Annotated in this window: 110 protein-coding genes, 1 other RNA gene, 3 pseudogenes and 1 riboswitch (2 of these 115 cut by a window edge); of the genes and pseudogenes, 16 read left to right on the top strand and 98 right to left on the bottom strand. The window is 38.9% G+C overall.

The genetic code is table 11. The features are described from left to right. The 18 genes from OC533_RS13930 to OC533_RS13845 all read right to left on the bottom strand — a co-directional run. Positions 1–401, bottom strand: the 5' portion of a protein-coding gene (locus OC533_RS13930; protein ID WP_185311776.1) for a poly(glycerol-phosphate) alpha-glucosyltransferase. 1,258 nt of this gene lie to the left of the window's left edge; the window shows 401 of its 1,659 coding nt (coding positions 1–401); the start codon lies at positions 399–401; its stop codon lies off the left edge, out of view. 73 nt (positions 402–474) lie between these two features. After that, on the bottom strand, positions 475–3,216 hold the full coding sequence (locus tag OC533_RS13925) for an Lmo1799 family Asp-Ala repeat surface protein (RefSeq protein ID WP_262265269.1): 2,742 nt from the start codon (positions 3,214–3,216) through the stop codon (positions 475–477). Positions 3,217–3,707: 491 nt separating this feature from the next. Then, the gene (gene lipA, locus OC533_RS13920) at positions 3,708–4,604 is read right to left on the bottom strand and encodes a tyrosine/lipid phosphatase LipA (protein ID WP_003769282.1); all 897 of its coding nucleotides are present in this window, start codon (positions 4,602–4,604) and stop codon (positions 3,708–3,710) included. Positions 4,605–4,745: 141 nt separating this feature from the next. Further along, a complete protein-coding gene (gene ffh, locus OC533_RS13915) occupies positions 4,746–6,098 on the bottom strand; it encodes a signal recognition particle protein (RefSeq protein WP_070753657.1) in 1,353 nt (450 codons plus the stop codon). Positions 6,099–6,110: 12 nt separating this feature from the next. Then, positions 6,111–6,443 (bottom strand): putative DNA-binding protein, encoded by a 333-nt coding sequence (locus OC533_RS13910; RefSeq protein ID WP_003762903.1) that lies wholly within the window; start codon positions 6,441–6,443, stop codon positions 6,111–6,113. Between the two features lie 112 nt (positions 6,444–6,555). Further along, positions 6,556–7,542, bottom strand: coding sequence for a signal recognition particle-docking protein FtsY (ftsY, locus tag OC533_RS13905; protein WP_194323742.1), 987 nt, complete (start codon positions 7,540–7,542; stop codon positions 6,556–6,558). Between the two features lie 14 nt (positions 7,543–7,556). After that, positions 7,557–11,117, bottom strand: coding sequence for a chromosome segregation protein SMC (smc, locus tag OC533_RS13900; RefSeq protein ID WP_194323740.1), 3,561 nt, complete (start codon positions 11,115–11,117; stop codon positions 7,557–7,559). 22 nt (positions 11,118–11,139) lie between these two features. Then, on the bottom strand, positions 11,140–11,829 hold the full coding sequence (gene rnc / locus OC533_RS13895) for a ribonuclease III (protein ID WP_003762908.1): 690 nt from the start codon (positions 11,827–11,829) through the stop codon (positions 11,140–11,142). Between the two features lie 197 nt (positions 11,830–12,026). Further along, positions 12,027–12,260 carry an acyl carrier protein gene (locus OC533_RS13890; protein WP_003723866.1) on the bottom strand — a complete coding sequence of 78 codons (234 nt, stop codon included), beginning with the start codon at positions 12,258–12,260 and terminating at the stop codon, positions 12,027–12,029. A gap of 106 nt (positions 12,261–12,366) precedes the next feature. Next, on the bottom strand, positions 12,367–13,110 hold the full coding sequence (gene fabG / locus OC533_RS13885) for a 3-oxoacyl-[acyl-carrier-protein] reductase (protein WP_003769287.1): 744 nt from the start codon (positions 13,108–13,110) through the stop codon (positions 12,367–12,369). 3 nt (positions 13,111–13,113) lie between these two features. Further along, the gene (gene fabD, locus OC533_RS13880; protein ID WP_194323738.1) at positions 13,114–14,055 is read right to left on the bottom strand and encodes an ACP S-malonyltransferase; all 942 of its coding nucleotides are present in this window, start codon (positions 14,053–14,055) and stop codon (positions 13,114–13,116) included. After that, the gene (gene plsX, locus OC533_RS13875) at positions 14,048–15,061 is read right to left on the bottom strand and encodes a phosphate acyltransferase PlsX (RefSeq protein ID WP_070753658.1); all 1,014 of its coding nucleotides are present in this window, start codon (positions 15,059–15,061) and stop codon (positions 14,048–14,050) included. Before plsX ends, fabD begins: the two co-directional genes overlap by 8 nt. A 20-nt stretch (positions 15,062–15,081) precedes the next feature. Continuing rightward, positions 15,082–15,651 carry a transcription factor FapR gene (gene fapR, locus OC533_RS13870; RefSeq protein WP_003762917.1) on the bottom strand — a complete coding sequence of 190 codons (570 nt, stop codon included), beginning with the start codon at positions 15,649–15,651 and terminating at the stop codon, positions 15,082–15,084. A gap of 180 nt (positions 15,652–15,831) precedes the next feature. Next, entirely contained in the window at positions 15,832–17,880 is a 2,049-nt protein-coding gene (gene recG / locus OC533_RS13865) for an ATP-dependent DNA helicase RecG (protein WP_194323735.1), read from the bottom strand. Then, positions 17,873–18,763 carry an L-serine ammonia-lyase, iron-sulfur-dependent, subunit alpha gene (sdaAA, locus tag OC533_RS13860; RefSeq protein ID WP_194322726.1) on the bottom strand — a complete coding sequence of 297 codons (891 nt, stop codon included), beginning with the start codon at positions 18,761–18,763 and terminating at the stop codon, positions 17,873–17,875. The genes recG and sdaAA overlap by 8 nt, the downstream gene beginning before the upstream one ends. Before the next feature lie 146 nt (positions 18,764–18,909). Further along, positions 18,910–19,572, bottom strand: coding sequence for an L-serine ammonia-lyase, iron-sulfur-dependent subunit beta (sdaAB, locus tag OC533_RS13855; protein WP_010991023.1), 663 nt, complete (start codon positions 19,570–19,572; stop codon positions 18,910–18,912). Between the two features lie 38 nt (positions 19,573–19,610). After that, on the bottom strand, positions 19,611–21,269 hold the full coding sequence (locus OC533_RS13850) for a DAK2 domain-containing protein (protein ID WP_003769290.1): 1,659 nt from the start codon (positions 21,267–21,269) through the stop codon (positions 19,611–19,613). Between the two features lie 14 nt (positions 21,270–21,283). Next, positions 21,284–21,649 (bottom strand): Asp23/Gls24 family envelope stress response protein, encoded by a 366-nt coding sequence (locus OC533_RS13845; RefSeq protein ID WP_003720130.1) that lies wholly within the window; start codon positions 21,647–21,649, stop codon positions 21,284–21,286. A 298-nt stretch (positions 21,650–21,947) separates the two neighbouring features. Here OC533_RS13845 and rpmB point away from each other — a divergent pair, with 298 nt between their 5' ends. Continuing rightward, positions 21,948–22,136: a 50S ribosomal protein L28 gene (gene rpmB, locus OC533_RS13840; RefSeq protein WP_003720131.1), complete on the top strand. Its 189-nt coding sequence runs from the start codon at positions 21,948–21,950 to the stop codon at positions 22,134–22,136. Positions 22,137–22,232: 96 nt separating this feature from the next. On the opposite strand, the gene OC533_RS13835 is transcribed toward rpmB, so the two are convergent. From OC533_RS13835 to OC533_RS13780, 12 genes are all read right to left on the bottom strand, one after another. Beyond that, the gene (locus OC533_RS13835) at positions 22,233–22,877 is read right to left on the bottom strand and encodes a thiamine diphosphokinase (protein WP_003762927.1); all 645 of its coding nucleotides are present in this window, start codon (positions 22,875–22,877) and stop codon (positions 22,233–22,235) included. A gap of 65 nt (positions 22,878–22,942) precedes the next feature. Next, entirely contained in the window at positions 22,943–23,599 is a 657-nt protein-coding gene (gene rpe / locus OC533_RS13830) for a ribulose-phosphate 3-epimerase (RefSeq protein WP_003769291.1), read from the bottom strand. Between the two features lie 2 nt (positions 23,600–23,601). Beyond that, positions 23,602–24,477, bottom strand: a complete 876-nt coding sequence (rsgA, locus tag OC533_RS13825; protein WP_010991024.1) for a ribosome small subunit-dependent GTPase A — start codon at positions 24,475–24,477, stop codon at positions 23,602–23,604. Between the two features lie 19 nt (positions 24,478–24,496). Further along, positions 24,497–26,470 carry a Stk1 family PASTA domain-containing Ser/Thr kinase gene (pknB, locus tag OC533_RS13820; protein ID WP_003769293.1) on the bottom strand — a complete coding sequence of 658 codons (1,974 nt, stop codon included), beginning with the start codon at positions 26,468–26,470 and terminating at the stop codon, positions 24,497–24,499. Further along, positions 26,467–27,225 carry a Stp1/IreP family PP2C-type Ser/Thr phosphatase gene (locus OC533_RS13815; RefSeq protein ID WP_003762934.1) on the bottom strand — a complete coding sequence of 253 codons (759 nt, stop codon included), beginning with the start codon at positions 27,223–27,225 and terminating at the stop codon, positions 26,467–26,469. Before OC533_RS13815 ends, pknB begins: the two co-directional genes overlap by 4 nt. Before the next feature lie 14 nt (positions 27,226–27,239). Further along, on the bottom strand, positions 27,240–28,580 hold the full coding sequence (gene rsmB / locus OC533_RS13810) for a 16S rRNA (cytosine(967)-C(5))-methyltransferase RsmB (RefSeq protein WP_003767441.1): 1,341 nt from the start codon (positions 28,578–28,580) through the stop codon (positions 27,240–27,242). After that, the gene (fmt, locus tag OC533_RS13805) at positions 28,581–29,519 is read right to left on the bottom strand and encodes a methionyl-tRNA formyltransferase (RefSeq protein ID WP_194323733.1); all 939 of its coding nucleotides are present in this window, start codon (positions 29,517–29,519) and stop codon (positions 28,581–28,583) included. Positions 29,520–29,532: 13 nt separating this feature from the next. Beyond that, the gene (gene priA / locus OC533_RS13800; RefSeq protein WP_194323731.1) at positions 29,533–31,926 is read right to left on the bottom strand and encodes a primosomal protein N'; all 2,394 of its coding nucleotides are present in this window, start codon (positions 31,924–31,926) and stop codon (positions 29,533–29,535) included. A gap of 4 nt (positions 31,927–31,930) precedes the next feature. Next, positions 31,931–33,130 (bottom strand): bifunctional phosphopantothenoylcysteine decarboxylase/phosphopantothenate--cysteine ligase CoaBC, encoded by a 1,200-nt coding sequence (gene coaBC / locus OC533_RS13795; RefSeq protein ID WP_070753661.1) that lies wholly within the window; start codon positions 33,128–33,130, stop codon positions 31,931–31,933. A gap of 153 nt (positions 33,131–33,283) precedes the next feature. Continuing rightward, positions 33,284–33,487: a DNA-directed RNA polymerase subunit omega gene (gene rpoZ, locus OC533_RS13790; protein ID WP_003762944.1), complete on the bottom strand. Its 204-nt coding sequence runs from the start codon at positions 33,485–33,487 to the stop codon at positions 33,284–33,286. After that, entirely contained in the window at positions 33,487–34,104 is a 618-nt protein-coding gene (gmk, locus tag OC533_RS13785) for a guanylate kinase (RefSeq protein ID WP_010991026.1), read from the bottom strand. Before gmk ends, rpoZ begins: the two co-directional genes overlap by 1 nt. Positions 34,105–34,122: 18 nt before the next feature. Next, a complete protein-coding gene (locus OC533_RS13780) occupies positions 34,123–34,998 on the bottom strand; it encodes a YicC/YloC family endoribonuclease (RefSeq protein ID WP_003762948.1) in 876 nt (291 codons plus the stop codon). A 157-nt stretch (positions 34,999–35,155) separates the two neighbouring features. On the opposite strand from OC533_RS13780, the gene fbpA reads away from it, so the two are divergent. Continuing rightward, complete coding sequence (fbpA, locus tag OC533_RS13775; RefSeq protein WP_070753662.1) at positions 35,156–36,868, top strand: Rqc2 family fibronectin-binding protein FbpA; 1,713 nt, start codon at positions 35,156–35,158, stop codon at positions 36,866–36,868. 87 nt (positions 36,869–36,955) lie between these two features. Further along, the gene (locus tag OC533_RS13770; RefSeq protein WP_003769304.1) at positions 36,956–37,555 is read left to right on the top strand and encodes a short chain dehydrogenase; all 600 of its coding nucleotides are present in this window, start codon (positions 36,956–36,958) and stop codon (positions 37,553–37,555) included. A 37-nt stretch (positions 37,556–37,592) separates the two neighbouring features. Here OC533_RS13770 and pyrE read toward each other — a convergent pair whose 3' ends face one another. The 10 genes and pseudogenes from pyrE to pyrR form a co-directional block, all read right to left on the bottom strand. Continuing rightward, a complete protein-coding gene (gene pyrE / locus OC533_RS13765; protein ID WP_194323729.1) occupies positions 37,593–38,222 on the bottom strand; it encodes an orotate phosphoribosyltransferase in 630 nt (209 codons plus the stop codon). Further along, entirely contained in the window at positions 38,219–38,920 is a 702-nt protein-coding gene (gene pyrF / locus OC533_RS13760) for an orotidine-5'-phosphate decarboxylase (RefSeq protein WP_194323727.1), read from the bottom strand. The genes pyrE and pyrF overlap by 4 nt, the downstream gene beginning before the upstream one ends. Beyond that, a complete protein-coding gene (locus tag OC533_RS13755) occupies positions 38,917–39,831 on the bottom strand; it encodes a dihydroorotate dehydrogenase (RefSeq protein ID WP_033532933.1) in 915 nt (304 codons plus the stop codon). Before OC533_RS13755 ends, pyrF begins: the two co-directional genes overlap by 4 nt. Then, positions 39,828–40,595 (bottom strand): annotated as a pseudogene (locus OC533_RS13750) (dihydroorotate dehydrogenase electron transfer subunit); the annotation flags it as partial. The gene OC533_RS13755 and the pseudogene OC533_RS13750, both read right to left, overlap by 4 nt. Positions 40,596–40,614: 19 nt before the next feature. Continuing rightward, complete coding sequence (gene carB / locus OC533_RS13745) at positions 40,615–43,827, bottom strand: carbamoyl-phosphate synthase large subunit (RefSeq protein ID WP_003767460.1); 3,213 nt, start codon at positions 43,825–43,827, stop codon at positions 40,615–40,617. Next, a complete protein-coding gene (locus OC533_RS13740) occupies positions 43,820–44,911 on the bottom strand; it encodes a carbamoyl phosphate synthase small subunit (protein ID WP_003762963.1) in 1,092 nt (363 codons plus the stop codon). The genes carB and OC533_RS13740 overlap by 8 nt, the downstream gene beginning before the upstream one ends. After that, a complete protein-coding gene (locus tag OC533_RS13735) occupies positions 44,908–46,188 on the bottom strand; it encodes a dihydroorotase (protein ID WP_194323725.1) in 1,281 nt (426 codons plus the stop codon). The genes OC533_RS13740 and OC533_RS13735 overlap by 4 nt, the downstream gene beginning before the upstream one ends. Beyond that, a complete protein-coding gene (locus OC533_RS13730) occupies positions 46,176–47,087 on the bottom strand; it encodes an aspartate carbamoyltransferase catalytic subunit (protein WP_185311793.1) in 912 nt (303 codons plus the stop codon). Before OC533_RS13730 ends, OC533_RS13735 begins: the two co-directional genes overlap by 13 nt. Positions 47,088–47,165: 78 nt before the next feature. Further along, a complete protein-coding gene (locus tag OC533_RS13725; protein WP_045553313.1) occupies positions 47,166–48,452 on the bottom strand; it encodes a solute carrier family 23 protein in 1,287 nt (428 codons plus the stop codon). A 128-nt stretch (positions 48,453–48,580) separates the two neighbouring features. Further along, entirely contained in the window at positions 48,581–49,132 is a 552-nt protein-coding gene (gene pyrR, locus OC533_RS13720; RefSeq protein WP_003762971.1) for a bifunctional pyr operon transcriptional regulator/uracil phosphoribosyltransferase PyrR, read from the bottom strand. A gap of 231 nt (positions 49,133–49,363) precedes the next feature. On the opposite strand from pyrR, the pseudogene OC533_RS13715 reads away from it, so the two are divergent. Beyond that, a pseudogene (locus OC533_RS13715) lies at positions 49,364–49,589 on the top strand (hypothetical protein). A gap of 94 nt (positions 49,590–49,683) precedes the next feature. Beyond that, positions 49,684–50,508, top strand: coding sequence for an STAS domain-containing protein (locus OC533_RS13710; protein ID WP_070753669.1), 825 nt, complete (start codon positions 49,684–49,686; stop codon positions 50,506–50,508). 17 nt (positions 50,509–50,525) lie between these two features. On the opposite strand, the gene OC533_RS13705 is transcribed toward OC533_RS13710, so the two are convergent. The 3 genes from OC533_RS13705 to OC533_RS13695 form a co-directional block, all read right to left on the bottom strand. Further along, positions 50,526–51,434 carry an RluA family pseudouridine synthase gene (locus OC533_RS13705; protein ID WP_185505128.1) on the bottom strand — a complete coding sequence of 303 codons (909 nt, stop codon included), beginning with the start codon at positions 51,432–51,434 and terminating at the stop codon, positions 50,526–50,528. Then, positions 51,434–51,898: a signal peptidase II gene (lspA, locus tag OC533_RS13700; protein ID WP_003729506.1), complete on the bottom strand. Its 465-nt coding sequence runs from the start codon at positions 51,896–51,898 to the stop codon at positions 51,434–51,436. Before lspA ends, OC533_RS13705 begins: the two co-directional genes overlap by 1 nt. Before the next feature lie 81 nt (positions 51,899–51,979). Continuing rightward, on the bottom strand, positions 51,980–53,263 hold the full coding sequence (locus OC533_RS13695; protein WP_003769323.1) for an NCS2 family permease: 1,284 nt from the start codon (positions 53,261–53,263) through the stop codon (positions 51,980–51,982). A gap of 173 nt (positions 53,264–53,436) precedes the next feature. Here OC533_RS13695 and OC533_RS13690 point away from each other — a divergent pair, with 173 nt between their 5' ends. Further along, positions 53,437–54,807 carry an MATE family efflux transporter gene (locus OC533_RS13690; RefSeq protein ID WP_003762981.1) on the top strand — a complete coding sequence of 457 codons (1,371 nt, stop codon included), beginning with the start codon at positions 53,437–53,439 and terminating at the stop codon, positions 54,805–54,807. A gap of 13 nt (positions 54,808–54,820) precedes the next feature. On the opposite strand, the gene OC533_RS13685 is transcribed toward OC533_RS13690, so the two are convergent. The 17 genes from OC533_RS13685 to OC533_RS13605 all read right to left on the bottom strand — a co-directional run bounded on the left by OC533_RS13685 (position 54,821) and on the right by OC533_RS13605 (position 68,604). Next, entirely contained in the window at positions 54,821–55,753 is a 933-nt protein-coding gene (locus tag OC533_RS13685) for a metal ABC transporter substrate-binding protein (protein ID WP_010991682.1), read from the bottom strand. Continuing rightward, the gene (locus OC533_RS13680) at positions 55,750–56,592 is read right to left on the bottom strand and encodes a metal ABC transporter permease (protein ID WP_003767474.1); all 843 of its coding nucleotides are present in this window, start codon (positions 56,590–56,592) and stop codon (positions 55,750–55,752) included. Before OC533_RS13680 ends, OC533_RS13685 begins: the two co-directional genes overlap by 4 nt. A 2-nt stretch (positions 56,593–56,594) precedes the next feature. Further along, positions 56,595–57,317, bottom strand: a complete 723-nt coding sequence (locus OC533_RS13675; protein ID WP_003762987.1) for a metal ABC transporter ATP-binding protein — start codon at positions 57,315–57,317, stop codon at positions 56,595–56,597. 154 nt (positions 57,318–57,471) lie between these two features. Next, a complete protein-coding gene (locus OC533_RS13670; RefSeq protein WP_003769328.1) occupies positions 57,472–57,894 on the bottom strand; it encodes a MarR family winged helix-turn-helix transcriptional regulator in 423 nt (140 codons plus the stop codon). A gap of 37 nt (positions 57,895–57,931) precedes the next feature. Further along, on the bottom strand, positions 57,932–59,422 hold the full coding sequence (locus OC533_RS13665) for a S41 family peptidase (RefSeq protein ID WP_003762989.1): 1,491 nt from the start codon (positions 59,420–59,422) through the stop codon (positions 57,932–57,934). Between the two features lie 152 nt (positions 59,423–59,574). Then, positions 59,575–59,781, bottom strand: a complete 207-nt coding sequence (gene copZ / locus OC533_RS13660; protein ID WP_003762991.1) for a copper chaperone CopZ — start codon at positions 59,779–59,781, stop codon at positions 59,575–59,577. Positions 59,782–59,793: 12 nt separating this feature from the next. Continuing rightward, the gene (locus tag OC533_RS13655) at positions 59,794–62,007 is read right to left on the bottom strand and encodes a heavy metal translocating P-type ATPase (RefSeq protein WP_045553319.1); all 2,214 of its coding nucleotides are present in this window, start codon (positions 62,005–62,007) and stop codon (positions 59,794–59,796) included. A 14-nt stretch (positions 62,008–62,021) separates the two neighbouring features. After that, a complete protein-coding gene (gene csoR / locus OC533_RS13650; protein ID WP_003762995.1) occupies positions 62,022–62,315 on the bottom strand; it encodes a copper-sensing transcriptional repressor CsoR in 294 nt (97 codons plus the stop codon). A 124-nt stretch (positions 62,316–62,439) separates the two neighbouring features. After that, on the bottom strand, positions 62,440–63,264 hold the full coding sequence (locus OC533_RS13645; protein WP_160464547.1) for a D-alanyl-D-alanine carboxypeptidase family protein: 825 nt from the start codon (positions 63,262–63,264) through the stop codon (positions 62,440–62,442). Positions 63,265–63,321: 57 nt separating this feature from the next. Then, positions 63,322–64,023, bottom strand: a complete 702-nt coding sequence (gene deoD, locus OC533_RS13640; protein WP_003767481.1) for a purine-nucleoside phosphorylase — start codon at positions 64,021–64,023, stop codon at positions 63,322–63,324. 12 nt (positions 64,024–64,035) lie between these two features. Next, a complete protein-coding gene (locus tag OC533_RS13635; RefSeq protein ID WP_003763000.1) occupies positions 64,036–64,269 on the bottom strand; it encodes a YozE family protein in 234 nt (77 codons plus the stop codon). A 62-nt stretch (positions 64,270–64,331) separates the two neighbouring features. Beyond that, the gene (locus OC533_RS13630; protein ID WP_010991685.1) at positions 64,332–65,237 is read right to left on the bottom strand and encodes a Gfo/Idh/MocA family protein; all 906 of its coding nucleotides are present in this window, start codon (positions 65,235–65,237) and stop codon (positions 64,332–64,334) included. 83 nt (positions 65,238–65,320) lie between these two features. After that, positions 65,321–65,758 carry a peptide-methionine (R)-S-oxide reductase MsrB gene (gene msrB / locus OC533_RS13625; RefSeq protein ID WP_003769339.1) on the bottom strand — a complete coding sequence of 146 codons (438 nt, stop codon included), beginning with the start codon at positions 65,756–65,758 and terminating at the stop codon, positions 65,321–65,323. Positions 65,759–65,764: 6 nt separating this feature from the next. Continuing rightward, positions 65,765–66,298, bottom strand: coding sequence for a peptide-methionine (S)-S-oxide reductase MsrA (msrA, locus tag OC533_RS13620; protein ID WP_003769341.1), 534 nt, complete (start codon positions 66,296–66,298; stop codon positions 65,765–65,767). A 36-nt stretch (positions 66,299–66,334) separates the two neighbouring features. Next, complete coding sequence (locus tag OC533_RS13615) at positions 66,335–66,949, bottom strand: YpmS family protein (protein WP_070753677.1); 615 nt, start codon at positions 66,947–66,949, stop codon at positions 66,335–66,337. 15 nt (positions 66,950–66,964) lie between these two features. Next, positions 66,965–67,750, bottom strand: a complete 786-nt coding sequence (locus OC533_RS13610) for an SGNH/GDSL hydrolase family protein (protein ID WP_194323723.1) — start codon at positions 67,748–67,750, stop codon at positions 66,965–66,967. Positions 67,751–67,764: 14 nt separating this feature from the next. Then, a complete protein-coding gene (locus OC533_RS13605; RefSeq protein ID WP_185512983.1) occupies positions 67,765–68,604 on the bottom strand; it encodes a DegV family protein in 840 nt (279 codons plus the stop codon). A 181-nt stretch (positions 68,605–68,785) separates the two neighbouring features. On the opposite strand from OC533_RS13605, the gene trhA reads away from it, so the two are divergent. From trhA to ppdK, 4 genes are all read left to right on the top strand, one after another. Continuing rightward, positions 68,786–69,418 (top strand): PAQR family membrane homeostasis protein TrhA, encoded by a 633-nt coding sequence (trhA, locus tag OC533_RS13600; RefSeq protein ID WP_010991688.1) that lies wholly within the window; start codon positions 68,786–68,788, stop codon positions 69,416–69,418. Positions 69,419–69,538: 120 nt separating this feature from the next. Continuing rightward, positions 69,539–70,168, top strand: a complete 630-nt coding sequence (locus OC533_RS13595; RefSeq protein WP_003767490.1) for a helix-turn-helix transcriptional regulator — start codon at positions 69,539–69,541, stop codon at positions 70,166–70,168. Between the two features lie 12 nt (positions 70,169–70,180). Beyond that, the gene (locus OC533_RS13590; protein WP_033532920.1) at positions 70,181–70,993 is read left to right on the top strand and encodes a pyruvate, water dikinase regulatory protein; all 813 of its coding nucleotides are present in this window, start codon (positions 70,181–70,183) and stop codon (positions 70,991–70,993) included. A gap of 18 nt (positions 70,994–71,011) precedes the next feature. Further along, positions 71,012–73,651, top strand: coding sequence for a pyruvate, phosphate dikinase (gene ppdK, locus OC533_RS13585; RefSeq protein ID WP_194323721.1), 2,640 nt, complete (start codon positions 71,012–71,014; stop codon positions 73,649–73,651). Positions 73,652–73,695: 44 nt separating this feature from the next. Here ppdK and OC533_RS13580 read toward each other — a convergent pair whose 3' ends face one another. The 10 genes from OC533_RS13580 to mntR all read right to left on the bottom strand — a co-directional run bounded on the left by OC533_RS13580 (position 73,696) and on the right by mntR (position 84,162). After that, positions 73,696–74,073, bottom strand: coding sequence for a VOC family protein (locus tag OC533_RS13580; protein ID WP_010991691.1), 378 nt, complete (start codon positions 74,071–74,073; stop codon positions 73,696–73,698). 3 nt (positions 74,074–74,076) lie between these two features. Continuing rightward, positions 74,077–75,060 carry an aromatic acid exporter family protein gene (locus OC533_RS13575; RefSeq protein ID WP_003763019.1) on the bottom strand — a complete coding sequence of 328 codons (984 nt, stop codon included), beginning with the start codon at positions 75,058–75,060 and terminating at the stop codon, positions 74,077–74,079. A 93-nt stretch (positions 75,061–75,153) separates the two neighbouring features. Then, a complete protein-coding gene (locus OC533_RS13570) occupies positions 75,154–75,777 on the bottom strand; it encodes a DedA family protein (protein WP_194323719.1) in 624 nt (207 codons plus the stop codon). Between the two features lie 139 nt (positions 75,778–75,916). Beyond that, positions 75,917–77,428 carry a phosphomannomutase/phosphoglucomutase gene (locus tag OC533_RS13565; RefSeq protein ID WP_194323717.1) on the bottom strand — a complete coding sequence of 504 codons (1,512 nt, stop codon included), beginning with the start codon at positions 77,426–77,428 and terminating at the stop codon, positions 75,917–75,919. Between the two features lie 68 nt (positions 77,429–77,496). Beyond that, a complete protein-coding gene (locus OC533_RS13560) occupies positions 77,497–78,372 on the bottom strand; it encodes a putative RNA methyltransferase (RefSeq protein ID WP_194323715.1) in 876 nt (291 codons plus the stop codon). A 52-nt stretch (positions 78,373–78,424) separates the two neighbouring features. After that, positions 78,425–78,907, bottom strand: coding sequence for a dihydrofolate reductase (locus OC533_RS13555; protein WP_003769360.1), 483 nt, complete (start codon positions 78,905–78,907; stop codon positions 78,425–78,427). A 15-nt stretch (positions 78,908–78,922) separates the two neighbouring features. Continuing rightward, a complete protein-coding gene (locus tag OC533_RS13550) occupies positions 78,923–79,867 on the bottom strand; it encodes a thymidylate synthase (RefSeq protein WP_045553849.1) in 945 nt (314 codons plus the stop codon). Positions 79,868–79,879: 12 nt separating this feature from the next. Beyond that, positions 79,880–81,772, bottom strand: a complete 1,893-nt coding sequence (locus tag OC533_RS13545) for an ABC-F family ATP-binding cassette domain-containing protein (protein WP_194323713.1) — start codon at positions 81,770–81,772, stop codon at positions 79,880–79,882. A gap of 119 nt (positions 81,773–81,891) precedes the next feature. Beyond that, positions 81,892–83,574: a formate--tetrahydrofolate ligase gene (locus OC533_RS13540; protein ID WP_185550684.1), complete on the bottom strand. Its 1,683-nt coding sequence runs from the start codon at positions 83,572–83,574 to the stop codon at positions 81,892–81,894. Positions 83,575–83,733: 159 nt separating this feature from the next. Continuing rightward, entirely contained in the window at positions 83,734–84,162 is a 429-nt protein-coding gene (gene mntR / locus OC533_RS13535; RefSeq protein ID WP_003763032.1) for a transcriptional regulator MntR, read from the bottom strand. A 373-nt stretch (positions 84,163–84,535) separates the two neighbouring features. Here mntR and cspD point away from each other — a divergent pair, with 373 nt between their 5' ends. After that, positions 84,536–84,736, top strand: a complete 201-nt coding sequence (cspD, locus tag OC533_RS13530) for a cold-shock protein CspD (protein ID WP_003728273.1) — start codon at positions 84,536–84,538, stop codon at positions 84,734–84,736. Positions 84,737–84,858: 122 nt separating this feature from the next. Continuing rightward, entirely contained in the window at positions 84,859–85,260 is a 402-nt protein-coding gene (locus OC533_RS13525) for a ribonuclease HI family protein (protein ID WP_003767509.1), read from the top strand. Between the two features lie 17 nt (positions 85,261–85,277). Here the strand turns inward: OC533_RS13525 and OC533_RS13520 are convergent, their stop codons facing one another. The 11 genes from OC533_RS13520 to OC533_RS13470 form a co-directional block, all read right to left on the bottom strand. Further along, entirely contained in the window at positions 85,278–86,150 is an 873-nt protein-coding gene (locus tag OC533_RS13520) for a 5'-3' exonuclease (protein ID WP_003769372.1), read from the bottom strand. 77 nt (positions 86,151–86,227) lie between these two features. Next, positions 86,228–86,497 (bottom strand): 30S ribosomal protein S14, encoded by a 270-nt coding sequence (gene rpsN, locus OC533_RS13515; protein ID WP_194323711.1) that lies wholly within the window; start codon positions 86,495–86,497, stop codon positions 86,228–86,230. A 122-nt stretch (positions 86,498–86,619) separates the two neighbouring features. Continuing rightward, on the bottom strand, positions 86,620–87,678 hold the full coding sequence (chiA, locus tag OC533_RS13510; RefSeq protein ID WP_003763043.1) for a chitinase ChiA: 1,059 nt from the start codon (positions 87,676–87,678) through the stop codon (positions 86,620–86,622). Between the two features lie 191 nt (positions 87,679–87,869). Then, positions 87,870–89,177 carry a nucleobase:cation symporter-2 family protein gene (locus OC533_RS13505; RefSeq protein ID WP_003763044.1) on the bottom strand — a complete coding sequence of 436 codons (1,308 nt, stop codon included), beginning with the start codon at positions 89,175–89,177 and terminating at the stop codon, positions 87,870–87,872. 6 nt (positions 89,178–89,183) lie between these two features. Next, on the bottom strand, positions 89,184–89,762 hold the full coding sequence (locus tag OC533_RS13500) for a xanthine phosphoribosyltransferase (RefSeq protein ID WP_003767513.1): 579 nt from the start codon (positions 89,760–89,762) through the stop codon (positions 89,184–89,186). A gap of 81 nt (positions 89,763–89,843) precedes the next feature. Next, positions 89,844–89,944, bottom strand: a riboswitch (purine riboswitch). A gap of 45 nt (positions 89,945–89,989) precedes the next feature. After that, positions 89,990–91,498 carry a carboxypeptidase M32 gene (locus OC533_RS13495; RefSeq protein WP_010991699.1) on the bottom strand — a complete coding sequence of 503 codons (1,509 nt, stop codon included), beginning with the start codon at positions 91,496–91,498 and terminating at the stop codon, positions 89,990–89,992. Positions 91,499–91,513: 15 nt separating this feature from the next. Then, positions 91,514–92,662 carry a class I SAM-dependent RNA methyltransferase gene (locus OC533_RS13490; RefSeq protein ID WP_003769383.1) on the bottom strand — a complete coding sequence of 383 codons (1,149 nt, stop codon included), beginning with the start codon at positions 92,660–92,662 and terminating at the stop codon, positions 91,514–91,516. 161 nt (positions 92,663–92,823) lie between these two features. Next, an RNA gene (rnpB, locus tag OC533_RS13485) (RNase P RNA component class B) lies at positions 92,824–93,205 on the bottom strand. 36 nt (positions 93,206–93,241) lie between these two features. Further along, on the bottom strand, positions 93,242–93,583 hold the full coding sequence (gene gpsB, locus OC533_RS13480) for a cell division regulator GpsB (protein ID WP_003763055.1): 342 nt from the start codon (positions 93,581–93,583) through the stop codon (positions 93,242–93,244). A 131-nt stretch (positions 93,584–93,714) separates the two neighbouring features. After that, positions 93,715–94,260, bottom strand: coding sequence for a DUF1273 domain-containing protein (locus tag OC533_RS13475; protein WP_160466028.1), 546 nt, complete (start codon positions 94,258–94,260; stop codon positions 93,715–93,717). Next, on the bottom strand, positions 94,257–94,622 hold the full coding sequence (locus OC533_RS13470) for a YppE family protein (protein WP_003763059.1): 366 nt from the start codon (positions 94,620–94,622) through the stop codon (positions 94,257–94,259). Before OC533_RS13470 ends, OC533_RS13475 begins: the two co-directional genes overlap by 4 nt. A gap of 246 nt (positions 94,623–94,868) precedes the next feature. Between OC533_RS13470 and recU the strand changes: the two genes are divergently transcribed. Then, positions 94,869–95,474, top strand: a complete 606-nt coding sequence (gene recU, locus OC533_RS13465) for a Holliday junction resolvase RecU (protein WP_003769387.1) — start codon at positions 94,869–94,871, stop codon at positions 95,472–95,474. A gap of 31 nt (positions 95,475–95,505) precedes the next feature. Continuing rightward, on the top strand, positions 95,506–97,986 hold the full coding sequence (locus OC533_RS13460) for a penicillin-binding protein 1A (protein ID WP_194323707.1): 2,481 nt from the start codon (positions 95,506–95,508) through the stop codon (positions 97,984–97,986). 46 nt (positions 97,987–98,032) lie between these two features. On the opposite strand, the gene OC533_RS13455 is transcribed toward OC533_RS13460, so the two are convergent. The 16 genes and pseudogenes from OC533_RS13455 to OC533_RS13380 form a co-directional block, all read right to left on the bottom strand. Further along, positions 98,033–98,521 (bottom strand): YpoC family protein, encoded by a 489-nt coding sequence (locus tag OC533_RS13455; RefSeq protein ID WP_003769392.1) that lies wholly within the window; start codon positions 98,519–98,521, stop codon positions 98,033–98,035. Next, positions 98,514–99,173, bottom strand: a complete 660-nt coding sequence (nth, locus tag OC533_RS13450; protein ID WP_003767529.1) for an endonuclease III — start codon at positions 99,171–99,173, stop codon at positions 98,514–98,516. Before nth ends, OC533_RS13455 begins: the two co-directional genes overlap by 8 nt. A 10-nt stretch (positions 99,174–99,183) precedes the next feature. After that, on the bottom strand, positions 99,184–99,903 hold the full coding sequence (locus OC533_RS13445) for a DnaD domain-containing protein (RefSeq protein ID WP_033532911.1): 720 nt from the start codon (positions 99,901–99,903) through the stop codon (positions 99,184–99,186). A 144-nt stretch (positions 99,904–100,047) separates the two neighbouring features. Continuing rightward, positions 100,048–101,340, bottom strand: coding sequence for an asparagine--tRNA ligase (gene asnS, locus OC533_RS13440; RefSeq protein ID WP_003763069.1), 1,293 nt, complete (start codon positions 101,338–101,340; stop codon positions 100,048–100,050). Between the two features lie 13 nt (positions 101,341–101,353). Then, complete coding sequence (locus OC533_RS13435; RefSeq protein ID WP_194323705.1) at positions 101,354–102,535, bottom strand: pyridoxal phosphate-dependent aminotransferase; 1,182 nt, start codon at positions 102,533–102,535, stop codon at positions 101,354–101,356. Between the two features lie 22 nt (positions 102,536–102,557). Then, positions 102,558–103,143 (bottom strand): annotated as a pseudogene (locus OC533_RS13430) (DUF5590 domain-containing protein). A 44-nt stretch (positions 103,144–103,187) separates the two neighbouring features. Further along, positions 103,188–105,974 (bottom strand): ATP-dependent DNA helicase DinG, encoded by a 2,787-nt coding sequence (gene dinG / locus OC533_RS13425; protein WP_194323703.1) that lies wholly within the window; start codon positions 105,972–105,974, stop codon positions 103,188–103,190. A gap of 95 nt (positions 105,975–106,069) precedes the next feature. Beyond that, positions 106,070–106,453, bottom strand: a complete 384-nt coding sequence (gene panD, locus OC533_RS13420; RefSeq protein WP_003728013.1) for an aspartate 1-decarboxylase — start codon at positions 106,451–106,453, stop codon at positions 106,070–106,072. Between the two features lie 3 nt (positions 106,454–106,456). Further along, the gene (gene panC / locus OC533_RS13415; RefSeq protein WP_187126735.1) at positions 106,457–107,314 is read right to left on the bottom strand and encodes a pantoate--beta-alanine ligase; all 858 of its coding nucleotides are present in this window, start codon (positions 107,312–107,314) and stop codon (positions 106,457–106,459) included. A 3-nt stretch (positions 107,315–107,317) separates the two neighbouring features. Beyond that, positions 107,318–108,151, bottom strand: a complete 834-nt coding sequence (panB, locus tag OC533_RS13410; RefSeq protein ID WP_003763081.1) for a 3-methyl-2-oxobutanoate hydroxymethyltransferase — start codon at positions 108,149–108,151, stop codon at positions 107,318–107,320. Between the two features lie 166 nt (positions 108,152–108,317). Continuing rightward, positions 108,318–108,791, bottom strand: coding sequence for a thioredoxin family protein (locus OC533_RS13405; RefSeq protein ID WP_003763083.1), 474 nt, complete (start codon positions 108,789–108,791; stop codon positions 108,318–108,320). Between the two features lie 147 nt (positions 108,792–108,938). Further along, on the bottom strand, positions 108,939–109,916 hold the full coding sequence (locus OC533_RS13400; RefSeq protein ID WP_194323701.1) for a biotin--[acetyl-CoA-carboxylase] ligase: 978 nt from the start codon (positions 109,914–109,916) through the stop codon (positions 108,939–108,941). Next, positions 109,906–111,087 (bottom strand): CCA tRNA nucleotidyltransferase, encoded by a 1,182-nt coding sequence (locus tag OC533_RS13395; protein WP_194323700.1) that lies wholly within the window; start codon positions 111,085–111,087, stop codon positions 109,906–109,908. Before OC533_RS13395 ends, OC533_RS13400 begins: the two co-directional genes overlap by 11 nt. Positions 111,088–111,101: 14 nt before the next feature. Beyond that, positions 111,102–111,506: a methylglyoxal synthase gene (mgsA, locus tag OC533_RS13390; protein ID WP_003723016.1), complete on the bottom strand. Its 405-nt coding sequence runs from the start codon at positions 111,504–111,506 to the stop codon at positions 111,102–111,104. A 15-nt stretch (positions 111,507–111,521) separates the two neighbouring features. Next, positions 111,522–112,313 (bottom strand): 4-hydroxy-tetrahydrodipicolinate reductase, encoded by a 792-nt coding sequence (dapB, locus tag OC533_RS13385; RefSeq protein WP_194323698.1) that lies wholly within the window; start codon positions 112,311–112,313, stop codon positions 111,522–111,524. Continuing rightward, on the bottom strand, positions 112,310–112,645 hold the full coding sequence (locus tag OC533_RS13380; protein ID WP_010991710.1) for a nucleotide pyrophosphohydrolase: 336 nt from the start codon (positions 112,643–112,645) through the stop codon (positions 112,310–112,312). Before OC533_RS13380 ends, dapB begins: the two co-directional genes overlap by 4 nt. Positions 112,646–112,785: 140 nt before the next feature. Here OC533_RS13380 and OC533_RS13375 point away from each other — a divergent pair, with 140 nt between their 5' ends. Beyond that, a complete protein-coding gene (locus tag OC533_RS13375; RefSeq protein ID WP_003763093.1) occupies positions 112,786–113,652 on the top strand; it encodes a YitT family protein in 867 nt (288 codons plus the stop codon). Here the strand turns inward: OC533_RS13375 and OC533_RS13370 are convergent. Then, a complete protein-coding gene (locus OC533_RS13370; protein ID WP_194323696.1) occupies positions 113,642–114,748 on the bottom strand; it encodes an NAD(P)/FAD-dependent oxidoreductase in 1,107 nt (368 codons plus the stop codon). The genes OC533_RS13375 and OC533_RS13370 overlap by 11 nt on opposite strands. Before the next feature lie 320 nt (positions 114,749–115,068). On the opposite strand from OC533_RS13370, the gene OC533_RS13365 reads away from it, so the two are divergent. Beyond that, positions 115,069–115,343, top strand: partial view of a GGDEF domain-containing protein gene (locus OC533_RS13365; RefSeq protein WP_010991712.1) — the 5' end (the start) only. Its footprint extends 865 nt past the window's final position; only the first 275 of its 1,140 coding nucleotides appear in the window; the start codon lies at positions 115,069–115,071; its stop codon lies beyond the right edge, outside the window.

Raw genomic sequence — 115,343 nt, 5'->3', positions numbered from 1 at the left:
TCATCTCCAGGTAAAAGGATAGCGTTCGCATTAATTTCCTGTTCCATTAAAGCTATTTTAAAATTTTCATTTAAGGCAATGCCTCGTCTATAATAATTTTTCTTTGTTTTTAAGGCTTTTCTATTCCATTCGCCTAAGTTTTCGAGTTGATAATTCACCGCAATATCCATTTTAAATGAAATTGCTTCTTCGGTTTGATTTTTCAATGCACTTTTTTTCATTTCATTAATTAAATTTGCTAAACAAAGATAGCTAAAGTTGATTACTGTCGCTCGTTTATTTTTATAACCTATTGTTAGAAAACCATGCCATTTCCCGTTGTAAGTGGCGTGCTCTTCTGCTTCTGTTAATTGATCAATAATTTTATTTTCAAGTTCATCAAGTACACCTCTCCAAGGCATATGTACCACTCCTTTTTATAATTTCCCTGCTGCTTAAACTTACTTAGCAGCAGGGAATCGATGTTTTGTGGCTTTATTTACGGAAAAGACGTAGTAAGAACGCGCCAGCTAATGAGAAGAGTCCAAGCCCTACCCAAGGAAGACTGCTACTAGTATCCCCTGTGGATGGAAGGTCGCTTGAGGAAATACTTGTTGTTCCATCAGCACTGTAGCCTGAGGAAAGCATTGTTCCGGAGCCGTTTGTACTCATATTAGAAACGGTTACGCCCGTACCTCCATTTGCTGTTCCAGTAGTTCCACCGTTATTAGAAGAGTTAGTGCCTCCTCCATCTGAATCAGCGTCAGCATCTGCATCGGCGTCGGCGTCGGCGTCAGCATCGGCGTCGGCATCGGCGTCAGCATCCGAATCAACTAATGGTTGAACTGTCACTGCTACATCATCACTTGTTTTTACTTCGTCACCATATTTAGCAGTTACTTGAAGGTGGATAACATCTCCAGCTTTCAAATTATAATTAGGAATATTTATTGTATAGGTTCCATCTGAATTAATTAATACATTGCCAATGACTGTGCCATCCGGAAGCGTTAAATTAATATAGAAAACTGTTCCGGCTGGAGCATCTCTTTGTAATGATTTTAATAGGGTATTCATATTAAGGTTTTTATAGATAGAAGAACCTGTAATAGTTTTAGTTCCTTCATAAATTGGATTGACAGTTGGTTTTTCAACTAGGAAATCTCTCCAGTCGATATCTACGTCGGCATCAGCGTCGGCGTCGGCATCCGCATCAGCATCTGCATCGGCGTCAGCATCGGCATCGGCATCGGCATCGGCATCCGCATCAGCGTCAGCATCGGCGTCGGCATCGGCATCAGCGTCGGCATCGGCATCCGCATCGGCGTCGGCATCAGCGTCGGCATCGGCATCCGCATCGGCGTCAGCGTCGGCATCGGCGTCGGCGTCGGCGTCGGCATCAGCGTCGGCATCGGCGTCGGCATCGGCGTCGGCATCAGCGTCGGCATCTGCGTCAGCATCCGCATCGGCATCCGCATCGGCGTCGGCGTCAGCATCAGCGTCAGCATCCGCATCGGCATCAGCGTCGGCATCCGCATCGGCGTCAGCGTCGGCATCGGCGTCGGCATCGGCATCAGCGTCAGCGTCGGCATCGGCGTCGGCATCGGCGTCGGCATCCGCATCCGCATCGGCGTCAGCATCAGCATCGGCATCGGCGTCGGCATCCGCATCAGCATCCGCGTCAGCATCCGCATCGGCGTCGGCATCTGCGTCGGCATCGGCGTCGGCATCGGCGTCAGCATCCGCATCGGCATCCGCATCGGCGTCGGCGTCAGCATCGGCATCCGCATCAGCGTCGGCATCCGCATCCGCATCGGCGTCGGCGTCGGCATCTGCGTCGGCATCTGCGTCAGCATCCGCATCCGCATCCGCATCGGCGTCGGCGTCGGCATCAGCGTCGGCATCTGCGTCAGCATCCGCATCGGCATCCGCATCGGCGTCGGCATCCGCATCGGCGTCGGCGTCAGCATCAGCGTCAGCATCCGCATCGGCATCAGCGTCGGCATCCGCATCCGCATCTGCGTCGGCGTCAGCATCCGCATCGGCGTCAGCGTCGGCGTCAGCATCAGCGTCAGCATCCGCATCGGCATCAGCGTCGGCATCCGCATCCGCATCTGCGTCGGCGTCAGCATCCGCATCGGCGTCAGCATCGGCGTCAGCATCCGCATCGGCGTCAGCATCGGCATCTGCATCGGCATCAGCGTCGGCATCCGCATCGGCGTCGGCGTCAGCATCGGCATCAGCGTCGGCATCAGCGTCGGCATCTGCATCGGCGTCAGCGTCGGCATCGGCATCGGCATCGGCGTCGGCGTCAGCATCGGCATCGGCGTCAGCATCCGCATCGGCATCCGCATCGGCATCAGCGTCGGCATCTGCATCGGCATCTGCATCAGCATCCGCATCGGCATCAGCGTCGGCGTCAGCATCAGCGTCGGCATCAGCGTCGGCATCAGCATCTGCATCCGCATCGGCATCAGCGTCAGCATCAGCGTCAGCATCTGCATCAGCGTCCGCATCTGCATCAGCGTCAGCATCCGCATCAGCGTCGGCATCAGCATCCCCAACATCCGTCGTAATAAATCCACGAGCTGCGTTACTATTCAACAAATCAACATCCAATAGTCCATCGCCAGTTCTAGCTGCGAAATCCAATTTTCCATCATTTGCACTAGGAAGAGCCGTAACACCAAGCGCAAGTAAATCAATTGTTAGCGTAAAAGTAGATACACTACTAACGCCAACTCCCAGTAAATGATTTACTCTTGCCCCAATTGCATTTCTACTAGTATCAATGAAGAAATTATTTGAACTACCATTAACTGTTCCTTGATTAAATAACCCAATATTCCCAATTCCTAAATAAGCAATTTTATAATCAATTTTTGTATTTGCTTTTATATTTGGATTACTCAAAATAGAAGTTAATTCGCTAGGCAGTTCAAAATACGGGTAATACGTAGATACAGCACTCGCACTAACTAATTGGTTCCCTGATAGAGTAATCACTAATTTCCCATTCGCATATTGTGTATTCAAGCTTGAATTCCCAAGTAAATCAATCGTTGCTGCATCCGCTTGAATACCACTGAGGGTAAATTTGTGATTAAAAGAATCATAATTCACTGTGACAGGTGCTACCATCATTGTTGTTGTTGTAATTAGAGCAGCAATTAATTTTGCTTTTTGCGCTCGCTTTTGGTCAAGTTTCCTTTTGTAATCCACACGCTGTTTTTTCATCATTTTTCCCCCTTAAAAATCAATAAGTTTTGATTTTGAAAAATAACTGAAAACAGAATAAAGGTATTTAATTATTGTTTACTAATAAGCTAACTATTAAGTATCCCCTGAACCTTTATCCAATATCAGATTAAAATCATTTCAGCAAAATGACCCTCCTTTCTTTTTATGTATCTAAGTGAACCTTTCATTTAATGTTATAACCCGTTAGATAACTTTACTATATAGTATATTTTTAAAAATTAAAGTAAAAAGTACTAGAAAGAAAAAATACTTCAATTCAATATCATTAGTCTAAAAGTTATACAAATATGCGCATTTAAGGCTTATATTTAAACTTTAGCACTGGTCTTTAATAGGTAAATATATCTACTAAATCCAACTTTACATGAATTGTCTTTAAATTGTATACAAATCTTTTTAAAATGGTTCCTCACTTTAAATCTATTTGTACGCAAAAAAAATAGCCCTATTTGAAAGGGCCATTTTTTTTAGTAAAGATATGCTTTTTTAAGTTGCTCTTTTTTGTCATCAGTTAGTCCGAGTTTTTCTTTTAAAAAGTTATCCATCGAACCATATTTAGCATCAATTTCATCGAAAGCGGCATTGATATAAGATTCACGAACTTCCATTACAGCTGTCATCCCGTCGATAACTTTTTTATTATCTGTTTTAGCTGCGACTGCTTGGATTGCTTTTTCATTTTCACTAGCACGGTATTTATTGGATAACATGTAATCGTCTATTACAGTGTTTTTGTCTACACCTAGTGCCGAGAGGACTAAAGCAGTTCCAAATCCAGCTCGGTCTTTTCCGGCTGTACAATGCCAAAGAACTGAGCCATCTTGATTCGCTAGTAGTATCTCAAAAAATTCTTTGTAGGCTTGAATAGAAGTTTCATCTGTAACAAAGCTTTTATTAGCATTAATTAGAAAGGTTTCGGGATTATCCATTTTAGCTAGACTGGCGGTTAAATCTTGCGTGCTCGTGGATGCTCCGTTATCTTTCATCACAGAATCATGTGTATAATCGACTCCGGTAAGTTCTGGATCTGGTTTGGCTTTCACTTCGGTATTTGTCCTAAAATCAACTATATGCGAAAGGTCATATGTATTTACGAGTTTCTTTTTATCTGAATCACTTAAAGTGGCAAGTTCGGCGCTTCTGATTAATTTATGTGGTTTGATTGTTAAACCATCTGTTGTTTTGTAACCACCTAAGTCACGAACGTTTACTGCCCCTTGTAGTTTTATTTGACTACCTGGTTGGAGTGTTTTTTCGGTTTTAACATTCGCTTCTGCTTTTTCTTCTGACTGAGTTCCACATCCCCCTAGTAATAATGTTGCGCTTAATACACCTGCTCCTGTTACTTTTACCCAATTTCTCATTCTTTCTCCTCCTTTTGTAAGCTTAATTGTAATTATAACAATGGATTTTATTGGTTGAATAAAGGGTTTGTAAAGAAATGATTTGCAGGATGTTAAGGTATGAAAAAAGCCAAAACCGCATTAGGGTTTTGGCTTTTTGAATTAAAATGGCATTTTGAAATTGCCGAATGGATTTTTACCTTTCTTACCTTTTCCTCCACCAGTCATTTGCTTCATCATTTTTTTCATTTCAGCAAATTGTTTTAGGAGGCGATTGATTTCTTGAATTGGGCGTCCGCTACCACGAGCAATTCGTTTTCTTCTGCTCGCATTGATGATGTCCGGATTATCTTTTTCGTTTTTGGTCATGGATTTAATTATCGCTTCGATGTGACCAAGTTGTTTATCATCTACCTGCATGTTGTCGAGGCCTTTCATTTTGTTTGCCCCTGGCATCATTTTTAGTAGTTCATCTAGTGGTCCCATTTGTTTTACTTGTTGCAATTGGTCCAAGAAGTCATCTAAGGTCATGCTGTTGTCTTTCATTTTTTGTTCCATAGCTTTCATTTTTTCTGCATCTACATCAGTTTGTGCTTTTTCAATAAGAGAAAGTACATCACCCATGCCGAGAATTCTTGAAGCCATACGATCGGGATGGAACGTTTCGATTGCTTCCATTTTTTCACCGGTAGCAACGAATTTGATTGGTTTTCCTGTGACTGAACGGATGGAAAGTGCTGCCCCACCACGTGTATCACCGTCTAATTTTGTTAATACAACGCCGGTAATTTCTAATTGTTCGTTGAAGCTTTGGGCCACATTTACTGCGTCTTGTCCCGTCATTGAGTCAACTACGAGTAAAATTTCAGTTGGCGAAGCGATTTCTTTTACTTGTTTTAATTCGTCCATCAGTGTTTCGTCGATATGAAGACGACCGGCTGTATCGATAATGACATAATCTAAATGTTCTTCTTTTGCTTTAGCGATAGCTTGTTTCGCGATTTCTACTGGGCTTACTTGATCGCCTAGAGAAAATACTGGCATATCTAATTGTTTGCCAAGTGTTTCTAATTGTTTAATTGCTGCAGGTCGGTAAATATCTGCTGCGACTAGTAAAGGTTTACGATTATATTTTTTACGTAATAAATTAGCTAGTTTTCCTGAAGTAGTTGTTTTACCAGCACCTTGTAGACCTACCATCATAATAACGGTTGGTGGGCGATCAGCTGTTCCGATTTTGCTTTCTTCGCCGCCCATAAGGCTTGTTAATTCTTCTTGAACGATTTTAATTACTTGTTGACCGGGTGTTAGGCTTTTCATTACGTCCGCGCCAACAGCACGTTCGCTTACTGTTTTAATGAATTGTTTAACGACTTTAAAGTTAACATCGGCTTCTAGTAAAGCAAGACGAACTTCACGCATCATTTCTTTTACGTCAGCTTCATTTACTTTCCCTTTACCGCGAATTTTGTTCATTGTTTCTTGGAGTCTTCCAGCTAGTCCTTCAAATGCCATGATTCTGGCCTCCTAATCGATATTTTTAAGCTGTTCGAGCGTATCTTTCACTTGCTCGTCCAGAAAATTCTTCTTGGTTAATTGTGCTTCTAATTGATCAAAGAGTTTTTCTCGTTGTTGATATTTTCTTAACATCCCTAGTTTTTCTTCGTATTTTTCTAGGCTTTCTTCTGTTCTTTTAATATTATCATAAATAGCTTGTCTACTCACTTCAAATTCTTCGGCAATTTCGCCTAGTGAGTAATCATCCAAGTAATAAAAAGAAACATACGATTTTTGTTTTGTTGTTAGTAATTCTTGGTAAAAATCAAATAATAAATTCATACGGTTTGTCTTCTCAAACAAGGCATTTCACCTCTCTCCTTTTAAAGGATACGGGGAAATCACGGGAATGTCAAGGAAGGTTAAATAAAAGAGAAAAAAGCCGGAATGACGAGCATCATTCGGCTTTCTCTGATTATTTTTCGTTATCAACCATATCAGCAAATAAGCCATACACATATTCATTTGCATCAAAGGCTTGCAGATCGTCCATTTGTTCCCCGAGTCCGACGAATTTTACTGGAATATCGAGTTCATTACGGATGGCTATGACGATACCACCTTTTGCAGTCCCATCGAGTTTTGTTAAGATAATACCTGTCACGTCTGTTGTTTCTTTAAATTGTTTTGCTTGAACGAAGGCATTTTGGCCAGTTGTAGCATCAAGGACTAGTAAAACTTCGTGCGGCGCATTAGGAATTTCACGCGTAATGACACGTTTTACTTTTTCAAGTTCGTTCATCAGGTTGACTTTATTTTGCAAACGGCCGGCTGTGTCACAAAGTAAGATGTCTGCTTTTCTAGCTTTGGCGGCTTGAACGGCATCAAACATGACAGCAGCAGGATCGCTTCCCTCAGCTTGTTTAATAACATCGACACCTGTTCGTTCGCCCCAGACTTCTAGTTGATCGATTGCACCTGCTCGGAATGTATCTCCCGCCGCAAGCATGACTTTTTTACCTTCTTGTTTAAAACGATGTGCCATTTTTCCGATAGAGGTTGTTTTACCAACGCCATTAACACCAACAAATAAGATAACAGTTAGACCATTTTCTTCAATATGCAAAGTTTCGTCTTCTTTTTCGTCGCCTTGGTAAATATCAACTAGTTTTTCAACAATAACTTCTTGTACATCTTTTGGGTCGCTAATATTTCTTAATTGTACTTCATGGCGAAGTGTATCGACTAATTCCATTACTGTTTCAAAACCGACATCTGCTCCGATAAGAATTTCTTCTAGTTCTTCAAAGAAATCTTCATCTACTTTACGATAACGAGCGACCATTTCATTGATCTTCCCGGAAAAGTTACCGCGAGTTTTTGATAAACCGTCTTTAAATTTTCCTGAAACAGAATCGGTTTGCTGGGTAATTTTATCTTTTAATTTTTTAAAAAAGGTCATTTTATATACTCCTTTTATTTAATGAGTTCGGCTGTTTCTTCTAAGCGAACCGAAACTAATTTGGAGACGCCGGACTCTTGCATTGTGACACCGTAGAGTACGTCGGCTTCTTCCATTGTTCCTTTTCGGTGCGTAATAACGATAAACTGAGTGCCTGACTCAAATTGTTTTAAGTAGCGGCTAAAACGTGTAACATTGGCTTCATCTAAGGCCGCCTCTACTTCATCCAAAATACAGAATGGTACTGGGCGAACACGAATGATAGCAAATAGTAATGCGATCGCAGTTAGTGCACGCTCTCCACCAGAACGAAGCGATAAGTTTTGTAGTTTTTTCCCTGGTGGTTGAACGACAATGTCAATCCCTGTCGTGAGTAGATTCTCTGGATCAAGTAGCACGAGTTCCGCACTTCCCCCACCAAATAATTCTGGAAAAACAATGGCAAATTCTGTTTTTATTGCTTCAAAACTCTCACTGAAACGAATTTTCATTTCTTCATCCATTTCGTCCATAACTTTAAAGAGGGTTTCTTTTGCGGCAAGTAAATCCGCTTGTTGCCCTGTTAAAAAGTCAAAGCGTTCTTGGATGCGATCAAATTCTTCAATAGCGCCAATATTAACGATTCCGAGCTCGTCTATCGAACGTTTTAATAAACGAACTTTAGAACGTGCTTGTTCCGTATCTACTTCTGGTAAGATTTTTTCTTCGGCTTGTTCTGGTGTTAGTAAATAGGCTTCTTGCAAGCGATCGATTCGGTTGGTAATATCTACTTCGAGACGACCGATGCTTATTTCCGCATTATTTTTTTGTTCCACATAAAAACTAATTTGGTTATTTTTTTGCGTCAACTCAGCTTCTAGTAGTTCGATTTTTTCTTGTAGTTCGGTGCGAGTTTGTCTTGTTTGATTTAGTTTTTCACTTGTCTCTGCTTTGTCTTTACGAAGTTCTTCGATGGATTTTCTAGCAGACTCTTCGCTTGTATGGACACTTGATAGATTTGTTTTTAAGGAAGCAAGTTTTTGCTCAGCTGCTTCTTTTTGTTCATAGTTTTCATGTAATGTCGTTGTTACGCGGTCTACTGCTTCGACGGCAGACTGTAACTGCTCACGTTTAGCGGCAATTTGCGCTTTTAAGGACGACAAGCTTTCTAAATCTGCTGTACGTTTACTTTCTAATGCTTTACTTGAGGATGTCATCGCTTTTATTTCTTCGTCGGTTTTTTCGATTTGATTAGCGATTTCTACTTGCTCTTGAAGTAGCGTTTCTTTTCGTTCCAGCAGTTTGTTTAATTCTTCGCTGCCATCTGCTTTTTCAATATCATATAGCTGTAATTGTTTGTTAAAACGTTCTAGATTTTCGGTTTCGCGATCTAGTTTACCAAGCAATTCTTTTTCTTGTAAACGTAAATTTTCACCAATAACACGAGTTTCTTCAAGTTCTTCTCGTTTTTTCGACATGCTATCTTTGGCAACTTGAACAGCAGACTCTAGTTCACGAGTGGAATTATTTAATTCAGCGATTTTTTCTGCTAATTGGCCTAATTCGTGTTTTCTCGTTAAGATAGACGATTTGCCGCCTTTTGTTGCTCCACCAGTCATTGAACCACCGGCATTAACCACATCACCTTCAAGTGTCACAATGCGATACCTGAAGTTTACTAAACGAGCGAGCGTATTCGCCCCTTTTAAATCTTTCGCTAAAATCGTTGTGCCGAGCGCGTTTAAAATCACTGGAGACACTTTTTGGTCAAATGAAATTACTTCGCTAGCAAGCGCGATGAAAGCTGGTTGATTACTTAAAGCGTTTTTAGTTGCTGCGGGTAATTCTCGAGGTTGAATAGTTGAAAGTGGTAAAAATGTTGCGCGACCGCTTTTCGTTTTCTTTAAAAAGCTGATTGCTTCACGAGCAACTCGGTCATCTTCAACAACGACATTTTGCGCACTTGCTCCGAGCGCTGTTTCCATAGCTTGTTGATATTTTGCTGGTATTTCAATAAGTTCTACTAAAGCTCCGAGTATGCCAGGAATTTCTTTTTTTGCTTTTAATACTTCACGCACGCCTTGGAAAAATCCGGCATAATCATCTGCCAATTCTTCTAAGGTTTCTTTCCGTGATTTCATTTGTTGGACTGTTTCATAATGTTTATAAAGCGCACGTTCTTGTGTTCCAAAAACAGCTTCTTGTTTTGCCAATGTTTGCTGCACTTCACGGTATATTTCCATTTGTTCTGTGAGCTCACTTTGGATTTTTGTAAGGTGTGTTTTTGTTGTATCAATTTGAGCTAACATATCTTTTCTTTCATCGACATGTTGACTATTTTCTAAATCTAATTTATCAATTCGGCTAGTAATTTGTCCGATTTGGCGTTCGATATACCCTAAATCATTATTGATTGTCGTTTGTGTATGGCGTAAATCAATATAATCACTTTTGCGGTTTTCAATCGCTTCTTCGGATAAATCATCATATTTTGAAAGTGTCGCTTCTAGTTCTTTTTTCGCTTTTACGGCAATTTCAAGCGCCGTTTCTTTTTCGAGTTTTGAACTACTTAACACTTCTTTTTGTTCTTCAAGAGCAGTAATTTTTTCGGTAATCGCAGCCAATGTTTCAGCGTAGACTTGTTCGTTTTCGCTGCTATGTTTTTTACGTTCTAATTGAAGATTCCGCTCTCCTTCTAGTTGTTCGAGTTTTTCGGTTTCTACTAACAAACGCTCTTGTAAATTATCTAGCGCAATATCAGTTTCATTAAGCGCTTGTTTTTCACGGGAAACAATTGCTTCTTCCGCATGTAATTCTTCGCGTAGCTTAATTAAAACCGTTTGATTTTCACCAAACTCTTTACGGACTTCGGCTAGTTTTTCTGTTAAAGAACTGATTTCACTCGCAAGTAACGTCACTTCGTATTTTTCTAGTTCTTCTTGTTGGAATAAATAATCCTTGGCAATAGAAGCTTGCATTTCGAGCGGCTCCAGTTGCCCTTCTAATTCATATAAAATATCTTGTACACGATTTAAATTTTCTTCGGTTTCAAATAATTTATTTTCAGCTTGTTTTTTACGATGTTTGTATTTAAGTACGCCGGCTGCTTCTTCAAAAATCGAGCGGCGTTCTTCTGGCTTACTGTTCAGAATTTCATCGATTTTCCCTTGTGAGATTATCGAAAAAGACTCTCTCCCAAGTCCAGAATCCATAAATAAATCGACAATATCTTTCAGTCGACAATTTTCTTTATTGATTAAAAATTCACTATCACCATTACGGTAAATACGTCTAGTTACAGCTACTTCGCTATAATCAAGTGGTAAAAAATGGTCTTCATTTTCGAGAATAAGCGATACTTCTGCAAAATTAATTGGTTTACGCGTATCACTTCCAGCAAAAATAACGTCGCCCATTCGGCCACCACGGAGCGATTTAGCGGACTGCTCACCAAGTACCCAGCGGATTGCTTCTGTAATATTACTTTTCCCGCTACCATTTGGCCCTACAACTGCAGTCATGCCGGGCACGAAATCTATCGCAACTTTGTCAGCAAAGGATTTAAAGCCATTCATTTCTAATCGTTTTAATAACATGTCCGGACACCTCCATTTTTGTTTATCTATGTGTTAGTTGATTTATAGCAAATTGTGCCGCACTTTGTTCTGCTTGTTTTTTTGTTCTACCGCTGCCTTTTCCAAGTACTTGTCCGTTAACAATAACTTGGGCATCGAATGCTTTATTGTGTGCTGGTCCTGTTTCGCCAAGAATATCATATTCGATCAAGACATCACGGTCCCGTTGAACAATCTCTTGTAGTTGTGTTTTGTAATCGACTGTTTGCAAGTATGCACCTGCATCAATCTTCGGAAAAATAACTCGTTCTAGAAATTTCACGACTTTATCAATACCATTATCTAAATATAGGGCGCCGATAAAAGATTCAAATACATCAGCAAGTAAAGCTGGGCGTGTTCTCCCACCTGCTTTTTCTTCTCCTTTACCTAGACGCACGTATTTAGAGAAATGTACTGCTTCCGCGAACTCTACTAAGGAAGGTTCACATACAATAGCTGCACGCATTTTTGTCATGTGTCCTTCTGCCATATCTGGATATTTATTAAAAAGGTAGTCTGAAACAGTTAGTTCAAGGACTGCATCACCAAGAAATTCTAGGCGCTCATTATCTTTCACATTTTCCCGGCGATGTTCATTGACATACGAGGAATGTGTGAATGCTTGCTGTAATAATTCTACATTTTGAAAATCAAAACCAACACTTTCTTGTAATTCTTCCCATTGATTCATTTCACTTGCCCCTCTCTATACTAGTAAGCAAGTTCATTTTCTAAACAGCCACTAGCAAAAAGCTGCTTAGAAAATGAACCAACAAATCTTCTTAACCTTGAAAAAGAGGCTACCTGTGCTACTTATCTCACGTGCGGAAGTTACCACAGCAAAGATAAGTAACACGGGCACCCTCATTTATCCGGTCACATAAAGTTTTATGCGTTTGCCTCTATGTACTTCACTGCATCACCAACTGTGTTAATGTTTTCAGCGTCGCCATCAGAGATTTCAACTCCGAACTCGTCTTCAAGTTCCATTACTAATTCAACAACATCTAGGGAATCTGCACCTAGATCTTCTTTGAAGGAAGCTTCTAAAGTTACTTTGGATTCCTCGACACCTAGACGGTCTACGATGATTTTTGTAACTTTTTCTAATACTTCTGCCATTTTTCACTTCACCTCCCTCCAAGTATTATATAGGATTATTTCTCCTACGTAAACAAAAATATTTAAAGTAATGCGAGCCAAGCAAATTCGCATTCATTAACCAATTTTACATTACCATTCCGCCATCAACGGATAGTGTTTGGCCAGTAATATACTTCGATGCATCGCTTGCTAAGAAAAGAACTGCATTCGCAATATCTTCGGTTGTTCCGTAAGCACCAAGCGGAATTTGAGCTAGCATTGCTTCTTTTGTTTTATCATCTAATTTGTCTGTCATTTCGGTTGTAATGAAACCAGGAGCAACAGCATTAACGTTAATACCACGTGGAGCAAGTTCACGAGCAGTTGTTTTTGTTAAGCCAATTACGCCTGCTTTACTTGCAACATAGTTTGCTTGACCTGCATTACCAATTAAGCCAACAACAGAAGCCATGTTGATAATTTTACCAGCGCGTTGTTTCATCATTGTACGACTTACTGCTTTTGTACAAAGGAAAGTTCCTTTTAGGTTGATGTTAATAACGTCATCCCACTCGTCTTCTTTCATACGCATTAATAAATTATCACGCGTAATTCCCGCATTATTGACTAAAATGTCGATACGACCAAAGCGCTCGATTGCTTGTTTGAAAAATGCATCCACATCTTCAGCAATCGCTACGTTTGCTTTCATTGCTTCTACTTCTACACCATGTTCGGCAACGAGTTTTGCTGTTTCTTCCGCAGCTTCTGGGCTACCATTGTAATTGAAGAAAATATTTGCGCCTTCTTTAGCTAATTTGATGGCGATGTCACGACCGATTCCGCGTGATCCACCTGTTACTACTGCTACTTTGCCTTGTAAAGTCATTAATTATTCTCCTTTCAATGTCGCGGCAACACTTTTCACTGACTCAACATCACCTGCGGACAGTACGGTTACATCACGATTGATTTTCTTAATTAAACCAGCTAAGACTTTTCCAGAACCAATTTCAACAAAAGTATCTACGCCGTTTTTAATTAATTCTTCGACAATATCTTCCCATAATACTGGGGAATAAATTTGCTTGATTAGTTTATCGCTAATTTCGGATTTATCCGTAGTTTCTTTAGCATCCACGTTATTAACTACTGGAATTTGACCATCAGAAATTTTAATCTCTGCTAAAATATCACGGAAAGCAAGTGCAGCTGGTTCCATTAAACTTGAGTGGAAAGGTCCGCTAACAGCAAGTGGTAATACGCGTTTCGCACCACTTTCTTTTGCTTTTTCGCCAGCTTTTTCAACACCAGCTGTTGTTCCAGAGATAACGATTTGACCTGGACAGTTCAGGTTAGCAAGTTGAACTGCATCCCCTTCAGCTGTTACTTCTTCGGTTACTTTTTTTAATGTTTCACGGTCTACGCCAAGAACCGCAGCCATTGCGCCGGCACCATTTGGTACAGCGGCTTCCATTAATTCTCCGCGTTTACGAACAAGATAAATCGCATCACTTGCTTCTAAAAATCCGCCAGCAACAAGCGCGCTATATTCGCCAAGGCTATGTCCTGCTACGTAATCCGCTTTAACACCATATGTTTCTAATGCGCGTAAAATAGCTACACTTGTTGAAACTAATGCTGGTTGTGCATTTTCGGATTTCGTTAATAATTCGATTGGTCCTTCTGTAATAACATCTGTGATGGAAAAGCCTAATCTTTCATCAGCATCATCATAGATTTTTTTTGCTTCTGGATATTCTGCAGCTACATCTTGCCCCATGCCAATTTTTTGTGCTCCTTGACCGGGAAATACGAATGCGATTTTAGTCATTTGTTTCTGTTCCTCCTACTTTTACTTTATCTACTTCTGATTTGATGGTTTCAACAACTTGTTTTTCAACCATTTCACGTACTTGACGAATAGTGGTAAAAATACCATTTGCATTAGATGATCCGTGTGCTTTTACAACTGGTGCTTGAACACCGAATAAACAAGCGCCACCGTATTCGCTATAGTCCATTTTTGCTTTTAGTTCCATTAAATCTTTTTTCAGGAAGCTTGCTGCGACTTTATTTTTAAAGCCATTTAGTAAGCTCATTTTTAGCATACTTAGGAATGCAGCGCCTGTTCCTTCAATTGACTTAAGTACCATATTACCAGTGAATCCGTCAGTAACAACTACATCTGCTACATCCATTAACAAATCACGTGCTTCGATATTACCGATAAATTCATAAGCATCTTGATTTTTCATTAGCTCAAATGATTTTTTTGTTAATTCGTTTCCTTTTGTTTCTTCTGTTCCGATGTTTAAAAGTGCCACACGTGGGCGCTCGATTTTACGTACTTTTTCCGCATAGACCGAACCCATTAAGCCAAACTGTAATAAATGTTCTGGTTTTGCTTCGGCATTCGCTCCTAAGTCGAGCATGACAAAGCCTTTTCCAGTAACGGTTGGAAGTGTTGGCGCAAGTGCTGGACGGTCAATCCCTTTAATGCGTCCAATGACAAAGAGTCCAGTAGACATAAGGGCACCTGTATTTCCGGCTGAGATACAGGCATCTGCTTCTCCGTCTTTTACGGCTTGGGCTGCAAGTACCATGGAAGCTTTTTTCTTCCGTTTTACTGCGCGAACTGGTTCATCGTCACTTTCTATTTTTTCATCGGTATGTATGATTTTCACACGAGTTTTATCAGTTAAATATTCATTTATCTTTGTTTCATCTCCAAAAAGAAGAATTTCGATATCTTTATATTGGGCAACAGCTTTCATTACACCTAAAACAATTTCTTTTGGTGCGTGATCTCCACCCATCGCATCTACAGCAATTTTCATTATACGTCAGTCCTTTATTTTCATTTTTGCGTTGCGTGATACATTTCAAACTTACCTTTGAGTACAATTTCGTCTCCAACATAGCTTTTTACATCCACTATGGTGATAGCTCTGTTGTCTGTTGCTGGACGTACTTTTGCTTTTGCTATGATGCGTTCACCTTCGTATACAGAACGAACAAAGCGAACAGTTGCTTGTGTAGTTAAAGCGAGTTCATTTGGGATGACTGCGGTTGCTAAGGAATTAGCTTGGGCAAATAGGTGATGCCCTCGAGCGATTTTATTTCGTTTAAAAACATGCTCACTTCTCACGTCAAAAATGGAAATTGCACTCTTACTAAGTTGGATATCAATAATTTCACCAATCACTTCATCGATGGGAAGACTTTTTACTGCGTCGGCATAATTGACACTCGCTACATGTTTGATTCGCTCTCTGAGTTCAGGGATAGAAAGAGCCACCCGGTCTAAACGGATAGTCTGAACGCTAACCCCAAATTTTTCAGCAAGTTGCTCATCTGTTATGAAAGGATTTTCTTCAATAGCAACTTGAAGTTTCATTTGTCGATCCTTCTTAGAATATTTTTTCATGCACGGTTCCTCATCTCTTTTTTTGTGAAAGGTATTAACACCAGCTACTAAAGACTGGCTAAAAAAAGGAAGTTACCTCTGCTGGATAACCTTCAGAACTTCCTCCTATTTATTGGTACTTTAATATGTTATTAAAAATCAAGCCAAGTTGCAAGTTTTTTTAAAGTTTGTTACATAGGTTTAATCTAGTTTTTGTTCTGTAAAGACGCCTTCTTCCTCAAGTAGCGCCACTAATTTATCGTATGTTTTATTTTCCAACATGTTTTCTTCAAAGATCATATGGACGGCATCTTGGCGAGCGATTTCAAGCACACGGTAATCATGAACCATATCAGCGACTTTGAATTCTGGAACACCACTTTGTTTTCTACCGAAGAAATCTCCTGGTCCACGAAGTTCGAGGTCTCGTTCGCTGACAACAAAGCCATCGTTTGTTTCTGACATAATCATCATTCGTTCTTTTCCGACCTCGGTTTTTGGGTCAGCAATTAAAATACAATAAGATTGGTCAGCCCCTCGCCCAACTCGGCCCCTCAGTTGATGCAACTGCGCTAAACCAAAACGGTCTGCATCATATATGACCATCATCGTAGCATTTGGAACATTTACGCCAACTTCGACTACGGTAGTGGATACGAGGCAGTCAATTTTTTTATCATTAAAGTCGCGCATAATTTGTTCTTTGTCTGCCGGTAATAACTTGCCGTGCATGAGTCCTGGAACATATTTAGTGCCCCATTTATTTTGTAAAATGTTGAAAACGTCTATCGCATTTTGCACATCGAGTTTTTCGGATTCTTCAATTAATGGACAAATGATGTAAACTTGGTGACCTTTATCAATTTCTTTTTCCATAAAGCCAATAACTCGATCAAGCATTTGATGTTTTACCCAGTAGGTTTCAATTTCTTTTCGTCCAGCTGGAAGTTCATCAATGATCGATACGTCCATTTCCCCGAAAGCTGTAATTGCGAGCGTTCTGGGGATTGGCGTTGCGGTCATAAATAACACATCGGGATATTCACCTTTTTCCCGTAAAATCCGGCGCTGTGCTACGCCAAATCTGTGTTGTTCATCTGTAATAACTAAACCAAGTCGATGATAAATTACTTCGTCTTGGATTAAAGCATGGGTGCCAATTAAAACGTCAATTGAGCCATTTTCAAGCATTGCTAGTAATTCTCTACGTTGCTTCCCTTTCACACTACTAGTAAGCAAACCAACTGTAATATCAAAGGGTTGTAGTAGCTCTACTAAAGAATTCGCATGTTGTTCAGCTAAAATCTCCGTTGGGACCATTAAAGCGCTTTGGAAACCACTTTTGGCAGCTGCATACATCGCGATCGAGGCTACAACTGTTTTTCCTGATCCAACGTCTCCTTGTAACAAACGATTCATATGGAAGTGCGATAACATATCACCGCAAATCTCATTCACTACTCTTTTTTGCGCTTTTGTTAGCGGGAATGGTAAGGAATCGATATAATGACGCAAATCTTCTACATCATAATTAATCGAAATCCCACCCGACTTCTCACGTTCGATTTTACGGAAAAACTGCATTTTTAATTGGAAAAGCAAGAATTCTTCGTAAACCATTCGGCGTCTAGCTTGTTTTAATTCCTCATTGTTTTTTGGGAAATGAAGCACGCGAACAGCTTCTAAGCGATCCATTAATTGATATTTTTCTAGTAAATTGGTTGGGATAACTTCTTCTATATCCTTGCTATAACTATCAAAAGCAAGCCGAGTGTATTTTTGCATCGTTTTATTGCGAAGGGTTCCTTTTAATCTATAAACGCCTTCTAATTCTTCTTCGTTTTCGACAGCACCTATTTTAATTTTGCTGGCTGTAATTTGGGCGCGGCTTTTGTCCCATTTGCCAGAAATCGTCACTGTTTCGCCAACAGTAATTTTATTTTTTAAATAGGGTTGGTTGAAAAAATCGATTTTGATGACTTGACCTTCTGTTGACAAGCGGAAAGAAAGCTTGGATTTTTTTCGTCCGTAAAAGGCTACAGTTGCTTCGGTTAGCACTTCGCCTTGAATTGTAATTCGTTCTTCATGCGCTACTTCCGATAAATCCCGCAACCGGTAATCTTCATAGCGATACGGGAAGTTCCATAGCAAATCATGCACGGTCGATAAACCTAGCTCTTTTAAAGTTTTAGCTGTTTCTTCACCAATTCCTTTGATTTCAGTTGTCGGGATTCGTTTAAGTTCACTCACGTTTATCTTCTGGCGACAATCCGAAAATCTTCCGCTGAATGGCGCGTCCAGTCGGTGTAGCCGCCAATCCTCCTTCTGCCGTTTCTCTTAAAGAGCTTGGCATTTGTAACCCAACGCGGTGCATTGCTTCAATCACTTCATCACATGGGATACGACTTTTAATGCCTGCTAGTGCCATATCAGCTGAAATAATTGCTTGCGAAGAACCAAGGGCATTTCTTTTCACACATGGTACTTCTACAAGTCCTGCTACTGGATCACACACAAGCCCAAGCATATTTTTCATTGTCATCGCCATCGCATGCGCAGATTGTTCGGGGGTTCCTCCCGCTGCTGCTACAATCGCTGCTGAAGCCATTGCACTTGCAGAACCAATTTCCGCCTGACAACCACCCGCTGCCCCACTTATAAAAGCATTATTCGCAACTACATAACCAAATGCTCCAGCTGTGAATAAAAAGTTAATCATATCCTCACGTGTCATTTCAAGACGATCTTTTAAAGAGAAAAGTACGCCTGGTACAACGCCAGCGCTTCCAGCAGTGGGAGTTGCACAAATAACACCCATCGCTGCATTGACTTCATTTGTAGCAATCGCTTTTGCTACTGAATCTAGTAAAACTTCACCAGATAAGAAGTTTCCTTTTTTGATATAGTCTTGCATAAGGACAGCATCTCCGCCCGTTAACCCGGTAGTTGAAGTAACGCCTGCTTCACCTTCATGAATAGCTTCTTCCATAATATCTAAATTCCGTTCCATCGCAGCAGTTATTTCCTCCCGCGGTAAACCAGAAATACTCATTTCACGTTTAATCATAATTTCAGCAATAGTTAGGTTCTCGCGTTCAGCGATGTCCACTAATTCTGCAACAGTTCTAAACATTATCAACACTCACTTTCTATACTCATTACCAACATACCTGATTTACAACTCAAAATAAAGCCAAATGCACGTTTTATTTACGCACATTTGGCTTTACACAAATCGAGCGAAAGCCACCGATTTACTAGAGATAAGTACCAAAACGATTAAATCATTACGCTTGCTACTTGGTAAATCCCTGGTAATTCAGCAATTTTGCTAATTAAATCTTGTTCAACTTGTTGGTCAACTTCTATTACCATTAAAGCTTCGTCGCCTTTTACTTTGCGCGATACTTTCATTTGACCGATATTAATTTTATGGTCGGCGATTACGGATGACACTGCTGCAATCGCGCCAAATTTGTCTTGATGTAAAATAAGGATAGCTGGAGCAGTTCCAGTGAATTCTAGCTCAAATTCGTTTAAGCGAATAATTTCTACTTTGCCGCCACCAATCGATGCGCCAATTAAGGTCATTTGTTGCATACCATGTTTTAACACTAATTTGACAGTGTTTGGATGAGGCGGCTCTTCCACTTCTTCAATAAATTGGATGCGCATGCCCCATTCTTCTGCAAGCTTAGCGGATTCTTTCATACGCGGATCATCTGGCTCAAAACCAAGCAATCCACCAATCAGCGCCACATCTGTTCCGTGGCCTTTATACGTTTTAGCAAAAGAACCATATAAATGAATATCTACTTGGGATGGTTGTTCATTAAAAACAGCTCGTGCAATGGCACCAATACGACTAGCACCGGCAGTATGAGAACTCGATGGACCAATCATTACTGGACCAATAATATCAAACACGCTATTAAATTTCACTAAAATCATCCTTTCTTCTATTCATTTAAAACAAGTCTTTACTCTACCGCAAAAATGTACGGGTAAACTGGTTGGTCGCCTTCATGAATTTCTACTTCTACATCTGGAAAAGCTTCTGTTATTTTATCTGCTAAAAGTTCTGCTTTTTTAGCATCTGCATCTTCCCCGAAAATAATAGTAACGATTTCGCTATCATCATCAAGTAATTTTTCTAATGTTTCATAAGCAGCTTCTTCTAAAGTTTCGCGGCTGACTTTGATTTTACCTTCAACCATACCGATAAAACTGTCTTTTTTAATTACAACGCCTTCCACCGTAGTGTCTCGAACAGCTGTTGTAACTTGACCACTTGCTACGTCCTGAATTGCTTCTCTCATCGCTTCTGCATTGGAAGTGAAATCTTGTTCTGGTTGGAAAGTAAGCACAGCAGTAAGTCCTTGTGGAATTGTTTTAGTTGGGATGATTTGTACTTTATCTTCTCCAAGAATTTGAGCCGCTTGTTCTGCAGCCATTTGGATATTTTTATTATTTGGAAGAACAAAAACTTGTTCTGCATTTGCTGATTCAATGGCTTTTACAATATCTTCTGTGCTTGGATTCATTGTTTGACCACCAGAAAGTACAATGGATACGCCCATGCTTTCAAATAGTTTTTTCAATCCTTCTCCTGCTGAAACTGTAACGATACCATAAGGAGCTTTTTCCTTGGCTGGCGCTTTATCGTCGCCAACGATTTCATTATGCTGTTCGCGCATATTTTCTACTTTCATTTTAAGGAGACTACCATATTGTTGACCATAGTTTAAAACTTCACCGGGATGTTCTACATGGACATGCACTTTTACGACTTCATCATCTGCCGCTACAAGTAAAGAATCACCTAGTTCACTTAAGTCTTGGCGGAATTGTTCTTCATCAAAAGGTTTTAGCCCTGGTTTATTTTCGTTAATCTTCACAATAATTTCTGTACAATAACCAAAATGAATATCCTCAGTGGACATAAAGTCTTGCACATGGCGATGATGTTCTGCATTAATTAATTCGCCCATTGATGCCATATAATCAGGTGCTTCAGCCATTTTACCAGTGAGCACTCCGTAGAATCCTTCATAAATAATAATCAGACCTTGGCCACCACTATCAACAACGCCAACTTCTTTTAAAACTGGAAGTAAATCAGGCGTTTTTTCAAGGGCTACTTTTCCTTGTTTCAAAATTGCTTCCATTACTAATTCGATTTCTTGATGTTCATTTGCGGCAAGAACACCCGCTTTGGCTGCTTCACGTGCTACAGTTAAAATAGTTCCTTCGACTGGCTTCATTACTGCTTTATAAGCTGTCTCTACACCTTTTACAAAGGCATTTGCAAATTCTTCTGCATTAAGTGTTTCTTTATTTTCTATTGATTTAGAAAAGCCTCGGAAAAGTTGGGATAAGATAACTCCAGAATTTCCACGCGCTCCCATCAACAAGCCTTTTGCAAGGTTTGCTCCAACGGCACTAATTGTTTCTTTGTCATTTTTTGCTACTTCTTCTGCTCCACTTGTCATGGATAAATTCATATTTGTTCCCGTGTCACCATCTGGAACCGGGAAAACGTTTAATGAATCAACAAAATCAGCATTTTTCGCTAAATTTTCTGCTCCAAGCGCTATCATTGCTGCAAATTTCTCTGGGTCTAACTGATATATACTCACTTACATAATCCTCCTTATGATTCCTTGATTACTCGGACACCTTGAACATAAATATTCACTGATTCCACTGTAATACCGAGTGTTTTTTCTAGTGTGTATTTCACGCGTTCTTGTACGTTATGAGCTACTTCTGAAATTTTAGTTCCAAAGCTAACAATGATATACATGTCAATATGTATACCTTCTTCTTCTTGTCTTACAATAACACCTTTTGTATAATTTTCTCTTCTAAGAATATCGGTTAAACCATCACGAATTTGATGTCTACTTGCCATACCTACAATTCCAAAATTTTCTTCGGCAGCACCGCCAGCGATTGTTGCGATAACATCACTAGTAATATCAATTTTGCCAAGCTTTGTGTCGATTTCGATTGCCATTCTATATTCCTCCCTACGGATTATATTCTCGTTCGATTATTTTTTTATTATTGTTTTTAATTGCTAGTTTAGTTGTTCTTACCTATTTTACTATAATCACAGCCCTTTGGAAAGCATATCACAAATTTGGCTGATTAAATCCGCATTTATGCTGTCAAGTAAAAATTCTTTGCACTATTTTCGCATATCCTCTTGCAAAGTATACTTGTTTATGATAAATTATTCTAGTGTATGAAAAACAAAAGGATAGGTTATTTTAAATAAATTATCCGAAGAGCTCTGTAAGGAGGGGTAAACTATGGCTAAAGAATGTGTTATTACAGGCCGCAAATCACGTTCCGGTAACAAACGTTCCCACGCAATGAACTCCAGCAAACGTACTTGGAAAGCTAACTTGCAAAAAGTACGGATTCTGGTTAACGGCAAACCTAAAAAAGTTTGGGTATCTGCTCGTGCGCTTAAATCTGGTAAAGTGGAACGCGTTTAATCGAAGGAGAAATCAAGTGCAGCGACAATTATGTCGGTGCATTTTTTCTTTGTCTAAAAATAAAAAAATACAGGCGAAAATCACCCGTATTTCTCATTAATCATTACTTTGTGTTAATAAAATCATTCCAGTTTTAAAAGAAAACGCTCCAATTTGATCAACAAACTCATTACTCGAAAGTGCCGAACCTACTGGGTAAGTGGCATTATCAAGTGGATAAACGAATCCTTTTAGTGTAAGTCCTGTAACATCTTTCATTGTTGTGAATGCTACATATTTTTTATCTGGCAGTTTTTCAATTGTATAGCTTCCTGGTGTATACATTTTGATATAGTTATAGCGATCAATCATTTCTACAACCGGCACAGCGTCCAAGAATCGTGGTTTTGTTAGCATCATCAGATTTGCAAGTAAGTGGTCTAAACGTCCTCCTGTTGCTCCAAAAATGCGTATCTTATCTGGTTTTTGTTCCATTGCCCAGCTTAGCCCAATTTCTGTATCTGTTTCATCCTTTTCAGCAGGAAATTCGTGTACATCCGCCACTTTTGTTTTTAAATGAGCTAATTCTTCTTTTGTTAAAGAATCAAAATCTCCCATTGCAACGGTCGGAACAATTCCTCTATCTAATAGACGTTTAGCCCCGCGGTCTACGCCAACCCAACTAATATCTGTATTCGTATATTGTGTTAAATCAGGAATTTCTGACGCAGGCCCACCAACCATGATATTAATTATTTTCATATTTGTGTTCCCTTCTTTCCTAACAAATAAGGCTGGAACGAAAAGTCTGTCCCAGCCCCCAAATATTATTCGCCTACAATAGCTCGTAATTTGTCAATTGGCGTTTGACGATTTTTATTTCCATAAATATAACTTCCAGCTACAAAAACATTTGCGCCGGCATCTCGACATAATTTCGCTGTTTCATGATCCACGCCGCCATCTACTTCGATTTCGATGTCTAAGCCTTTTTCATCCACGATTTTTTTGAAGGCAGAAATTTTTTCTAGTACCTCTGGAATAAATTTTTGTCCGCCAAATCCTGGATTTACTGTCATAAATAAAACCATATCTAGTTCATTTAAAACATGTTGTAATACGTCAATTGGTGTTGCTGGATTTAGTACTGCGCCTGCTTTTACTCCGTACGAACGGATGAGTTGTAACGTGCGGTGAAGATGCGTGCACGCTTCCACATGAACGGTAATATAATCCGCGCCTGCTTTTGCAAATTCAGGGATGTATGTATCAGGATTTTCAATCATTAAATGAACATCAAGTGGTAGTTTTGTTTCTGGACGAATCGCTTTTACGACAGCCGGACCAAAAGTGATATTTGGAACGAAATGTCCGTCCATTACATCAACATGGATATAATCCGCGCCGTAATTTTCTACTTCTTTAATATCTCTTGCAAGATTTGCAAAGTCTGCGCTTAAAATCGAAGGAGCTATTTTTCCCATTTTTAATACCTCGGCTTTCTGTTTTTTAATTCTTGTAAAATTTGGATGTAGTGTTTGTAGCGGAAATCAGCTATTTCATTTGCTTCAACAGCTGTTTTTACAGCGCAATTCGGCTCATTGTCATGCATGCAACCTCGGAATTTACAGCCACTACGACGATCTTCCATTTCTGGAAAACAAAATTGTAATGTTTCTGGTTGTAAATCATCCCACTCAATCGAGCTAAAGCCAGGCGTATCTGCTACAAAGCCATCACCAATTGGCATTAGTTCTACGTGTCTAGTCGTATGTTTACCACGTCCAAGTGAGTTCGATATTTCGGCCGTTTTTAAGGTTAAATCGCTATTTAAACTATTTAATAAAGTGGACTTACCTACACCCGATTGCCCGGCAATAACTGCTGTTTTTCCGCTAATGTAGTCTTTAATTGCTTCTTTATCTGGTTCATCATTAGTTACAAAAACGTCGTAGCCAATTGTTTCATATACCTCTTTATAAACCGCAATTTGTTCTTTTTCCGCATCTGTTGCTAAATCCATTTTACTAATACAAATAACAGGTTGGATGTCTTCTTTTTCGATTGCGACTAAGAAACGATCTGCTAGGTTTGTAGAAAAATCTGGTTCTACTGCCGAAAACACAAGAATCGCAATATCGATGTTTGCCACGGGAGGGCGAACTAGCGCATTCTCCCGTGATAACACATCTAAAATATAACCATCCGTCTTATTTTCTACTTGAAATTCTACGTCATCACCAACTAGCGGGGAAATATTTCGTTTTCTAAAATTTCCGCGCGCCCTACATTGGTATATTTTCCCTTCAGAGAATACATAGTAAAATCCGCTCAACGCTTTGATAATTTGTCCTTCCAGCACATTTCCTCCGTTCTCTTTTTTAATTTGGATAAGGGACTGTACCTTCATCGATTACTTTATCGTCACTGATGATTTTGTAGCCTGCGCTAGAACCTTCTTCAATTTGGAAAGTCACTTCTACCGAGGTATTTTGGGTAATATTCATTTCTCGGTATGCGCTTGTCATACTATGATCTTTGTCTTGAATGTAAATTTGGACTTTCTGTGGTTGTGGATTTTCTTCATCGCTTGGTGTATAAGGGATGTTAAATGTTTTTGTAACTTCTTTAACTTGTTTTTCTTTTGGTCCAGCAGAAATAACGATTTCAATAGTATCGCCTGCATTTATTGCCGTTCCAGCTGATGGGGATTGCGAAATTACTTGCCCTTTTTCTACTGAGTTGGAGTTTTCTTCTTTACTCGAAACTTTGAGTCCAAGTGGTGAAGCATAATCTTCTACAGCTGTTTTTGTATAGCCACGAAGGTCTTTAAGTGTAATCGGTTCTGCGCCTTTACTTACGACAAATTTTACATCTGTCGACTTAGCAACCACTTCCGTTCCTTGAGTTGGCGTTTGGCTAATAATCATTCCTTTACCAACTTCAGAACTATATGCTTCTTCTGCAGAAATATTGTTGAAACCTTGCTGCTCTAGCAAAGTTTTAGTCTCAGAGTAACTTCTACCAGTATAGTCTTCCATCGTAATTTTCTTAGAACCTATACTTACAAATAAATTGATTTTCGTGCCTTTTTCTTTCATTTCACCCGCTGATGGGTCAGTATTAATAACTTTGCCTTCTTCTACGTCATCGCTATTTTTTTCTGCTGTTTTACCAATAACAAAGCCATCTTTTTGCAGTAAGGCAATTGCTTGGTCTTCTGTTTTACCAGAAACATCAGGTACAGCGACTTCATCAGGACTTTTACCTAAAAGCCATAACAGTAAAATACCAATAATGAAAAGAACGATTACGGAAGACACGATTAAAATAATCTTCTTTTTCTTGCTCATTTTTTTCTTCTTTTTACCTTTTTTATCGTCTACAGCTACTTCTTCTGCAGCTACTTTACCTTCTGGAACGATGGTTTTATCTAGATTTTGCATCGCTTCTTTTGTGGCGATGATTGGAATTGTTTTTGTGTCGCCATCATCATCATTAGTAGGAAAAACGTATTTAGGTTCATTTAGACGATCTTTATTTAAACAAGTTTGCAAATCTTTTTCCATTTCTTCTGCGTTTTGATAACGTAAAAATGGATCTTTTGCTGTTGCTTTAATAATAATGTTTTCTAAGCTTTGAGGAATTTCTGGGTTTTGGGCTCTTGCAGACGGAATTTCTGCTTGTAAATGTTTGATAGCGATTGAAACAGCCGATTCTCCGTCAAAAGGTACTTTCCCAGTTAGAAGTTCATATAAAACAATTCCGAGCGAATAGATGTCTGACTTTTGAGTTGCCATCCCACCGCGAGCCTGTTCTGGTGATAAGTAATGGACAGAGCCAAGTAAGGAATTCGTTTGGGTGATGGATGTTTCAGAAAGCGCCATCGCAATCCCAAAATCAGTAATTTTTACGACTCCATCATGATCAATTAAAATATTTTGTGGTTTTAAATCGCGATGAATAATGTGATGTTGATGTGCGATAGCTACTGCTGAAACGATTTGAAGCATGATGTCTACAGCTTTATCATAGCTAATTGGGTGATTTTCTTGGATATACTGTTTTAAATCCATCCCATCCACATGTTCCATCACTATATAGTGTAAATCATTTTCTTCGCCAACATCGTACACACTAACTATGTTAGGATGCACTAAGCTAGTTGCTGATTGGGCTTCACGTTGGAACCTGCGAATAAGGTTGCTTTCATCCGCTAAATCAATCCGTAAAATTTTTACAGCTACATCGCGGTCAAGAATTATATCATGCGCAAGATAGACATTGGCCATTCCACCCCCGCCTATCGCATGTAAAATTTTGTATCGATCATTTAGTCGCTTACCAATCATCATGAAGCATCCCTCCCTTTCTGCATAAGATTTCTTTCTACTAACAACACAGTGATATTATCTTCTCCCCCGTAAGAATTCGCTTTTGTAATAAATACATCGGCTTTTTCAGAAAGAGTTCGTTTACTTTTTAAAATTTCTTCCATTTCAGCTTCTGGGACCATATTAGTCAAACCATCGGAACAAAGTAATAATGTATCGCTCGTTTGAAATGGTACTACAAATGTGTCTACTTCTACTTTTCCTTCTACGCCTAGTGCTCGTAAAAGAATGTTTTTCCGCGGATGATTCATCGCATCTTCTTTGCTGATTTCGCCAGTTCTTAGAAGTTCGTGTACAAGCGAGTGATCTTCAGTTAATTGACGCATTACATCGTTTTGAAGTAAATAACCTCGGCTATCCCCTACATTGGCGATAACTACTTGTGACTGAGCCATAATTGCTGCAACAAGGGTTGTCCCCATACCATTTAGATCCATTTCACTTTCCGCGTAAAGTACAATTTCTTTATTGACTTCTTGGATTGTTTTTTGAAGCCATGTTTCAATTTCTTCTGCGGTTAAAAGAGCGGTCGTTTCTTTCCACGCGTCGCTAAGTAGACGAACTGCCATTTCGCTCGCAACATCTCCTGCGCGGTGCCCCCCCATACCGTCTGCAACAATGACAATCGGCTGCTTATCTTTGTTTTCAAATACGCCGCCATTGTCTTCATTATGATGTCTTATTCTGCCTCTGTCTGTTCTAAATTCTGCATGCATTTATACGCACCTCACTATTTTTCAGGACTCACTTTTCTTAAGCTGGAAACAAAGAATCCATCGCTTCCGATATCTGTTGGTAAAAGTTGTACAAAATCGTCCTTCTTAATTTGTGCCAATTTTTCAGGAAGTACTACAGGTTCTAGTGCAAATTCTGGATGTTTTTCTAGGAATGCGCGCAAGACTGTTTCGTTTTCTTCCTTGTCAATGGTACAAGTACTATAAACTAATATACCATTTTCTTTTACTAATTGGCTAACATCATCTAAAATTGCTAGTTGAATTTCTGCTAATTTATGAATATCTTTTTCTGTTTTTGCGTATTTAATATCTGGTTTTCTGCGAAGAACACCAAATCCTGAACACGGCGCATCGACTAAAATACGGTCAAACGTTTCTGGTTCAAACATTGTGCTTGCGGTTCTCGCATCTAGATGAGCTGTACGAATGTTTAAAAGTTGTAATCTTTTGGCGGCTTGATCAATGAGTTTGGTTTTCTTTTCATGAATATCAAGTGCATGAACCATTCCAGTGCCGTGCATTTTTTCAGCTATGTGGGTTGTTTTTCCGCCTGGCGCTGCACAAGCATCTAGTACGGTTAAATTGTCTTCTAGTTGAAGCGCATAGGCTACGAGCATCGAACTTTCGTCTTGAATGCTACATTTGCCGTCTTTATAAGCTTTTGTTTCAGCTACAGACCCTTTTTCAACGAGTAAAGCTTCATCGATAAATTCGTTGCGAGTAACAGTGATACCTTGGTCATTTAATTCTTTGATTAGCTGCTCGGCGCGAATTTCCGTTTGGTTCACGCGTATACTTTGATGCGGGGCTACTAAGAATGCCAGACCAATTTCACGTAGTTTTTCGAGACCATATTGATCAGCCCATCTTCTCGCTAACCATTCCGGCAAGCTTGTTTCGACAGCGATTTTTTGTACTGGGTCTTTAATTAAATCAATACTTGGTACGCCTTTACGGATAACATTTCGTAATACCCCATTGACAAATTTCGTCACGCCTTGATGTCCAAGGTCTTTAGCAATATCGCCTGCTTCATTTAAAATCGCGTGTTCTGGAACTTTATCTAAAAAGGTTAATTGGTAAACGGACATTCTTAATAGATTTTTCACCCAGTTGTCTGGTTCTTTGTTTAGAAACGGCGCTAAGTAGTAATCAAGCGTGATTTTGCGCTGTGTGGTTCCGTATACTAATTCTGTTAAAAGCCCTTTATCAAGCGGGTTTAACTTCTGTTTTTTTAGCGCGTCATTAATTAATAAATGGCTGTATGATTGATTATTTTCGATTTTAATGATGAGTTCTAATGCAATTGCACGAACTGTTTTTTGTTTTTTCATTTATTCACCAAACCTTGTCGTCTTGCTTAGATTTCTGCCAGCACCAGACATGAATGAATGGATATCCATTTTCGGTTTTCCAGCTGGTTGGATTACTGTTGGGACAATAAGTGTGCCGTCACCTGCTACGATTTTGAGCGTTGATTTATCTGTTAAAATCGTGCCCGGTTCGCCGCTTGTTTTTGTATCTTCAAAGGTTGCTTCCCAAATTTTAAAAGGTTTTTCTTCAAGTGTCGTATAAGCAACTGGCCAAGGGGAAAGTCCACGAATTTGGTTAAAAATCGTCCGTCCTGGTTTTGTCCAATTGATTTTCTCTTGTTCTCTAGAAATATTTCGCGCGAAAGTTACTTTTTCTGGATCTTGTGCTACAGCGGTAATTTTTCCTGCTAAAAAGTCAGGTAATGTATCCATTAATAGTTCTGCGCCAAGTTTGCTTAATTTATCAAACATAGTGCCGGTGTTATCTTCCTCTGTAATAGGAATTTTGCGCTGACTTATCATATCGCCTGCATCCAATTTTTCAACCATATACATAATCGTCACGCCGGTTTCTGTTTTTCCGTCAAGCAGTGCATAATGGACCGGAGCCCCACCACGATATTCTGGTAAAAGTGATGCGTGGACATTGATCGCGCCATACTTAGGTGATTCAAGTAGCGTATTAGGTAGAATTTGACCGTATGCGGCTGTTACAAGTAAATCTGCTTCTAATGAAATAAGTTCTTCTAGCTCGCTAGATGTGCGTAATTTTTCTGGTTGATAAACTGGGATTCCTAATTCCAAAGCTGCTTTTTTTACAGGCGGTGGGGTTAAAATTCGTTTGCGTCCAACTGGTCGGTCTGGCTGTGTGACAACTGCAATCACATCATATGCATTAGCTAATTGTTCTAAAACTGGGACAGAGAATGCAGGTGTTCCCATAAAAATAATTTTTGTCATCGGTTTACTCCTTTTACATTAATACGTATGGTTGTACGTCAATCGTTATCGTTAAGCCTTTTTGTTGGTCTTTTTGATAATGGGTGATGAGTGTTTTGAGTTCTTTTTTTAAGTTGGGTTCAATTTTATATTTAATAATACATTGGTAACGATATTTGTTTTTAATTCGGGTGATAGTGCTTGGAACTGGGCCAAGAATAACGGCATCAGGACCTAACTTCCCTCGTAAAAACTGCGCCATTTCTTGGATTGTTCGAATGGCTTTCATTTCATTTTCATCGCTGACATTAATCATCGTTAAGTAATAAAATGGTGGATAAGAACCCATTTTCCTGAGCTTCATCTCGTGATTATAAAAGCCGATAAAGTCATGTTGTTTGGCAAATTCAATGCTGTAATGCTCTGGATTATAGCTTTGGACAACTACTTCGCCTGTTCGCTCATGGCGCCCTGCCCGACCACTTACTTGAGTGAGCAATTGGAAAGTTCTTTCTGAGGCGCGAAAATCAGGTAAATGAAGCATGGTGTCCGCATTTAATACGCCAACTAACGTAATATCGGGAAAATCTAGCCCTTTAGCAATCATTTGTGTTCCTAGCAAAATATCCGCTTCATGGTTCCGAAAGCTTTTGAGTAATTTTTCATGGGCGCCTTTTGTTCTTGTTGTATCTACATCCATTCGGATTACACGTGCTTCTGGAATCAGCTTCGTCAGGCTTTCTTCTACTTTTTGAGTACCTGTTCCAAAATAACGGATATGTTCGCCTTCACAGCTAGGGCAATGCTTCGGGACACGTTCTTCATGACCACAGTAGTGACATTTCATTTGGTTGCTAGACTGGTGATAAGTGAGCGAAATATCACAGTTAGGACATTCGACAACATAACCACAATCACGACACATTACAAAAGAAGAGTAACCACGACGATTTAGCATTAAAACGGTTTGTTCTTTTTTGGCAATTCGGTCTTTAATTTTCTCTAACAATTCAGTCGAAAATTCAGTGCGGTTTTCTTTACGCAATTCTTCGCGCATATCCACAACCCGAACTTCCGGCATTGCACGATCATTCACTCGGCTAGGGAGTTCAATCAATGTATAAACGCCCTTTTTCGCTCTAGCAAAAGATTCAAGAGATGGTGTGGCACTCCCGAGAACGACTGGGCATTGGTACTTTTCTGCGCGCCAAATCGCTACGTCTCTTGCATGATAGCGCGGATTATCTTCTTGTTTATAACTTGCTTCGTGCTCTTCATCAATAATAATTATTCCTAAATTTTCAAATGGTGCAAACACAGCGGAACGAGCTCCTACGACAACACGTGCTTCTTTCCGTTCGATTTTACGCCATTCATCGTATTTTTCTCCGGAAGAAAGTGCACTGTGGAGTACTGCAACTTCACTACCAAAGCGACTTTTAAAACGTTCTACCATTTGCGGTGTAAGGGAAATTTCTGGCACTAAAACGATAGCTTCTTTACCTTCTTTTAGTTTTGCTTCAATTGTTTGTAAATAGATTTCGGTTTTTCCGCTTCCGGTGACGCCGTGTATTAAGAAGGTTTCTTGCTCGGTTGCTGCAATGATTTTCTCACAGGCTAACGCTTGATCTGGTAGCAACTGGAGCGACTCACTTTTTTCAAATTGGTGATTTTCGTATGGGTCGCGTGAAATGATTTTTTCTTGGATAGTGAGTATATTTAAATCTACTAATTTTTTTATTGTTGCATCGGTTGTTTCTGCTTGTTTTTTTAGTTCTGTGGCGGCAATTTCGGTTCCTTCAAATGCTTGAAAAAATGCTAATACACGTGATTGTGCTTTGGCGTTTCTAGGCATATCTTCTATTATTTCAGCTAGTTGGTGCGGCGCTTTTAAACAGCTAACGACACGAACTTTTTTGTTTGTAATTTTATTTTTCACTTGGTAGACGACTTCCACGCTACCTTCTCTTACCCATTTGCCAATTTCTTTGAGTAAGCCGCGCGACTCTGCTACTTTCCAATCAAGTGTTTCATAGCCTTCGAATAATCGTTCTAGCGCTTCATTTTCTTCATCTAAACGCAAAAAATATTTTTCATACTTCGCCCGTAGTGCAGCTGGTAACATGGCTTGATAAGCAGAAACGCGAAAACTAAGGGTATCCTCTGCTAACCAATCACCTAGTTCCATCAATTCCTCGTTTAATACAGGCGCTAAATCCATGACTGCCTCAATACCTTTTAACTTCGGATTTTCTTCTGTTTCGCCAAGAGAAATGACAAAGCCTTGTATTTTACGATTTCCAAATGGGACACTCACTCGCATACCAGGACGAATAAGATCTTCTAAATCTTCTGGAATAAAGTAATCAAATGGACGATCCACTTGCATGGCTGGAACGTCCACAATAACTTTTGCTATATTAATCATTCGTTCACTTCCTTAAAAAGTTAGCGGCTTCTTCGATGATATGTTCTGCAACTTCTTTTTTGTCTAGTAACGGTAATGCCTCATTCGATCCATCTTTTCGGTAAAAAGTGACAATATTGGTATCTCCTGAAAAACCTGCGCCTGCTTCGCTGATATTATTTGCGACAATCATATCGGCATTTTTTGACGTGAGTTTTTTAAGTGCATTTGTTTCTAGGTTTTCTGTTTCAGCAGCAAAGCCAATTACTACTTGGTCGGCTGTTTTATTTTGGCCGATTTCAAGTAAAATGTCTTTTGTTCGTTTCATTTCAATTGTAAAATCGCCTGGTTGTTTTTTGATTTTTTGCTCTGAAACATTGGCTGGCGTGTAATCGGCTACAGCTGCGGTCATCACGAAAATATGCTGTTCGGTCTTACGTTCTAAAACAGCTTGATACATTTCATCCGCCGATTCGACGTACACCGCTTCTACGCCTGGTGGTACGGATAGGGTTTTACTTGTCGTAATAAGCGTTACATTTGCACCGTGACGTGCTGCTGATTCAGCAATACTAAAGCCCATTTTCCCTGTAGAATGATTTGTAAAGTAGCGTACTGGGTCTAATTTTTCGCGAGTCGCGCCGGCTGTTACGAGTACTTTTTTGCCTTGAAGGAGGTCTTTCTTTTCTTGAAAAAATTCTGCAATACGGAGAACGATTTTTTCGGGTTCTTCGAGGCGACCGCGGCCAACATAACCACAAGCCAAGTAACCTTCTTCTGGTTCAATAAAACGGACGCCATCTGCATATAGTCTGTTAATGTTTCGAATAACTGCTGGATGTTGAATCATATGGACGTTCATTGCTGGTGCAACCCAAACTGGCGCTTCTGTAGCTAGAATAGTCGTTGTTACCATATCATCAGCAATACCATTTGCCATTTTACCAATCAGATTTGCTGTTGCTGGTGCGACAATTACTAAATCAGCCCAGTCAGCTAAATCAATATGTGCAACCACACTAGATTTTTTTTCGTCAAAGGTGTCGGTATATACATCATTTTTGGATAATACTTGAAACGAAAGCGGTGGAACAAATTCTTGCGCATGCTCGGTCATCATGACTTTAACGTTTGCACCTGCTTGCGTTAATTTACTTGTAAGTGCGACTGCTTTATAGACAGCAATGCCACCTGACACTGCGAGTAAAATATTTTTTCCTTGCATCGATAAGTCACCTCATTTTATTATAAAAAATCATTAGTTCTATTATACCTTAAATTAAGGCAGGACAAAACCATGAAGAAACTAGATTTCTGCTTATTTTTATGATGAGTCTAACTAACAAAAAAGCCCCGCAATGAAGCGGAGCAGTTAGGCTTATTTCTCGTCGTTTTGTAAAACTAATTTTCCAGCGTGAATTTCTTCTAACGCTTTACCAACAAATTTATCAGATTGGTAGCTTGGTAATACACCTTTATCGTTTTCTAATTGCATGTAGCGCGCACGTTTAGCAGCCACAGTAACTAACGAATATTTTGAGTCGATTTTTAGCAATAAATTATCAATTGATGGATATAACATCATTGTAATCCCTCCAACATTTTTTTGTAGCGATGAATTACTCGCTCGGTTTTTAAGTGTTCTGTTTCGACAATGCCTTTGATTTTTTGTACGGCTTTTGATACGACATCATTCACCACAGCATAATCATAAGACGCCATCATTTCAATTTCTTTCTTAGCTGTTTCCATGCGTTCCTCGACAACTTCCATCGATTCTGTACCGCGCCCGATAATCCGGTTTTTAAGTTCGGATAAATCTGGTGGCGTTAAGAAAATGAAAATTCCTTCTGGCATCGCTTTTCGAACTTGCATTGCTCCTTGTACTTCAATTTCGAGAAAAATGTCTATCCCAGCGGCTAGTTTTTCCTCGACATATTCAAGCGGAGTGCCGTAATAGTTACCGACGTACTCTGCATATTCTAACATTTTTCCGTCTTTGATAGCTTGTTCAAACACTTCTCGTGAACGAAAATAATAATCGACACCGTCTTGTTCGCCTTCACGAGGAAGACGCGTTGTCATGGAAATAGAATAATCAAAACTTGTTTCCGGATCTTTAAAAACAGCTTCCCGAACAGTTCCCTTACCTACTCCAGATGGACCTGAAAGTACAATTAACAGTCCTCTTTCTGTCATCATTTCCCCTCCTGCATATCATTCCACATTTTGCACTTGTTCCCGAATTTTCTCTAGCGTCGTTTTCATTTCAACCACTTGTTCGGTGATTTTTAGAGAACTTGCTTTGGATCCAATGGTATTGATTTCGCGGTTCATTTCTTGGATAAGAAAATCCAGCTTCCGTCCAATTGGTTCTTCGAGTAAAATAATACCATAAAATTGCTTTAAATGGCTCTTAGTTCGTTCGACTTCTTCGTTAATATCTGCCTTTTCAAGTAGCATTGCGACTTCTGTAAGAACGATACTAGGATCAAATTGGTCGCCCACAACGTTTTGTAAGCGAGTTTCAATTTTTTCTTGATAATGTTTTTCTGTATTTGGAATTTCGGCTTGAATGATTTCCAAACTTGTCTCGAGTGCTGTAAGATGTTGTTTGAAATATAGCAGTAATTCTGCTCCTTCCATACTTCTCATCTCATCCAGTCGCTCGGTTGCGCGGGCAAGTGTATCTAAAACTAGTCGCTCTAGCTCGCTACTTGCTTCCACTTCTTCCTCAATAGAAAGATAGGCTTGTTCTTGAAGTAAATCGGTCATTGTAGGTAATTCTTGTAATTCATATCGAGCGCTTGCTTGTTTGATAAAACGGTAATAGCTGTCTGCGAGGTCCCAATCAATATGTAGTTCACGTTTTGAAATTTGCTCTCCTGTGATGGAAAAGAAACATTCAATTCTACCACGTTTGATTTGCTTACTTATCGTCTTTTTTAATTTTCCTTCTAAATAAGCAAGTTGTTTTGGCATCCGAAAAAGAAATTCGGAGTAGCGGTGGTTGACTGCTTTTAATTCAATGGTTACTTTGAACGCTTCAAATTCTTTCGTCGCACGCCCAAATCCCGTCATGCTTTTCACCATTTGGCAAGACACCTTTCATAACTTAAAGTTTCCTCTAAGATTACTTGAAATTTGTTCTGACTTCTTATTATACCAAAGCTACTTCATGCATACAATACATTTTCGGAATGTATGTTAAAATAGAAAGTAACTAACTCAAAAAAGGAATGAATAACTAATGGCGTTTGATGCAATGTTTTTAAAAGCAATGACAGAAGAACTTGCGGAACATGGTGAAAGTGGTCGTATTATGAAAATCCACCAACCATTTTCGCATGAACTTGTTTTATATATTCGAAAAAACCGTGAAAATAAACGTCTGCTAATTTCTTCGCACCCTAGCTATGCCCGAATTCAGTGGACAGATGATATTCCAGAAAACCCAGCAACACCACCAATGTTTTGTATGTTACTCCGGAAATATTTAGAAGGAGCAATTATTGAGTCTATCACGCAACTTCCTAATGAACGGATTTTACAATTTAGTATTCGCGGGAAAGATGATATTGGCGAAAACCGTTTTTGCGATTTATTTGTGGAAATTATGGGGCGCCACAGTAATATTACCCTTGTCGATCGTGCGAAAAATGTGATTGTCGATTGTATTAAACACGTTTCTCCAGCACAAAATAGTTACCGGACACTTTTACCGGGGGCGACTTATGTGTTACCGCCTGCAACCGATAAACTGAACCCATTCGAGGTCAATTCGGAGCAAATTCTGGATAGACTTGATTTTACGGCAGGTCGAATCGACAAACAACTCGTACAAAATTTTGCGGGATTTAGTCCATTACTCGCTCGAGAAATTGTTTTCCGTGCTGGAAATTTAACAGCCGACTCGCTTGTTTCTGCCTTTTTTGAAGTGATTAGGTTAGTGAATGAGCATTTAGGAAGTACCGCTATTCCAAACGAATGGCGGATCCAAAATAAGGAAGATTATTATTTCTTCCCGCTCCGTCATGTTGATGCTGTGACAACTGAATTCGCTAATTTAAGCGCCCTTTTAGATCATTTTTATATCGGCAAAGCGCGTCGTGACCGTGTTCACCAATTTGCACATGATTTGGAAAAACTGATTTCCAATGAACTCGCTAGAAGTAGGCTGAAAATCGAAAAACTCGAAAACACCTTACTTGAAACAGAAAAAGCGGACGTTTATCGTATCCAAGGTGAGCTTCTAACAGCCAATTTACATTTAATGGAGCGCGGAATGGAAGAAATTACCGTCGAAAATTTTTATGATGATATGAAAAAAATGACGATCCCGCTAGACTCTAGAAAAACGCCCTCTGCCAATGCGCAAAGTTACTTTAGTCGTTATCAAAAATTACGTAACGCCGTCGAAGTAGTAAAAGAGCAAATCGTACTTACTAAAGAAGAAATTTCTTATTTAGAGTCCGTTGAAGCCCAACTAGAAACTTCCGGTCCAGAAGATGTGGAAGAAATTCGCCAAGAACTAGCTGAACAAGGCTATCTTCGTTACAAACAGAAAAAAGGCAGCCGTAAAAAAGCTACTTTACCCACACCAGAAAAATATACTTCTTCGACCGGCTTATCAATTTTAGTTGGGAAAAATAATAAACAAAATGATTATTTAACGAATAAATTAGCTCGAAATAATGAATATTGGTTCCACGTGAAGGATTTACCCGGTTCGCATGTCGTGATTCAGTCAAATAATCCGGATGAGACTTCTATTACAGAGGCAGCGATGATTGCCGCCTACTACTCCAAAGCGCGTCTTTCAGCAACTGTCCCAGTCGACGGCACACTTGTAAAACACGTTAAAAAACCAAATGGCGCTAAACCTGGTTATGTTATTTACGATAATCAAACAACATATTTTGTCACACCAGATGAAACACTTGTTTTAGCGCTGAAAAATTAACGGTTCCCTCGCGGAGCCGTTTTTTCTTTCAAATTTAGGGTAGATATTATACTGACTTTACTTTTTTATTGGAAGGATGATAGACAAATGAAAATTTTATTAATTGGCGCTTCAGGTACGCTTGGTTCTGCGGTGAAAGAACGTTTGGAGAAAAAAGCCGAAGTGATTACTGCTGGTAGACATAGTGGTGATGTTACCGTGGATATAACAAATATTGATAGTATAAAAAAAATGTACGAACAAGTGGGTAAGGTAGACGCGATTGTTTCAGCAACTGGGAGCGCCACTTTTTCACCTTTAACGGAATTAACTCCAGAGAAAAATGCCGTGACAATTAGTAGTAAATTAGGTGGGCAAATTAATCTCGTTTTACTAGGAATTGACTCATTAAATGATAAAGGAAGCTTTACACTTACGACTGGAATTATGATGGAAGATCCAATCGTTCAAGGGGCTTCCGCTGCCATGGCTAACGGTGCAGTAACTGCTTTTGCAAAATCTGCGGCGATTGAAATGCCACGCGGAATTCGGATTAATACAGTGAGCCCGAATGTACTAGAAGAATCTTGGGATAAACTCGAACCATTTTTCGAAGGTTTCCTCCCAGTTCCTGCCGCAAAAGTTGCCCGTGCGTTTGAAAAAAGTGTTTTTGGTGCACAAACGGGTGAAAGTTATAAAGTATATTAATAAAAAAAAGCTCACCTCTATCGGTGAGCTGTTTTTTTTATTTTCCCCAAGTTTCTGGGTTTTTCTTCCATTCTTTCAAGGTTGCCATATCTTCAGTAGTAACGTAATTTTTATTTAAAGCGACTTCAATCAGTTCGTCATAATTTGTTAAAGTTACTAGTTTTGTATCAGATTCTTCAAGTAGTTTTTTACCTTTATCTAATCCATATGTAAAGATGGCTGCGATTCCTAGTACTTCTGCTCCGGCTTCCTCTAAAGCCTCAACTGCTTTAAGCGAACTTCCACCTGTTGAAATCAAATCTTCAATCACAACTACTTTTTGACCTTTCGTAAGTGGCCCTTCGATTTGGTTCCCTTTGCCATGTTCTTTTGCTTTTGAACGTACGTAGACCATTGGTAAATCTAGTAAATCGCTTACCCAAGCGGCGTGCGGGATTCCTGCCGTTGCGGTTCCTGCTACAACATCTACTTCGCCAAAATTTTCTTTGATTTTTTCTGCTAACGATTTAGCGATAAATTGACGAACTTTTGGAAAGCCTAATGTTAGACGATTATCACAGTAAATAGGTGATTTAATGCCGGAAGCCCAAGTGAATGGCTCGTTTGGTTTTAAAAATACCGCTTTAATTTCTAATAATTGTTCCGCAACTTGTTTTTCAATACTCATGCATTCCACTCCTTCAAAACTTGATTATATGCTGCTACTGGGTCGTTTGCTCGAGTGATAGAGCGACCAACGACGATATTTGATGATCCAATCGAACGAGCTTTTTTAGGTGTTACGACGCGGATTTGATCGTCTGTCGCATCACTTGCTAATCGAATACCTGGCGTTACGCGTAAAAAGTCAGAACCATTTTGTAGTTTAATTTCGTCTGCTTCGAGTGCTGAGCAGACAACACCATCTAGCCCTGCTTGTTTGGTTAAGTCACTGTAATGTAGCACTGATTCAAGGAGACTAGCCTTTACTAATTGTTCCTTTTGCATGTCGGTTTCACTTGTACTAGTAAGTTGTGTCACTGCGATAAGTTTTGGTCGTTTGCCACTTGTTGAACCTATTTCTAGACCTTCACGAGCAGCTTCCATCATTTTCTTTCCGCCTGATGCATGTACATTCACCATATCAACACCTAGTTTTGCCAAACCAATCATCGCACTTTTGACCGTATTTGGAATATCGTGGAGTTTCAAATCTAGAAAAATAGCATGATTTTGTTGCTTTATTTTTTCAACAATGGCTGGACCGTTAGTATAAAAAAGTTCCATACCGACTTTTACGGATAAAGATTCTCCGGAAAACTGGGCTAAAAAAGCCTCTACTTCTTGGTAAGTTTGAAAATCTAGCGCGATAATTGGTTTATTCATTGGTTTAGTAGCTCCTTTTTAAGTTCTTGTAAAGAAGAAATGCCGAGTTCGTCCATTCGTTTTGGCAGTTCGGTAATTAATTTTGGGCAAATAAAGGGATCTGTAAAGTTCATCGTTCCAACTGCGACAGCATCTGCCCCAGCAATTAAGAATTCTAGCACGTCATCAACGGTTTGCACGCCGCCCATGCCGATGATAGGAATATTACTTACAGCACGAACTTGATGAATCATCCGGATAGCAACTGGTTTAATCGCTGGTCCTGAAAGCCCACCTGTACCATTAGCGATGACTGGTTTTCTAGTTTTTAAATCAATACGCATACCGAGTAACGTATTAATCATCGTTAGTCCATCTGCCCCCGCTGCTTCAATTGCTTGCGCGATGGAAACAATATCCGCTACATTCGGTGATAATTTTACATAAACTGGCACACTTGCGACACTTTTCACGGCTTTTGTTAAACGGTGTGCTACTTCCGGATCTGTTCCAAAAGCAATGCCGCCGTGTTTCACATTTGGGCAAGAAATATTGAGTTCGATTGCTTTTACTGCTTTTGATTCCCCGATTCGGGAACAGACTTGAACATAATCGTCCTCCGTCGCACCCGCTACATTAGCAATAATCGGCGTTTCAAATTGCTCTAAAAATGGTAATTCATGGGCTAAAACATGTTCCAGACCAGGATTCTGTAAGCCAATTGCATTAAGCATTCCACTCGCGGTTTCTGCTACTCGTGGTGTGGGATTTCCAAGTCTAGGTTCTGGTGTGACTGCTTTTGCCATGATTGCACCAAGTTCATTTAAATCATAGTATTTGCTATATTCTTGTCCGAATCCAAAACACCCAGATGCTGGCATAATCGGATTTTTTAAGGATAATCCTGGAATTTCTACCGCTAATCGATTCATAAACTCACCTCATCTGCACGAAATACTGGGCCATCCTCGCACACTTTAAATTGCTTCTTCGCATCCCCAGCTTTTGGACAAACACATGCATAGCAAGCTCCTATTCCACAAGCCATTCGTTCTTCTAAAGAAAGATATGTTTTTGTTTCTGGAAAACTTGCTTTCACAGCTTGTAACATCGCTTTTGGTCCGCAACTATAGATAACGTCTGGCTCTTCTGGAAAATCTTTCGTAATATCTGTGACAAAGCCTTGTGTTCCGTATGACCCATCGACTGTCGCAATATGCACAGTGCCGTATTCTGTCATTTCTTTTTCATAAAAACTGTCTTTTTCAGATTGGAACCCGTTTACAAACGTGACTTGTACGCCTTTATCAGCTAGCTCTTTACCAAGTTGATACATTGGAGGGACACCAATTCCACCCCCGATTAAAAGAGCGGTTTTTGGTGCCGGAGTAGTATTTAGATCAAAACCTTTTCCAAGCGGACCTAACACATCGATAGAATCCCCTTCTGAAAGACTACTAAAATCTTTAGTCCCATCTCCTTCTACCCGGTATAAGAGAATGCATGTTTTTGCCGTTTTATCATAAGAACAAATACTGATCGGTCGTCTCATTAATAAATCAGAGCGACTTGGTTTTAGCATTAAAAACTGCCCCGGTGACATGTCGGCTACACATTCGCCTGATAAGATTAATTCGTATACTTTATCTGCAATTTCGGTTTGCTGAATGACTTTCATTTCCGTCTGTAACACGGTTCCACCCCGTTTCTTCTATTTATACGCGTGCTTTAGGTTGCTTAACTTCACTGGCATTCATTGATTCTAGTTCGAAGGAGCGTGATTCAAGTACACGCAAGATTGCTTCTGCTGTATCAAGCGACGTACAAACTGGAATGCCATTTTCGACAGATTCACGACGAATTTGGAAACCATCACGTTCTGGACGTTTACCTGTAGTTAAAGTGTTCACTACGAGCGTTACTTGGCCGTTTCGAATGTAATCAATTAATGTTTCTTGATTTTCACCAATTTTTTTCACTTGTGAAACTGGGATTTCTGCTTCTTCTAGTGTGCTCGCTGTTCCTTTTGTCGCCATGATAGTGAAACCAATGCGATTAAATCTCTTAGCTAGTTCAACTGCTTCTTCTTTATCACGGTCAGCAACTGTTAGAAGTACTGTCCCATAATCATGCATCGTAGTTCCACTTGCTACAAAGCCTTTATAGAGCGCTTTTTCAAGCGTAACGTCTTTCCCCATAACTTCCCCGGTTGATTTCATTTCAGGTCCAAGTGATGTATCAACGCTACGCAATTTCGCGAAGGAGAACACGGGTACTTTCACAAAAATTTCTTGTTTTTCTGGTGCAAGTCCCGGTGTGTAACCAAGGTCAATCAAGTTTTCTCCTAAAATAACTCTTGTTGCCACATTCGCCATTGGGATTTCCGTGATTTTACTTAAAAATGGTGCTGTCCGGCTTGAGCGAGGGTTTACTTCGATAACGAAAACTTCTTCACCGTCAACAACATACTGGATGTTAAGCATACCGATAATGTTTAAGCCGGTTGCAAGTCTGGTGGTATAATCTACAATTGTATTTTTCACCTGTTCGCTTAAACGTTGTGCTGGATATACGGCAATCGAGTCACCAGAATGGACACCGGCACGTTCAATGTGTTCCATGATTCCAGGGATTAATACATTTTCGCCGTCGCTGATTGCGTCGACTTCTACTTCTTGACCGCTAACATAACGATCGACTAACACAGGATGTTTCGGATTAACTTTTACTGCATTTGTCATATAATGTTTTAACGCTTCTTCAGATTCTACAATTTCCATTGCCCGTCCACCAAGTACATAAGATGGTCGCACTAAGACTGGGTAGCCAATATCCGTTGCTACTTTGATTGCTTCTTCTACGGAAGTGGCTGTTTTTCCAGCTGGTTGTGGGATTTGTAAGATTTCTAATGCTTTTTCAAAAGCGTCGCGGTTTTCTGCACGGTCGGTATCTTCTAAGCTTGTACCAAGAATTTTAACGCCTCGTTTCGCAAGACCATCTGCTAAGTTAATGGCAGTTTGTCCACCGAATTGTACGACAACGCCAAGTGGTTGTTCGATTTCGATTACATGCATAACATCTTCTAAAGTAAGTGGTTCAAAGTACAGTTTGTCCGATATACTAAAGTCGGTAGAGACTGTTTCCGGGTTATTGTTGATGATAATCGCCTCGTAACCGGCTTGTTGAATTGCCCATACGGAATGTACTGTTGCGTAGTCAAATTCTACCCCTTGCCCAATTCGAATCGGACCAGAGCCAAGCACAATTACGCTTTCTTTACTTGAGCGTATCGACTCATTTTCATCTTCATAGGTGCTATAGAAGTATGGCGTAGTGGACTCAAATTCGGCCGCACATGTATCCACCATTTTATATACTGGGAAAAGATTTTGCGCTTTTCGTAAGTCGTATATTGCTTGTTCGTCGATATTCCAGCAAGTGGCGATAAACGCGTCAGAAAAACCTGCTCGTTTCGCTTCTGCTAAAATTTCTTCGTTTTGCGGGTTTTCTTTCAAGCGATTTTCTAGTTCGATCGTTTTACTTAATTTGTATAGGAAGAATAAATCTATTTTTGTTTTCGCGTGTAGTTGTTCAATTGTTTGACCGCGGCGTAATGCTGCTGCTAAGAAGAATAAGCGATCATCTTCTGGGAAACAAATTTTGCGTTCTAATGTTTCCGCGTCAGCATTTTCAGCTTCTTCTAGTAATAAATGGTCAGCACCGATTTCAAGGGAACGTACTGCTTTTAGAAGGGCTTCTTCCCATGAACGACCGATTGCCATAACTTCCCCAGTTGCTTTCATTTGTGTGCCAAGGCGACGATCCGCTTGTTCGAACTTATCAAAAGCAAACCGTGGGATTTTCGCAACAACATAATCTAGCGTTGGTTCAAAATGTGCGTATGTTGTTCCTGTTACTGGATTTCTAACTTCATCTAGTGTTAAGCCAACTGCGATTTTCGCTGCTAGTTTTGCAATCGGGTAACCAGTTGCTTTCGAGGCAAGTGCGGATGAACGACTCACACGCGGGTTTACTTCGATTACATAGTAGTTGTAACTATCCGGATCAAGTGCTAGCTGAACATTACAGCCACCTTCAATTTCCAGTGCGCGGATAATCTTTAATGAAACATCGCGCAACAGTTGGTATTCGCGGTCGGAAAGAGTTTGACTTGGTGCAACTACAATCGAATCGCCTGTATGTATGCCAACTGGGTCAATATTTTCCATGTTACAAACAACCATCGCGTTATTGTTCGCATCACGCATTACTTCATATTCTACTTCTTTAAATCCAGCGATACTTTTTTCTAGTAAGCACTGAGTTACTGGGCTTAATTTTAATCCGCTAGTTACTGTCTCAATTAATTCTTGTTCATTATGGCATATCCCGCCGCCAGAACCACCTAACGTATAAGCCGGGCGAACGATAACCGGGTAGCCAATTCGTTCTACAAAAGTATATGCTTCGTCTAAATTGTGGATAATATCGCTTTCTGGTACTGGTTCACCTAATTCATTCATCAAATCACGGAAAGCTTCCCGGTCTTCCGCTTTTTTTATCGCTGTCAAATCGGTTCCAAGTACTTCCACATTACATTCATCCAAAATTCCCGCAGCTGAAAGTTCCATCGCCATGTTTAACCCCGTTTGTCCTCCAAGCGTAGGTAAAATGGCATCCGGACGTTCTTTACGAATGATGCGCGATACAAAATCAAGTGTAATTGGCTCAATGTATACTTTGTCAGCCATTTCTGCGTCTGTCATAATCGTCGCTGGATTCGAGTTCACTAATACTACCCGATAACCTTCTTCTTTTAAGCTTAAGCAAGCTTGAGTTCCCGCATAGTCAAACTCCGCTGCTTGTCCAATAACAATCGGGCCAGAGCCGATTACAAGAATTGTTTTTATATCGTCACGTTTAGGCATGTAATTCACCCTCCTCTTTCACATTCATCATTTCCATAAATTCGTCAAACAAGTAGTTAACGTCACTTGGACCTGGGTTTGCTTCTGGATGATATTGTACGGTATAAGCTTGGTATTCCTTATGTGCAAGGCCTTCCACTGTTTCATCGTTTAATTCAATGTGCGTTACTTTTAAATCAGTGCCGATAAGTGATTCCTTCTCTACCGCATAACCGTGATTTTGCGCAGTGAAGTCAACGCGGCCAGTTGCTAATTCTTTTACTGGATGATTCGCGCCACGATGACCGAACTTCAATTTGAACGTATCTGCTCCGTTCGCTAGTGCAAATAGTTGGTGCCCTAAGCAGATTCCAAACAATGGCAGTTTACCTTGAATACCACGAATCATTTCTAGTGCTTCAGGTACGTCTTTCGGGTCACCAGGTCCGTTTGATAACATCACGCCATCTGGATGCATGGCAAGGATTTCTTCAGCAGTTGTATTATAAGGAACAACCGTCACATAACAATTACGTTTATTCAGTTCTCTTAAAATCGAACTTTTCACACCATAATCCACAAGCACAACTCGTTTACCGTCGCCAGGACTTGCAAAAGCTTTAGCCGAAGATACTTCATGTACTTGGTCAACTGGTAAGCGTACAGAACGAAGATGGTGTAGCAATTCTTCTTTGTCTGCTGTTGCTGCTGATAAAATTCCTTTTAGTGTACCTTCTTTACGAATTAATTTCGTTAATTTACGTGTATCAATTCCCGCGATTCCAGGAATACCTTTTTCTTTTAAAAATTCGTTTAAAGTAATTTGGTTGCGCCAGTTGGATGGATATTCTGCAGCTTCACGCACAACGACTCCTTTAACAGCTGGATTAATGGATTCAAAATCATCGCGGTTTACGCCGTAGTTTCCAACAAGTGGATACGTAAAAGTGATAATTTGCCCATAATATGAAGGGTCTGTGATTGTTTCTTGGTAGCCAGTCATTCCCGTATTAAAAACAACTTCACCGATTGTTTCTTTTTCACTACCAATTGCATCACCGATAAAGTAATTGCCATCTTCTAGCATTAAAATTCGCTTTGTCATTTGATTTCCCCCTCATTGTATACAAGTTCTCCTTCTGCAAACGTTGCTACCGACCAGCCGATGCACGTTTCTCCAACAAATGGTGTATTTTTTCCTTTTGAGTAAAAAGTAGCTGGATCAATAGTTGCTTCTTTTTCTAAATCAAGTACGACAATATCTGCTACTGCGCCTTCTTCTAGTTTTCCGTATGGGAGTTTAAAGCACTCTGCTGGCTTCACTGTCATCCAGTCGATTAATTGTTTTAGTGTCCATTCGTTCGTTTTGACAAAATGGGTGTATAGCAGTGGGAAAGCCGTTTCTAAACCAACAATACCGAATGCGGCTTGCTCCATTGGGACATTTTTTTCTTCCGCTGCGTGTGGTGCGTGGTCAGTTGCGATAAAATCAATCGTTCCATCTAGTAATCCTTCTAAAAGTGCTGCGCGATCTTCTTTGCTGCGAAGTGGTGGATTCATTTTCCAGTTGCCGTCATTTCCCGGAATGTCCTCTTCGTCGAGTATCAAGTGATGTGGCGAAACTTCTGCTGTGACACGGATACCCGCTCGTTTTGCATCACGTACCACTCGAACAGATTCTTTAGTCGAAATATGGCAAACATGATAGTGACAGCCGGCTGCTTCTGCGAGTAAAACATCACGCGCGATTTGAACCGATTCTGCAATGTTTGGAATGCCTTTAAGTCCTTCTTTTTCTGCAAAAATCCCGTCATGGACCACTCCGCCGTAAATTAGCGAGTTGTCTTCACAGTGAGCAACGATTGCCATATCTAGTGCTGCTGCTCGTTTCATTGCCTCATACATTGTTCCGGCTAGCTGTACGCCCACGCCATCATCTGTAAAAGCAAATGCTCCAGCTTCTTTTAAAGCTTCAAAATCTACTAGCTCGTCCGTTCCAAGACTCGTTGTAATGGATGCGTATGGTAACACTCGAACTTCTGCTGTTTCTTTAATTTTTGCTTGTAAACTGTTCATTACTTCTTTGGAATCTGGAACAGGTTTTGTATTAGGCATCGAACAAATCGTGGTATAACCTCCGCGTGCTGCTGCTTTTGTTCCTGTCAAAATGGTTTCTTTATGTTCTCCGCCTGGTTCGCGAAGATGTACGTGAACATCGATAAAGCCTGGTGCGATTAGTTTTCCAGTTGCATCAAATTCTTCGCCACTTGTTACTTCAATCGAATCTGCAATCAAGTTGACTTTGCCGTTTTGAATAAGTACATCTTTGTTCTCTAGTTCGCCTGATTCATTTAACACTTGACCATTTTTTAATACGTACATACTTTCGCCCTCATTTCCTGTTCTTTTAAAATTGATTCCAAAATTGCCATTCTTATAAAAACGCCATTTGTCATTTGCGTAACAATGCGTGATTTTTCGCTTTCAACTAAGCTATCAGCAATTTCAACGTCGCGGTTCACGGGGCTTGGGTGCATGATGATTGCATCCTGTTTTAATTTCGCTGCCCGTTCAACAGTAAGTCCAAATTTTTCGTGATAACTTGCTTTTGTGAATTGTTCTGTTCCACTATGTCGCTCATGTTGTACACGCAACAGCATCATCACATCGACTTTTTCAACAATCTCATCGACGGGTAAGTAAGTGCCGTATTCTAAGTAGCTTTCATCAAACCATTCTCTCGGTCCGGAGAAAAACAACTTCGCCCCAAGTCTTTTTAATACTTTCATATTTGAGTTCGCTACCCTGCTGTGCCTTATATCGCCAGCAATCGCTACTTTTAAATCTTGAAAAGTCCCAAATTGTTCTTTTATCGTGAATAAGTCTAGTAGTGATTGACTCGGATGTTCCCCGCAGCCATCTCCGCCGTTTACGATAGCAATATTTAATTTATCAAGTCCGGCATAGTAGTTTTCTTCAGAATGTCTGATAACTGCTACATTTACTCCAACAGCTTCCATAGTTAACAGTGTGTCGTAAAGCGTTTCGCCCTTTGTCATGCTAGAAGTTGCTGCGTCAAAGGACACAACCTCTACTCCTAACTTTTTCTCTGCTACTTCAAAACTCGTATGCGTTCTAGTACTTGGTTCAAAAAACATATTTACTGCAAAAGCTTGTTCTTTCAAAGTTGCTTTTTTTCCGTGCTTAAACTGTGCCGCCTGCTCTAATAAATGCTCGATTTCATGGACGGTTAATGCTTCCATTGACAACAAATTTTTCATTCAAAGCGCCACCTTTTCTCATTCATTTTATACAAAAACCTCTGTGAAATTTTGTCTGCAGAGGTTTTTTGTGGTGTGTTATGCTGATTTGTGCTCGGCTGGTAAGACTAAGTTTAAGATAATCCCAATGACTGCTGCGAGTGCCATACCAGATAGTTCGAACGTTCCAGCTTTAATGAACAAGCCGCCAATTCCTACTACTAGTACAACAGAAGCGATAATCATATTACGATTGACACTTAAATCAATTTTGTTTTCAATCATCATTCGAAGTCCACTTGTCGCAATAACCCCAAAGAGTAGCAGGGAAATTCCGCCTAGAACTGCTGTTGGAACCGAGGTGATAACTGCATTAATGTAGCCGATAAATCCGAAGAGGATAGCGAAAACTGCCGCGCCTCCTATAACAAACACGCTATATACTTTTGTAATTGCTAGAACACCAATGTTTTCACCGTATGTTGTTACAGGTGGTCCACCGATTAACGATGCGATAATCGAAGCCGTACCATCCGCAAGCAAGGAACGATGAAGCCCTGGGTCTTTAAAAAAGTTTTTATTTGTAATTCGATTAAGTAGTAATTGATGCCCCATATGTTCTGCCATCGTAACAAACGCTAGTGGCGCCATACTAAGGATGACTGTAACAGTAATAACTGGGTCGATATTTACAAATGGAATACTGAAATCTGGTACTTGGAAAAACGAGGCATTTTTGATTAACGTGTAATCTACCATGCCGAAAGCCATACTTGTTAAGTAACCTACTGTGAAGCCAAACAAAATCGGAATCAAGCCCATAAATCCTTTGAAAAACATCATGGCGATTATGGTTGCAAGGAGCGTGATTATTGCTACAGCTAAAGTTTCTAAACTATATTTACCATTGTTCGTTCCCATCGCCATCGCAGCCGCACTTGGAGCTAGCGACAAACCGATAACCATAATAACTGGTCCAACAACAATTGGCGGTAATACTTTTTGAATCCAATCAACACCCGCGTAATAAACAATCAAAGAAACAATTGCATAAACTACTCCGACTGAGAAAGTTCCGACCATAACTGCGCCCGGCCCTCCGCCTGATTTTGCTGCAAGTAATGCTGTAATTGGTGCAATAAAGGTAAAGGAAGAACCTAGATATGCGGGTATTTTCCCGCGAGTAATTCCTAGATAAGCAAGTGTCCCGAGCCCGCTAGATACAAGCGCCACTCCCGGACTTAACCCTGTCACACTTGGCACAAAGATAGTAGAGCCAAACATGGTGAAAAGGTGCTGGATGCTAAGAATAATCCATTTATTAAAGCTTGGTTTTTCGTGTATATCTAGTACTGGTTTTGTCACTGTTTCTGTCGTTTCTGTCATTTTCTTCCCTCTTTCTTCATAAAAAATACCCCTTGCCTCGGTCGACAAAGAGTATAGAATAATCCCCTATAGAAATTAATCACTCTTTGTCAGCCTCACAGGACTGCTTTTAAAAAAGTGTTACATTGTTATTCATTTTTGTTGATAATAACCGCATCTTCTGAATGATCCACATCGGTCAAGCGCACTTCTACTCGCTCGTTACCTGAAGTTGGAATATTTTTCCCTACGTAGTCTGCTCTGATTGGAAGCTCTCTATGACCCCGATCAGCCAGCACTGCAAGGTGAATTTGCGCAGGTCTGCCTACATCCATTAAGGCGTCCATTGCGGCACGCACAGTTCGACCTGTATAAAGCACATCATCTACAAGAACGACTTTTTTTCCATTAATATCAAATGGAATGTTCGTCCCATGTACAGCGGGTTCGCGCGTTTTATCATCTTTGAAAGATAGATCATCGCGATAAAGCGTAATGTCAATATCCCCGACTGGCACGTCAATACCTTCAATTTCAAGTATCCGCTTATGCAAACGCTCCGCAAGATAAATACCACGAGTCTTAATACCGACAAGCGCTAAATTCTTTGTCCCTTTGTTTCGTTCGATGATTTCGTAACTAACCCGGGTAAGCGCGCGTTTGATTGCCGCCTCGTCCATGACAACTACTTGTTTTTGCATCCGAAATCTCTCCTTTTGTGCAAAAAAATAACCCTCTGCCAGTGTAAGCAAGGGAACGCGTACGAGTATACAAATAACCCGTCAAATTATCGTCACCTTCTTAGCCTCTCTGGACTATGTTAAAGGACTTTATTTCATTAGATTCATCTTACCTGAAAGAACTCTCCCTGTCAATCAAAAAAATATAAAACATGTTATACTGTTTATAATAAAATAAAGGAGGCCAAAGTTATGGCTACATCTAAAGCGAAAAAGAAACGCCAAAAACTAGTGCGCGAAGGTCGTTTAAATCCAGAAATCAAACGAAGTCCCTTTGCACTAATTGATCTAAGCTCCAAGCAAACAAAAACTAAAAAAGGATATCTTTATAGTAGGAAAAAGAAGAATCACCAAGAAGATGATTCTTTTTTTTGCGGTTTTTTTTAAGTTTTCACATTTTATACATAAAACGGTTTAAAATAATGGGCTCACTCTAGAAATTATTCCTCTTTTTTTATGCTTTATGCTATGCTTTAATAGCTAAAAAAACATCTACTTAAGAGGTGAATAGAATGAGCATTATGAATAGTTTATTACAACAGAAAGAAACCGTCGTTAAAGGTTGGCTTACGTATTATGTATCTGTGGATGATCCATATGTTTTTGCCTTAAAAGATGACCACCGCCTAATGGACGAAACCGGTTTTGTCTTGGAAAATTTATTTATTGGTATGACCGAAGACCTTGCAAAAATGAATACATTCGCTCGTGAATTAGGAAAGGCACAATTTATTACATCACTTGGCATTTCACGCATTTTATTTCATATTCGTTTGCTAGAAGAATTTTTACTAGATTATGCCTCGGAAATAAATGCAGAATGTAATAATTACCGCGAGTTATATCTTTTTAGCATCAAACTCCACCAAGTATTTAGTAGTTTCACGCAACATCTAATAGAAGGATACACACTCGCTACAGAACAATTAGTCCAACAAAAAGAAAACCAAATCATCAAAAGTTCAACAAAACTAATTTGGCTTGCTGAAAAAGTATTTCTTTTGCCACTTATAGGAAAAATAACGGATGAACGGGCAAAACAAATTACCGAAACGGCTCTTTTTGAAACTTGCGAACAACCCGTAAACTACTTGATTATTGACTTATCTGGCGTACAATTTGATTCAGCTAATATTGGCGAATATATCGAGCAATTCTTCTCTTCACTCAAACTTGTCGGAGTGACACCAATCATTACTGGAATGCAGCCGGAAACCGCCAAAATAATGGTACAAGCCGACTTGACCGAGCAAAAAGGCATTAAAACATTTGCTACTTTACGTCAAGCAACTAAATCACTTATCAAAGAAAAAGAAGCAAGAAACGCCATTAAATAGGCATTCTTGCTTCTTTTTTAGTTTTCTTGTCGTAATGATTTAAGCGCTTGTTCAAAAGAATCTGGTAGTGGTGCTTCAAAGGTCATTCGTTCGTTTGTCGTCGGATGATCAAATCCTAGTTTGGCCGCATGAAGGAATTGTCCATTACCTTTTATTGTATTTTTTGGTCCGTATTTTGGATCACCAGCTAGCGGATGACCAATATATTTAAGGTGGACACGAATTTGGTGTGTCCGCCCCGTGTCAAGCTTACAGTTAATAAGAGTATAACCAGGCAAACGCTCAATTACTTCAAAATGAGTCCGGGCTTCTTTGCCGTCACGAACAATAGCCATTTTTTGACGGTCTTCTTTTGCTCGACCAATTGGCGCTTCAATCGTTCCTTTTTGATGGACAATATCACCATGGACGAGTGCGATATATTCTCGATCAGATGTTTTATCTTTTAATTGTTTGGCTAGTGATTCATGCGCATGGTCGTTTTTCGCAACCATAAGCAATCCTGATGTATCTTTATCGATTCGGTGAACAATCCCTGGACGAATTTTGCCATTTATACCAGACAAATCATCACAATGAAATAATAAAGCATTTACAAGCGTTCCACTCGCATGACCAGCTGATGGATGAACAACCATTCCTTCAGGTTTATTTACAACGAGCATATCTTTGTCTTCAAAATAAATATCAAGTGGAATATCTTCGGCTAAAATTTCCAGTTCTTCAGGTTCACGAGCTTCATAACGAATTTCGTCTCCTACTTGAACTTTATAATTCGGCTTCGCAAGTTCTCCGTTTACCGTTATATCGCCGTTTTTTAGCATAAGTTGTATCGCTGAACGACTTTTTCCCATCATTTCAGCAATCACTTTATCCACACGTTCCCGGGCGTGACTCTCTTCTATAATCAATGTTTCATTCTGCATTATTTAATTCCTTTCGTTTTGCGGTCGTCTACAAAAACATACACGAGCATTAGTACGACACCAACTGAAAGCGCGGCATCTGCCACATTAAAGATTGGGAAGTAATAATTTCCCCACACTGTTTGTACAAAATCTACCACTTCCTGATGCAAGATCCGGTCGATAAAATTACCAATCGCACCACCTAGAATAAACGCTAAACTAATGGAAAATAGTCGCTTTCCTTTGGCATATTTTTGCATAATATAAATTATAATTCCAATAACGATTACAGTAATAAGATAGAAAAACCACATATGCCCTTCTAAAATACTCCAAGCTGCTCCGTCATTACGATAGCTTGTCCAGTATAAAAATCCAGGAATAACTTCTATTTTCTGTCCAATTTCCATGTTTTGAACAACAATCCATTTAGTCAATTGGTCTAGCGCAATCACGGCTAGGGTGATTAGATAATAATACATTTTTCGAACCCTCTTTTCACATCAGATAGATAAAAAGTACGCGCTCCCCTTTAAACTTAAGAAGAGCGCATTGCTTCTTTGTTATTGTATGATAAATTGAAGCAAAAATAAAGCTGCAATCACATACATGACTGGTGAAGTACGTTCTTCGTTCTTCGTAAAAGCGCGAAGAATTGGATACGCGATAAAACCAGCCGCAATTCCGTCTGCAATACTATACGTCAGCGGGATTAACACAATAATCAGTAGTGCTGAAAAAGTTTCTGCCGGATTGGATAAATCCATTTCTTTAAATTCTTGCAGCATCGACATCCCAATTACAACTAAAATGGGCGCGATTGCACTGTTCGGAATAAAAGATAATACCGGCATTAAGAAAAGGGATGCGATAAAGAACAGACCAGTCGTAATTGTTGCTAAACCGGTTTTTGCTCCACTCGCAAACATCGAGCCACTTTCAAGCGCAGAGATGGTTGGGCTTGTACCAAATAAGCCAGATAAAAAGGCAGTTAGGGAGCTCGCTTTTAAAACGCGTGGTAATTTTTCGGTTTGTTTTAGTTGTCTTACTTGACCATTTGTAAGACCAACCGTTTCAAACACAATGACCATTGTCATCGTAAAGACGGCACTCCAAAAACTAACGCTCGCCATTCCAGAAAAATCAGCTTTAAAGAGAACATCACTCCACGGCGCAACACTAATCGAAGCGCCATCAGCTTTCCCGGTTACACCAAACATTACTCCAACAAGTGTTCCGATAATTAAACTCCATAAGAAAGTGCCTGGAATTTTTCGGATAACTAAAATCATCGTTAGTAAAAGTGTAACTAGTGTTGCTAAGACGAATGGATCGCTTAAATCTCCAACTGCAATAATGGCATGTTTCCCACTTGTTACGATTCCGCCTTTTTCAAGCCCTAGGAAGATTAAGAATATACCTAACCCAACCGTAATTGCTTGTTTTAAAATGAGCGGGATAGCTTTATTTAGTTTTCCTGCAAGTGGTGTGAACGCAAGAATCATAAATAATAAGCCACTCATCGTAACAGCAGCAAGTGCAACCTGCCAACTTAGTCCCATTCCTTGAACAAGGGTATACGCAAACAGCGCATTAATCCCCATTCCTGGCATTAGAATAAGTGGTGCATTTGCCCAAAACCCCATAATCAAACAACCTAACGCCGAAATAAAAATCGTCGCAAGGACTGCTCCTTGATAAGGAACTCCAGCCTCAGCTAAAATCGAGCTATTGACGACAATAATATACGCCACTGTAAAAAAGCCAATCATACCAGCTAAAAATTCAGTCCGGATATTGGTTTTATGCTCGTTCAGCCGAAATACTTTGTTGAAAAATTTCTGCATACTTTTTCCTCATTATGAAATTGTCCCTCTCCCAACCCGCAGAGTATTGCCCCTGCCACAGAACTTTATTATAACAAAGATAGTACATATACGAAAGGAAAAGTTTTTTGTTACGCCGCCAGATTGCCTTATTTATGCTATAATCTTTAAGGATGTAAAAAGGAGATGATTACTTGCAACAAACAGTCACATACGGAGCTAAATGGAAACAATTTTTAACGATATTCACACCGATTGTCATTACGCAACTTACGCTTTTTTCTATGACATTTTTTGACACCACGATGAGCGGAAATTATTCGAATCAGGCACTGGCTGGTGTAGCGATTGGTAGCTCGTTTTGGGCTCCAGTGAATGCAGCCTTTTCTGGATTATTAATGGCAATTACACCAATCATTGCCCAGTTAATTGGAGCGAAGAAAGAAAAACAAGTCAAAAACACCGTGCATAATGGTTTATATATTGCTTTATTTTTAGCTTTTATTTTAATTCTTATTAATTTTTTAGTCGTTCCAACTATTTTGACGCATATGCCTGTCACCGCAGAAGTTGCGCATATCGCTCGCCACTTCCTAAATGGGATATGTATTGGAATTCCAGCTTTTTTTATTTCAGCGATTTTACGTTCTTTCATCGATTCGCTTGGTTTGACCAGAGTCACCATGTTAATTACGCTTTGTACAGTTCCTTTTAATATCTTTTTAAATTACTGCTTTATTTTTGGGAATTTTGGCTTTCCAGAAATGGGAGGTGCTGGTAGTGGTTATGCGACGGGGATTACGTACTGGCTTGTTGTGTTAGTTAGCGTTATTTTGATTCAAACACAAACGAGATTACGTAAATTTGGTATTTTTAAAGGCCTTACTGCCCTTCGTTTTTCCAAAGTAAAAGAAATTATTGGGATTGGGGTTCCAAATGGTTTAACGATTTTATTTGAAACGAGTATTTTCTCGGCGGTTACGATTTTAATGGGTGCTTTTGGGACAGAAACGATTGCAGCTCATCAATCAGCCAATAGTGTTTGTACCTTGCTTTATGCGTTTCCTCTTAGTGTCGCTTCCACGCTGACAATTCTTGGTGGTTACGAAACAGGCGCAAAACGGTTAAAAGATGCCAAACAATATCGCCATATTGGTATGACGGCAGCGATTCTAATTGGCTGCATTAATGGAGCGATACTGTTTTTCTTCCGTGATATTATTGCTGGCTTCTACACGAATGACGCAGAATTAAGTGATTTAATTATGCATTTCTTAGTCTATGCGATATTATTTCAATTTGCAGATGCTGTTTTATCACCTGTTCTTGGGGCGCTTCGGGGTTATAAAGATGTTGCAATCACCTCGATTATCGCCTTTATCTCCTATTGGTTAATTGGACTCCCAGTAGGTTACGGCTTATCATTTACAAATTTAGGACCATTTGGTTACTGGATAGGATTAAGTACTGGCTTGTTTGTCGCCGCGTTTATTTTATCCATTCGGGTTCGTAAAACGGAACGTAAGCTTTCTTTAAATGCAAAAAACGCAGAGATTTCGAGTTAATCTCTGCGTTTTTTTATTTAGCTAAACCATCATGAATTTTATCAAGGTTATAGCGCATCATTTCTAAATAAGTGTCGCCTTCTTCGCCTTTTTTCGCAGTAGAATCCGTGAAAATTTTAGCGAAAATTGGTACGCCGGTTTCTTTAGATACACTTTCCATACTGCGCGGATCCACGCTCGTTTCGACAAATAAGTTAGGTACTCGCTCTTTTTCAACGATACTAATAATTTGTTTCATTTGGTCAGGTGTGCCTTGACTTTCCGTGTTGATTTCCCAAATGTACGCAGCTTTTAAACCATAGCGAGCAGCAAAATATTTAAATGCCCCTTCACTTGTCACTAATGTTTTTTGATTTTCTGGTAGATCCGCAAATTTTTGTTTTGCCTCTTTATCCAGTGTTGCTAGTTTATCGATATATTTTTTGGCGTTTTCTTTATAAAAATTAGCATTGTCTGGATCAGCCTTCACAAGGGCATCGCGTACATTTTCCGTATAAATAATACCATTATGAAGATCTAACCAGGCATGTGGGTCTGTTTCAGAAGTCTTTCCTTTTTCTGTTAAATATTTTGGTTTTACCCCTTTACTTAACTCGACTACTTGGTCTTTGTCATCTCTTGATTTATCAGCTGTTTCGAGCATTCGGTCAAACCAACCATTCCCAGTTTCTAAGTTTAAGCCATTGTAAAAAATTAAATCTGCATCTGCTGCACTTTGAATGTTATCTGGCAAAGGATCATATTCATGCGGGTCAACGCCAACCGGTACGATGCTATGGAGTTCAATTTTATCCCCACCGACATTTTTTACAATATCCGCTAAAATGGAGTAGGTAGCCACCACATTTAATTTGTCCCCTGTTTTTTTCGTGTCGCTATTTTGGCTTGAACACCCCGCCAGTACTAGTACTAAAGCGAAAAGCGTCCCAACTATAACTTTTTTCATTCGATAACCTCCTTCTTTTTAGAAAACAATAATCCTTGTTTTGGTGCGAATAAAAAGGCAATAAAGAAAATAATTGTTGCAACTAATACCATTGCCGCACCTGATGCTAAGTTGAAAATATAACTGAAATAAAGCCCAATAATTGCACTCACTGCGCCAAATGTGGAAGCGAGCATAATCATTTTAGATAATTTATTTGTGAGAAGATACGCTGTTGCAGCTGGTGTAATTAACATTGCCACTACTAAGATAATTCCAACTGTTTGTAAGGCCGAAACCGTCACAAGTGTCAGCAGTAGCATTAAGAAGTAGTGTAAGAACCGCACATTTAAACCGTATGCTTCTGCCATCACTGGATCAAATGAGCTTACTAGAAATTCTTTATAAAATATTGCGACTAGCGAAATAACCAGTATCGCGATTATAATTGTCATCCACATATCCGAACTCCGCACCGCAAGCACATTTCCGAATAAGATATGGTACAAATCGGTACTACTCTTGGCAAATGAAATTAAAATAATCCCGAGCGCGAAAAATGCACTAAATACGATGCCGATTGCTGTATCATTTTTAATCCGACTTTTTTGATTAACAAAGCCGATGCCAAGTGCTGCTGCAATGCCGAATGTTGCTGCACCTATGAAGAAGTTCATCCCCATCATATAAGAAATTGCTACACCAGGTAACACCGCATGAGAGATCGCATCACCCATTAACGACATTCCTCGCAAAATGATAAAACTACCAATTACACCTGATACAATACCAACTGTCACGGAAGTAATAAGCGCTTTTTGTAAAAAACCATATTGCATTAATCCTTCTAAAAACAGCATCTCTACACCCCCGCCGCAAATGCTACCGGTGCGTCACCATAAGCAAATTGAATTTTTTCTTCTGTAAATGTTTGTTCTACCGGACCGTGTGCCACTAATTTTTTATTGAGTAAAATAATGTCATCAAAGTAAGCAGCTACTTTATGAAAATCATGGTGGACGACTACGATAGTTTTTCCGTTATCTCTTAGCTTTTTTAACAATTTCATAATAAGCGCTTCGCTAGTCATATCAATGCCAGCAAATGGTTCATCTAAAAAGAAGATTTCCGCATGTTGCGCTAAGGCACGAGCAATAAACACACGCTGCAATTGACCACCTGACAGTTCGCCGATTTGTCTTTTACTAAATGCCGTCATCTCCACTTGTTCTAAAGCATCAAATGCCAACTGTTTTTCTTTTTTACCAGGGCGTTTTATTAATCCCAGGGCCGGATAAGTACCAAGAAGTACCATATCAAAAACAGTGATTGGAAAAGTTAAATCTACTTCACTACGCTGCGGGACATAAGCGATTTTCTTTCTCCAATAAGTGAGAGGCTTATTATCTAATGTTACTTGGCCTTTTTCACGTGGAACTAATCCCATCATTCCTTTTAATAAGGTTGATTTGCCAGCACCATTGGGACCGACAATCCCAGTTAATTTCCCTGTTGCTATTTGAAGAGTGACATCATCAATCGCCACTTTTTGTTTATATGCTATCGTTAAACCTTGAATGTTCATTTCTACCACCCTTTTCCCATAAGACTATTTTTTATACTTAACTAAAAATGTTTCCTTAATGCAACTTTAATCCAAAGTATAACGAACAATTATTTTTTTGTAAAGTAAAATGTCTAAAAAAAATCCTGTAGTTTTATTAACTACAGGATTTTTACTATTTATTTGATTGTGAGCCATCTGCTAATTTTTTTAGTAATTTGCGGAATTCCGCTTGTTCGTACTCGGAAAAAACAGCAAAACGTTTAACAATCATTTCTTTTTTCTTTTTATCAATTTCTTTGACAAATTCCTCGGCATTAGATGTTAATTTTAATTCGATAATACGGCGGTCTACTTCAGAACGATGACGAGTAATTAATTTCTCTTCGACTAAAGTATCTGTAATGGCTGTGATGTGACTGGCTGAAACATCAAGCGTTTTAGCTAAATCAGATGTTTTCGTTAATCCGCTAGAAATAAGACTCAAGACACGGTATTCGCTACCGCTTAGTCTTTTGTCAAGAACGGCTTCTACCTCATGACGAAAACTATTAAAAATTCGCTTAATCAATGTTTCAATTTCTAAGTATGTTTCCATTTTTTGCTACCTCCAGTTTTTCAAAAAAGTTATGCGATTACTTCACCAAGGCTTTTGCTTTTTGTAGTTGTGGATCTGTTTCTTTTAGATGTTTTTGCGTTAGTTCAACTAATTTATCCGTTGTCACGCCGGTCATAATTCCCGTAACATCTAAATTATTTGCTGCTTGAAATCTTTGTACTGCATATTCTGTATCTATATCGTATAAGCCATCTACTTTTCCAACGTTGTAGTCTAGCGCTTTTAGCAATGTTTCGATTGTTTTCACATCATCACCAAAATCGCCATTTTTGTAGACTTTTGTGGAGGAAGGAATAGTCATGGTTGCGTAACTTGGCATGTTCACAACCACATCTGGCGTAATACCTTTTTCATGAATCCATTCGCTGTTTGGTGTTAACCATTTTGCGACTGTTAATTTAAGTGTGGAGTCATCGGATAAAGTGGTCGCTGTTTGCACAGTACCTTTACCAAACGATTTATTTCCTACAAGTTTAATACCGCCAGATTCTTTCGCTGCTGCTGCCAGAATTTCTGATGCACTTGCACTCCCACCATCTATAAGCATTGTTGTTGGTACTTTAACTTTATAATCACCATGTGAGCTGCTATCGGCTTTAATGGCGGATTTATCGCCATCTTTTCCTTGTTCTTGAACGACAATTTTGCCATCAGGAACGAATAAACTAGAAATAGAGACTGCTTGATCGAGTAACCCACCTGGATTTCCTCGTAAATCAATCACAAGTCCTTTCATACCATCTTTTTCCAAAGCTTTTAATGCTTTTTCAAGCTCATCATAGGTATTTTCAGAGAAGGTACTAATAGTTACGTGGGCGATTTTGTCATTACCCATTTCTTTATAGACCGTTTCGATTGGAATTTCGTCACGTGTAATAGTTACGTCAAACGGTTTATCTTCATTTGAGCGTTGGATAGTTAAAGTGACATCCGTTCCTTTTTCACCACGGATTTTCTTAGTTGCTTCTGTCGCTGTATCGCCTTTGACAGATTTGCCATCAACTTGTGTAATAATATCTTGAGGGCGCAAACCAGCTTTTTCAGCCGGGGAGTTTTTAATTGGAGAGACAACTACGATAGCTCCATCTTTTTCTTGAATTTCAGCGCCAATTCCTTCAAAACTAGAAGAAATTGTGTCATTAAATTCCGCCGATTCTTTTTTCGACATAAAAGTGGAATACGGATCATCTAAGGAATTTACCATACCTGTGATTGCTCCATCTATCATGTTAGTGGATTTCGTGTCTTTATAGTATTTCTCAGAGATTTCATCATAGACATCATAGAGCTTTGTGAATTCTTTTCGCTCTGGGATGCTGACTTTCACTTGCTTATCATCCCCTAAAGACATGACGATTGTTGTTACTAATGCGGTAACAAATACAAAAGCAAATAAAAGCATTATAAATGGGAATAATTTCATTTTTATATAACCATTGCCAGGTTTTGTTTTTTCTTCTTCGGGTTTCTCCACTTTTTCTTCTTTGTTTTGTGGGGATTGTTCCATCTTTCTTCACCACTTTCTATGTAAAATGTAACTAATAATAGTACATTTTATTTAACTCATTTATTTTACCAGTTTTCCAAACATTTTGGTATCTTTTTTTCATGACAAAGAAAAAAGAGGGATTCACTCAGGAATCCCTCTCGCTTCTGAACTTAAGCTACTTCATATCCTGCTTCTTCTACAGCATCAATTAAAGCATCTTCAGTTACTTGACCTTTTTCGAATTCAACCGTTGCTGTTCCTTCATCCAAAGAAACTACAGCGCTTTTTACACCACTTACTTCTGATAAAGCTTTGGTGACGCGAGCCTCGCAGTGTCCACAAGTCATACCTTCTACAGTTAATGTTAATTTTTCCATTTTCTTTTCCTCCTATGATTTAAATTTATATCTTTTTAGGCGTAGTGCGTTAGTTACAACCGAAACGGAACTAAATGCCATTGCAAGTCCGGCTACCCATGGGGCAAGTAAGCCAAGTGCAGCTACCGGAATACCCGCACAGTTATAAGCAAGTGCCCAGAAAAAGTTTTGTCGGATGTTTCGCATCGTTGCTTTTGAAAGTTCGATTGTTTCTGGAATAAGTGTTAAACGGTGACTTACGAGCGTTACATCACCAGTTTCAATCGCAATATCTGTTCCCGTTCCAATACTAATGCCAATATCACTCGCTGCAAGAGCTGGAGCATCATTAATACCATCGCCAACAAATGCAACAATATGGCCTTCTTGTTGTAGTTTTTCTACTAATGCGCTTTTATCATTAGGTAGTTGTTCGGCAAAAAACATATCGGCTCCTAAATCTTTCGCCATATTTTCTACTACAACAGATTGGTCGCCGGAACAAATAGCTGTTTTAATACCTTGTGCTTGCAGTTTTTGAATTGCTTCTTTTGCCTCTGGTCGTGGTGTATCGGATAAAGCAAGTGCTCCGGCATAAGTACCGTCTATTGCCATTGCTACAACCGTTTTCCCTGCATTCATCCAACTTTGGATTAATTTATCTTCTTCGCTCGGGATAGTTGTAAGTGAAGACACATAGCGATAAGCGCCGAGTTCCACTTTACTATCATCCAAATTACCTGTCATCCCATGCCCAGCTTTGGCGCGGATTTTTCCTTGTTTTACATCTGATACATCGATTTTTTCAGATTCTAACATGTTAATAATCGCTTTGGCAATTGGATGTTCCGATTGTTGTTCCATCAAGAATAAATAAGGGAAAAATTTATCGTTGCTTGCTTTTTTATCACTTACTTCTAATTTACCTTCTGTCAAAGTACCAGTTTTATCAAAAACAATTGTGTCGACTTTGGAAGTACGTTCTAAATGTTCCCCGCCTTTAAATAATATCCCACTTTCGGCGCCTTTACCAGTTCCGGCCATAATCGCTGTTGGTGTTGCGAGCCCAAGAGCACAGGGACAAGCAATAACTAAAACAGCAATTGCAGCTTCTAATGATCCATCTACCGTGCCTGTTACAAGGTACCAAATAATAAATGTTACAGCTGCAATTCCAAGTACAATCGGTACAAAAATACCCGAGATTTTATCTGCCAAACGTTGAATTGGCGCTTTAATTCCTTGCGCTTCTTCCACTAAACGAATAATCGATTCTAAAACGGTTTCTTCCATTCGTTTCGTAATTTTTGCTTGGAAAGCTCCGTCAAAGTTGATAGTCGCTCCAATAACAGAATCACCTGGTTTTTTCTCTACAGGCACGGGTTCACCAGTAATCATCGCTTCATCAATGCTTGTTTCTCCGGAGATAATTTCTGCATCCATTGGTACTTTTTCACCAGGACGAACTAGAATAATATCACCAATTTTGAGAGAATCTACTGGTACTAACCATTCTTTGCCTTCACGAATAACAGTTGCTTCTTTCGCTTGTAGTTCGAGTAATCCGGCAATAGATTCTGTTGTTCTCGAAGTTGCATATGATTCGAGTAATTTACCTAATAAGATCAACGTAATCAACACAGCACTTGTTTCAAAGTAATAATGCGGCATCACGCTTGGATCAATCATATGACGGATATATTCCACTACACTATAAAAGTAAGCTGCGGATGTACCAAGTGCGACTAAAACGTCCATATTCGCACTTTTACCTCGAAGTGCCTTATAAGCCCCATCATAAAACCGCCAACCAATATAAAATTGGACAATGGTTGCGAGTACTAATTGAATGGTTGGATTAATCCAGTTACCAATCGTTTCCGCAAACGCCATTTCATGAATATACGGAATGTGAGTAACCATCGTTAAAAGTAATGGCAGTGAGAGCACCGCTGAAAGAATAAACCTTCTCACTTCTTTTTTGAAATTCTTTTCTAAAACGGCGTCTTTTTCTTCTTTTGACATTTTTTCTGCAGCATCATAACCAGCATGCTTCACGACTTTGATTAATTCTTCTGTCGTGGTCACTTCTGGATCATAATACACAGCCGCATTTTCAGTGACTAAATTGACATTGGCTTTTTCAACACCTTCTGCTTTATTTAAAGATTTCTCAATTCTCGTTGAACAAGCCGCACATGTCATTCCAAAAACATTCAAATCTTGTCTTACATATTTATCGTTCACTCTAGATACCCCCCTCAGGTTTTAGAAAACTGACGTATAGCCTTAAGTAAGTCCTCCATTACGTCATCTTCTCCGTTTTTTGCAGCATCCACGACACAGTGTGCTGTATGATGTTCTAATACTTGCAAGCCAACATTTTTAAGTGCTTTATTCGCTGCTGAAATTTGAACTAAGATGTCTGTACAATATCTATCATCCTCGACCATTTGAGCGATACCGCGAATTTGGCCTTCGATACGACGCAAACGATTTTGAAGTAATTTCGTTTCTTCATCTTTGCGTGGAACAATGGGTTGGTCATGTTTCATATTTTCTCCTCCTTTGTTTCTACAATTAACAGTATACCCCCTATAGGTATATTTTGCAAACATTTAATTTTTAAAAATAAAAAAAGAACCATAAACAACTAAATGTTTATGGTTCTAAAGCTTGTTATTTTGCGGCATCTACTTTCTTTTGTAGTGCTTTAACATGTTCAAAAAATTCTTCTAATGTCCAGTTGTTTTTGTAAATGATTGTTGCAGCGTCTTTGCCAACATAACGATAATGCCAAGATTCGTATTGATATTTCGTAATATCTTCTCTACCTTTCATATAACGAAGGATAAAGCCGTAATTATGGGCATTTTCTTCTAACCATTTACCTTCTGGGGTAGTTCCAAATGCTTCAGTTAGTTCATATGATTGATTTTCTGAGGAAATATCCATTGCTAATCCAGTTTGGTGCTCACTTGTTCCAGGGTAAGCCACTGCTTCTCTAGCTTTTTTATCCCCTTTGGAATTTACTTCAGCTTGGAATACCTCTTGTTGTCGTTTATAAGAACGATAACCCGACACAGCAAAAAGTTTCTTACCATCTTGATTTGCTGCTTTGAACATTTCTTCAAGGGCTGTTCCTGCTTCTTTTCTTAATTGCGCTTTTTCTACTTGTTCATTTCCAAAAGAAAAAGTAACATTTGGTCGAACTAAATCAGGGGGGGTATATGTTGGCTGCAAGGAATAATCTTTATTAGCAAGTACTAATATATTTTCCTCGTTTTCGATATACTGAATCCCATTTTTTTCGACTAATTTATTTTGTTTATCAATGTAAGGATAAAGCGGATCTTTTTCTAAGTCAGCAAGTGTTTTATTACTTGTGGCTTTTTGCTCCACTTTAGCGACTGGCTCTGCATTTTGCCCGCCGAAATATTGATCTTCTACCGTGTTAACACAACTGATAGTAACGGCTAAAGCAATTGTTAATAAAGAACTCATATATGTTTATCAACCTTCCTGTATACATTAAGTCAAAATCTAAGGTAGTAATTTTGATTATTTTATTGCTGCTTCTAATGCTACAACAATCATATCATTAAAAGTAGTTTGGCGCTCCTCAGCGGATGTTTCTTCACCTGTAAAAATGTGATCACTGACAGTTAGAATAGCAAGTGCACGACGACCATATTTTTGCGCTAATGTATAAAGAGCTGCTGCTTCCATTTCAATTCCCAGTACCCCGTAATCGGCTAATTGTTGTTTATCCAATTGATCATTATAAAAACGATCCGCTGAGAAAACATTACCAACTTTTAGAGATAGGCCTTTTTCAACACCTGCATCATACGCTTTTTTTAACAAAGAAAAATCTGCTACTGGTGCAAAGTCTACGCCAGCAAAAGTGTTACGATTAATTTGAGAATCTGTCGAAGCTGCTTGAGCAATTACAACATCACGCACTTTAACGTCCGCTTGAATGCCACCCATTGTTCCAACGCGAATCAAATTTTTCACATCATAGCTTTGAATTAATTCATTCACATAAATCGAAATCGACGGAATTCCCATACCAGTTCCCATAACAGAAACTTTTTCGCCTTTATATGTACCAGTAAATCCTAGCATTCCTCTTACTTGGTTAAATAATACAACATCCTCTAAGAACGTTTCGGCAATGTATTTCGCACGCAAAGGATCTCCTGGTAATAAAATTGTTTCGGCAATTTCCCCTTGTTTTGCTTCAATATGTACGCTCATACTTTTCTCCTCCTAATGTTTGTTTTTCTCTTCATCTAGCAAATACGCTTCCCAAAGTTCATCGAAAATAGACATTCCTGGTAAATACGGCGCATTAAACTCAAGATAGTCACAAAGAATATGATAATTTCTTGTTTGCTTTGGAAAACTATGATCTCGGTATGCATTGTTGGCAAATTCCGTTTTCTGATCTGTTAGCTTCGGGTCCCGATATGTCATTAAAAAATGATAAAATGATCTTCCCAACGTACAACACACTCCGCTCTTTTTATGCTTTAACTATAGTTGATTTCTCGTGAAAAATAAAGTTAATTTTCAAGTTTACTTAGAATTTCTTCTGCTAGTCGATGTGTCTCTAATGCATCTTCTTCAGTAATTGGAGCTTTTTCGCCGTTTCGAACAGCATTTAAAAACGCCTGAATAATCGGTACAAAGCCGCGTTTATAAAGCGTTGTTTCCCAGTCACCAAACCGTTCAAAACGCTCGGTCGTTCCTTCATAAATATGTGTCTCTGTTACATTTTCCACTTCATATTTAGCGCTTTTTGTCATCACGGCTAAACGTTCTTCATTCACACCACTATCCCGATTCATGATGGCAGTAGCTACTTTATTACCAGCAGAGATTTGGACAGTTACACTAGACAGTAATTCGTTTTGCCAAACAGGTACCACATGTAATTGATCAATTTTTGCATCAAGTAAATAGCGGACGGTATCAATGACATGGATAAAATCATCATAAATAAAGGTACGTGCCTCACCTGGCTGTCCTGCGCGGTTTTTTTGCATTACTATCATGTTTATATCCGTTAATGCTTTTAATTCTTGATATTTAGGTGCATAACGACGGTTAAATCCTGTCATTAATAGCGTGTTTTTTTCTTCGGCTAAGCGCGTCAATTCTTCCACTTCGGCCAAATTATCGGCAATTGGCTTATCTACATATACTGGAATATTATGTGATAAAAAAGTCCGAATTACTTCTGGATGACTTGCTGTAGATGAATGTACAAAAGCTGCATTAACGCCAGATTCTATCATTGAATGAATACTTTGATGATAATGATCAAAACGATATTTTTCGCTTAAATGCTTTAATTTTTGTGCATTTCTTGTATAAAGGTGGACCTCGATATTTTCCATCTCAGCAAAAACAGGTAAATACGCTTTTTGTGCAATTCCACCGAGTCCCACTACTGCTACTTTCAACATACATTTCGCTCCTTTTTCATAACAATGCCAGAGAATGATTTCGCGATATTATTCTACGCATTTCATTTTCTGGCATCGTTTGTTTATTCAAAGATTTTCTTATAGGTTTGGTAGCCTTCCTCTTCTAACTTATCAACGGGGATAAATCGAAGCGCTGCGGAATTGATGCAGTATCTAAGTCCACCTTGATCTTGTGGTCCATCTGGAAAAACATGCCCTAAGTGCGAATCAGCCTCAACTGACTTCACTTCTGTCCGAATCATCCCATGTGATAAATCTCTATGTTCGATTACTTCTGCTTCGTCAATTGGTTTTGTGAAACTTGGCCAACCACAACCAGCATCATACTGATCATTGGATGAAAATAACGGCTTTCCTGAAACAATATCTACATAGATTCCTTTTGCCACATTATCATAAAATTCATTTTGAAATGGGCGTTCGGTGCCCGCTTTTTGGGTCACATTATATTGTATATCTGTTAGTTGTTTAAGTCGCTCGTTTTTTTTACTTTCATCCATTTGACTTCACCCTTTCCAGTTGGCATCTATGAATGCAGCACGACCGGAAGCTACTTGATAACCTTCATAGTGCGCTTTTTCTTTTTTATAGAAATCTTGGTGATATTCTTCTGCAGGATAAAAAGTTTCTGCTTTTGCAATTTCTGTGACTACTGGTTTCTTAAATCTTCCACTTGCATCCAAAGCCGCTTTAGATTTTTCAGCGATTTGTCGTTGTTCCTCATTATGGTAAAAAATAACCGGACGATATGAATCTCCGCGGTCGACAAATTGTCCCGCTGCATCAGTCGGATCTGTTTGTTGCCAGTATACTTCGACTAATTTTTCATAAGGAAATACTGCCGGATCAAATGTAATTTCAACTGCTTCGGTATGCCCTGTTGTCCCGCTGCAAACTTCTTTATATGTTGGATTCACTGTATGTCCACCTGTATAACCCGAAACGACTTTCTCGATTCCTGGTTGTGTGTCAAAAGGTTTTACCATACACCAAAAGCATCCTCCAGCAAATGTTGCTTTTTCAAGTGATTCTTTTGTCATAAAAAATGCCCCCTAACTAGGATTGGGCCAGTTAAATTACTTAACTGGTACTAAAAGTGTAAACGAAATATCGTCTTTCTTCAAATTTAGCGTATCGGCACGAACTTTTGTGTCGCCTTTTAGTTTTAATTTGTCCAAAGATAAATATATTTTTTCTTTTTTAGGAAGTACAGTGACCCACTCAGGGAATTTATAGTTTTTATTAACATAGTTCATCACGTAAGAAACTGGTAAAGGTAATGCTCCAACAGACATATCTGTCAGCGATAATTCTATATTTCCATTATCAACTACTTTTGGTGAAAATTTAAGTCTTAGTTCAACAGGCTCACCAAAAATCTTCGCTTCAGCTGTAAAATTGACATTATTTGCTACAAAAACTTTATAACCGATATCTTGCTCTTTGCTGAAATCTTCTATATAGCTACTGATTAATTGGTTTAAGTCTGATTTAGTGGTGCTTGTTTGAAATTCAATATTTGATTTATTGCTAATAAGCGAAGGCGTTGGCTCTTCTTGTGGGCTAAGTACAAAGACTGTCACATAAAGCCAGCCAGCAAGAAGGATAAGCAAACTAATTAAAGTTAGGCAAATCCATTTCCAATAATTTCGTTTTGGTTTTTTTGGAGCTGATCTTGTTTCTACTTGCAAGATTTTATCACCTTTCTATTTAGGAATATTACCATCATCTAGTTGTTTGACGATAGCTTTTTCTAACTCGGCGCTCATTTTTTCATATCCTTTATGGTTTGGATGGAAATAATCATCTGAAAGTAATGGATTCGGCTTGTCTTTATTGGATGTATTTCTATCTTCTAATGCTTTAGCCACTGGGACGAAATAAGCATTGTTAGTTTGTTTAATTGTTTTCGCAGAAGCATCATTCCAGTTGGTAATGACCTCATCAAATTGTTTTATGTCTGCAAAATAAGTCGTATAAGGATTGTAAATACCCATTAAAAATATCGCTGCATCTTTATTGTAAGAGCGAATATCTTTAAGTAACGTTGTAAGTTCTTGTTGAAATTCTTTATTTGCTTTTGCAAAATCAGCCACATCTACATTTAAAAGGCGAGATTGCAAAATAGCCATCACATCATTCCCACCGATTGTAATAGTTATTACATTGGCATTTTTGACATCTTGCTGGAATTGTTTATTCGTTTCGAGACGTTTTTCTAGTTGTGTAATACGGTTTCCTGATACACCGTAGTTGCTCGTTTTCACACTAGACACTGTAGCTTTTTCATTTAGTTTTTCTGGAACAATGCCCACATAGCCGCCTTCTTTGTTTTCATCACCAACACCTTCTGTTAATGAGTCACCCATTGCAACTAGGTTAATAGGGATTTCTTTTGATTCTTTATAATACTTGATACCAAAAACTGCGCCAACGAGAAGCGCGATAATAAGCACGCTTCCTGTAAGCCACAGCCATTTTTTCTTTGTCATATGCAATCACTCACTTAGTCAGTATAGTACATAAATGCAAACGCGCCAGTTCCAGCATGAGTGGAAATGACAGGATCTGCAAAAAATAGTGGAATTTCTGTTAATCCAGTTATTTCTTTAGACTCTGCGATAAAGTCATCAGCTAAATTAAGCCCATTTGCATGAACTACATCCAGCTGTTGAATTTTTTTCGGTTCGTCTTTAATTAGATTAAGGCAGTATTGTAAAACTTTTTTGTTACTGCGAACTTTGGTTTCTTCTTCCAATTGTCCATCAGTAAGCTTAGCGATTAATTTGATATTCAAAAGACTACCTAGGAAACCTTGCATTCGACCAACACGCCCACCTTTAATTAAATTATCGAGCGTTACGACCACAATATAAAGTTTTGTTTTGTCGCGAATATCATTAATTGCAGCGTGAATTTCTTCTACTGAATAATCGCCAGTCTGAGCCATTTCAGCGGCTTTTAGTACTTGGAATGCTTGGCCACGCGCCGTATAATCGCAGTCTACTACGGTGATGTTTCCTTCCACCATATCAGCTGCTTGGCGAGCTGCATTCACTGTACCACTTAGTTTTTCCGTCAAATGGATGGAAAGGATTTCATACCCTTCTGCCGTATATTTTTCATAAGCTTCTACAAAAGAACCGATTGCTGGTTGCGAAGATTTTGGTAATTCTTTTGTTTCAGCCATGCGTACCATGAATTCTTCTGGCGTAATGTCTGTTTTAGGATTATAAACTTTCCCATCGATTTCTACGGTTAAATATAAAACTTCAATATTCCATTTTGCTGCTTCTTCAAGAGTTAAGCCTGCAGTTGAGTCTGTGATAATCTTTATTTTTCTCATTTAGCCACATCCATTTTTGCTTATTTTCTCTTATTATAACATTCCCGGCGTTATACACAACCTATAAACTAGTTTTAAGAAAAGAGAAAGAAATGGTATTTGTCTTTCTATTCTTACTTTTTTAGCGTATGATAGAAATGTAACAACCCACAAAAATTTTGTAGAAAAGTATGGTGATAAAATGAATGTCACTTCTTATAATTGGAAAGAAGAACTGGCGAATGCAATAACGCACGGGGTTGGATTTATCCTTAGTATTCCCGCGCTCGTCTTACTTATAATATTCGCCGCTGGAAAAGATAATCCTCTTTATTTAACAAGTTTTTTAATTTATGGAATTTCACTAATGTTGCTTTATATTTGTTCCACACTGCTCCATAGCTTCAAACCTTGCAAAGCACGAACGGTTTTTAATATTATGGATCATGCCGCGATTTATGTTTTAATTGCTGGCAGTTATACGCCATTTGTTTTGATTACCATTCAAGGAACTCTCGGTTGGACGCTATTTGGTGTTATCTGGGGACTCGCAATTGCTGGGATCATTTATAAAATATTTATGACTGGCAAATTAAAACTTTTATCGACGTTTGTATACTTAGTAATGGGCTGGATGGTCATGTTCGCCATTAAACCACTTTATGCAGGGCTAACGCCAACCGGATTTTGGCTACTTGCAACTGGTGGGATTATGTTTACTGTAGGGGCAATTTTTTATAGTATCCCTCGAGTACCTTATATGCACGCGATTTGGCATTTATTTGTTATCGCGGGAACTGCTTTTATGTACTTCTGCATTTTGTTTTATGTTTAAATTATAATTTTTAAAACCTTCTCGATAATGAGAAGGTTTTTTTATATAGTATGACATAATTAAGGCTTGTTTTTAATTATGTCATACTATATAATATTTAGCATAACATAATAAAAGGATGTGATTCCAATCGAACTTTCCTCTAGACAACACCAGATTGTTGCCTTTGTTCGCGCGAATGAGCCTGCTACTGGTGACTCTATCGCTGCTCATTTAAAATTAACGCGTGCTACGATTCGTGCTGATTTGTCGATTTTGACGATGACCGGAATTTTAGATGCCAGACCTAAAGTTGGTTATTTTTACTCAGGACTCGAAACAAATCCGATTCATTTGGATGAAATTCGCCAATTGAAAGTAGCAGATATTATGACCCAACCATTTTTCGCAAAAAAAGAAACAAGTGTTTATGACGCCATTGTGATGCTCTTTATGGAAGATATTGGCAGTTTATATGTAATTGATGACGAACAATTAGTTGGGCTTGTCTCCAGAAAAGACTTACTGAAAGGCGCACTGGCGGATGCAGATACGAAAGCCACTCCCATTGCGACCATTATGACGCGCATGCCAAACCTTGTTACTGTGACTAAAAATGATAAAGTCTTGCACGCAGCAGAACAGCTTGTCTTTCATCAAATCGATTCGCTTCCCGTTTTTGAAAATAACTCTGGAAAAGCGAAAGTCGTCGGAAAAATATCAAAAACACGTATTACTGCGCTTTTTGTAGATACAATAAAAAAGGTTTAATAGGAGGCAAATATGGAAAATCCGGTTATTATATATGTTATTTCAGATGCTATCGGAGAAACTGCTCAACATATTATTCGCGCGGTAACAGCTCAGTTTTCACTTAATAAACCAGCTGATATTCGGCGCCACGCTTTTATTCGCGATGAAAACGCTTTACTGGAAACATTAGAAGAAGCAAAAGCAGCTGATGGGATTGTTGTTCAAACCCTAGTACAATCAAAGCTCGCTGATTATGCGTCAGATTTTTGTGTAAAAAATCATCTTCCAAACGTTGATTTATTACATACGCTCACTGCCGCAGTGGAAGCAAAAACTGGGTTAAAGTCTAAACAAGACCCAGGAAATATGCGCCGGCTTGATAGTAATTATTTTGATCGTATTGCCGCAATTGAATTTGCCGTTAAATATGATGACTGCAAAGATCCCCGCGGTTTACTGGATGCCGATATTGTTTTAGTCGGTGTTTCAAGAACGAGTAAAACCCCACTTAGTAGCTATCTTGCAAATCAAAATTGGAAAGTCGCTAACGTTCCACTCGTTCCCGAAATTCCGATTCCAGATGAACTTTTTCAAATCCCCGCAGAACGAATTATTGGTCTGACAACTACACCTGAAAAACTTGCTCAAATCCGGAAAGTGAGATTAAAATCAATTGGTTTAGACGAAGCAAGTAGTTACTCTAGTGAAAAACGTATTTTAGAAGAGTTAGAATATGGTTATGCTACTTTCAAAAAGCTTGGCTGCCAAGTAATCCATGTTGAAGACAAAGCCATTGAAGAAACCGCTGCCCTAATCACGGAGATTATCACGAGTTACCACTAATTAGAAGAGGTGAATAAATTGAGAAAATTTGTCTATCAGTTCAGTGAAGGTTCTAAAGAAATGAAAAATCTTTTAGGAGGAAAAGGTGCTAATTTGGCCGAAATGACGAAGATTGGTTTGCCCGTCCCTCCTGGCTTTATTATCTCGACCGATGCTTGTAATGATTATACGACGAGCAACAAACATCTATCCGAAGACATTTTTGAAGAAGTAAAAATTCATTTGACAGAACTCGAAAAACAAACTGGAAAAATTTTCGGATTCGCGGAAAATCCGCTGTTAGTTTCAGTACGTTCTGGCGCGCCTTTTTCGATGCCAGGAATGATGGATACGGTTCTAAATCTAGGGTTAAATGATCAAGCTGCTGAAGGATTAGCTAACTTAACAGGAGATGCTCGTTCTGCGTTTGACTCTTATCGTCGCTTCATTCAAATGTTTGGCGATGTCGTTTTTGAAATTCCAAGCTATCAATTTGAACAGGCGCTTGCTCGTATAAAAAAAGACAATAATTACCTTTTAGATACGGAATTAACTGCGGCTGATTTAAGTGAACTAATTGAGATTTATAAACTGATTTTCAGCCAAGCAACTGGCAGAGATTTTCCGCAAGATCCGTTAGAACAGCTGAGACTTGCGATTATTGCTGTTTTTGATTCGTGGATGAACCCTCGGGCCGTTATTTATCGCAGACTGCATGATATTGATGCAAGTTTTGGCACAGCCGTGAATATTCAAGCGATGGTTTTTGGCAACACTGGCGAAACAAGCGGTACTGGTATTACTTTTACGCGAAATCCATCCACTGGTGAAAAGCAAGTTTTTGGTGAGTTTCTACTAAATGCACAAGGTGAAGATGTTGTTGCAGGAATCCGCACGCCTGAACCGATTAGCGCATTAGAACAAAGAATGCCCCTCGTTTATAACGAACTCCTTAAAACATGTGAACTACTTGAAAATCACTATTTAGATATGCAAGATATTGAATTTACAATTGAAAAAGGAAAACTTTACGTTCTTCAAACAAGGAGCGGGAAACGAACAGCCAAAGCAGCAATTCAAACAGCAGTCGATTTCGTCCACGAAGGCAAAATCACTCGTGAAGAAGCAATTATGCGAGTAGAAACGAAACAGCTACATCAATTACTTCACCCTACTTTTCATGAAAGCGCTCTAAAAGCTGGACAAGTCATCGCAACCGGATTACCAGCAAGCCCAGGAGCTGCCACCGGTCAAATTTTCTTTGAAGCTAAAGAAGCCGTAGCAGCTTCAGAACGCGGCATTTCTGTTATCCTGGTACGAAATGAGACTTCTCCTGAAGATATTGAAGGTATGGCGAGAAGTAGCGCGATTTTAACTGCTCATGGTGGTATGACTTCTCACGCTGCCGTAGTGGCCCGCGGAATGGGAAAATGCTGTATAGCTGGTTGCGCTGAACTCACTATTAATGAAAAAGAAAAAACCATTATCCTTACAACCGGAGAACAGCTTCATGAAGGTGATTTTCTTTCTCTCGACGGCAGCACTGGAAATGTCTATCTTGGACAAATAGCACTCACAGAAGCTTCTATAGGCGGTCATTTTGATGAATTAATGGCATGGGCAGACGCTGAGAAAAAACTAAAAATCCGCGTGAATGCCGATACACCAACAGATTTTAAAAAAGCATTACTATTTGGCGCTGAAGGTATTGGTCTTTGTCGCACAGAGCATATGTTTTTTGATGAAAAAAGGATCCCTTATGTAAGACAAATGATTTTAGCAGAATCACTTAAAGAGCGCGAATCTGTTTTAATATCATTAAAAGAGATGCAAAAAACGGATTTCAGTGAATTATTCCGAATAGCAAATGGTCGAGCAGTGAATATTCGCCTTCTTGATCCGCCCCTACATGAATTTCTACCGAAGACTAACCGCGAAATCGAACAATTAGCGCGCGATATGAACCGTACTGTTCCCCAAATCACCAAACGAATTGAGGAGCTGGCAGAAGCAAATCCTATGCTAGGTCATCGCGGTTGCCGTTTAGCCATTACTTTTCCAGAAATTTATCGTATGCAGGCGGAAGCAATCATGGAAAGTGCCGTTATCGTTCATGATGAAGGCATCGATGTCCACCCAGAAATTATGATTCCTTTAATCGCTACAAAAAACGAACTTAGTTATATTAAAAATGAAATTAAGCAGGCCATTCATGCGATTTTTGAAAAAGAACGAGTTGTGCTACCTTTTGATATTGGTACGATGATTGAAATTCCTCGTGCTTGTGTGACCGCAGATGAAATTGCCGAAGAAGCCCAGTTCTTTAGTTTTGGAACAAATGATTTAACCCAGCTAACATATGGTTTTTCTCGTGATGACGCGACTAAATTTCTAGCTGATTATTATGAAAAAGATATTTTACCTAAAGATCCATTTGTCACGATTGATAAAACGGGCGTTGGTGCGTTAGTTGAAATGGCTGTTACTCGCGGAAGAATGACTCATGCGAACTTAAAAATGGGCGTCTGCGGAGAGCATGGCGGAGACCCAGAATCAATCCACTTCTTCCATCAACTTGGCCTCAGTTATGTATCATGCTCGCCTTACCGCGTGCCAATAGCTCGGTTAGCAGCAGCCCAAGCAGCACTGAGCGAAAACAAGCTAGTATCTACTATATAAAAAAAGTCCAGATGGCAATCACTTAGATTGTCATCTGGACTTTTTTATTTTTCGCAAATCGCCACATAATTCCCTTCATTATCTGCAAAGTTGAACACGCGACCGATTGGCAGATCAACCAAATCCCCTACTGTAATTCCTTTGTTTTTATATTCTTCATACAGTTCGCTAATATTTGTTCCAAATAGTAAAATCGATGGCGTCCCAAGGTTCATATCCGGGTTCATTTCGGCAACTTTCTTTTTATTTTGGAGCACAAAAGTAGTTTCCACACCTTTTGAAGGGGCGATTTCAACCCACTGAATTTCGCCGTTTACGACTTCTTCTGAAACAACGACAAAGTCCAATTTTTCCACCCAAAAATCTCTTACTGCCGCTTGATCTTCCACATATAACATTACTTGACCAATTTTTTCAATCACGATTCATCGTCCTCTCGTCATTTCTTTTTCTTTCAAGCCAAACTCCGCATAAAAATCACGTTTCATTTCTAAAAGATAGCGCAAATCATTCATAAATTGGAATAAAATGGCTCTATTTTCGAATTCTTCACGTGTTTCTGGGAGCTTACTACTACGAAATTCATGCACCATCGTTGTAATCTCTGCCACTAAATCTTCCGCCGTATTATGTTCATCCAACGTCTGCGCTGTTTTTTCAGTAATTTCAGCGAGCGCCATACTTTGCTCTGAAGAATGATGGAACGAAACCAGATGTCGCTTCATTTGTGTCAAAATTCGGTACTGAACCAGTCGCATATCCACATACTGAGAATAATAGTGTGACGAAGCAAAAAATTGATTGTCCAAATTTCTTGCAGCTTTTTCTTGTGCATAATCTAATGTACCCTTTAATTGATTTAATAAGCCAAACTCATCAAGATATTCAGACTGATTTCGAAGCCCTTGCGTCATTTCTGTTAAAATTTGTCTCATGATGGCTTCAATTTTTTGTTGACTGCGTTTTAATTCGTCTTCCATTTTCGGCATGTATAAATTTAAAATAATTGCGATACCTGCGCCGACTGCCATAAGTAAAAGTTCATTTTTAAACCAAAAGAATGATAACGATTGTTCTAATAAAATGTGCGATACAAGTACTGAACTTACAACAATCCCGTCAGCAACATGTAGTCTCACAGCAAGCGGAATAAAAATCAGTAGATAAAGTCCAAAACTCACTGCGTTATAACCAATGAGCATGAAAAATACGGCGGCAATAGAAAGCGCCAATACAGTCGAATAAACCCGCTGAATCGCAAGTTGCAGAGACCCCTTTTTCGTATTTTGTACACTTAAAATCGCGATAATTCCCGCCGAAACTGCATATTCCAAATGAAGCCATTCCGCCAAAATAATCGCTAGTGTCGCTGCAATTGCTGTTTTTACTGTCCGCATTCCAATCCGCATATGTCCCGTCCCCTTTCTATGTCCAACTTATCATAGCACGAAAGCGAAAATCGCAAAAGAAAAACCTTGAAGATTCCTCCTCAAGGTTAGACATTATTCTTCGTCTAGTGTTTTTTTAAAGCGTGCTCGGAAAAAGAATCCTAGGCCAAGCAAGGTTATAACAGCAATGATACTATAAATCACTGTCGAAAAACTATCCATGAAAACAACAATTTCGCCCCAAGATTCGCCAAGAAGAGCGCCAAGACCAATTAATACCGTATTCCAAAGCAAGCTCCCGGCCGTTGTTAAAATTAGAAATCGTGACATTTTCATCTTCGTCATCCCAGCTGGAATGGAAATCAAACTCCGTATAAGTGGAATCATCCGACATAAAAACACTGCCCAGCTACCATATTTCAAAAAGAAACTTTCAGCGCGTCCAATATCCGATTCCTTGAGTCGTAAAACCCGGCCATACTTCAAAACAATATGCGTTAGCCGTTCTTTGCCAAAATAAGAGGCCACTTTGTAAAGTAAAATAGCTCCTACAACTGAACCAAGTGTTGCTACAATAATCACCATCACTACATTAAGTGATGAAACTGTCGTCATAAATCCACCAAAAGTTAAGATAATCTCAGAGGGAATAGGCGGAAACAAGTTCTCAATCATAATTAACAAAAAAATACCTATATAGCCAAAATCAGCCATAATACTTGTAATCCAAGTTTCCAAAAAACACACTCCTGTACTTTATTTCCCTTTTAAAGTAAGTGCTTGCTTTTTAAGTTTACTACACTCGTTCTACTTTTTCAATCGATTTGGTAAAAAGAAAAAGAACTTGATACGTTTTCCATACCAAGTTCTTTGTTATTTACATTTTTAAATCGGCTTTCGTTGCGAAAAATCTTGCTAAACGATCTTTCACTTTCTTGATGCCACCAGCTTCATCACTTTCTAAATTCATTGGCATTACAGGTTCGTGCAAGCTCATTCGAAGCAAGAACCAACCTTCACCAAGCGCACCCTTCGTATTTACACGAATGCCTTCTTGGTTCACTGGTTCTAATTCCATGTCCGCGTCAGCTTCTACAAATGCCAGAAAATCAGCTAAAACTTCTTTGCCATAAGCTTTAAAATCTGGTGCTGTAATACTTAAACGAATTTCTTCGCTTTCTGCAGGTTCTTTTAAATCAGCAATTAAATCAGGCAAATCTTGGCCATTTTTTCGTAAAGTGGCGTACGTCATCAAAATTTTGGCGATTAAGTAAGCACCGTCATCTAAGAAATAATTTTCTTTTAATGCAGCGTGCCCACTCACTTCAATAGCGATTTCTGATGGTGTTCCGTTTGCATTAAGGCGTAAAGCTTCATTGATAACGTTACGATAACCACGTTTAAAACGATGTTGCTTTCCACCTTTTGCTTCGATGAATGTTTGCAGATGTCCGCTTGTTGTTGAGTCAGTCACGATAGTTGTTCCTGGCTTTTCTTCCAAAATAATACTAGAAATAACAGCAATTAATGGATTACGGTTTAAACTTTCTCCATTTTTATCCATAATCGCAGCTCGGTCTACATCCGTATCAAAAATCACACCTAAGTCCGCTCCACTCGCAAGTACCGCTTTTTTCAAGCTAGCCATAGCTTCTTCATTATCGGGATTTGGAATATGGTTAGGAAAATTGCCATCCGGATCTAAAAACTGACTACCAGATATGTCTGCCCCGAGCTCTGCCAATACTTTTTCAGCAAAAAAGCCGCCAGCGCCATTCCCTGCATCGACAATAATGTGGCTTCCTTGTAGTGGCTTCATTTTGTCCGCTGCATCCGTGATTCCAGCTCTAATTTTATCCGTTAAGTCTGCCGCATATGTAGAAAGTAAATCTTGTTTTGTAACTTTTCCGGCGATTAGTCCGTTTTCTATGAAAGATTTATCTGCGTGAGCTACGATATAATCAATATCTTCATGTTCAGCTCCACCAGATTTCGTAAATAATTTTAGTCCATTATACATAAAAGGTAAGTGGCTCGCTGTAATCATAATTCCGGCATCGCAGTCATAGTCTTCGTACTGGGTTGCCATAAACATGGCCGGCGTAGTAGCAAGTCCTACATCCACCACATCGATACCTGAGAAAGTCAACCCTTTGATAAGTGCCGCTTTTAATCGTTCAGCTGAAAGTCTGCTATCATGACCAATCGCCACTTTTGCCTGACCTTCCACTTTTTTCTCCTCTTTTAGCCATTTCGCAAATCCATAAGCAATCTTTTCTACACGTTCATCTGTCAGCGTAATCTGATATTTTTCCGTAGCGATTGCTATTCCACGTATGTCTGATCCGTTTTGCAGTGCTTCTAACGCTTTCGTTTCTGATTGATTCATGTCATTCCTCCAGCTTCTGTATTTTTCCCCTTCATTATAGCTTAAATTGCGCATAATTCACATAGCTTTTACAAAAGATGTGCTCTATTTGCAATAATGATTTTTAGATCTACCGTTAATTCTTTTGGCGGATTTATTAATAATTCGCTTTTTTTATCTTTATCAATGTGCCAACCAAGTGGTGTCATTTCAAGAAAATCGGCAAATAATTCGTTTGCGATTGGCGCTTTATATGTCACCCGTTCAACATGCTCGACTGTTAATTTTTCTGCTAGCCGAGATGTAACGGACTCATTTGAATAACTACTCTTCTCATCAACATAAATAAATTCGCGCAACTCCCGCAAATAATTTGCCTCTGGAACTACTTTTAACAAAAAACCATCCGTTTTTAACAGCCGCTTGAATTCCTCATAATTCGAAGGTGATAAAATGTTTAAAATCATATCTGCCGTCTCTGTCTGTGTTGGACAATTGGCTAAATCAGCTACTGTCCAAACAATTCCGGGATAATCTCGAGCAGCTTGTTTCACGCCTTCTTTAGCAATATCTAGCCCAATTGCTTGGACATGGCGTCCTTTTTCTTGAAGATTTTTTACAACTCGCGCTAAATGACTTCCTTCACCGGAACCAGCATCATATATCACTACTTCTTCTTTTTTTGTCTCAGCAATGATTTCTGTCACTCGTTCGATTAATTTTTCAAAAAAACCACTCGCAATCACTTTTTTTCGTGATTCGAATAAGGCTTGATCGTATTTGGTTTTATGTACTTGCTTAAGTAAATGTAAATATCCAGGTTTAGCAATATCAAACCCGTGATGGTTTTTACATATAAATGAATTCGGCTCGCTAAATGAGAAATCTCCCCCACAAATCGGACAAGCAAGCAGCGTCATACTTTCTTTCATCGCAAGCTTATTAATCTCCATTTTTGATAACAATTAAACGTCACTCCACTCGAAAAACGTTGCCCGAAAGCAGGCAACGTTTCTACTAATTTCTTTCATACGTATAAAATGTGTAATTATATTTATTTTTCTCATCTTTTTCATGAGGTTCTTTCGCTACTTCTGAAAAGTTTTCCCAGTCTACTTTTGGAAATGCGGTATCTGCATCAAATTCCGCATCAATTTTTGTGACAATTAACTTATCTGCCACATCCATAAATAAACGATAAATTTCCGCTCCACCAACAACATAAATCGGTTCGCCGGTTTCAGCAAGCGCCAGAACTTCATCCCGTGAATGAAGAATTTCTGCATCGTCTAGTTGTAATTCATTGTCCCTAGTTAACACAATGGTCTTTCTATTTGGTAAAGCTTTACCTAGTGATTCATAGGTTTTCCGTCCCATGACGAGCGTTTTTCCAGTTGTCGTTTTTTTGAAAAATTGTAAATCTCCTGGTAAGTGCCACGGCATCTTGTTGTCTTTCCCAATATTACCAGCGCGGTCTTGTGCCCAAACAAAAATTATCATCTAAGAAAACCTCCCTTATACTGAAATTGGTGCTTTAATTGCAGGATCTGGATTATAACCATCTAGTGAAATATCCGCTACTTCAAAATCAAAAATGGTTGCAGGTTTATCTGAAAGAACTAATTTTGGTAACGCATGCGGAGTTCTTGATAATTGTTCTTTCACTTGTTCGATATGATTGTTATAAAGATGTGCATCTCCCATAGTATGGATAAATTCACCAACATCAAGTCCAACTTCCCGTGCAATTAAATGTGTCAAGAGTGCATAACTCGCAATGTTAAACGGTACTCCTAAGAAAATATCTGCACTTCGTTGGTATAATTGGCACGATAATTTCCCATCTGCCACATAAAATTGAAACAATGAATGACAAGGTGGTAAAGCCATATTCGGAATATCTTCAGGATTCCAAGCAGACACGATCAAACGACGCGAGTTCGGGTTTGTTTTAATCATTTCAATCAAGTCAGCTAACTGATCAATTGTTTCCCCTTGCGAAGTTTTCCATTCACGCCATTGTTTGCCGTAAATATTACCTAATTCGCCGTACTTATTCGCGAACGCTTCGTCTTCTAAAATCCGCGTTTTAAACTTCTCCATTTCAGCTTGATACACTTCTTTGAATGCTGGATCACGCTCAGCACGCAGCCCAAAGTCAGTCATATCTTCGCCTTTATAATCAGCGCTTTTCACAAAACGCTCAAAAGCCCATTCATTCCAAATATTATTATTATGCTGTAAAAGGTAGCGAATATTCGTATCTCCATGTAAAAACCATAGTAGTTCACTTACTACAAGTTTAAATGGTACCCGTTTTGTTGTCATAATTGGAAAGCCTTCCTGTAAATCAAAACGCATTTGATAACCAAATGTGCTGATAGTTCCAGTCCCAGTGCGATCTCCTTTTTGTGTTCCATTCTCTAAAACGTACTTTTCTAAATCCAAATATTGTTTCATCGTTCGCACTCCTTATTCCGCGTATTGTGATAAAAATTCCCAGCGTTCCATCATTTGTTCCAGCTCTGATTCTTTCGCTGTAATAAGTTCGCTAATTTCTGCTGCTTTTGTAAAGTCTGCTCCGGTTTGTTCCAATGTTTCATTGAGCGATTCAATGTCTTGCTCTAAGTCGCTAATGGCATCCTCAATCCCGTCCCACTCAAGTTGTTCTTGGTAGGTTAGTTTGACTTTCTCTTTTTTCTCCGGTGATGACTTTTCGGCCGAAGTATTCGCCATTTTTTTCATTGATTTTGCTGGCTTTCCTTTAGCCTCAAGTTCTTTCAAATAATCACTATATTCGCCGTAGAAAATTTCTACTTCGCCAATTGCCCGGAAAACAAGCAATTTATTTACAACTTTATCAAGGAAATATCTATCATGGCTGACCGTAATAACCGTACCGTTAAAAGATTCTAAGTAATCCTCTAGAACAGTTAATGTTTGCGTATCTAAGTCGTTGGTCGGCTCATCTAGTAGCAACACGTTTGGTCGTTCCATTAAAATGCGAAGTAAGAACAAGCGGCGTTTTTCTCCACCTGATAAGCTACCAATTTTCTTCCCGTGGGAATTAGGTGGAAATAAAAATCGTTCTAGCATGGCGCTCACACTAATCACTTCTCCACCAGAAGTCGTTACTTGCTCTCCTGCCTCTTGCAAATAAGCAATCATTCGCATATCTGGATCCATTTCTTCATTTTGTTGCGTATAATAACCGATTTGTACTGTTTGACCGGTAATTACCTCGCCGGCATCAGGCGTTAGTTTTCCAGCTAACATATTCAGTAAAGTCGATTTACCAGTTCCATTATTCCCAGTGATACCAAGCCGTTCTCCCGGTTGAATAATTAAACTAAAATCTTGTAACACTTGTTTTTCGTCAAAGCGTTTTTCTAAATTTTTCAATTCGAAAACATCTTTCCCAAGGCGACTAGTGACAAAATCAATCGCAAGTTCTGAGTCGTCGATTTTTGTTTTGACTTTTTTCTCTAAATCATGGAAACGGTCTTGTCTAGCATTTTGTTTTGTGGCGCGCCCTTGTGGACCACGACGCATCCAAGCTAGTTCTTTACGATAAAGGTTTTTATTTTTCTCTGATTCGCGGACTTCGTTTTCCATGCGAATTGCCTTGGACTCCATGAATTTCTCGTAATTTCCAACATAGCGGTACGCCGAACCACGGTCCAGTTCCACCATATGGTTCGTCACACGGTCAAGGAAGTAACGATCATGGGTAACGAGTAATACCGCTCCTTTAAAGCGATTTAAATACTCTTCTAGCCAACGAATCGACTGAAAATCCAAATGGTTGGTAGGTTCATCTAAAATAAGTAAATCTGGCGTCTCAATCAAGACTTGCGCCAAACCAACACGCTTTCGCTGACCGCCAGAAAGCTCACTTATTTTTGCTGTTAAGTCAGTAATGCCAAGCCGCTCCAAGATAGTTTTCGCTTCTGTATTCATATCCCAAGCCGCACTCGCATCCATTTCTTGGCTAGCCGCTGTATAGGCATCATGTAGCTTGGTATTTTCTGCATCAAGCGACATCGCTAATAAGACTTCTTCATACTTACGCATTGCTCGAAGCGCCGCAGTATCACCATCAAAAACCGCTGAAAGAACCGTATCCTCTTCATTAAAAATAGGATCTTGCGCCAAATAACCGATCGTATAATCTTTCGCTTTCGTAACGCTACCTTTATCCCCAGATTCACTTCCAGAAATAATTTGTAACAGCGTTGATTTACCAGTACCATTTACACCGATTAAACCAATGCGTTCGCCTTCTGTTATCGTTAGCGAGATATTCTCAAACAGGCTTTTTTCGCCATATGTTTTTGTTAAGTTTTCTACTTTTAACTGTTTCATTTAGTCCCATCCATTTCCGTTTCGTCCTTATCTATTCTAGCTGAAAATATAGAACATAGCAATTGCTTGAGATGAAAAAAGTTCCAAAAGCAGCTTATCCACTTTTGGAACTTTTATTTTTAAAATAAACCTTGTGCGTTACCATTTTCATCGACATCCATATTTAATGCCGCTGGTTTTTTCGGTAAGCCTGGCATTGTCATCACGTCGCCAGTTAAAGCAACAACGAAGCCCGCGCCAAGTTTTGGAATGAATTCACGAATATGAATCACAAAATCAGTTGGGCGACCGAGTAATGTTGGATCGTCCGATAAAGAATACTGTGTTTTCGCCATACAAATTGGATAACGATCCCAGCCGTATTTTTTAAACTCAACAATTTGTTTTTGTGCCTTGCTAGAAAGTTCTACGCCAATTCCACCGTAAACCTTCGTCACAATTGCTTCTAATTTTTCTTCTATTGACCAAGCATCATCATAAATGCGTTTATAGTCCGCTTCTCCGCTTTCTACTGCAGCGATTACTTTATCTGCGAGTTCCAGACCACCGTCGCCGCCTTTTTCCCACACTTCTGTTAACGAAAAAGGAATACTGTGTTCTTCGCAAAGCTGTTCTAATTTCGCTACTTCCGCGTCTGAATCCGTTATAAACTTATTAATGGCAACAACATATGGAATACCAAATGTTTGAATCGATTCCGTATGTTTTTGTAAATTAGTAAAGCCTTTTGCTAGAGCATCGACATTTTCTTCACTAAGTTCTGTTTTCAAAGCGCCTCCGTGCATTTTCAGCGCACGAATTGTCGCTACAATCACGACACAATCTGGCGCTTTTCCAAGTGCCGGAACTTTAATATCTAAAAATTTCTCTGCTCCAAGATCTGCTCCAAAACCAGCTTCCGTTACTACATATTCGCCAAGTTTAAGCGCAGTGCTTGTCGCGGAAACACTATTACAACCATGAGCAATATTAGCAAAAGGACCACCATGTACAATTGCTGGAGTATGTTCTAATGTTTGCACTAAATTAGGTTTTAACGCATCTTTTAATAGTAATGTTAATGCACCTTCATAACCCATTTCGCCAACAGTTATTGGTTCTTTTTTATAATTATAGCCAATCACAATTTCACTTAAGCGTTTCTTTAAGTCTTTTAAGTCACTTGCTAAACAAATGATTGCCATAATTTCAGAAGCAACTGTAATATCAAAACCATCTTCACGAGGAACGCCTTGAATAGGACCACCAAGACCAACGACCACTTTTCGAAGCGCTCGGTCATTTAAATCAACGACACGTTTCCAAACGATTCGTCTCCCGTCGATTCCTAAATCATTACCTTGTTGCATATGATTATCGATAAACGCCGATAAAGCGTTGTTTGCTGCTGTAATGGCATGAAAATCGCCTGTAAAATGTAAATTAATATCTTCCATTGGAATAACTTGCGCATAACCGCCACCAGTTGCCCCGCCCTTAATACCCATTGTAGGTCCAAGTGATGGTTCCCGCAAAGCGATGACTGTTTTCTTATCTTTTTTAGAGAGTGCGTCGCCAAGACCAACTGTTACAGTCGATTTACCTTCACCGGCTGGCGTTGGATTAATAGCTGTCACAAGAACAAGTTTACCTTGCTCCTTGTCTTTTAACGAGTGAATCGTATCATAGGATAACTTTGCTTTATACTTTCCGTAAAGTTCGAGTGCATCTGCATCTAGTCCTAAATGTTCCGCGATAGTCGTAACTGGTAGAATTTCTGCTACTGATGCAATTTCAATATCTGATTTCACTTTATTTGACATGATATCCCCTCCGAATATGTATATTGTAACAAAGAATTAAGATATTTTGGCTTCTTCAGTGCATCAAAAAAGCGTGACACCAAGCGATGTAACACCATTTTTGATTTCTAAAGTAAAGCCTGATTGCGCAAAAATCAACATCTCAACCTTGGATTACCGTTATTCCTTTGTATCTGGTTTCGTTGGATCCATTTCCTTGAGCGTCTTAAGCGCATCTGGATGATTTTCAAAAAACTGAACAACATCCCCGATTCGGTCAATAGAATTCCAACTCAAATGATGTTCAATACCTTCCACATCATGATAAATATGGGACGGATCTACACCAATTATACTTAAAAAACTTTCTAGTAATGCATGTCTTTCTAGTAGCCTTTTCCCCATTTGTGTTCCTTTAGGCGTCAAAATTAATCCACGATATTTTTCATAGATTAAATATTCGTCTTTATCTAGTTTCTGTACCATTTTTGTTACAGAAGACGGATGGACAAATAACTCATCAGCAATATCCGAAACCCTGGCATAACCTTTTGTTTCAATAAGGGAATAGATTTTTTCAATATAATCTTCCATACTAGGTGTTGGCATAGCTATACCCTCCAACTTATATTCTTTCACATAGCCAATTGTACTATAATATCGGACTTTCTAAAAGCAATTACCCTTTCTAAAACGAAATTTCTCCTAGGACATTCACGTAGTTTTTCGCGGTAAATCTAGCATTTAACGACAAAATATAACATAAAAGTAAAAAGTAAGCCTTTACAAGTCCAAAAATTAAAAAAATATTGAAAATCACCTTGACGTTTATAGGTATTTTGATTTATAGTGTTAGTATCATATGCGGCAACGCTATGAACTGAAAAGGTAGTATTTGCGAGAAAAAATTTTTAAACAGAAATGAAAGCGTTTGAAAAATGATTCTAGCAATTATTAGCCATACTTAGGAGGATTTATTTCAATGCAAAATGGGAAAGTAAAATGGTTTAACAATGAAAAAGGTTACGGTTTTATCGAATCAGACGGCGGCGAAGATATTTTCGTTCACTTCACAGCGATCCAAGGTGACGGCTACAAATCTTTAGAAGAAGGCCAAGCGGTAACATTTGAAGTAGTTGAAGGTAACCGCGGCGCTCAAGCAGCCAATGTAGAAAAAGCCTAATCCAGTTGCCAATTAGACACGGACTTAAAACCGGTATCCTTTGACCGGTTTTTTTATTGCAAAAAAATAGCTTTCCTTCTATAATAAAGCCACATCTACTCAAACAATAGGAGGCGCACAATATGGAAGTTTTCGTTGACGGTGCAAGTGCTGGAAATCCTGGTCCTAGTGGTGCTGGCATAGTTCTAAAAGCAGCAGGAATCTATGAACAATTCGCCATCCCTCTCGAAGTTATGACCAATCATGAAGCCGAATTTATCGCGATTAAATTAGGTCTAGAAGAAGCTTTAAAAAAACAAGCCACTTTCATTCGTTTGTATTCTGATTCGAAAGTCGCCATTGAAGCAATCCATAAACGACACGCTAAAAATCCTTTATTCAAACCTCATTTAGAAGCAATTTTAGAAATGGCTGATTCAGTAGAGTTGTTTTTTGCAGAATGGCGCAACGTTAGCCAAAATAAACAAGCCGACCAACTCGCGCGTCAGGCTATAAAAAAACAGAAGCAACCTGGTGTCAAATAACCAGATTGCTTCTATTTTTATTCAATATCCCGCGTTAGGGTTTTTAAGCCATATTTTTCAACGACCGCAAAGGCATCATCGCGGAAACCGTTATATTTCAAGCTTGCTAAGTTCATTTCTAGCGGCACTTCAGTATGAATTTTAGCTAGTTTTTGGCTCAGTTCAAGCATTGCTAAATCTTCTTGAATTTTCAATTGTTGGGCTGGTTTAAGCTTGTCTAAATTATTTAAAACCCCTTCAATTGATTCGAATTCTTGGATGAGCTTAATTGCTGTTTTTTCACCGATGCCACGCACTCCAGGATAACCATCTGAAGTATCCCCCATCAATGCTTTTACATCAATAAACTGTTTCGGCGTAATGCCCATTTCTTCAAAAAATGTTGCTTCATTATATCGTTTATAATTGCCATAACCTTTTTGCATAATCCATACATCATTCGTCGGTGCGATTAGCTGTAGTAAATCTTTGTCGCCACTTAAAACGGTTGTCGAAATACTACTACTAGCCTGAACTGTAATCGTACCAATGCAGTCATCTGCTTCAAAGCCAGGTACGCCCAAGTTAACAAAGCCAAACCCAGCAGCTACTTCTTTTGCTAAATCGAATTGAGGTATCATTTCTTCTGGTGGCGCCGTTCTGCCCGCTTTGTAACCATCATATAATTCATTACGGAATGTTTGTGACCCCATATCCCAGCAAATAAGTGTATGTGTTGGATTACTTTGACGAATAGCTGCAAACATGTGGCGCATAAAGCCTTGCACGCCATTCGTTGGAATTCCGTGTTGATTAAACATAAATTGTTTGGAAACAGCTGTTGCATAAAATGCTCGGAAAAGTAGTGCCATTCCATCTACAACGAGCAAATTTTCTCGATTTTCGTTCATATATAATCCTCCTATTTCCTTCTACTGCCATCTATTGTAGCATAATTATATCTGGCTCGCAGAAAAAAAGGAGCTTTTTACCAGCTTGCTTTTTTCACGCCGGGTAATTGTCCTTGATGTGCTAGTTCACGAAACCGAATCCGTGACATACCAAATTTACGCATATAACCATGCGGGCGACCTGTTAATTCACAACGATTGTGTAGTCGTGTTGGTGAAGAATCTCTTGGTAACTTGCGTAACTCATCAAAACGACCTTCTGCTTTAAGCGTGCGGCGAAGTTCTGCATATTTTTCAACAAGCGCTTGTTGATGCTCATGTTTAGCAACTTTTGATTTTTTAGCCATATGTCTCTCCTTTCATAAATAATAATCATTCCGATTTATATCATACGCCGATTTCAAAATGAATGCAAGTCTCTTGTTTTAAAAAAACCGATACCCACTTAAAATGGGTATCGGTTCGTTATTTATTTAGTACCAACGATTGGTCCATAAGCATTAGAGAAACCATTATTATAAGCTACTCCGGCACTATTTTTACCCGCGTCCCAGTTAACGGACCAGGTCATAACACCTTTTACTGGAGTTCCTTTTGCTTGTAAACGATTGAATACATTTTGGACAATTTGAGGGTCTTTTACGTAACCAGTTGCTGCTGCATCTACATTGGCTGGTAAACCGAAGACAAATTTATTCGCAGGAATTTTTAAATAACCGCGCGTCCCGTTAATGAAAGAATCAGCCATGTAATATAAGAAAGATTCTTTTAAAGTATCATTATTTTGCGCAATCCATTGGTTAGTTTCATCTACCCAAACACCGTCGCCACCTTGATTGTAAAGTTGTGGAGCAATATAGTCATAGTAATTAGCAAGTGAAGTTAAGTAGCTCTCATAAGCGCTACCTGGTTTTAAATAAGGAAATTCTGGCGCCATCGTAATTAAGAAGTTTTTGCCTTGTGCTTTATAATGATCTTTGACGATTTTAAGCGCTGCTGGAATAACAGTTTTATTATCTCCCGCGGTAATGGCGCTTTGTTCTAAGTCTATGTCTAGTCCATCAAAGCCGTATGTTTCTACTTGGCGGATAATTTCATTCGCGAACGCCTGCTCATCCCCAGCCTTCAGTTCCACATGACCATCCGCACCACCAAGCGCTAAAAGTACTGCTCGACCTTCTTTGTTTAATGCGCCGACTTGTGCTCTGAAATCGCTATCATTTATTCCCACAGGTTTAAATGTTGGAATGCGATTTACTCCGTCTCCCTTCATAAAGGAAACATCTACCACGTTATAAGCTTTCGGTGTATCCTTCAGTGCTATATCAGCGGAAGTCCCTTGTTGATAGCCATCTTTTCCGGAAGATTTCCAACTATGCCAGTACCCAACTAGCACCTGTTTGTTAGAAATGTCTGGCATAATAGAAGCGTCATCCGTCGCCGCTTGAGCCGTACTGCCGAAAGCCCCAAGCCCTGTGCCAACTAAAAGTAAAGACAAACCACCAACCATTACTTGTTTTCCATTCATCTACTTTTCCCCCTTACTTTATCTACCCCAAACTTGCTTTTTTGGAGCTACTAGAAAATACCCATCATAATGAAAATAAAACTAGAAAAACAGCAAAAAAGCGAAATTGATATAGACCAATTCCGCTTTCAAATAAATAATTGCTTATAAGTATATGAGAAAAAATAGCCCAATTAAAACTGTTTTATTTTTTACTCAGCATGTTGAGGTTCTGGATCTGCTAGTTTTTTATCTTTACGATGAGGAATCATGTTGAAAATAATATTTAAAGTAATTGCAGTAACACTTCCGGCAACAATTCCATTACTCGTAAATAAACGAACAAAAGATGGGAAAGCATTAAATAAATCTGGCACAACTGTTACTCCTAAGCCAACACCAACTGCACAAGCAATAATTAATAAGTTTTCTTGAGAAGTAAAATTAACTTTTCCTAACATCTTAATACCCTGCGCAACAACCATTCCGAACATAGCAACCATTGCCCCACCAAGAACCGGAGTAGGGATAATTGTTGTCACAGCTCCAATTTTTGGAATTAAACCTAAGACGATTAAGAAACCTGCTGCCGCATAAATAACTTTACGCGTTTTAATGCCAGAAAGCTGAACAAGCCCGACATTTTGCGAATAAGCAGTGTAAGGGAATGTATTAAAAACTCCGCCAAGCATAATCGCTAGCCCTTCCGCACGGTAACCACGAGTTAAATCTTTTTGCGTTAATTTCCGTTCGGTAATATCTGATAAAGCAAAATAGACACCCGTTGATTCCACCATACTTACTAAGGCAATTAAAATCATCGTAATTATCGCCGGCCACTCAAAGGTCGGAGTGCCAAAATAAAATGGTTTTGGCATATGAAACCAGCTTGCTTCACTAACCGGTCCAAGTGAAATACCTTTATAAAGCGCCGCAAAAAGTGAACCTCCAACAAGACCGATTAAAACAGCAATAGCTTTCGAAAAACCTTGGCCAAAACGATACACTAAAATAATTAATAATAATGTCCCAAAACCTAGACCAAGATTATACATCGAACCAAAATCTTTTGCCCCTGCCCCGCCGGCAAGATTGTTAATGGCAACGGGAATAAGTGTTAAACCAATAACTGTTACAACGGAACCCGTCACAACAGGAGGGAAAAATCGAACAACTTTAGAGAAGAATGGGGCTATTAATAATACAAAAAGTCCTGAAACAATAATCGAGCCGTAAATCGCGCCGATCCCCATATCTTGCCCAATCAAAATAATTGGTGCAATGGCTTGAACCGCACATCCAAGTACAACAGGTAAACCAATTCCAAAGAACCGATTAACCGTTAATTGTAGCAATGTCGCAATCCCGCACATAAAAATATCAATCGAAACTAAGTAAGTCATTTCTTCTCCGTTAAAACCAAGCGCTCCACCGATTAATAGTGGAACAATAACCGCTCCAGCATACATCGCTAGAACATGCTGAAATCCTAAAGCTGCAATCTTCCCTTTACCTAACATCTACTCCTATTCCTCCTCTAAAAATAAGATTTCTTCGTTTTCAAGTGAGGCAATTCGTGCTAGTGAATAAACTGGAATCCCTGTTTTATTTAATAATTCGCGACCTTGCTGGAAGGATTTTTCAATTACAATCCCAATCCCTGCCACTTTTGCTCCAGCAAGCTCAGCAATTTCAAGTAAGCCAAGAGCCGCTTGACCATTTGCGAGAAAATCATCAATAACTAAAATCGTATCTGCATCCGTTAAAAATTGCTTGGAAACAGAAATATCATTTGATTCTTTTTTCGTATACGAATAAACCGTGCTTGTATACAAATTATCCGTTAACGTCACCGATTTTTTCTTTCTAGCAAAAACAACCGGTACCGAAAGTGCTAGTCCGGCAAAAACTGCGGGCGCAATACCAGAAGATTCGATTGTTACGATTTTTGTAATCCCTAAATCTTTAAAACGTTCAGCAAACGCCTTGCCCATTTCTTGCATTAAACCAGGATCAATTTGATGATTTAAAAATGCATCTACTTTTAAAACATTCCCTGGTAAAACTGTACCTTTTTCTTGAATAAACTCTTCCAGTAATTTCAAAGATATTCTCCTTTCAAAATAAAAAAACTGCTTCTCTAAATTTAGAGAAGCAGTATAGAAGCCACCAATTTTCGGAGTGACTTCTTTATACAAACTACTCATAGTCCGGTTATTTACGGTAACCAGGTAGAAACTCGTCGCCCAATCGCAACTATTATATAAGTATTTCGGTTTTAAGTTATGTTGTTTATTATAGCTTTCTAAAGGAGCAGGGTCAAGCTAATTTTTTACTTATTAAACTGATAAACATATGCGTATCTTTTTTCTAGTAAATCTAATAAATAAGTTGGGTTTAATCCCTCTCCTGTTGTATCTGTTAAAATTTCTAGCGGTTTTTTCGTTTTCCCAAATGTATGCACATGCTTGGTTAACCAAGTTTTTAATTCTGTATAATCATCGCTGGCAATGATTGCATCAATATTAGGAATTTCTTTTTGCATTTGATGATAGAACTGTGCTGCGTACATTAAACCTAGTGCGTAAGACGGGAAGTAACCAAAGTCGCCACCAGCCCAGTGAATATCTTGCAGAACACCATTTGTATCATTATCTGGACGAATACCTAGATATTCTTCGTACTTGTCGCCCCATGCTTTCGGTAAATCTTTTACTTCTAATTCACCGTTAATAAGTGCTTTTTCAAGCTCATAGCGAATCATAATATGAAGTGGATAAGTTAATGTATCAGCTTCAATTCGAATCAGCGAACTTTCAGAGATATTCACAGCACGATAGAAATCTTCCAACTTCACATGATCAAAAGCCGGTTTTGTTATCGCTTGAAAATCAGCATAATTACTTTTCCAAAAAGCTAAACTAGAACCGATAATAATTTCATAAAATAATGATTGTGATTCATGAATGCCCATTGATGCCCCGTTTGCAAGTGGGGTACCTACAAGTGCTGCATCAAAATTTTGTTCATATATCGCATGACCGCCTTCATGAATCGTACCAAAAACAGCCATTTTAAAATCATTTTCATTGTAACGAGTCGTAATACGAACATCGCCAGTATTTAAACCAGTCGCAAAAGGATGCACGGTTTCATCTAAACGACCTGCTTCAAAGTCAAAGCCCATTTTATTCAGAATGCGAATGCTAAATTCTTTTTGCTTAGCTTCTGATATTTTGGTGTTTAAAATGGTTCCATCTGGCTTCACGCCTTCGTTTGCGATTTTTTCGCGAATCGCCATAATTCCGTCGCGTACTTTTTCAAATACGGAATCGAGCACTGATACTGTTACGCCTGGCTCATATTGGTCGAGAAGTGTGTCATATTTATTTTCTTCATAACCCCAATACTCAACAAACTTACGCTTCATTTCAAGGATTTTTGTTAGGAAGGGTTCAAAAGCTGCAAAATCGTTTTGTTCGCGAGCTGTTGTCCAAGCGGTTTCTGCTTGCGCTACTAGTTTAGTATATTCCGCGTATTCTTTACTTGGGATTTTTTTATTTAAATCATATGTTTTTTGAGATTCTTCTAATGTTTTACGAGTGATTTCAGATAGATTTTCTTTATCAAGGTTAAGTCCAGCAATAAAAGCAGCCATTTCTTCTGATGTTTGCATATTGAAAATCTCTTCAGATAGAACGCCAATAACATCAGAACGGCCTTCCATCCCTTTTGCCGGCGCGCCTGTACGAAGATCCCAATAAACTAATGCGAGTGCTTCTTCTAAAGCTTCCATTTTTTTAATATACGCTAAAAATTCCTCTTCTAATGTTTCTACCAAACTTAACTCCTCCATTCAGTCTTCTTTTTTAGGACGTGGTTTTCTTGGACCCCAGTATTGATATAAATCGGTGCGCAAGTAACCATTATATAATTTCCGTTTTTTCGTCGCTTTTTTACCATAAACTTCTTCAAAAAGTTCATAAGAGGTAAGGACATACACTGACCATGTTGGCATGCGTTTATAAACAATACCCATTTCGCGGTATAGTTGGCGCACTGCTTCCTCGTCTTCTAACCGTTCCCCGTATGGCGGATTCGCAACAACAACCCCGTACTCATCTTCTGTTTGGAAATCAGCCACTTGAAGTTGTCTAAAAGTAATTAAATCGCCAAGACCAGCTTCAACCGCATTTTGTTTCGCAATTTCGATTAAACGAGCATCAATATCGCCACCAATAATGTTTAACGGTTGATCATAATTAGCCAAATCTTCGGCTTCTTGACGCGCATCTTCCCAGATTTGTTTCGGCATCCAGTCCCATGTTTCCGACACGAACTCGCGGTTAAAACCAGGCGCAATATTTTGTCCAATTAGCGCCGCCTCAATTGGAATCGTTCCAGAACCACAAACAGGATCATAAAAAGGTCTATCCGGATGCCAGCTAGTTAGTAACACCAGTGCCGCCGCCATTGTTTCTTTGATTGGCGCACTACCTTGAGCTAAACGATAACCGCGTTTATGTAATCCAGCACCACTTGTATCAATCGTTAACGTTACTTCATCTTTCAAAATGGAAACTTCTAGCTTAAATAATGCGCCAGTTTCCATCAAACGACCAGAACGACGATATTTTTCACTGACGCGGTTTACAATTGCTTTTTTCACAATCGCTTGGCAGTCAGGAACACTATAAAGCGTTGATTTAACTGATTTTCCAGCGACAGGAAATTGTGCATCTAGCGGCAAATAATCTTCCCATGGTAGAGCTTTTGTTTTTTCAAAAAGTTCATCAAATGTTGTTGCTTTAAAAACGCCAACCACAATTTTCACCCGGTCAGCTACACGAAGCCAAAGATTCGCTCGAGCAATTGCGGATAAATCTCCTTCAAAATATACTTTACCGTTTTCAACTTTTGGATCATAGCCTAAACGCGCTACTTCTTTCCCAACAATCGCTTCTAAACCAGAAGCCGCAGTTGCCACCAACTGAAATGATTTCATTGTGTCCCATCCTTTAATTAAATTTCTAATGAAAAAAGCTGTTTTAAGAGGAGGAGTTTTGTTTTAAATAGGCATTCAACCAGGTCGAACACCCACCTTAAAACTTGCGCTCCGGCCTTCTAAAACAGCCTTCAATGTTAAATTAAATCCTGTAAATAACGCTCTGTAAGCCATGTTCTGTTCTTTACTACATACAGGGTAATAGTAAAGAGATAACCATCTATCTGCACAAAAATACATTTGCGCCTCGTCCCTTGTTCTTGATTCCTCGGGAAAAGTGCCCCTACCATAAGTTTGAGTTTCTCGCTCGTGGGGTTTACCTCGTTCCACTTCCGAGCATTTCTGCCGGAACTTCGTCACTGTGGCACCTTCAAGGTTATAAGACCATATCCGAAGACTTAGGTCATTCACCTGCCGTCAAACCGGAAATCCGGAATGCCCTGGCTTATTGTTTGACCAGGCACGATCACTACGGGCATCACAGCACCGTGCGAGCATGGACTTTCCTCTGCTTCCATAAGAAAACAGCGATTATCCGAACGTTATTCATTTATTCTTAACTTACTTATACTAGCATACCTATTCGTTATCGTCCAGCTTATTTCCAAAAACGTGTTTTTCTAAATTAGAAAGACGTTTTAGAATATCAAAGTTGGTCGTTCCAGCAGGTTGTGCAGCTGCTTGGAAAGTCGGTGCTGGTTGTGTTGTTGTTCTCACTGGTGCATTATCCAGTTCTTGCACTAGACGAATATTTTCCGCTTGAAGTGCTTCAATTTCCTGTGTAAATGTACTGTAATCTTTAATAACCATGTCTAAAAACTCATCAACATCTTCTGGATTATAACCACGAAGTCCAGTTTTAAATTCTTTTTCCAATATTTCTTTGCCAGTTAAGTGATACTCAAATTGTTCCGAAGTCATGTAACTCCACCTCTATCTCTATTCTTACGTATTTTTTGTTCTAATTATATACTTACCCTTATTTTTCCAAATCTCACACCATTTGTCAATCTATTCGAGTGTTTTTTATAAAATAACCGTTTTCTTCTATATTAAAATGTTTGATTCATATCCTCGACAACATCTTGTAATGCGTAAAAATCAATGCATTCTAAGAAGTAATTAGCTTGTTCTTTTGCTAATTTAGCACGGTCATAAAAAAATTTAGGTGAGCCTTCTTTTTCTAAATCATAAACAAGCAACGCCCCGTCTGTATTATCAATAATAAATCCATCTCTAGCTGCAAATTGAGCGGGACTTTCATAAGGACGTTTTGTAATAAAAGCGTGATAATCAGCAGCCGCTAATACTTCCTCGGCCCATAATTGATTATTTTCGTTCCAGTTCGCACTTTGTTTTTCAAAAGGTTCCAGTACTGCTAATTTAATAGGATATTCTTCTTTTAACAAAGCGACTACCTCTCCGGCCCAAAGTTCAATTCCTAATTGTCCAGAAATAATAACCCACTCAAGCCCATCTTCTATTAGAGGAATTAAATGGCGTTTTATTGTTTCTTTAATATAAACAGCTTCATCCGCATCCTTTTTAAAAATTCCAAGTTCAAAATTTTTATATCCGGTCACTGCGATGGATTTCACATCGATTCCTCTTTTCTTTTTAAGAAATCTCTCACTCTTGTTAATGTATACTTAGTAGATTGATAATGATCTAAAAAATGTTTATAAAAAGATCTTCCATTAAAAGCACTTACTGCGGTCATCTGAACATTATCACAAGCTTGGCGAAGTTGTAGCTCCCCCAAATAAGGAGGCCGCTCAGTATTAACCCACGGAATGGCAAGTTCTAAAAAATCATCGGCACATCTTTTAGCCTCATCAACAAAAGGTTTCATGTCTTTATAAAAATCAAACGGCTTTTCTTCTTCTCGATTACTCAAATATAGTTCCCAGTTTTTTTCATTCTGAAGAAGCAATTGTTCCGTACGGATTAAAAGTTCCATTGTATCACTCTTTTCTTCACATTTTCAGTTACTTCAAGAATAGCATAGGTAGCAAAATCTTGCCTAAAATTCGATTATTAGCTAAAATATGGTAAAATAGACGAAGGTACGTTCTATTTATAAGGTAGTTTCATGCCAGAAAGAGCTATTTTGCATTTAATTGATACTATCATTTTCATTTTTATTTGTTATAATAGATGATAGTCTGAAATTCAGAATAGAAATTTTCTGATAGAGGTGAAAAAAATGGCTATTGGTTATCCCGGCGGCAAGAAGTATACAGCGAGTCATGAAGGACTTCCTTCAAAAAAACGGAAAACTCCTGTAACTTATGGTAAGCGAGGTATGTCTTTAGAAGATGACTTGAATGATACAATTGCGTATTATTTAGCCCACGACATCGCAGTCATCCATAAAAAACCTACCCCTGTCCAAATTGTCAGTGTGGACTATCCAAAAAGAAGTAGTGCCAAAATTAAGGAAGCCTACTTCAAAACACCATCCACAACAGACTACAATGGTGTTTATAAAGGAAAATATGTTGATTTTGAAGCAAAAGAAACGCAAAATACAACTTCCTTTCCACTCAGTAATTTTCATGATCACCAAATGACACATATGGCAAATGTCTTAAAACAAGATGGTATTGTTTTTGTCATTATCGCTTTCCAAAAACTTGGAGAAACACATTTCATTCCTTTCGAAAAGTTTTATCCATTTTGGGAACGCATGCAAAGTGGTGGAAGAAAATCAGTCACTATAAGTGAAATACAAGATGTATCAGACCAAGTTCCTTATGGTCTAAATCCAAGGCTTGACTTCTTGCAATCCATAGACAAATTATACTTCTAGTCAAACCTTTTTTAAAGGAGAGAGATTTTTAATGGCAGATAAACCGCAGACAAGATCTCAGTATCGCAAAAAACCAAAGGGTAGCTCTAAAAAAGCCCAACAAAAACGAGGAAAACGTGTAGTAGTTAATATTTTCAAAACGATTTTCTTTGTAGGGTTATTTTTAACTTTCTTTGGTATTGCGGCTGGTGCAACTATTTTTTATGATTATGCAAAAGATGCACCTAAACTGACCGACTCCAAACTGCGTGATCCACTTTCATCCAAGTTACTTGATAAGGATGGCAAGGTTTTCGCAGAAGTTGGAACCGAACGGCGGGAATATATTGAATACAAAGATATACCTGAAACACTTAAAAACGCCATTCTAACAACAGAAGATGCGCGTTTTTACGAACATGATGGGATTGACCCTATCCGTCTTGGCGGGGCTGTTGTAGCCAACGTAACTGACGGCTTTGGTGCAGAAGGTGCTAGTACTTTATCCCAACAAATCATTAAAATGTCTTATTTAGATTATACGAATAAGACACTTGCAAGAAAAGCACAAGAAGCATGGTTAGCACTTCAATTAGAAGAAAAATATAGCAAAAACGACATTCTTGAAATTTATGTCAATAAAGTCTATATGTCTGACCGCGTGCACGGTATGCAAACAGCTGCCGAACATTACTTTGGTAAAAATGTAAAAGATCTTACATTAGCCGAAACTGCACTTCTTGCTGGGATGCCTCAAAGTCCCAACAATTACAATCCATACGATCACCCAGAAGCAGCTAAAAAACGTCGTGATCAAGTTTTAACCAACATGTACACGCATGATAAGATTTCTAAAGAAGAAATGACTACAGCACAAAAATCACCAATTACAACTGGACTTCGCTCGAAAAAAGATCGTGAAGACAAAATTTATAAATACGATTCTTACGTAACACAAGTATTGAGTGAAATTCCTAAAGAATATGATGTCTATCGTGATGGCTTAACGATTTATACGGCACTTGATCGTGACGCACAAGAATATACAGAGAAAATGCTAAATACAAACAAAGTTGTTAATTTCACGGATGATGAAATGCAAGCCGGAATTGTTCTTCAAGATACTAAGACCGGTCGCGTCCAAGCAATTGGTGGCGGACGTAACCAAAAAGTAACTCGTGGATATAACTATGCCACTCAAGTAAAACGTTCGGTAGGTTCCACGATGAAACCTATTGCCGATTATGGTCCTGCTTTTGAATATTTAGATTGGTCAACTGCTCATATTTTAGAAGATGAACCTTATACGTATACTGGCGGAACCCCTATTAATAACTGGGACTTCGGGTATAAAGGACCAATTTCCGTACGACAAGCGCTTTATGATTCAAGAAACATTCCAGCACTTAAAACATTACAAGCAGTTGGACTTGATAAATCCGAGCAGTTTGTTAATAAACTTGGTATCACCTATGATAAAGGACAAAATGTAGAATCCAATGCTATCGGTGCAAACAGTTCTAATCCAATGCAAATGGCTGGAGCTTATGCTGCCTTTGGTAATAAAGGAATTTACAATAAACCTCATACAGTAACAAAAATCGTCTTATCTGACGGACAAACTGAAATCGATACAGAACCAAGTAGCACAGTAGCAATGAAAGAATCTACTGCTTATATGGTTTCTGATGTTCTAAAAGATGTACTTTCTGTCGGAACAGGTACGACAGCAGCTGTACCAGGAGTTCCTGCCGCTGGTAAAACAGGTACAACAAATATTCCACCTGAATTCACTTCGAAGTACTACTACCCTAGTGGTGCTGCCCGTGATTCATGGTTTGCTGGCTATACAACCAATTATTCTATCGCCGTCTGGACAGGCTATGACGATAAGAAAAAATATGTATCAGCGAGTGAACAAAAGATTGCACAACGCATGTTTAGTAAACTTATGGCTCATGTATCTGCCAATAAAACAACAGCAGATTTCAAAATGCCAAGTAACGTTGTATCCGTTCCAATTTTAAAAGGTAGCAACCCAATCGCTCGTGCCGCAGAAGGTACGGCAAGCGATAAAGTAAGCTACGAATTATTCTTGTCAGGTACGGCACCAACTAAAACCGCTTCGACACCAGAAGATGAGAAGAAAAAAGCGGAAGAAGAAGCGAAGAAAAAAGCCGAAGAAGAGAAGAAGAAAACAGAAGAAGAGAAAAAGAAAGAAGAAGAAGCTAAGAAAAAAGCAGAGGAAGAGGCTAAGAAAAAGGCTGAAGAAGAAGCCAAAAATCTTACTGCCCCTGCCGGCCTAAGAGCAAGTTATGATGCTAATTCTAAACAGGTTAATGTTTCTTGGTCTCCGGTAAATGGCGCAACCTATGAAGTAAATGTCAATGGTTCGACCACAACCGTCTCTTCCACTTCTGTATCTGTAAGTGGTGGTAACCCTGGCGATACTGTATCAATAAATGTCGTCGCCGTAAAAGATGGCAAGCGAAGTCCTGCCGCCTCCACTACAGTTAGAATTCCAGATAGTTAATTGAATAACAAAAAACGAGGAAGAGTAATCTCTTCCTCGCTTTTTATTATCTTTTAGCAATTAATTTCCGCTGTTCTAATACTAATTCATTTAACTGACGAAATCCTAAGAAAGTATTACCGCGTTTTAACACGTATTCTAGTCGTTCCTCCAAATTAAGTGGCTTCGTCTCAAGCGTTTTAATTTGCTCTGTTAAATTATCTAATTGAACTGGCCGATGATTACTCCAAAACAAAATAGATAGAAAAATACCAAGCGCATCTCTTACAATAACCGGAGATGGTTTTTGATGCACTTTTAAATCAGCTTCCATACTTTCTGCTAAATTAGTCATATGTTTTGCTAATTTACGGCAAGCTCGGTCCGTTTCATTTTTCCAAGGAATGACTCCTTCTCCTTTTGTGAAAAATTGTTGTTCTTGCCAAAATGGTAAGCCACTTACGTAAATTGATTCAGGATCATATTCTTCTGCAATTACATCCGGCGCTGGAAAGTCTGGATGGGTTAATTCTACTGCATATTTAAATTCAGCCATCAAATCCCCTCACTTTCGCTTGTTTTTTTCCTTCTCTACATAAATAAAGTAAAGGGCATGTCGGACATTCTGGATTTCTTGCTTTACAATGGTATCTTCCGAAAAAAATCATGTAATGGTGCGCATCCGACCATAGTTCTTTTGGAAGTTTTCGTTTAAGTGTTTCTTCTACTTCTACAACAGAATCTTTCCATCTACAAATACCAAGGCGTTTACTAATTCGCTCTACATGCGTATCAACTGCGATTGCTGGGATGCCAAAGCCAACTGATAAAACAACATTGGCTGTTTTTCTACCAACACCTGGTAAGCTTTCTAGTTCCGCATGTGTCCGAGGAACTTCTCCGTTAAATTCAGCGAGTATTTTTGCAGATAAGCCTTGAATATTTTTTGCTTTATTTCGGTATAAACCTATCGAACGAATATCATCCATTAATTCTTCTAATGGTACAGCTAAATAATCTTCTGGTCGGTGATATTTTTCAAAAAGTGAAGCTGTCACTCGATTGACTAAAACATCTGTACACTGGGCGGATAATACAACTGCAACCAGTAACTCAAACGTATTTTTATGGATTAGTTCGCAATGTGCTGCTGGAAACATTTTCGCCATTTCTTCTATGCATAATACGGTTTGTTTATTTGATAACAATTTGTTTACGTCACCCTTTTCTTTTTTCGAGCCAGTCGTATAATGGAATCGACCCTGCACTTTTTTTGACTTCGCTTTGATTAATCGTTTGGCTAGTTCGGCCGTTTTGATGAAATTCTTCTGCTACTCGTTTGGCATCTTCTGTTGTCTTAACGCCTTGTTTCGACCAATTAAGTAATATCCTATCAATATAGCGGAAATTTAATTTTTGTGAAATAACTGCTTCTTTAAGGGCCTCCTTGATTAAATCAGGGCTCGTTCTATCTTGGTCAACCCATGCAGATAACATTTCTGCTTCCATTGGTGAAAGTGGTCTGCCGAATTCCGCTTCGAATAAACTGTACAAATTCGTTTGTTGCTCCACTTCCTGATCTTGTCTATTATCCGCTTCGATATTTTCGTAAAATGCGACTAATTTGCCCCAAAGCGGTTCTAAATTATATTGTTCAGAAATCATTAGTGAATTATCTTTACTTTGTTCAATAGCAACCACGCCTTTTTTAAGCAGTGAATCCATTGTTTTAATAGTATCTTCCAGTCGAAGTGTTGTTCTATCTGTTAACATCTCCATCGAAGGAAAAAATTCTGCTTCTGCTGCAAATGATTGTATTTGAAGTAAAAGTACTAATTCATTTTCATTTAGGCCAATTGCTGCATAGTTTTTTACTAATACTTGCGGCAAAGTTACTTGCCCTTCAGCCATCCATTTCCCAAGCATTTTATGATCCATTTTAAACACCTCACTCCAAAATTATAACATGGTTTTCAAGGGAAAAATATAAAAGTAATGAGAAAATCACTAAATCAATTGGAAAAGCTGTTTTTTACTCGGTAGAAATAAAAAAGTGAAGCCAATAGATGGCTTCACTTTTTCTTAAGGATATAAACGGTTAAGTAAGCGTGGGAATGGAATTGTTTCGCGAACATGTTCTGTTCCGGAAATCCAAGCTACCGTACGCTCTAAACCAAGTCCAAAACCAGAATGTGGTACAGAACCGTAACGAGCTAAATCAAGATACCAGCTATATGCTTCTTGGTCTAAATCGAAATCTTCCATTCTAGCTTGTAGTGTTTCTAAATCATGAATACGTTCAGATCCACCAATAATTTCTCCGTATCCTTCTGGAGCAATCATATCGGCACATAAAACAACTTGATCGTTTTCTGGATCTTCTGGCATATAAAATGGTTTAATTGCTTTTGGATAATGTGTAATAAACACTGGTTTTTCGAAGCTATCCGCAATCGCTGTTTCATGCGGTGCCCCGAAATCATCTCCCCAAACAATGTCATCAAAGCCTAATTCGTGTAAACGTTCAATTGCTTCTGTATAAGTAATACGCGGGAACGGTGCAACCATTTTTTCCAAATGACTAACATCACGTCCAAGGCGATCCAGTTCCAAGCGACAGTTATCAAGTACTGCTTTTACAAGGAAAGCCACATAGTTTTCTTGAACTTGTAAGCTATCTTCTAACTTGTAAAATGCCATCTCTGGTTCAATCATCCAGAATTCAATTAAATGACGACGTGTTTTTGATTTTTCAGCACGGAAAGTCGGGCCGAATGAGAATACTTTTCCGAAAGCCATTGCTGCTGCTTCCATATATAATTGTCCACTTTGAGAAAGAAAGGCATCTTCATCAAAATATTTCGTATGGAATAGTTCGGTTGTTCCTTCTGGTGCACTACCAGTTAAGATAGGTGGATCTATTTTTAAGAATCCTTCTTTATTGAAAAATTCATAACTAGCGCGGATAATTTCATTACGGATTTTCATGATAGCGTGTTGACGATTAGAACGTAACCATAAATGACGGTGATCCATTAAAAATTCCGTGCCGTGTTCTTTCGGTGTAATCGGATAGTCATGCGATTCGCTAATTACTTCTACGCCAGATACAGCCATTTCATAACCAAATGGGGAACGTGTATCTTCATTAATTGTACCTGTTACAAATAAGCTTGTTTCTTGTGTTAAAGCTTTGGCAGTGGCAAACATATCGTCGCCAACTTCTGCTTTTACGACAACCCCTTGCATAAATCCTGTTCCATCACGTAATTGTAAGAAAGCAATTTTCCCACTTGAACGCTTATTCGCAAGCCATGCTCCAATAGTTACTTCTTTTCCGACAAATTCGGATGCTTGATTGATTGTAATTTTCACTTGTCTACACTCCCTATTTCATAAAACTTTTGATTCGATTTATAGCTTCTTGGAATAAGTCTGGATTTGTTGCATAAGAAAGGCGTATATAATCGGGCATTCCGAATCCTGATCCTGGAATGACTGCGACTTTCGCTTCTTCTAAAAGAGCTGCTACAAAGGCATCTACATCCTGAAAACCTTTTTTATGTGCCGCTTCTTTTACTTCAATAAAGAAATAAAAAGCGCCATCTGGTTTTTTGGGTTTAAATCCTGGAATACTACTTAGTTCTGGATAAAAGCGTTCCATTCTCTCTTCAAAAGCTTTGTACATTTTTTCTGGAACTTCTTGACTACCAACATAAGCTTCCAGCGCTGCATACTGAGCATTCGCAGTGGGGTTACTTGTTAAATGGTCCGCAAGTTTACTCATCCCAGCGATAATTTCTTTATTTGCAGCTGCGTAACCAATCCGCCATCCAGTCATGGAATAAGCTTTGGATACACCATTAATTACGATAGTTAAATCATATAAACGGTCACTCAAGCTAGCGATAGAAACTAAATCCGCTTTGTTTCCGTAGTATAATTTCTCATAGATTTCATCAGATAAAATGTAAATCTGATGTTTTTCAGCAACTGCGCCAATTGCAGCTAATTCGTCTTTTGTATAACACATGCCAGACGGATTGTTGGGCGAATTCAACACAATTGCTTTTGTTTTTTCAGTGATAGCATGTTCAAAATCAGTTGCTGATATTTTGAAATCTGCATCAAAGCCAGTTTCGACAAATACCGGAACTCCGCCAGCTAATTTTACTTGTTCTGGGTAAGTAACCCAGTATGGAACGGGAATAATGACTTCATCGCCAGGATCCAAAATCGTTTGAAACGCAGAATATAATACATGTTTTGCCCCTGTACCTACAAAAATCTGATTGGTTTCATAGGTTAATGACTGGTCTTTTTTGAGCTTATCCACAATTGCTTGTTTAAGTTCGAGTATTCCGCTTGAAGGAGTATATTTTGTGAATCCCTTATTCATGGACTCGATAGCTGCATCGATAATATTTTGCGGGGTATTAAAATCTGGTTCCCCAGCACCTAATCCGATAACATCAATTCCTTCTTGTTTCATTTGTTTTGCTTTTGCCGTAATCGCGAGTGTTGGCGACGGGGCAACTCCTTTGACACGTTCTGACAACGGTAAGTCCATTTTATTCCCTCCTCCAGTTTAATTACAAATTCTCAATTTCTCTGTACCATTCACCTGTTTCAAAGTTAATGTCAAAGTAATTTAGCTTGTCGTTTTTGTCTAGATACGCTACTTCCCAAATAGGTGTTTCTTTTTCCATGCCTAAAGTGACATGCAAAATTTTTGCTGGATTCTTTTCTTTTACTACTTTGTCGCGTGCTTGACTTTCTGTAATACCATCAGATGCGAATTTAACATATACTTTGTCGGATTTTTTCTTTGGAACCCAGACAATGATTTTCTTATCTTTACTGTTTTTGCCAGTTAAGACATAATAAACTTCTTTCGGACCATTGTATAAATAAAATTTATCTGTGGTCTTTAAATCAACTTGGCCACTTATTCGGTCTAAAGCTTCTGTTTCTGCGTTGGTTACTGGTTTTTCTGCCTGTCTAAAGTACAGAAAAGCCGCCACGATAAGCACAATAATTATGCCGAGAATAATCGCTATCCATTTGCCAATCTTACGGTTTGGTTTTCTATTTCGCAAAATAATCTCGCTCATTTCTATTTCTAAATTACCGGAAAATTGCCCGGCGATATGCATTTTCATTTTCGCATAGATACATTATAGCAATAGCAGCCATAGATTTGAAGTCATATTAGGAAAAATTTAACCTTCCTTAAAGAATTCACTAACTTCTTCCAGTAAATCAGCTTGATTTCCTTTTAAAATTGGTGCGCTAGGAATAGACTCCAAAAAGGTTTTTCCAAATCTCGTAGTATCGACCCGATTATCAAACACAAAAACAATGCCGCGGTCCGATTCGCGTCTAATTAACCTACCAAACCCTTGTTTAAAACGCAAAACGGCTTCTGGTAAGGAATAGGTTTGAAATGCATTTTCACCGCGCTCTTTTCGAAGAGCAATTTGCGCTTTCGTGTAGGGATCATCCATCGGCGCAAACGGAAGCCTAACAATCACAAGACATGATAAATCTTCTCCTGGAATGTCAATCCCTTCCCAAAAACTCGTTGTCCCAAGTAAAATTGCTTTATCAAACATTTGGAACTGCTTGGTTAAACGTGCGGCACTTCCCGCTGAAACCCCTTGCGCGAGAACCACATATTCTTCTAATGATTTCTCATTTTTCATATGATAATACGTTTTTTGCAACATTTCTGAGGCCGTAAAAAGAACTAACATCCGCCCGTTTGTTTTCACAGCTATATGACGAATATATTTAGCTAGTTCCGCCGTATAACGTTCAATAGGTGTATCTTTAATTGGCGGCATATCATCAGGTATCATCACACGCGCATTTTCTTTATAATCAAATGGCGATGGAATACGTTTTTCAACTAGCTGTTCCTTTTCTAAGCCAAGACTTTTTCGCAAATAGTCAAATTTTCCATTTACAGTAAGGGTTGCTGAAGTCATAATGACACTTTCTTTTTTAGCAAAAAATTCTTTGCCAAGCGTTGGTTCGACTTCCATAAGTACCGCTTTCAGACGAATACTAGAGATAGAATGGTTTTTATCTGCTTGCAAATAGATAGTTAGAATAGGTGATTTTTTATGAAGCATTTGCTCTAGTTGTTTAACAATATTTTTCCAATCAAGTAAAAAGGCATACATTTCTTCTAAAAAAGCGCTCTCGGCTTCAGCTAGTTCATTTTCTTCTCGTTTACCTTGCGCGAGTAAAGTTTCCATATTTTTTTCTGATTCTTGAAGTAAGCGAAGTACTTTTTCAGCTGCATAATATATCGCGTCATTCCAAGCGTCTTTTTCACTATTTTCAACTAAAACAACTTCTTGTAAGTTTTTACGTGCGTAATTCAGTTGCATTTTTAGGAGGGTGAAAAATTCTTCTACTGCCTCGCCTAACTTCATCGCAGCAATATCTAAGTCATATAAACTATCCGCTTCTGGAAAAGCCATTGCTAGCCTTGTGAGTAATGAATATTTTTCAAGAGAACCAAGCTGATTTAAAAAATATTTAAGTTTACGATAGGAAAGAATAAAACTACCTTGTGTTCTAGCGCTATCAGCGAAATGGTGGGCCTCATCAATGACCGCAAACGCATATTTTGGCAATGTCTGTCTTCCAGAAAAATGGTCGCTTAAAAGAAGCGCGTGATTCACAATAACTAAATCAGCATTTCTCGCCTGTTCGATGTTGAATTTATAAAAATCATGTGCCAACCACGGATCATGCTTTTCAGATAAAAACCACCCAGTATGCTTCATACGGTTCCAAAATAGCTCCCCGCCACTCGATAAATTGACTTCATCAATATCACCGGTTGTAGTTTCCGTTAGCCAAACGAGTAGTTTTAGTTTGGTTACAACGACATCGTATTGCGGGTCGACTTCTTGAAGCAATTGTTCGAATTTAAATAAGTTCAAATAGTGATCCCGACCTTTAAGTAAACTCGCTTTTACTTCAAAACCAGTTAGTTTCGTTAAAAGTGGTACGTCTTTTTCAAATAATTGGGCTTGAAGTAGATTCGTATATGTACTTATTACAACAGGTAATTCAGCTTGTTTAGCTTGATAAATAGCTGGTAAAAAATAGCCCAATGACTTCCCAATACCTGTTCCTGCCTCAATTAGTGCATGTTTTCCTGATTTCATGGCTTGGAAAACTAGATTCATCATTTCAAACTGACCACTTCTTGCATAAAGTGGGGCTCCTGCTTTTTTAAATAACGCCATTTTCGCTTCATCAGTCTCAGGAAATTCAAGCAAATCTGCTCGACTATAGGTTGGTTTTTTGACCTCTTTTTTTCGAATTACTAGACCACGATGTTCGGTAAAAGCTGGATCAAGTGGTTTATTTTCTCGTTCTTTTTTCATTTCTATTTCAAACAAAAGCTCTGGTAAGTAACTTTTTAGGCTCCCTGAAATAGTTGCCATTTGCCGAATAATCGGAAGTGGTAAATTTTCGAGTTTGTCTAATAACAATAAAAGTAAATCTGCGGTTACTTCTGCATCACTATCTGCGCGGTGTGGTTTGTCATGCCCTAGACCAAATTCATCTGATAAGTCTTGTAATTTATAGCTATCAATCCCAGGATACATAATACGAGCAAGTTCAACAGTATCTAGCTTTTTCATTTTGCCTAATGAAATTCCAGCACGTGTCATTTCTCGTTCTAAAAAAGTCCAATCAAACGAGACATTATGCGCTACGAAAATAGTATCTTCTAACAAGCTAGCAATAATTGGCGCCACATCTTCAAATAGTGGAGCATTCTTCACATCTTTTGGAGAAATCCCCGTTAACTCTTGAATAAAAGCAGGAATTGGCTTTTCTGGATTTAAAAAAGTGGAGTATGTTTCCAGGCGTTTTCCAGATTCAACAAAACATGCAGCGAATTGAATAATGCGGTCTTCTCGTGAAGCTTGGTTTCCTGTTGTTTCTAAATCAACGACAATATAACGCTTCTTTTTCATTTGCTCCACCTCTTTCCTTCACTACTTTTATTCAAAAATAACGTTTCAAACAAACGAGTAGCTTGAGCAGAAATCCGCTCAAGCTCCCGAATTGCTTATAAAGTCGTATGCGCTTTTTCTTCTGGAAGAATCATTTCAATATGATTTTTTTCGTCTAATACCACAATTTTGGGTTCATGTGTTTTTGCTTCTTCCGCCGTAAACATCCCGTAGCTCATGATAATAACCACATCGCCAACTTGGACGTGTCTTGCAGCAGCTCCATTTAGGCAAATCACACCACTACCTGGCTCACCTGGGATAATATACGTTTCAATTCTTGCGCCATTATTATTATTTACAATTTGAACTTTTTCGTTTGGAAGCATATCCACCGCTTCTAAAATAGCAGAGTCAATCGTAATACTTCCTACATAATTCAGATTGGCTTCTGTTACAGTCGCTCGGTGAATTTTGCCATTCATCATAGTTCTAAACATTTTTTACCGCCTCTTCACATTTATTAATTCATTATCGATTAAACGAGCTTTCGAATATTTCACTGCCGCAGCTATAATTATGCCCTTAGTCCAATCTGTTACTGGAGTAAATTCAGGATAAGAATATAACGCTAGATAGGCGATTTTCTCGTGAGATGTTTGCTCATTAATTTTGTCTGTCATAACTTGCACTATTTTCGCTTCATCTGTCTCGCCAGATTCAATTAATTGCCGACCAAGTTGTAAAGCAGCGTGAATAACTGGCGCTTCTTTACGTTCGGTTTCTGTGAGGTAGACATTTCGCGAACTTTTCGCAAGTCCATCAGCCTCTCTAACTGTAGGAATGATTCGCAAATTCACCGGGAAAAAGTAATCTTCTACAAGGCCGGAAACTACCGCTACTTGTTGGGCATCTTTTTGACCAAAATAAGCATTATCTGGATTTACTAAATGAAATAGCTTCGTTAAAACTGTAACTACACCGTCAAAATGGCCTTCCCTGTCAGCACCATCAAGGACAGAAACGCGTTTAATGACGTGCAATTTCGTTGCTAATTCAGTAGGATAGATTTCCTCAACTGTCGGCACAAATAAAATGTCGACGCCACCTTCTTCAGCAAGTTTTGCATCGTGCGCTTCATCGCGTGGATAGGCGTCAAAGTCTTCGTTAGGACCAAATTGGGTTGGATTTACAAAAACGCTCATAACGACAAAATCCGTTTCTTTTCTTGCATGGCTTACAAGCGTCATATGCCCTTCATGTAAAAAACCCATTGTTGGCACGAAACCGATTGTTTTATTCGCTTTTTTTTGTTTTAAAATTGCTTCTTTAAGTTCTTGTCTATTTCGAATGATTAACATTGACTATTCCCTTCCATAAAGGCCTTTTAAGTCTTCTTCGGCCATTGTAAAGCTATGTTTCACTTCTGGAAACGCTAGTTCTTTTACGTCATTCACATAGTTTTTAAGTGCTGGTTCAATAGTTTCGTCAATATCCGCATAAGCTTTCACAAATTTTGCTCGGCGATTGATGCCATAACCGATTATGTCGTGGTATACAAGTACTTGACCGTCTGTTTCTAAACCAGCTCCAATACCAATGGTTGGAATAGTAAGTGCCTTAGTTACTTTTTCAGCTAGCTGACGAGGAATTGCCTCAAGAACAATAGCAATAGCTCCTGCTGCCTCAACCGCTAAGGCATTGTCAATCAACTCTTGCGCTTCTTGAACTGATTTAGCGCGTACTTTGTAGCTTCCTGTTAAGCCAACACTTTGTGGCGTTAAGCCAAGATGAGCGACAACTGGTGCACCAGCTTCTGTCAAACGAGCAATTTTGTTAACAACTTCTCCTGCGCCTTCTAGTTTTACAGCATGTGCGCCGCTCTCTTGAATAATCTTACGTGCGTTTTGAATAGTTTCATCTACTGAACCGTGATAAGTCATAAAAGGCATATCCGTTACAACAAAAGTATTTGGCGCCCCTCGTTTCACAGCTTTCGTATGATGAATCATATCATTCATTGTTACTGGTACGGTTGAATCGTAGCCTAATACTACCATTCCAAGTGAATCACCAACTAAAATCATATCTGCTTCTGCTTGTTCTACATTCTTAGCAGAAGGATAATCGTAAGCGGTAATCATCGTGATTTTTTCTCCGTTTTCCTTCATAGCAAAAAAGTCTACTGGTTTTTTCATTTTCTTAGCTCCTTTTCGTCCCTGTTAAATGAATTAATCAAGGCAAAAAACAAATTTTTGTAAGTAGCGTTAGTATGATCCGGTAAAGGTATCATCCATTCTTTGCTACCATATGTATAATACCATAAATAGATGCTTACTTAAAGTATGTAAATTGAAGAGAGGTTTACTCTGAAACCTCTCCGCTCACTTTATTCATCCAATTAGTTAACTTCGCTGGTTCATCTGTTGCAGCATAAGTAGATGCTACTTTACCGTCCTTTAAATATACCATTGTTGGAACGGAATCAATGTCCATCTTTTTTAAAAGAGCAATCATATCATCTCGGCTTTTTTCAGATGCTTTGTCAGTATTGTAATAAGCCATTTTTTGATCTGGTTGTCTTTTTTCAAGTTCTTTCTTTAAAATAGGTTGGAACGCTTGGCAGTCTTCGCAAGTTGGACGTCCAACATAAACAAAGCCGGTTGTTTTGTCAGCCATTTTTTGTTTAAAGTCTTTCGTGGAAATTGTATTTAAAAAGGTCGCACTCTCTTTTTCGGTTTGCTTTGTTTTCTCTTCTGTTTCTTTTTTATTATCGCCACATGCCCCTAAAGTGAGAACTATGGTAAACAGTGCTAATAATAATATAATTTTTTTCATAACAACGACTCCTTCGTGCTTATTGTACTAAATTTTTCTCAAAAAAGAAAAACTCGAAAAAGTGATTTTCACACTGTATTTTCGAGTTAAAAGATATGTTTTAGGCTATTTTATTAGGGTCAAATCATTCTTTTGATAGCAATTTTATTATTTTTCATTATCCAGCAAAATATCTGCTGAGTAAATCGAATGAACCTCGCCTAGTGAATCTTGAAGTAAGAGCACGCCTTCATCAGAAATACCTTTTACTTGTCCGTGAATTTTTCCTTTTGTCGTGCTGGCTGTTAATTTTTCACCAAAAGGAATCGCTTTTGTTTCCCATAATAACTTTATCGGTGCAAATCCTTTATCTAAGAAAAGTTCATAATACTTCTCTAAAGAAGTTAGTATTGCTTGTAATAATGCTTTTCTTGATATACTTTCGCCTAGTTCAAGTTTAAGTGAACTGGCTTTCTCTTTGATTTCTTCTGGGAACTCTTGCTGATTCACATTAATCCCCATGCCAATAATGACCGCATGAATTGTTTCTGCTTCGGCTTGCATTTCTGTTAGTACACCACAGATTTTTCGTTTACCAATATAAATATCATTCGGCCATTTGATTTTCGGTTCAAGTTTCGTGATATTTTCAATTGCTTCTGTGATAGCAAGCGAGGCGATAAAAGTAAACTGGGGTACTTTTTGAATTGGAATTTGCGGTTTTAAGATCACGCTCATCCAAATACCTTCCCCTTTTTTAGAATTCCAGGGACGAAGCAAACGCCCTTTTCCAGCGGTTTGCTCATCAGCTACAATAACGGTTCCTTCTGGGCTTGAATACATTTGTTGGTGCGCTATGATTTGCGTGGAGTTCACTGATTCATATATTTCTAAATGTTGCCCGATAAATTTTGTTTCTAAACCGAGTAGTAGCGCATCTTTCGTATACTGTTCAGCAGTTGCTGATAAACGATACCCGCGATTTCTGACTGCTTCGATTTCAAATCCTTCTTTACGTAGTGCTTCCATTTGTTTCCAAACGGCTGTACGCGAGCAACCTAGACTATCCGCAATTTCTTGACCGGATAAATAAGCGCCATCACTTTCTGTAAATAATGCAAGCAATTTTTCCCGATTATTCTTCATGATAGCCTAGCCACCTTTTAATCTGATTTTTTTCATTGTTAATTTTACCCAGTAATACTTGGCATTCAACTTTATCAAGCGTCTCTTTTACCCAAGGACCAGCGTTTTCCCCTGTCCATTTGAGTAAATCAGCACCTGTAATCGCTAAATCTTTTTTGGAGTGAATTGGAAGTAATTCGTATGCTTTTTTCAGTTCATCTTCCTTGTCACTTTGACCACGAATATAATTTATTTCATTTACTAACAAAAAAACTGCTTCCTGAGCATGGTATAGTTCTTCTGTGAGCCAAGTTTCTTTCATATTAAGGGCATCTTCGTAAGCTTTATTCACTAGTTGAATGGTTTTGTTCGGTAATTTCCACGCTTTTAAAAATGCGGTAATATTACTAGGTTTAACGGCAATTACAAGTCCAAGCCAAATCGCGGTTTCGGTCGTCCGTTTTTCCCAGTTCCAACTAGCAAATTCCATTAAGACTGATTTTTCACCTTTTAAACCTGGCAAATAGGCTTCCATTTCTACTTTTAAAAGTAACCCTATTGCGCGTTTTACGGCTTGACCTTTCATCATTTTTATCCATTCGACAGTGATTCTTTCAACAGAAGTATGCTGTAATAAGGCAATTTGATTTGCTAGAGCGGTTTCGGTTTCTTTATCTAACTGAAAATCAAGTTGGCTTAGAAAGCGCACTGCTCGCATCATTCTAAGCGCGTCTTCATGGAAACGTTCAGACGCTTTGCCAACTGCTTTAATTTCTTTATTTTGAATTGCTAATTGTCCGGAAAATGGATCGTGTAATTTAAAATTTTCGTCCATCGCAATCGCATTCATGGTAAAGTCACGACGCAGTAAGTCTTCTTCCAGCGAACGAATAAACGTCACTTCACTAGGACGTCGAAAATCTTCATAAGTGCCTTCTGTTCGAAAAGTGGTCACTTCATAGCACTCTTTGTTTTCTCTAACTGTTACAGTTCCGTGCGCAATCCCAGTGTCATAAGTGGACTGGAAAATCTCCTTTACTTCCTCTGGGAAAGCACTAGTTGCAATATCTACATCGGAAATAGGTCTATTTAGTAAGTAATCTCTGACAGATCCGCCAACAAAATACGCTTCAAATCCCGCAGTAGTCAATTTTTGCAAAACAGGAAGCGCTTTTAGAAAAACGTCATTCATCTGTCATCGCTCCTTTATTCATCGTTTCTTCTTAAATCTCGCCAATCTAGAAAGCCTGCTCCTAAACCGCGAATTAAAATTTCTGCTGTTCCAATATTAGTCGCTAAAGGAATTTCGTATACATCGCATAATCGTATCAGCGCGGTTACATCTGGTTCATGTGGCTGAGCGGTCAGCGGGTCACGCAAGAAAATAACTAAGTCCATTTTATTTTCTGAAATGCGCGCACCAATTTGTTGATCGCCACCAAGCGGACCAGATTTAAAACGATGCACCGTTAAGCCAGTTGCTTCAATAATCCGCAAACCTGTCGTGCCTGTTGCGTACAACTGATGCGGTTCGAGCAAATGTTTATATGCGGTTGCAAATCCAACCATCAAATCCTTCTTTTCATCGTGCGCGATTAATGCGATATGCATCTCATTCACCTATCCTTAGTCTAAAATATTTTCTAAGCCATAAATAAGTGTTTCAAGTTCTTTTGTTTTACGAACAGAAAGAGCAACACCAGACATAAAGGAAATTCGGTCATATGAGTCATGGCGAATCGTTAAGCCTTGTCCTTCCGCTCCAAAAATAACTTCTTGATGTGCAACAAGGCCTGGTAAACGAACGCTATGGATACGCATTCCTTCATATTCTGCGCCTCTAGCTCCTTCAATAAGTTCGACTTCATCTGCTGCACCTTGTTTAACGAATTCACGTGTTTCTGCCATCATTTCTGCTGTTTTGACAGCTGTTCCACTCGGCGCGTCTAGTTTATTATCGTGGTGTAACTCAATAATTTCGACGTTCGGGAAGTATTTAGCCGCTTTTTGAGCAAATTGCATCATTAAAACTGCACCTACAGCAAAGTTTGGCGCAATTAACGCACCGATTTTTTTCGATTCTGCAATTGATTTTAGTTCACTAATTTGTTCTGGTGTAAAACCTGTTGTACCAACGACCGCACATACGCCGTGTTCTAAAATCGTTTTCGTGTTACTATACCCTACTTTAGGGGTCGTAAAATCAACGACGCAATCCGGTTTTATTTCTTCTAACATTTCGCTTAAATCACCATACACTGGTACATCTAACGAGCTAAACTCTACAATTTCGCGGATGTTTTTTTCTTTTGGTTCATGGTCAAGTACAGCAACTAATTCCAAGTCTTCTTCTCTTAAAATTGTTTTAACAACCTCGTGTCCCATTCTTCCTTTAAATCCAGATACTGCTACTTTCATTTTGATTTGTCCTCCTTTTTTGTCCAGCGGTCTTTATCGCGTTCTTTAAATTTCGCCATGACCGTATCGTGTGCTTTTTCCATATCAATATCAAGTGAGTTTGCCATGCAAGTAAGAACAAAAAGGCAATCACCCAGTTCCTCTGCTACGGTTTTAGTAGGTTCACTTGTTTTCTTCGGTTTTTCGCCATAATAATGGTTAATTTCTCTGGCTAATTCTCCGGTTTCTTCAGTAATTCGCGCCATCATTGCTAGTGGGGAAAAGTAACCTTCCTCGAATCCACCAATGAAATCATCCACTTCTTTTTGTATTTCTGCCATGGTTTTCGCCATAGGTTTTCCCCCTTTTTGTGTTAAACTAAAATTGGTTTTAAGTCTAATTGTTAACTTCATTTCATTATACCTAAACAAATACATACAAGTCCATGATTTTTTACTTACTTATTAAATAGGTTCCAAGGAGGAAAAAAGCTATGTTAAAAACACTGCGCACGAAAAATATTTGCTTTATTATGCTTGGTACGGCAATCTATGCATTTGGATTAGTTAATTTTAATATCGCAAATAATCTCGGTGAGGGTGGCCTTGCAGGGGTTACATTATTCCTGCTCCACTTCTTCCAAATCGATCCTGCCTACTCCAACTTAGTCTTGAACATTCCTTTGTTTATTATAGGTTGGCGTGTATTAGGTAGTCGTTCCCTCATTTATACTGGAATTGGTACTGTTAGCCTTTCCTTATTTTTATGGATTTTTCAGCGTATTCCTTATACGTTAGATTTACATAGTGATTTACTTTTAGTAGCCCTTTTTGCTGGAGGTTTTAGTGGAATTGGGCTTGGGCTTGTGTTTCGATATGGTGGTACAACTGGCGGTAGTGATATTATCGCCAAATTACTGAATCATACAAAAGGAATTAGTATGGGGCGTACGCTCTTTGCAATTGATGCGATAGTGCTTGCTGCTTCTTTATCTTATTTGGATGTTCGCCAAGTAATGTATACACTTGTCGCTGTTTTCATCGGTTCACGCGTCATTGATTTTGTTCAAGAAGGTGCTTATGCTGCACGCGGCGCCTTGATTATTTCTAAAGATAATGATGCCATCGCTTCCCATGTAATGCTCTCGATGAATCGTGGTGTAACAGTACTTGAAGGTCGTGGTGGCTTTTCTAAAAATGAACAAGATGTGCTTTATATTGTCGTTGCTAAAAATGAAATTGTGCAATTAAAGAATATTGTCCAAGCGATTGATCCTCATGCTTTTGTTTCAGTGAGCGTTGTTCATGATGTGATGGGCGAAGGTTTCACACTCGACGAAAACAAAAATCCTATTTACTAATGTATTTTCTTGGATCATAATTTTCTAAAGCTAAATCGGTAGTGTTTAATAGTGCCAAATCTGCCAGCAGTTTACCGACATATGGTCCAGTTGTTAAGCCAGAAGCACCCAGCCCATTCGCTAAAAAGATCGAGTCAAAACCAGGTAGCTGTCCAATTAGTGGCGCAAAATCCGGCGTATAAGGCCGTGTTCCAACCGCCACATTAGCTATTTTACGTTCCAACTCACCCTCCATAAACTTACTGACTTCTGCTAATATTTCTGCCTTACCTTCCGCTGTTGGCTCTATATTGAAGCCAGCAGTTTTTTCATGTGTTGCCCCGACAATTATTTTTCCATTATCAAACGGAACAATCGATTTTGCACTTGGAGGTAAAATCACTGGCCATTCTGCTGTTTTGTACTCACTAAAATCGAGTTCAAGCAATTGACCTTTCTGTGCTAAAACATCCGTATGAAAGCCCGCCTCCTGTAATAAATTAGGTAACCAGGCACCTGCTGAAATAATTAGTTTATCGTAACTTTCTTTTTCCCCATCAACCAAAACCTCCCCTTTTGGTGAAAAATGAGCCAAACCAGTTTTGATTTCCACACCATTTTCTTTGGCTGCATAGCGTAAAGTTTCACAAAACAAACCGCCATTAACCCGCGCCGCCCCGCTTACATAAACAGAACTAAATCCCGGTTTCACTAAAGGGAATTTTTGCTTTGTTTCGGCTTCTGACAATTTTTCAATATCACCCATTACTGGTGCTCCTGCTCGTCTTTCCATTGCCAGATTAAAAAGTTCCGTTGCTTTTTCCTCTGTTTGCCGAAGTGCGAGCACGCCAACTTGTTTATAACCAGAATCTCTTCCAGTTTCTTCACTAAGACTTTCTGCAATTTCTTTATAAAACGCTGCACTGTTCTTTGCTAGTTCATACCAATATTTATTCCGTCTTTTGGAAAGCCATGGACAAATAATTCCGGCAGCTGCTCTCGTTGCTTGCCCAGGTTCATTAGAATCAATTAGCGTTACTTGGACATTTTCTTTTGATAATAAATATGCTGCGCTGGCTCCAACAATTCCGCCACCGATTATCACTATTTTTTGCATTGTTACACCCCTCTATATCAATTGTGACACAAGTTGACTTTTTTATAACTCTTTGTAATAATATGTGAAAATAGTTAAGTTTACAGTCTACTAAAAATCCTCTACTTCATTCTATCCATTGTACTGAAATCCAGCTTTAATTACAAAAAGGCAGATTTTGGCTTATCTCGTCGTCATTACCACATATCCTCTTAGAGATCGCTTTCGCCGATTGGTTGGTTCTTTGTACTGCGTCTCAGCTAAAAATTCATTTGTTTTTTTATTCTGCCTATATTAACTTTTCAGCTGATTCATTATGCTGAGATATGGGAGATTTTTTTATGCCAAATATTCTTGATTCATTATGGAACAGCATGGCGCTTTTTTTATCAGCGCTTTTTTTTCACGGAATGGCACTGCGGTCAATTAGAGAAAAAAAGCCTGCTTGGTTCCAAATTAAATTTGCAAATGAAATTATTAATTATGCACTGGGCATTTACTACGGCTTATTAGGTGTTTATTTTATTGTCCGTGGATTACCTGGGACGGATTCTGGGATTTATACCGATATGTTATTAGATATTTTAATTGTTTTACACTTGTTTTCATCAGCGGG

The organism is Listeria sp. Marseille-Q6474, from assembly GCF_946902005.1.
Lineage (GTDB): Bacteria > Bacillota > Bacilli > Lactobacillales > Listeriaceae > Listeria > Listeria innocua.
The sequence above is the reverse complement of the archived record's forward strand: the minus strand, read 5'-3'. Positions and strand labels throughout refer to the sequence as shown.

What these genes read in the sequence shown, in the direction of transcription:
- OC533_RS13925 (WP_262265269.1), bottom strand. Translation starts at nt 3,216, where the DNA reads ATGAAAAAACAGCGTGTGGATTACAAAAGGAAACTTGACCAAAAGCGA.
- lipA (WP_003769282.1), bottom strand. Translation starts at nt 4,604, where the DNA reads ATGAGAAATTGGGTAAAAGTAACAGGAGCAGGTGTATTAAGCGCAACA.
- ffh (WP_070753657.1), bottom strand. Translation starts at nt 6,098, where the DNA reads ATGGCATTTGAAGGACTAGCTGGAAGACTCCAAGAAACAATGAACAAA.
- ftsY (WP_194323742.1), bottom strand. Translation starts at nt 7,542, where the DNA reads ATGACCTTTTTTAAAAAATTAAAAGATAAAATTACCCAGCAAACCGAT.
- smc (WP_194323740.1), bottom strand. Translation starts at nt 11,117, where the DNA reads ATGTTATTAAAACGATTAGAAATGAATGGCTTTAAATCCTTTGCTGAC.
- rnc (WP_003762908.1), bottom strand. Translation starts at nt 11,829, where the DNA reads ATGAATCAATGGGAAGAATTACAAGAAAGTGTTGGTTTTGATTTTCAA.
- OC533_RS13890 (WP_003723866.1), bottom strand. Translation starts at nt 12,260, where the DNA reads ATGGCAGAAGTATTAGAAAAAGTTACAAAAATCATCGTAGACCGTCTA.
- fabG (WP_003769287.1), bottom strand. Translation starts at nt 13,110, where the DNA reads ATGACTTTACAAGGCAAAGTAGCAGTAGTAACAGGTGGATCACGCGGA.
- fabD (WP_194323738.1), bottom strand. Translation starts at nt 14,055, where the DNA reads ATGACTAAAATCGCATTCGTATTTCCCGGTCAAGGAGCACAAAAAATT.
- plsX (WP_070753658.1), bottom strand. Translation starts at nt 15,061, where the DNA reads ATGAAAATTGCTGTAGATGCGATGGGTGGAGATCACGCACCAAAAGAA.
- fapR (WP_003762917.1), bottom strand. Translation starts at nt 15,651, where the DNA reads ATGAAAAAATATTCTAAGAAGGATCGACAAATGAAACTTCAAGTTGCT.
- sdaAA (WP_194322726.1), bottom strand. Translation starts at nt 18,763, where the DNA reads ATGTTTAGAACTGTTGCAGAATTAGTGGACATCGCTGAACGCGAGAAC.
- OC533_RS13845 (WP_003720130.1), bottom strand. Translation starts at nt 21,649, where the DNA reads ATGGCAATCGAAATCGACACAAAGCTTGGCAAAATTGATATTACTAGT.
- rpmB (WP_003720131.1), top strand. Translation starts at nt 21,948, where the DNA reads ATGGCTAAAGAATGTGTTATTACAGGCCGCAAATCACGTTCCGGTAAC.
- OC533_RS13835 (WP_003762927.1), bottom strand. Translation starts at nt 22,877, where the DNA reads ATGAAAATAATTAATATCATGGTTGGTGGGCCTGCGTCAGAAATTCCT.
- rpe (WP_003769291.1), bottom strand. Translation starts at nt 23,599, where the DNA reads ATGGGAAAAATAGCTCCTTCGATTTTAAGCGCAGACTTTGCAAATCTT.
- pknB (WP_003769293.1), bottom strand. Translation starts at nt 26,470, where the DNA reads ATGATGATTGGTAAGCGACTAAATGATCGATACAAAATTTTACATGCG.
- OC533_RS13815 (WP_003762934.1), bottom strand. Translation starts at nt 27,225, where the DNA reads ATGCATGCAGAATTTAGAACAGACAGAGGCAGAATAAGACATCATAAT.
- rsmB (WP_003767441.1), bottom strand. Translation starts at nt 28,580, where the DNA reads ATGAAAAAACAAAAAACAGTTCGTGCAATTGCATTAGAACTCATCATT.
- fmt (WP_194323733.1), bottom strand. Translation starts at nt 29,519, where the DNA reads ATGACAAAAATTATTTTTATGGGAACACCTGCATTCTCTGTCCCAGTT.
- priA (WP_194323731.1), bottom strand. Translation starts at nt 31,926, where the DNA reads ATGATTAATATAGCAAAAGTTATTGTGGACGTTCCAGCCATGCAAGTG.
- coaBC (WP_070753661.1), bottom strand. Translation starts at nt 33,130, where the DNA reads ATGCAAGGAAAAAATATTTTACTCGCAGTGTCAGGTGGCATTGCTGTC.
- rpoZ (WP_003762944.1), bottom strand. Translation starts at nt 33,487, where the DNA reads ATGTTATATCCATCAATTGATAATTTATTGCTAAAAATCGACTCAAAA.
- gmk (WP_010991026.1), bottom strand. Translation starts at nt 34,104, where the DNA reads ATGACAGAAAGAGGACTGTTAATTGTACTTTCAGGTCCATCTGGAGTA.
- OC533_RS13780 (WP_003762948.1), bottom strand. Translation starts at nt 34,998, where the DNA reads ATGGTGAAAAGCATGACGGGATTTGGGCGTGCGACGAAAGAATTTGAA.
- fbpA (WP_070753662.1), top strand. Translation starts at nt 35,156, where the DNA reads ATGGCGTTTGATGCAATGTTTTTAAAAGCAATGACAGAAGAACTTGCG.
- OC533_RS13770 (WP_003769304.1), top strand. Translation starts at nt 36,956, where the DNA reads ATGAAAATTTTATTAATTGGCGCTTCAGGTACGCTTGGTTCTGCGGTG.
- pyrE (WP_194323729.1), bottom strand. Translation starts at nt 38,222, where the DNA reads ATGAGTATTGAAAAACAAGTTGCGGAACAATTATTAGAAATTAAAGCG.
- pyrF (WP_194323727.1), bottom strand. Translation starts at nt 38,920, where the DNA reads ATGAATAAACCAATTATCGCGCTAGATTTTCAAACTTACCAAGAAGTA.
- OC533_RS13755 (WP_033532933.1), bottom strand. Translation starts at nt 39,831, where the DNA reads ATGAATCGATTAGCGGTAGAAATTCCAGGATTATCCTTAAAAAATCCG.
- carB (WP_003767460.1), bottom strand. Translation starts at nt 43,827, where the DNA reads ATGCCTAAACGTGACGATATAAAAACAATTCTTGTAATCGGCTCTGGC.
- OC533_RS13740 (WP_003762963.1), bottom strand. Translation starts at nt 44,911, where the DNA reads ATGACAAAGCGAATTTTAATGCTAGAAGATGGCAATTACTTTATCGGT.
- OC533_RS13735 (WP_194323725.1), bottom strand. Translation starts at nt 46,188, where the DNA reads ATGTACGTATTAAAAAATGGTCAAGTGTTAAATGAATCAGGCGAACTA.
- OC533_RS13730 (WP_185311793.1), bottom strand. Translation starts at nt 47,087, where the DNA reads ATGAAAAATTTGTTGTCAATGGAAGCATTAACCGTCCATGAAATCGAG.
- OC533_RS13725 (WP_045553313.1), bottom strand. Translation starts at nt 48,452, where the DNA reads ATGACAGAAACGACAGAAACAGTGACAAAACCAGTACTAGATATACAC.
- pyrR (WP_003762971.1), bottom strand. Translation starts at nt 49,132, where the DNA reads ATGCAAAAACAAGTAGTTGTCATGGACGAGGCGGCAATCAAACGCGCG.
- OC533_RS13710 (WP_070753669.1), top strand. Translation starts at nt 49,684, where the DNA reads ATGAGCATTATGAATAGTTTATTACAACAGAAAGAAACCGTCGTTAAA.
- OC533_RS13705 (WP_185505128.1), bottom strand. Translation starts at nt 51,434, where the DNA reads ATGCAGAATGAAACATTGATTATAGAAGAGAGTCACGCCCGGGAACGT.
- lspA (WP_003729506.1), bottom strand. Translation starts at nt 51,898, where the DNA reads ATGTATTATTATCTAATCACCCTAGCCGTGATTGCGCTAGACCAATTG.
- OC533_RS13695 (WP_003769323.1), bottom strand. Translation starts at nt 53,263, where the DNA reads ATGCAGAAATTTTTCAACAAAGTATTTCGGCTGAACGAGCATAAAACC.
- OC533_RS13685 (WP_010991682.1), bottom strand. Translation starts at nt 55,753, where the DNA reads ATGAAAAAAGTTATAGTTGGGACGCTTTTCGCTTTAGTACTAGTACTG.
- OC533_RS13680 (WP_003767474.1), bottom strand. Translation starts at nt 56,592, where the DNA reads ATGCTGTTTTTAGAAGGATTAATGCAATATGGTTTTTTACAAAAAGCG.
- OC533_RS13675 (WP_003762987.1), bottom strand. Translation starts at nt 57,317, where the DNA reads ATGAACATTCAAGGTTTAACGATAGCATATAAACAAAAAGTGGCGATT.
- OC533_RS13670 (WP_003769328.1), bottom strand. Translation starts at nt 57,894, where the DNA reads ATGGAAACATACTTAGAAATTGAAACATTGATTAAGCGAATTTTTAAT.
- OC533_RS13665 (WP_003762989.1), bottom strand. Translation starts at nt 59,422, where the DNA reads ATGGAACAATCCCCACAAAACAAAGAAGAAAAAGTGGAGAAACCCGAA.
- copZ (WP_003762991.1), bottom strand. Translation starts at nt 59,781, where the DNA reads ATGGAAAAATTAACATTAACTGTAGAAGGTATGACTTGTGGACACTGC.
- csoR (WP_003762995.1), bottom strand. Translation starts at nt 62,315, where the DNA reads ATGAAACATGACCAACCCATTGTTCCACGCAAAGATGAAGAAACGAAA.
- OC533_RS13645 (WP_160464547.1), bottom strand. Translation starts at nt 63,264, where the DNA reads ATGAGTTCTTTATTAACAATTGCTTTAGCCGTTACTATCAGTTGTGTT.
- deoD (WP_003767481.1), bottom strand. Translation starts at nt 64,023, where the DNA reads ATGAGCGTACATATTGAAGCAAAACAAGGGGAAATTGCCGAAACAATT.
- OC533_RS13630 (WP_010991685.1), bottom strand. Translation starts at nt 65,237, where the DNA reads ATGTTGAAAGTAGCAGTAGTGGGACTCGGTGGAATTGCACAAAAAGCG.
- msrB (WP_003769339.1), bottom strand. Translation starts at nt 65,758, where the DNA reads ATGGATGAAAGTAAAAAAAACGAGCGACTTAAACAACTAACAGATATA.
- msrA (WP_003769341.1), bottom strand. Translation starts at nt 66,298, where the DNA reads ATGACAAAAGAATCACTTGAAAAAGCAACATTTGCTGGAGGATGCTTT.
- OC533_RS13610 (WP_194323723.1), bottom strand. Translation starts at nt 67,750, where the DNA reads ATGACAAAGAAAAAATGGCTGTGGCTTACAGGAAGCGTGCTTATTATC.
- OC533_RS13605 (WP_185512983.1), bottom strand. Translation starts at nt 68,604, where the DNA reads ATGAGAAAAATAAAGATTATCACAGACTCAACTGCAGGCTTAACTCTT.
- trhA (WP_010991688.1), top strand. Translation starts at nt 68,786, where the DNA reads ATGAATGTCACTTCTTATAATTGGAAAGAAGAACTGGCGAATGCAATA.
- OC533_RS13590 (WP_033532920.1), top strand. Translation starts at nt 70,181, where the DNA reads ATGGAAAATCCGGTTATTATATATGTTATTTCAGATGCTATCGGAGAA.
- OC533_RS13575 (WP_003763019.1), bottom strand. Translation starts at nt 75,060, where the DNA reads ATGCGGATTGGAATGCGGACAGTAAAAACAGCAATTGCAGCGACACTA.
- OC533_RS13565 (WP_194323717.1), bottom strand. Translation starts at nt 77,428, where the DNA reads ATGAATCAATCAGAAACGAAAGCGTTAGAAGCACTGCAAAACGGATCA.
- OC533_RS13555 (WP_003769360.1), bottom strand. Translation starts at nt 78,907, where the DNA reads ATGATAATTTTTGTTTGGGCACAAGACCGCGCTGGTAATATTGGGAAA.
- OC533_RS13550 (WP_045553849.1), bottom strand. Translation starts at nt 79,867, where the DNA reads ATGAAACAATATTTGGATTTAGAAAAGTACGTTTTAGAGAATGGAACA.
- OC533_RS13545 (WP_194323713.1), bottom strand. Translation starts at nt 81,772, where the DNA reads ATGAAACAGTTAAAAGTAGAAAACTTAACAAAAACATATGGCGAAAAA.
- OC533_RS13540 (WP_185550684.1), bottom strand. Translation starts at nt 83,574, where the DNA reads ATGTCAAATAAAGTGAAATCAGATATTGAAATTGCATCAGTAGCAGAA.
- mntR (WP_003763032.1), bottom strand. Translation starts at nt 84,162, where the DNA reads ATGCCAACACCTAGTATGGAAGATTATATTGAAAAAATCTATTCCCTT.
- cspD (WP_003728273.1), top strand. Translation starts at nt 84,536, where the DNA reads ATGCAAAATGGGAAAGTAAAATGGTTTAACAATGAAAAAGGTTACGGT.
- OC533_RS13525 (WP_003767509.1), top strand. Translation starts at nt 84,859, where the DNA reads ATGGAAGTTTTCGTTGACGGTGCAAGTGCTGGAAATCCTGGTCCTAGT.
- OC533_RS13520 (WP_003769372.1), bottom strand. Translation starts at nt 86,150, where the DNA reads ATGAACGAAAATCGAGAAAATTTGCTCGTTGTAGATGGAATGGCACTA.
- rpsN (WP_194323711.1), bottom strand. Translation starts at nt 86,497, where the DNA reads ATGGCTAAAAAATCAAAAGTTGCTAAACATGAGCATCAACAAGCGCTT.
- chiA (WP_003763043.1), bottom strand. Translation starts at nt 87,678, where the DNA reads ATGAATGGAAAACAAGTAATGGTTGGTGGTTTGTCTTTACTTTTAGTT.
- OC533_RS13505 (WP_003763044.1), bottom strand. Translation starts at nt 89,177, where the DNA reads ATGTTAGGTAAAGGGAAGATTGCAGCTTTAGGATTTCAGCATGTTCTA.
- OC533_RS13490 (WP_003769383.1), bottom strand. Translation starts at nt 92,662, where the DNA reads ATGAAATCATTTCAGTTGGTGGCAACTGCGGCTTCTGGTTTAGAAGCG.
- gpsB (WP_003763055.1), bottom strand. Translation starts at nt 93,583, where the DNA reads ATGACTTCGGAACAATTTGAGTATCACTTAACTGGCAAAGAAATATTG.
- OC533_RS13470 (WP_003763059.1), bottom strand. Translation starts at nt 94,622, where the DNA reads ATGGAACTTTTAATCCGTACGGAACAATTGCTTCTTCAGAATGAAAAA.
- recU (WP_003769387.1), top strand. Translation starts at nt 94,869, where the DNA reads ATGGCTATTGGTTATCCCGGCGGCAAGAAGTATACAGCGAGTCATGAA.
- OC533_RS13460 (WP_194323707.1), top strand. Translation starts at nt 95,506, where the DNA reads ATGGCAGATAAACCGCAGACAAGATCTCAGTATCGCAAAAAACCAAAG.
- OC533_RS13455 (WP_003769392.1), bottom strand. Translation starts at nt 98,521, where the DNA reads ATGGCTGAATTTAAATATGCAGTAGAATTAACCCATCCAGACTTTCCA.
- OC533_RS13445 (WP_033532911.1), bottom strand. Translation starts at nt 99,903, where the DNA reads ATGGATCATAAAATGCTTGGGAAATGGATGGCTGAAGGGCAAGTAACT.
- OC533_RS13435 (WP_194323705.1), bottom strand. Translation starts at nt 102,535, where the DNA reads ATGGACTTACCGTTGTCAGAACGTGTCAAAGGAGTTGCCCCGTCGCCA.
- dinG (WP_194323703.1), bottom strand. Translation starts at nt 105,974, where the DNA reads ATGAAAAAGAAGCGTTATATTGTCGTTGATTTAGAAACAACAGGAAAC.
- panD (WP_003728013.1), bottom strand. Translation starts at nt 106,453, where the DNA reads ATGTTTAGAACTATGATGAATGGCAAAATTCACCGAGCGACTGTAACA.
- panC (WP_187126735.1), bottom strand. Translation starts at nt 107,314, where the DNA reads ATGTTAATCATTCGAAATAGACAAGAACTTAAAGAAGCAATTTTAAAA.
- panB (WP_003763081.1), bottom strand. Translation starts at nt 108,151, where the DNA reads ATGAAAAAACCAGTAGACTTTTTTGCTATGAAGGAAAACGGAGAAAAA.
- OC533_RS13405 (WP_003763083.1), bottom strand. Translation starts at nt 108,791, where the DNA reads ATGAAAAAAATTATATTATTATTAGCACTGTTTACCATAGTTCTCACT.
- OC533_RS13400 (WP_194323701.1), bottom strand. Translation starts at nt 109,916, where the DNA reads ATGAAGAATAATCGGGAAAAATTGCTTGCATTATTTACAGAAAGTGAT.
- OC533_RS13395 (WP_194323700.1), bottom strand. Translation starts at nt 111,087, where the DNA reads ATGAATGACGTTTTTCTAAAAGCGCTTCCTGTTTTGCAAAAATTGACT.
- mgsA (WP_003723016.1), bottom strand. Translation starts at nt 111,506, where the DNA reads ATGCATATCGCATTAATCGCGCACGATGAAAAGAAGGATTTGATGGTT.
- dapB (WP_194323698.1), bottom strand. Translation starts at nt 112,313, where the DNA reads ATGAAAGTAGCAGTATCTGGATTTAAAGGAAGAATGGGACACGAGGTT.
- OC533_RS13380 (WP_010991710.1), bottom strand. Translation starts at nt 112,645, where the DNA reads ATGGCGAAAACCATGGCAGAAATACAAAAAGAAGTGGATGATTTCATT.
- OC533_RS13375 (WP_003763093.1), top strand. Translation starts at nt 112,786, where the DNA reads ATGTTAAAAACACTGCGCACGAAAAATATTTGCTTTATTATGCTTGGT.
- OC533_RS13370 (WP_194323696.1), bottom strand. Translation starts at nt 114,748, where the DNA reads ATGCAAAAAATAGTGATAATCGGTGGCGGAATTGTTGGAGCCAGCGCA.